Origin of the sequence: Tessaracoccus rhinocerotis, from assembly GCF_007197885.1 — a bacterium.
GTDB classification, from domain to species: Bacteria; Actinomycetota; Actinomycetes; order Propionibacteriales; family Propionibacteriaceae; genus Arachnia; species Arachnia rhinocerotis.
On the sequence record NZ_VKKG01000001.1, the window covers coordinates 972,463 to 1,087,517 of the forward strand.

Below are 115,055 nucleotides of genomic sequence, written 5' to 3' on the forward strand. Positions count from 1 at the left end.
TCGGCTCAGGCGTCTCATCGGTCTCACCGCAGGGCAGCAGTCCGGCGAAGGTGTGGTGGTGGAGTTCGCCGCCGCTGCCGGCCGTCGTGGTGAAGTCCTGGGAGACCCACTGGCCGTTGGTGGACCGGGAGCCGGTGAAGTGCAGGTTGGCGTTGGGCGCCCAGACGGCCCCCATCTCGTGATCGCCGAAGCGCACGGTGCCGGTGACGTCGGAGAGGTCCAGGATGATGTGGCGGGCGTAGGCCTGCTGGGCACCGGAGGCGCTCCAGCCCTCGAAGTTGAGGACACCGATCTCCGTGGTGCCGGCCGGGAACTTGATGACCAGCGGGGCATCCGCCGTCGGGAAGTAGCCCTCGGGCTTGACGACGTTCGCGCCCTCGATGTCGTCGTAGTTGATCACGTTCGGCCTGTCCGAGGCCCAGCCACCGAGCGTCAGCGGGTCACCGGACAGGGTCGGGAAGTTCACCTGGTCGTTCCCGGGCACGTAGCCCGCGAGGCACTGACTCGCCGCCGCAATCCGCTGGTCCATGTCCGGGAAGTAGGCCCCGACGGAAGCCCGGTCGGTCTTCAGGGCAGCGATCGCGTCGTCGGAGTAGGACACCTTGGTCAGGTCCAGGACACCGGAGTCGTCGTTGGTGACGCGCAGGAAGTTGGAGCCTCGCGCGCTGCCACGCAGGTTGTCGGTGACGACGAACTTGGCGGAGGCGAGGTCCTCGGGCGATCCCGGGACGGCGCCGCTGTTGGTCTGCTCGATGGCGGGTTCACCGGCGGGGACGCCCGCGAACTCGTTCGCCAGGATCCGGACGGGGACGCCGTCGATGCGTGGTACCTCGTAGTCGGCCATGCCCCCCACGTGGTGGAGCACCGGGTAGTTCTGCTTGCTGGAGTTGATTGCGCCGGTGGCTGCCACCGAACCCTCGAGCTCACCGTTGCCGAGCGTCACGTCGCCCTGGGCGAGGATCGAGAACCCGCCGTTGACGTCGAACGGGTTGAAGTACTCCGTCGCCGCCCTGGCCATGGAGGTCGCCCCCACCAGGAAGGTACCCAGCGTCAGGGCCCCCGCGAGCACTGGCACGAGCGTGCGAATGCTCCTTCGGCCAGCAACGCGTTGCGCATCTGGTTGTCTGCTGTTCATTGTCCGAGTTCCCCCTCGCCCGGACGCCACAGCGTCCGATCCAGTTATTAAGTTGAGCAGTCGGGGGCAGGCTACTAGGAGAGCGCTCCCCGGGCAAATCCGCACGCGCGCAGAACCCGCCCCGAGCGGCTTGCCTCGGGGCGGGTTCTTCGTCGTGGCTGGATCAGACCGGTCGGCTCACTTGAACCGCACCATGTTGTTGAACACCCACTTGTGGACGGTCCGGTAGCTCGTGGCACCGTTTGCGTCCTTGACAACCTCGACGAGGTTCGCCCACACGTAGCTGCGGCAGCCGTTGCGACCGGTCACGGAGCTGTCGCAGTCGGTGTACCACTTCCGACCGTCCGTGGCCGTCCAGGCCGTCTTGTACCCCAGCGGGTTGTCGGACCACTGCGCTCGGGTCATCATCGGCAGGTAGGTCAGGTTGTTGAACACCCAACCGGTCACCTGCTCGTAGCCCGCGCCGTCGCGCAGCACCGTCGTCGCCCAGATGTCGGTCTGGCACCGGAAGGTCTGCGAGTAAGCCTCGCACTTGGTGAACCAGTCCCTGCCGCCCACGTGGTGCTTGCCCGGTGTCGTGTACAGGTCCGTGCCCGGGGGCAGCGTCGGCTTGCCGGGGGCAGCGCTGGGCGACTTCGACGGCTGCTGCGTGGCCGGCGGGTCTGACGGCTCCCCCGACGGATCGTCGGTCGGTCCCCCGGTGGGCTCCTCGGTGGGCTCGCCGGTGGGCTCCGCCGTCGGCTCCGGGCCGGGGACGTAGGGAGCGAATCCCATGGCGAAGATGTGCAGCCCTCCCGCGTTCGGCAGCGTCACGGCGGAGACCGTCTTGCGGGGATCGATGTTGATCGTGCTGACATAGATCCCGTACTCGAACTCCGTGTTGGCCAGACCGGCCGGCGTGTTGCGACCGTTCATCTTGTACGCCACGGTCTCCCCGAACGCGGGAGTGGCGGAGAACCAGTTGCCGAAGCCGAGGTTCCCCGTCGAGGCCGACCCGTCGGAGTAGTGGATGACGAACTGCCCCGACACCCCCGAGCCGAGGCCGCTGCCGAGGACCGCAAGTCCCCCGCCACTGCCCTCGAGCTCCACGCTCTGGCCCGCGGCGACGACGTTGTCCGGCTCCCCGGGAGCGACGTCCGGCCAGGTGAAGGTGGCGCCAAGGTGTTCGACGGTGGCCCCGGGTGTGGCCCCGAGTTCGGCGAGCAGTTCACGGGAGAAGGAGTTCCCGTCGCCGTCGTAGTCGCCGGCGGCGACCGTCTCCAGCGTCGTGGTGCCCACGTTGTTGCGCAGCTCCGCCATGGTGCCGGTCTCCCCAAGCTCGAGCTGCTGGAGCCGGATCGTGTCGACGGACTCGCGTGCGCCGGCGCTGGTGAGGTACGTCGCCGAGGCGGTGAACTTCCGCAGGGTGGTGGGCGACGGGTTGTTCGGGACGTGGATCTCGGTAACCACCTCGACGGAAGCCCCGTCGGCCAGCTCCTCGATGGTGTGGGTGGCCGGGTAGAGGGTCCAGTTGATTGGGCCGCCCACCTCGACGGTCACGTCGGTCACGGCAGCGCCGCCGACGTTGGTGACGGTCACCGTGATGTCGGAGATGGCGGGCTGCCCGCCAAGAACCCTCGGCGGGATGGACTTGGGAGTCCCGTCATTGTCTGTTTCTCCTCTTTATTGGTCATTGGGCCCCCAGCGCAGTGGTCACGAGTCCTTGTGACCGGGCCAGGACACCGTCGTCCGAACGTGGTCCAGCAAACAGGTTTGAGGTGTCACACGGCGACCAACACCCGAAGCTGAGCACAGCTTCTGCACGAGTTCCAAACCGACGCGGGGGGCCCCGTCCACGTCCCGGTCCGCCCCAGCGGGTTGTCGGCCCACTGCTCGCGTGTCATGAGCGGCGGCACGGCGTCGGCGCCGGTCCGCGAGGAGGCCGTTGTGACCACAGTTCGCGAAACGCCGCGATCCCGGCTCTGGAGGGCCTGGATCGCGGCGTGTCACGACCTGTGGTCACCGGCCCCACCGGGCCGGCAGCGGTCAGCTGCTGAGCATGACCTGCCCACCGGTCACCGGCAGCGCCTGACCGGTCTCGTAGTCCTGTTCGACGATGTAGAACAGCGCCCGCATCACGTCGGCGCCGTGGGTGCCGCGCCCCATCGGGACCTTCGACTCGTAGAAGCGGCGAACGTCGTCGACGTCCTTCGCACCGGGGACCTTGCCGGAGCGCAGGTACTGCACGAACAACCCGTTGTCGGGGTCGGACCACAGCGGCCCGTCGAGGAAGTTCCCCGGGCAGATGGCGTTGACCTTCACGCGGTGGTCGACCAGTTCGAGGGCGAAACTCTGCACCAGCCCGATGCCGCCGAACTTGGAACCGGCATAGGCGGCGTTGCGGTTCGAGCCCACGAGCCCGGACTTGGAGTTGATCTGCACGATGTCGGTGGTCCAGTCCGGGGCCGCGACGTGCTGCTGGCGCAGGATCTGCCCCAGGTGTTTCGTGACCAGGAAGAACGCGACGTAGTTGACTTCGGTGGACAGCTGGAAGGCGGAGAGCTCCTGGCTCAGGACCGAGCCGGCCCGCGCGATGCCGGCGTTGGAGACCACCAGGTCGATCCCGCCGGTGGTGGCGACGACCTGCTCGGCCATGGCCCGCACCGAGTCCTCGTCTGCCACGTTGACCTTGATCGGCGTGGCGCGCTCCCCCAGCTCCTCGGTCAGGCGCGTGGCGCCGTCGATGTTGAGGTCCGCCACGAAGACCCACGCACCGGAGGCGTGCAGGGAGCGCACGATCTCCTCGCCGAAGCCCTGTGCACCGCCGGTGACCAGCGCCACCCGCCCGGCGACGACGCCAGCGCGCGACGACGCGTGCCCGGCCTCGGGCTGCCGCGACGAGGGCACCGTCGCGGCACCGCCCAGCTTGGACGCCTCCACCACGGCTGCTGCTCCCCCGGCGGTCACCTTGATGGTGGCCGGGAGGCTGAGGTCGGTGGGCAATGCGGCGGCCACTGCGGCGGCGACCTCGGCCACGTCGGCACCGTCGGCGGAGATGGTCACCGTCGGCTCGGCCTGCGATGGCTGGAGCACGACGGGGGTGTTGTCGCGGGCGATCAGGGCGCCGCGCAGGAGGGGGAGCAGTTCGAACTGCGTCAGTTCAACGGTCATGACGAGAAGCCTCCGATGCGAAGTGACTGTGCGACGTCGGCGGGCTCGGCACCGGCGACGAGTTCCGGCCCGGCCTTGCCGTAGCGCTCGATCCGTTCGTTGAGCGGCAGTTCGGCCAGGGGGTTGTGCGGATGCAGCAGCCCGAGCGTGACGTCGGCGTTGCTGAGCATCTCGTGGGCCACCATCGCCCAGGTCGAGGTGTTCAGGTGGGCGAAGCGGGGCTCGGACAGCTCAGGGCAGGCGAAGACCTGGCGCGGCTGGTTGATGTCGACTCCGGAGACCTCGATCAGGCCGTTCTCAGATGCGAGCCGGGACACCCTCTCGAGCTGCTCCGGGGTGTTGCGGGGCGGCATGAACGTGATGGCCGGGAAGCCGATCTCGCGCAGGGTCACCACCAGCTCGTCGAGGTAGGCGTCCTCGAACTTCTCGGCCTTCTTGTCGCCGGTCGGGGACGCCGAGACGTCACCGAGGTAGGCGTAGCACGGGATGGCCCCGATCGAGAGGGCGAACTCCACGACGGTCCGAGCATCGGGGAGTTCGCCCCCCTCGTCCCAATGCCTCGGCTGTTCGTAGAACTCGCCGAGGTACTCGGCCTTGAGGAGGCCGAGCAGGTCATAGGGGAGGAACCGGTTCTGCTCGTCGCCCAGCACGGTGGCGAGCTTCTCCGGGACGGTGACGCCCATGCCGGCGAGTCCGTCGAGCAGCGACTGTCCACGGCCGAAGCCGGAGATCAGCGCCTCGGACATGGCGAACAGCAGGTGGCGCTCGGTGACGGTGCCGCCGGTGGCGTACTGGGAGATGCCGATGACGTCGCGCTCGAAGTCGAAAGTCGGCGCACCGAGCCCGGCCAGGATCTCGTTGGCGGCGGCCGCCATCCGACGGGTTCGCTCCAGCCGGCGTTCCCGGATCGGGCGCAGGAACTCCTCTGCGGTGGCCCTGGCCGTCACCGGGATGCCCTGGACCGTCATGTAGACGACGCCCTCGGAGTCCGGGTTGTTGAGCTTGCGGTCGGCGAAGATCGCGGTTCCGGCGGCCACCTCCTGCGGGGTGTGCAGCGTGACGCGGATCTCGAAGCCGGTGACGACGCCCATGCCCAGGATCGTCCCGGCGTCGCGCATCTCGGCGGCGGCACCGATGGAGTCGTGGTCCACCGACCCGACGACCTGCAGCCCAGCCTCACGGCCCTTGAGGCAGGCCATCGACGGGGTGTACGGGCTGAAGCTGTAGATGGTGTGGATGTGGTTGTTGGACTCGAGCGTGAACTCGGGCACCTCGTGCCCCGCGTCCACCAGTTCCCTCAGTGCGGCGACGCGAGCATCGGGAGCTGTCGCTGGATCGTTGATGATTTCGGACATCGGTTCCTCCTCAGGTGCTCGGCCGGCGAGTGGCCGCGAGGAACGAGCTGCGTGCCGAGACCATGATCTCGACACGCGATGCTCGTTCCCCACGGCGCCACTCGGTCACCGAGGTGCGGGATCAGACGGCGTTGCGGGTCCGGCGGGCCAGTTCGGCGCCGGTCTGGTTCGTCGTCGGGGTGTGGCCCTCGAGCGGCAGGATCCGCTCGTGGATGGCGTCGATCAGCCAGCTCGGCTGGGGGAAGAACTCCTCCTCCAGCTCGGCCGCCGGGGTGATCGCGTTGCGGGATCCGACGACGGTGACCGGCGCGTCGAGGTGGTCGAACGCCAGCGTCTGCACCTGGGAGGCGACGGTGTGCATGAACGAGCCACGCTCCACGGCGTCGGAGGTGAGCAGCAGGCGGCCGGTCTTCTTCACGGACTCGACGATCGGGTCGAGGTTCAGCGGGGCGACGAAGCGCAGGTCGATCACCTCGGTGGAGATGCCGTACTGCTCCTGCAGGGTCTCGGCGGCCTCCATCACGCGGTAGAGGGTCGGGCCGAGCACCGCGATGGTGACGTCGGTGCCCTCGCGGCGGACGACGGGCTCGCCCTCCGGGACCTCGTAGTAGCCCTCGGGAACGCCGTCGGCCTCGAACTCCTCGGCCTTGTCGTAGAGGAGCTGCGACTCGAAGAACACCACCGGGTCGGTGCCGCGCAGGGCGAGGTTCATCATGCCCTTGGCGTCGTACGGGGTGGACGGGTAGTAGACCTTCAGGCCGGGCATGTGGGCGCACAGGGCGGCCCAGTCCTGCGAGTGCTGGGCGCCGTACTTGTTGCCCACCGACACGCGCATGACCAGCGGCATCTCGAGGAGGCCGGCGGACATGGCCTGCCACTTGGCGGCCTGGTTGAAGATCTCGTCGCCGGCGCGGCCGAGGAAGTCGCAGTACATCAGCTCGACCAGTGCGCGGCCGCCGGAGAGGGCGTATCCGACACCGGCGCCGATGATGGCTGCCTCGGAGATGGGCGAGTTGAACAGGCGGTGGTGCGGCAGCAGCTCGGTGAGTCCGCGGTAGACGGCGAAGGCGCCACCCCAGTCTCGGTTCTCCTCGCCCCAGGCGGCCAGCGTCGGGTCGGTCACGAAGCGGTGCGCGATGGCCTCGAACAGCGCGTCGCGGTAGGAGTAGGCCTTCGCCTTGGACACTGGCTTGCCGTCGGCGTCGCGGGCGGTGCGGACCTTGTTCTTCAGCGACTTGACGCGTGCGTTCTCCTCGAGGGGCTGCAGCAGCTCGGGCTGGCGGTCGGAGAGCTTCTCCTTGTTGCCGTTGCTGTGCATCACGGTCTCGATGAAGTCCATGTGGACCCGCGGGGAGACCTCCTCGTCCTTGGTGGCCAGCGCGATCACCTTGGTGATGCGCTCGTCGATCCGACCCTGGATGTCGTCGACCTCGGACTGGCCGAGGACGCCGTTGTCGATGAGGTAGGTGGCGTAGTTCTTGAGGCCGTCGTGGGCCTCCCAGAGCTCGACCTCCTCCTTGGAGCGGTAGCTGGAGGCGTCCGACGGGGAGTGGCCGGAGAAGCGGTAGGTGATGGTGTCGGTCAGGACCGGGCCGCGGCCCGCCTCGAGCAGCTGGCGCTTGCGGGCGACGGCGTCGGCCACGGCCAGCGGGTTGAGGCCGTCGACGCGCTCGGCGTGCATCGCCTCGGGGTTCACACCGGCGCCGACGCGGGCGAGGATGTCGTAGCCCATGGTCTCGCCGGCGGTCTGGCCACCCATGCCGTAGAAGTTGTTGAAGAAGTTGAACCAGATCGGCGGGTTGCCCTCCACGCCGTCCTTCCACAGGGTGCGGAACTGGTCCATCGAGGAGAAGCCCATGGCCTCCCACACCGGTCCGCAGCCCATCGACGCGTCGCCGATGTTGGCGATCACGATGCCCTGCTCGCCGTTGATGCGCTTGAACAGCGCCGAGCCGAGTGCGATGTCGGCGGAGCCGCCGACGATGGCGTTGTTGGGCATGGAGCCGAACGGGGAGAAGAAGGCGTGCATGGAGCCGCCGAGGCCGCGGTTGAAGCCGGCCTTGCGGGCGAACGTCTCAGCGACGGTGCCGTAGAAGATGAAGTTCTCGGCCAGGTCCTCGAGGCTGTCGTTGCCGATCTGCTCGGCGAAGCCGAGGGTCTCGCCGTCGAGGAACTCCTTCATGATGGTCTCGAGCTCGGCCGGGTCCAGCTTGCGGGCGGCTGAGAAGCACTTGGCGAGGATCTCGCCGTGGCTGCGGTGGGATCCGAACACGAAGTCGGACGGGTCGAGCTGCGACGCCTGGCCGACGACGGCGGACTCCTGGCCGATGGACAGGTGCGCCGGGCCGCGGTGGTTGTACTCGACGCCGTTCCAGGAGCCGGTGGTCTTGATGGAGTTCAGCATGGTCTCGAACTGCCGCACGGCGATCATGTCGTGCAGGATGTCGATCAGGCCCTGCTTGCCGTGCTGGGCCAGTTCCTTCTCGAAGTTCGCCTCGTAGGCGTTGACCGGGATCCGCGGCGCTTCGATGTAGCTCTTGGCGCGGACGTTCGTCGGGTCGACGATGAGTGACTTGGGCATGTTTGTTTGATTCTCCTGTTTCTGCTCGCTCAGGCGTCGATGGCCCAGGCGGCCTCTCGGATGAGTTCACTGACTGTGGGGTGCGGGAAGACGATCTGGCGCAGGTCGAAGATGTCGAGTTCGGTCTCCAGGACCACGGATGCGCCCCAGATCATCTCTGCCGCGTAGGCGCCGAGGACGGTGAGGCCGAGCACCTGGCGGCTCCGGGCGTCGATGACGATCTTCGCCGCGCCCGGGGCACGGAAGCCGTTCTCCGCGACGAACCGGCCGGACATGTAGCCGGGGACGGTGTGGGTGATGACCTCGCGCCCCTCGGCGCGGGCCGCGTCCTCACTCAGGCCGATGCCGGCCACCTCGGGAATGGAGTAGACCGCCCACGGGACGGTGTTCCAGCGCATCACCTCGCCGCGCCGATGGGCTTCGCCGTCGATGATGTTGGCGGCCGCGATCTCGCCCATCCGGTAGGCGGCGTGCGCGAGCAGGCTGCGGCCGGTGACGTCCCCGACGGCCCAGACGTTGGGGAGGTTGGTGCGCATCCGGTCGTCAACGACGATCCCAGCTCGAGAGTGCTCGAGGCCGGACTCCTGCGCTCCCCAGCCCTGGACGGCCGGGCGGCGCCCGACGGCCATGAGCACGACGTCGGAGTCCACGGAGGTCTCGGTGCCGTCGGCGGTGGTGTAGTTGACGGTGCCGCCGTCGAGGCTGGTGACCTTGCAGCCCAGCTTGAAGTCGATTCCCTTGAGGGCGCCGCGCAGCTGCCCGGCGATCTGGGAGTCCATGAAGGGCGCGATCTCCGGCAGCATCTCCACGACGGTGACCCGGCTGCCCAGCGTTGCGAACAGGCTCGCGAACTCCAGGCCGATGACGCCGCCACCGATGACGGTCAGTCGCTCCGGGATGGACTCGACCGCAAGCATGCCCGTGGAGTCCACGAGCGCGGGGTTGTCCTCGGTGCCGGGGATGGGCGGCATGACGGGGACTGAGCCGGTGGCGAGGATGACGTGGTCGCCGGAGTAGGTCTTGTCCCCCACGCTCACACTCCCGGGGCCGTTGAAGATGCCGCGGCCGTCGACCACCGTCACACCGGCCTTCTTCTCGGTGGCGCCCACGCCGGCCACCAACTTGGAGACCACCTCGGCCTTCCACTCCTGCATCTTGGTCCAGTCGACGGTGACGTCGCCGGCGACCACGCCGAAGGGGGCCCCGTGCACGGCGTGCTCGTAGGTCTTGGCGGCGTTGAGGAGCGTCTTGGTGGGGATGCAGCCGACGTTGAGGCAGGTGCCGCCGAGGGCGACCTCCTCGATCAGCAGTACCTTCTTGCCGGCGTGGCCGAGCCGCTCGGCGGCAATGTAGCCGCCGGGCCCGCCGCCGAGGATGATGACGTCGAAATCAGTCATTGGTTGGGTTCTTTTCCTTGTCAGCTCAGGATTGCGAGGTCGATGTTCTCGATGAAGGCGACGAGGTCCTTGAGGAACCGGGCGGCGTCCGCGCCGTCGACCACGCGGTGGTCAGCGGTCAGCGACAGTCCGATCCGCTGCTCGGCCACGGCCTTGCCCTTCTCGTTCAGCGTGACGCGCGGGACGATCGCCGAGACGCCGAGGATGGCGGTCTGAGGGGCGTTCAGGATGGGGGTGAAGCTCTCGATCCCGAAGGATCCCAGGTTGGAGACCGTGAAGGTGGCCCCGGCCAGCAGGTCGGGGTTGATCTTCCCCTCGACCGCCTCCGCTGCGAGCTGCTTGCTGATGGTCGAGAACTGGCCGAGGCTCAGCTGGGAAGCATTGCGCACCGTCGGGACCAGCAGCCCACGGGGGGTGTCACAGGCGAACCCCATGTGGACCCGCTCGAAGGTCTTCAGGACCCCGCCCTCGAGGTGGGCGTTGTGGCTCGGGTGCTTGGCTGCCGTCTTCACCGCGGCGTAGCCGACGAGGTCACCGATGGTGACGCCGTTCATGCCGATCGCCGGGTCCGAGTTCTTGAACTTCTTGCGCAGGTCCAGCAGGCCCTGCGCGTTGGCGGTGGTGTTGTAGGTGAGCTGGGCGCTGCCGGCCAGCGAGGCCATCATCCGCTCGGAGATGACCTTGCGGATGCCCTTCACCGGGGTCTCGGTGACGGCGCCCGGGAAGTCCCCGGAGGCGGTGGCGGCGGGCTGTGCGACGGAGGCTGCCGACGCTTCGGGGGCCGACTCGGTGGCAGCGGCGAGGTCTGCGGAGGAGACACGTCCGCCGAGGCCGGTCCCGACGGCGTCGGCCCGGCCTGCGCCGCCGTCGCGGGCCGCCGCGCGGGTGGCTTCGGGGCCGGCGGCCAGTGCTGCCTCGACGTCGCGCTCGATGACTCGGCCGCCGGGTCCGGTGCCGTCGGCGATCGCGTCGGTGTCGAGGGACTTCGATGCGGCCAGGTTGCGGGCACGGGGGCTGACGCCACGCTCGATGGAGGAGCCACCGGCGGGTGCTGCGGGGGTGGGCTCCGGCGCCTTGTCGAGGGTCTCGACGGGCTCGGCGCCACTGGCGGGGCGGGCGTCGGTCTCCTCATAGCCGGCCTCGCCGTCGGCGGCCTCGGTGGACTCACCAGCGCCAAACCCGGCCTCGCGCAGTGCGGGTTCCGGGTCCTCGCCGGGCTCGCCGACGACGACGAGGGGGTCCTTGACCGGGACGTCGTCGCCCTCTGCCCAGAGCAGCTTCAGCACGGTTCCGGCGGCGGTGGAGGGGACCTCCATCGAGGCCTTGTCCGTCTCCACCTCGCAAAGGACGGTGTTCTCGGCGACGGAATCGCCCTCGGACACCGCCCAGGACACGATCAGGCAGGACTCGACGCTGTTGCCGAGCTGCGGCATCACGACAATGGAAGCCATAAGTTTCAGTTCCTCCTAGACGACACGCAGTTGCGTGTGCTCTTGCAGTTCTTCGGCGGCCTCAGGGGGCAGGCCGGAATCGGTGATGATCCCGGTGATGCCGTCCAGCGGCAGGAAGCTCACGAATCCTGCCTGGCCGAACTTCGACGAGTCCGCCACGAGCCAGGTCTGCTCGGCGCGGTCGCGCATCACGGTGGCCACCTGGCCACCCTCGACGAATCGGGTTGTCAGACCGCGTTCCGGCGAGAACCCATCGGTCCCCAGGAATGCGATCCGGGTGTTGAAGTCCGCGATGGCCCGCTCGGCGAGCGGCCCGACCAGGGACTCGGTGTCACGGCGGAAGACCCCGCCGGTGAGGATGATGATCAACGCCGGGTTCAGCCGGGCGTTGTTGAACACGAGAGTGGAGTTGGTGACGATCTGGACGCCGCGGCGGCCGGCGAGGTGCCGCACGATGAGTGCGGTGGTGGTGCCGGCCTCGATCATGATCGTGTCGTCGTCACCGACGAGGCTCGCGGCGGCGGCAGCGATCCGCTCCTTGGCGTCGGTGTTGACTCCTTGGCGCTGCAGGATGTGCTTGATCGTGGTGGGCCTGGCACCCCCTCGGGTGCGTACCAGCATGCCCTGCTGTTCCAGGCCGCGCAGGTCCCCGCGGATGGTCACCTCGGACACGCCCAGCTCGGCGGCGAGCAGCGAGACGGTGAGTTCTCCGTCCGTGGCGAGGCGCGACATGATCGCTCCCTCACGCTCCGCACGCTCGACCGTCACCTGTGACCTGCTTTCGAATGTCGCTTTCGAATTGCTTTCGCAACCCTGACGATACACCGTCGGACCGAAAGCTGCGCAACCCCCTGACCGAAAAGATCCATACAGTAGTGTCTCGATGTTGATTGACCCCCCGTTGGTCGCGGCGTCCGACATCGACTCTCTAAATGTTGTACGTTCCGAGCGTATAGTTGAGGACTCTGGTCCTGGCAGGAGGTAACACCATGGCAGGAAGACCACCGGGCGACAGCGCCGACGGCCGGCTCAGACTTCTCGATGCGTGCTGGGCGCTGTTGCTGGAGAACGAGCCGGGCGAGCGCCTCACGATCGCGGCGGTGTGTGACCGCGCGAAGTGCACTCCACCGACGCTGTACCACCACTTCGGAGACCTCGCGAACCTGGAGCTGGCCGCCAGCGCACGGGCCTTCGGGCAGTGGGCCCAGGACATCAAGGCGGAGATCTCGAAGGTCAAGGACCCGAGGGAGCGACTGCACCGCCACGGGCGCGCCTACCTCGAGTGGGCCTACGAGCACCCCGATGCCTACATGGTGCTGTTCGCGCGGGCCGGCAAGCTCGGCCCGGACGGGCACGGCCCCAAGTTCCCCGACCTGTTGGAGACGCTGGCCGCCATCCACGACCGCGACCAGGACGACCCCGGCCTGTTCGCCATGGGATTCGCCTTCTGGTCCGCCGTGCACGGGCTGGCCTGCCTCGGGATCGCGTCGCCGCTGCCGGAGGAGACCCTCGTCTCGACCCTCGAGTACTTCGAGGCCTCGCTCATCGAGTTCGGTCCGCCGGAGGCACAGGACTGGGCATCCGACATGATCGCCAAGCAGAAGGCCGCCGCGGAGGCGGAGGAGCCGCGACAGCGTCGCAGCCGCCCCCGCTTCTGACTCAGGTTCGGATCACGAGGTCCGCGTGGGCACGGGTGTCCTCGCGGGCGAAGAGTTCCTGCTCCTGCCGCGCCCACCGCTCCCAGTGGGGACGGTAGGCCTCACCGTCGCGCTCGATCCCCCGCGCCATGCGGACGGCCGCGTCGGCCTCCAGCCAGATCAGGGCGGTGAGGTGCTCGCGGCAGGCCGCGGAGCCGGCGGCGACCCCTTCCAGCACGATCCATGGCGCCCACGGGACCTCGATGCGCTCGCCACGGGTCCCGTTCACCCAGTCCCATCGCCGGAATCCGCCGTGCCGGCCGGCCGCGTGGGGTGCGAGCACCCACTCGGTGACCAGCCCGACGGCCTCCGCGAGCCCGTCCCAGCCCGGGTAGACGTCGTCCATGTGGACCACCTGGGGCCGGGCGCCGGTGCGTCGGGCGAGTTCCCCGGCGACGACTTCGGCGTAGGTGGTCTTGCCCGACCCCGAGGGCCCGTCGACGGCGACCACCCCCGGGCGGGTGGTGTCGAGCAGTGAGGTCAGGGACTGGTGCACCGGTCCATTGTGCTGCACCCTCAGTTGAGGAGGACGGCGGCCGCCATCAGCGCTGCACAGACGAGGGCCAGCAGTACCGTGCTCACCCTGAGCACCCGGTTGAACAGGGCCGCGCGGGCATCCGTCGACGGCGCGAGGATGGCCATCCTCAGGACGTTGGGGCGGAGCTTGCGCTGCCCTGGCCTGCGTTGTCGCGCGGCGCCGAGCGACGTGAACATCCGACTCAATCCTCCTGTGTTGTCATGTGGAGCGACCCCCGCAGGGACTCGCAGGCGCGGTGCGCGTAGGACTTGACCGTTCCCTGCGAGATGCCGAGCAGTTCGGCGACCTCTGAGACGGGGCGGTCCTCGAAGTACCGCAGGACGACGACCGAGCGCTGCATCCGCGGGAGCTCGTCGAGCGCGCGGGCGACGTCGACGCTCAGCTCCGGGCTGGTCTCGTGGCCGCCCGAGTCCTCGCGGGGCTCGGCGACGGCGCACTCGCCCCGCCAGCTGCGGCGCCGCCACCAGGAGCAGAACGTGCGGTAGATGGTCTTGCGCACGTAGGCCTCGAAGTGGTCGTCGTCGTTCATGGAGTTGTACTTGCCGTAGGTCTTGACCAGGGCGGTCTGGACCAGGTCTTCCGCGTGCTGCGAGTCTCCGGTGAGGAGCCAGGCGGCACGCCACAGCCGGGAGGAGCGTTGGCGCAGGAAGCCGTCGAAGCCGGCTTCGCCGCCGACGTGCAGTTCGGCCATCTCCACCCCCTGCTGTTCCAACGCTGTGGCGTTGCCGTTAGGTTGCCACGCAGTTCCGACAGTCTTGGGAGCGTGCCCGCGTGGCGCGGGAACATGCCCAGCCGTACGGATCGCGTTACTGGACATCGATCCCCACCTCCCCCATCCACTCGAGGAGTGCGGCGCTGGGAACAGCTGCCATTCGCTCATCGACTGCGGAACGCTCTGCGGTGTCCCACACGAGCGTGCCGTCGGTGGCCACGTAGACCGCCGCGTACTGTCCTTCGCTGTCCTCGACGGTCAGGTAGCTACCGGTGAACTCGGGCTCCTCGTCGATGCTGATGGGACGACCGGCGGCCTCGATCTCCTCGGCCCACACCGCACCCTGTTCGGACCCGGCCTCCCGGAAGGAGTACCGGCCGTCACCGTCGTCGACGCACGCGCCGAGACCTGAGTACTCGCCGACCGGGAACTCGACGTAGGCCACGTCCGGGTCGAGGCAGACCTCCACGAAGGGCTCCTCCTCGAACGGCTCGGTCCGCGTCCCCTCGAAGTAGGTGGCCAGCTCGGCGGCGAGCTCGTCGGAGGGCATCCAGGTCATCCACTGCACGCCCTCCCGCATCAGGTAGGACTCATCGGCCATCCGGTACATGGTGTACGGGTCGCCGAACTTGTTGGCAAGCTGGATCGTCTGCGTGTAAGGCGGGAACCCGGTGGCCGGCGCCACTTCGGCGTTCGCGGTCGCCTCGTCGTGGATGCGCTGGACGACGTCGCTCTCGAGGCCCCTGGCGATGACGCCCTCGTGCAGGTTCGGGGAGTCGGGTTCGACACCGCACGCGACCCCCCTGATGGGCCCGTCGTAGATGGACTGGGACATCAGGGAAGAGGCCTCCGGACACAGGACGTCCTGACCCGCGTACTCGAAGTCGACGTTCTGCCGCTGCGCGAAGAAGCGCTCCCGCACATCGAGGAAGAACTGCTGGCCGTCGCCGCGCTGCTGGGTGCCATCGTTCAGGACGCCGATGCAGGGGTCGGTCTCGGAGCTGACCACGAAGGGCTCGCGGTCCGGGTACTCGAGAACCACCAGGTAGGACCAGTTGAAGAACTCACCCGTCCCACAGGCCTCCTGCGGATCGGTCAGCGGCTGCTCGTTGAGCGCGCGAATGACGTCGTCGATGTTGCCGACGAGCGGCTCCGGCGCGCCGTACAGCGGCGTGCTCGGCTCCTGGTCGCCCGAGCACAGCCAGACACGCGTGGCGCCCTCGGGCACCAGTGCGTCGTCGGTATCGGTGGCGAGGCCGAGGTTCTGCTCGCAGATTTCGGGAACGAGCTGCTCCGGGTTGGCGACGGTGGTGGCCGGGTTGGGCGAACCCTCCTCGGTCGGCGCCTGCGTGGGTGCCTGCGTCGGCTCCTGCGTGGGGCTCGGGTCCGGATCCTCGCTGGGGTCCATCGGGTTGATGACGGGCGGCAGCGCCTCCCGCGGGTCCCCCAACATGGCGTTCACCTGCAACGCAGCGGGGATTCCCAACGCGAGCACGGCGACTCCAGCAGTTGCCACCTGGATCGTCCGACGGCGGCGGTGGCCCCTACGAACACGGTCACCCAGATCCGCCATTCGCGGGGCGCCGGGCGCGCTGTTCTTGAGAATCTCGGAGATGTCCTTCTCGGTCATCGTGTGCCTCCTGCTGGTGCTGCCACGGTGGGTCTGCCGTGGTGGAGGGCGTCCCGGCCGGGGACGTCGGTCCGCTCTCCTGCCCCATACACGTCATGGGTGGGCGTTCTGGTTGCCAGGGGTGGCGAACGCGTGTTTTTGAGGTCGGTCCGGTGCTCACGTGGCTGGTCCGCGCGCAACAGTGTTGCGCTGGGCGCCGTAGTCGAAGCCTTCCGCAACACTGTTGCGCTGGGGTCGGTACGAGGTCAGGCAAGCGTGTAGCGCTGGCTGCCGCAGTCGAGGTCTTGCGCGACAGTGTTGCGCTGGGGTCAGCGATGCGGCAACGATCCGCCGAGGGATGGCTTCCGTCGAGTAGCCGGGCGGTCTGCAGCGGCACGATGAAAAGCGTAGCGACGTAATCGTCGAAGCGGCAGCGAGGATCAACCGTCAGTGAGTTCTCCAAGAGCGGCCGAGTAGTCGCCTCCGCCGCTGCGGTGTTCGTTGCTCGCGACGATGCTGCCGCAACTGTTGTCCCGGATCTGGAGGACGTACTCCGTGCCGTCCCCGTAATGGAAGGCGATCAAGCCCCACGCCCCGTCCTTCGCACGGCACTCCGCACCCGCAAAGGGCAGCGAGTTGTAGCCGTCGACAGCAGCCTGGGCACCACCCGATTCGCTGCTGATCAGTGCAGTCCCGACGCCGGCCGGCCTGCTCTTGGCCTCCAACAAACCAGTCAGGCACAGAGCCACGAACTCGGGATGGTCAGGCAGCCCACCTTCCGGTACGGCATCCGGGACACTCCCTTGCTCCAGGAAATCCTGCCTTGTTACGAAACAGTGTTCGCCCGCTGGGCTGAAGACTCCTTCGGACTCGTTGCCCTCGAGGAGCCTGTGGTACTCCACCCAGCCGGGTTCGACGCCGCCGGGCACAGTCACTTCGGTCCTGATTCGGACCAGGTCATCCAGCGAACTACCCACTTCCACCTCGACGTCACCTGGCTCCAGCCCAAGCGTGGCGTAGCTCTCCCGGCCGATCTCGACAGAATCGCGAACACTGCTCGGCAGCGCAGCCAGTTCAGCGTCGTCGAACCAGGCCTGTTCCACGTCCTCCGCGGTGAAAGGCACCGTGGGCGGGTCGGTCGTCGTGGTGGTGGTCGTCGACTCGGCTTCGTCCGGGGTGGCCGGCGACGACGAGTCCGCGGGACCGTCCGGTTCTACGACCCGGCTCGCGTCGATCTCAGCCAGCATCCGCTCCCTGATCTCCTGGCTCGGCCGCCAGATCTGCATGCCGCCGGCGTCACGCGGTGGGTACCAGTGGTAGCCGTCGCCCGGGGTGCCGAAGATGGTGAACGGATCACCGTGCTCGTTCTGCAGGACCAGGCTGGGCGCGGAGCGCTCGAGACCCGGCTCGGGCCCATCTCCGGTCACCTCGATCTCAGCTGCGATGTCGGCGACCAAGTCATCGGAGAGCCGGATCTGCACCGCCTCGCCCGAGTCGTCGTCGACCGGCAGGCAGACGAAGCCGCTGGTTGCCTCCTTCGGCGAGACGTCGAACACGGAGGCACTGTCCGGGCAGACATCGTCGCCCGGCACGAACGCGGTCCCCTGGGCGGCGCGCTGCCGCTGCCACAGTTCGGCGAGTTCAGCGACGAATGCCTGGGGTTCGAAGCGGAGCCACCCACCCACCGAGATGTGGCGGCACCCGACCTCGGGGGTGCGCCCCCGATGGACCTGGGCCACATAGCGTGTTCCGTCGGGGTAGGCGTAGACGACGTCAAACATCTCGCTCTGCACGCCGTCGCAGTCAATGGCCATCGTGGCGGTCGGTTCCGCGTTGAACGCGGCCACGGCCTCCTCCACGTCCAGGGTGAGTGGCTCGGCAACCGCGACGAGGTTGACGTCGCCCCACTGCCCCAGCCCTTTGCCACCGCAGATCCAGACCTCCTCGGCACCCTCGGGCATGCGGCCGTCGTTCGGCAGCTCGTGAGGGAAGGCATCATCGTGGAGCCCCTGGCAGATCTCCGCCACCACCGGCGTCGGATCCTGCGGCGAGGAGTCCGCGGGAGCGGGCGTGGCGGTCATCGTCGGCTGGCCGCTGAGCTGGCTGCTCACCGCGACGACGGCGACGACCACCGCCCCCACAACTCCCGTGACAGCGGCAGCCCGCCGATTGCGGCTCCGCCGTCGGGCCTTGGCACCCCAGCCCTTCGTGATCGGCTGGGGCGGGAGAGCGTCGTCGATTGCTTCGGAGAACTCTTCGGGGTTCATTCTGGTTCCTCCTCGTCAGCCAGGTGGGCAGAGGTGCGTAGTGCGGCGAGGCCGCGGCGGGCATGCGAGGCGACTGTTCCCATGGGAATGCCGAGCTCTTCGGAGACCTGTCTGGTGGTGCGGTCCTCGAAGTAGCGCAGCATCAGCACGGCCCGCTGCAAGCGGGGCAGCTTGGCCAGTGCCCGGAGCAGGTCGGCACGCTGGGCATGGCCGTCATCGTCGACGGTGAAGGCGTCGGGGTGGATCTCGGCCGGCACCTCCTTGCGCCAGTTGAGGCGCCGCCACCAGGACACGTAGGTGCGGTAGATGGTGGTGCGGACATAGGCTTCGAAGTGGCGGTCGTTGTCGAAGGTCGAGTACCTGGTCCAGGTCTTGGACAGTGCCGTCTGCACCAGGTCCTCGGCATGCTGCTCGTCACCGGTCAGCAGCCAGGCAGCCCACCAGAGCTCGCCCCCGCGCTCGTCGACGTAGCGGTCGAACGCGGCAGCCGAGTCCTCGGCGATCCCCGCCACAGCAGCCTCCATACCCACCCAGACGAGGTGGGACACCCGTTTTGATGCACCAGCCTCGGAAGTTCCTGCACATCCTTGCGGATCAGGCTCCCGACTGTGGCCCCAGCGCAAGAGTCCTGCGCCAGGGTCAGGCGTCGGGGCGGAAGACTGCGAACGGGTCGGTGACCACTAGGTGCGGATCACGGAACCGGAAGCGACGCGCCGGTCGGCCGCCCCTGGCACCCGGCTCGGTTTTCGTGCCGGTGTCCACCAGCTGGCCCCGCCGGGTCAGCACCCGCTGCAGGTTGGTGGCCGCGACGTCGTAGCCAAGGGCCGCGGCGTAGACGTCGCGCAGCTCGGCGATGGTGAACTCGGCGGGCATGAGCGCGAAACCGAGGTTGGTGTAGCTGAGCTTGGCGCGCAGGCGCAGCACGGCCTCGGCGACGACGTCGGCGTGGTCGAACGCCATCTCTGGCAGTTCGTCGACGTCGACCCACGCGGCGTGCGGCGGCAGGTCGGTGTCGATGGAGGTGGGCACCAGCCCGAGGTAGAAGGTGGCGATGGTGCGCTGGGCGGGGTCGCGGTCGGGGTCGGACTCGGTCCCGAGCTGCTCCAGATGGGCCAGTCCCTCGACGTCGAGCTTCTCCGCCAGGTGGCGCAGCACCGACTCCTCCAACGACTCCCCCGGCTCCACGGGACCGCTGGGCAGCGCGTGCAGGCCCTCGAACGGCGGGGTCACCCGCCGCGCCAGCAGCACGTAGAGCCGCGGCGGCGCACCGACGTCGGCGGCCCTGCGCACCTGCAGGACGGCGCCGATCGCCTCGTGCCGGTAGAGCGGGACGCCGACCGCATCGCGGATCGGGTTCTTGGCGGTCATGTTCGGAATGCTACTGTTCAATCAGTTTTAGTCTCTCAGGCGATAACCGAAGGAGCAGGAGACATGACGCTGACACAGGACCCGGCAGTGTGGAGCCCGGCGGAGATCTCGCAGTGGCAGGAGCGCGTCCACGCCCTCGCCCGGGAGCGGGACGCGGTGATCCTGGCGCACAACTACCAGTCGCCGATCATCCAGGACGTCGCCCACCACGTCGGTGACTCCCTCGCGCTCTCCCGCATCGCGGCCACCTCCGACGCGTCGACCATCGTGTTCGCTGGCGTGCACTTCATGGCCGAGACCGCCAAGATCCTCTCCCCCGACAAGCGGGTGCTGATCCCGGACCAGGCCGCGGGCTGCTCACTCGCCGACACCATCAACGCGGAGCAGCTGCGCGCCTGGAAGGCCGAGCACCCGGGCGCCGTCGTCGTCAGCTACGTCAACACCACGGCCGAGGTGAAGGCCGAGACCGACGTCTGCTGCACCAGCTCCAACGCCGTCGACGTCGTGCGCTCCATCCCCGCCGACCGGGAGATCCTGTTCCTGCCGGACCAGTTCCTCGGCGCCCACGTCCGCAGGCAGACCGGCCGCGAGAACATCCACGTGTGGCTGGGCGAGTGCCACGTCCACGCCGACATCTCCCCCACAGACCTTGTCGACGCCGTGCGCGACAACCCGGAGGCCGACCTCTACGTCCACCCCGAGTGCGGCTGCACCACCAGCGCGCTGTGGCTGGCCGAGTCCGGCGAGCTGCCCGCAGAGCGCACCCACGTGCTGTCCACCGGCGGCATGCTCGACGCCGCCCGACGCGAGTCGTCCCGCCAGGTGCTGGTGGCCACCGAGGTTGGGATGCTGCACCAGCTGCGCCTGGCCAACCCGAACACCGAGTTCCGCGCAGTGAATCCCGAGGCGGCCTGCCCGTTCATGAAGCTGAACACCCCCGCGAAGCTCGAGGCCTGCCTCGGGGAGCCCGCCCTCACGCGGGAGTTCGAGGTCGACGTCCCGCCCGAGATCGCCGCCCGCGCCCGCCTCGCGGTCGAGAAGATGGTGGCGATCGGCAACCCCGGCGGCGGCGAATGATGCTCCCGGCGCCCGCCCCGGTGGGGGCGGAGCGCACGGGCGTCGTGGTGGTCGGGACCGGCGCGGCCGGCCTGTCCGCGCTGCTGCACCTCGCGGCCGCCGACGTCGACTGCATCGCCATCACCCGGGGGGCCGCCACGGACTCGGCGACGGCGTGGGCCCAGGGCGGGCTGGCCGCGGTCTGGGACGAGGCGGACTCCCTCGAGGCCCACGTCACCGACACCCTCGTCGCCGGTGCGGGGCTGTGCGACGAGGCGGCCGTGCGCGAGCTCGTCGCCGCCGCGCCGGGCGCGATCCGTCGCCTCCTGCGGCTCGGCGCCCGGTTCGACCTGGACGCCTCGGGCGCCATCGACCTCCACCTCGAGGGCGGTCACGGCGCCCGCCGCATCATCCACGCCGACGGCGACGCCTCGGGCGCCGAGGTGGAGCGGGCCCTGTGGGCCGCGCTCTCGCTCGCGCTGCAGGGTTCGCGCACCAGCGTCCGGGAGCACACGCGCCTGGTCGACGTCCTCACCGACGCCGCCGGCCACGCGTGCGGGGTCCGCGTCCTGGCCGCCGACGGGTCCGTTCGCGACATCCTGGCCGACGCCGTCGTGCTCGCCACCGGCGGCATCGGCCAGCTGTGGCCGGTGACCAGCAACCCGCCAGGCGCCACCGGCGACGGCGTGGCCGCGGCCCTGCGCGCGGGCGCCGATGTCTGCGACCTGGAGTTCGTGCAGTTCCACCCCACCGTCCTGGCCGACGAGTCCGCCACCAGCCGCGGCGTGCTGGTGAGCGAGGCTGCCCGGGGGGAGGGAGCTGTGCTGCGCGACGGCGCCGGCACGCCGATCATGGCGGGCGTGCACCCGCAGGCGGACCTGGCCCCGCGCGACGTCGTCTCCGCTGCGATCATCGCCCACCTCGCGCGCACCGGCGAGCCGCACGCGTTCCTGGATGCCACCGCCTTCGGGGCGAAGGTGTGGGAGCAGCACTTCCCCGGGATCCTGCACCTGTGCCGGGACCGCGGCATCGACCCGGTCACCCAAACGATCCCCGTCCACCCGGCGGCGCACTACGCGTGCGGCGGCGTGGTGGCGGACCTGGCGGGCCGAACGTCGCTGCCGGGGCTGTTCGCCGTCGGGGAGGTCGCCGCCACCGGGGTGCAGGGCGCCAACCGCCTGGCCTCGAACTCGCTGACGGAGGCGCTCGTGGCCGGGGACCGCGTCGGGGCGCTGCTCGCGTCCGGCCGCCCGAACCCCGGCCGGCCCGCCCTCCGCGGGACGGTTGGGGCGATCGCCGCCGACGCCCTGCCCGGCATCCGCTCGGCCATGCAGCGCCACGCCTTCGTCGCCAGGTCGGCAGCAGGCCTGGCCGCGCTCGGTTCGGAGCTGACGGCCTTCGGAAGGTGGACGGGCCCGGTGGACGGGACGACCCTCACCGCCACGAACCTCCACACCGTCGCGACGGTGCTGGCCGCGGCTGCCGCTGAGCGCACCGAGTCCCGCGGGGCCCACCGTCGCGACGACTTCCCCGGGACGTCACAGGCCTGGGAGCGCCGGATCGTCGCCACGCTGGGCGACGGCGAGGTTCGCCTGAACACGAAACCCCTGTTCACCTCAGAGAGGACTGCAGCATGATCGATGCCTGGAACGCCGTGGACGAAGCCGAGGTGCGCCGTCTCATCGACGTCGCCCTCGACGAGGACCTCCGCCTCGGCCCCGACGTGACGACGCTGGCCACAGTCAGCGCCGAGGCCGTCGGGACCGCCCACGTGGTGGCGCGTGAGCCGGGGGTGGTCGCCGGCGTGCCGGTGGCCGCGGCGGTCCTGCGCGAGGTTGCCGATCGGATGGGCCTGCAGGCCTCGAGCGTCGTGGTTCGGGGAGACGGGTCGCGGGTGGCGGCGGGCGACGTGGTGCTCAGCGTCGTGGGTCCCCTGCGTTGCCTGCTCACTGCCGAGCGGACACTGCTCAACTTCCTCGGCCAGCTCTCAGGTGTGGCGACGGCGACCGCACGTTGGAGCGACGTCCTGGCCGGCACCGGCGCAGTCGTGCGCGACACCCGCAAGACCGTGCCCGGGCTGCGCTCGCTGCAGAAGTACGCCGTCGTCTGCGGTGGCGGCGCGAACCACCGGATGGCGCTGGGGGACGCAGCCCTCATCAAGGACAACCACGTCGCGGCCGCCGGCTCCGTCGCCGCCGCGTACCGCGCGGTGAAGGAGCGCGCGCCGGAGATCGAGGTGGAGGTGGAGTGCGACACCCTCGAGCAGGTCCGCGAGGCGGTCGAGGCCGGCGCGGAGCTCATCCTGCTGGACAACTTCAGCCTCGCCGACACCGTCGCCGCCGTGGCGCTGTGCCGGGAGGCCGGCGTCCGGACCGAGGCGAGCGGCGGGCTTACCCTGGATCGGGCCGCCGAGGTGGCCCGGACCGGGGTGGACTTCATCGCCGTCGGCGCGCTGACGCACTCGGCACCGGTGCTGGACCTCGGGCTCGACATGGCCGGTTGAGGCACGAGGCGTCACTGAGTTCGTCGGAGGATGCGCGACTCACTCGATCGCGCTGGCCCCTCCACCGATTCGGCGGCGATCGCCCTGTTCCTCGACGGGCCCGATCTCGGTCCTTCGGCGCACCGTACGCCACACTCGGTGACAGGCGATGACCACCGCCAGCCACGCGAGGCCGATGGCCCACGCTCCCAGCACGTCGCTGAGCCAGTGGTGCCCGAGGTACACGCGTGTCAGTCCCATGGAAATGGAGTAGACGGTTGCCAGCACGCCGACCAGGACTTTGAGCCACAGCCCGCGATCCCAGAGGTGGCGGATCAGTAGGTAGGCGAGGATGCCGGCGATCACGAGCGCGTTGAGGCTGTGCCCGCTGGGGAAGCTCATGGACGACTCGTGGGGCGGAATCGCCTCCTCGATGGGTGGTCTGGCCCGCCCGAAGTAACCCTTGCCCACGACGGTGATCAGCAGCGAACCGAGCGCGGCGACCAGCGCGAGCACGAGCGGGGTGACGTCGCGCCAGCGCCAGGAGAGGAAGACGACCACCAGACCAGTGACGATCGGCTGCCAGAGCGGACCGCCCGTGTTCGAGTACCAGGCGACGAAGGCTGTCAGGCCGGGGGTTCGCGCGTCGATCGCCCACTCGAGCACCGGGCGGTCCCAGGCGGCAATGCCGTCCTCGTCGGCCACCGACTCCACGATCTCCCCGACGAGCTCGGTCAGGCCGAGGACGATCCCGAGTGCCACGCCCAGGATCACAACCAGGATCGCTCCCGTCCGAGTCTTTGCCGTCAACTCCATCCGCACATGATTCCATGAGCTGGTTCCACACCTCCATGAGACGAGCGAACGTGCCTACGGCTACGGTGAGGCATGCGCGTCGTAGTGATAGGTGGCAGTGGCCACATCGGAAGCTTCTTGGTCCCTCGACTGGTCCGCCTCGGCCACCAGGTGGTCAACATCAGTCGTGGCCAGCGCGCCAGCTATGTCGAGGACCCCGCCTGGCAGGAGGTCGAGCACGTCACCGCCGACCGCATCGCAGAGGACGCCGACGGCACCTTCCCCTCACGAGTGGCACGCCTCGAACCCGACGCGGTGGTGGACCTGATCGGCTTCACGGTGGAGTCGGAGAAAGCGCTCGTGGACGCGCTGCGTGGGAGGACGGGGCACCTGTTGTACTGCGGTTCCACCTGGCGGCACGGGCCGAGCCAGAGGGTCCCGATCCGGGAGGACGACCCGACGCCTGCACTGGGCGACTACGGCGCCGCGAAGGCCGCCACCGCCGCGATGCTGAAGGCGGAGACGGCCTCCGGTGGGCTGGACGCCACGTCGCTGCACCCCGGCCACATCGTCGGACCGGGCTGGCACCCGATCGGGCCGCTGGGCAACGCGGACCCGTCGGTTTGGTGGAAGCTATCGGCCGGAGAGCCCCTGCCCATTCCGGGGATCGGCACGGACTTCATGCACCACGTCCACGCCGACGACGTCGCGCAGGGCTTCGAGCTCGCCCTCACCAACCGCGAGGCTGCCGCGGGCGAGGACTTCAATCTGGTCGCACCGTCCGCGCTCAATGTCCGCGGCTACGCCACCGTCGCCGCGTCATGGTTCGGCCGGAGCGCCGACCTGAGGTCGGTCACGTGGGACGAGTTCCGCCGGACGACCAGCCAGGAGTTCCACGACTCCAGCTGGAACCACCTCGTCAGGGACCACTACTTCAGTATCGACAAGGCCCGCACCATGCTGGGCTACAACCCCGGCCACGAGCCTGAAGCAGCCATCCTCGAGGCCGTGCGCTGGCTCATCGAGAACGACCGCCTCCACGTCGCAACCCCGCTCACCGTCTAGGCCCTCCGTCGTGTGCGGCCTCAGGTCAGGTGTCCGGAGCGGCGCAGGGCGCTGCGGCCGCGACTGGAGTGCGTCTTCACCGCCCCCACCGTGATCCCGAGCTCCTGGGCGATGTCCTTCAGGCTGCGGTCCTCGAGGTACTGAAGCACGATCACGGCCCGCTGCATCCGCGGCAGGTCGTCGAGGGCGCGGAGCACGTCGAGCCGCAGCGCCGACTCCTGGTCGTCCTCGCCGGGTGGCTCGGGCATGGACTCGACGGCGAACTCACCGCGCCAGCTCTTGCGCCGCCACCAGGAGACGAAGGTGCGGTAGATCACCGTACGGACGTAGGCCTCGAACTCGCCGTCGTCGTTGAAGGACTCGTAGCGGAAGTAGCACTTCGACAGGGCGGTCTGGACGAGGTCCTCGGCGTGCTGGCGGTCCCCCACGAGCAGCCAGGCGGCGCGCCAGAGCCGGGAGCCGCGGTCCGCGATGAAGCGCTCCAGACCGCGCTGGTCCACCGTCGCACCCTCCGGCGTCATGGCACTATTCAACGCCAAGATGCTCCCGGAGCTGGGAAGCCACGTCGGGACCAGGCGTCCACACCATGAATCCGTCAGCTCGTCTCCAGAGATAGGACAGTTCACCGGGCAGCAAGGAGACCTGCCACAGCTCGGCCCTCGCGTCGTCGTCAGTCGCCAGTACCAAAGCTGAGTCCTCGTACGCCCAACCGCCGCTGGAGTCGGGCCAGGAGTCTCGCAGCATCGACGTCGCCACTGAACGCACCAACTCAGCGGGCAGTTCAATCTCCCGCGGGTCCTCAGCCAGGACCGTACCGGTGCAGACGACGCCACGGACGAACGCCTCCGGCCTGTCCACCCCAACCGCCGGCTCCAGCACGTTCGTCGAGTTGCACAGGGCGACGGCGTGGGTGGTCTCCACGTCCGCGGGCAGCGCGTCGATCGGCCCCGCCCCGAGGTTCATGCCGAGCGGCACCGCCAGCGCGAGCACGACGACGCCCACCGCCCCCGCCGCGATCCCCCGGCGCCGACGCCGTCGGCGGCGGGCGCCATCGAGCCACCCGTCCGTCCCGGGGGTCGGGGGGACGATGCGCTCCAGCACCTGCGCGAACTCGTCGTCCTTCACGAACCGACCACCTCCGAGGGTTCCTGCCGCCTGACACCCAACCTAACGAGGACGGGCGGTGCGCAGGTTGACACCACGCCGCCTCAGGCCGAGAGCAACTCGTCCAGCTCGACGGCCACCGCGCTGGGCGGCTGCCAGGCCATGTACTGCTCCCCCGCCAGCCACTGGTAGGTGCCGTCCTCGAGCCGCATCAGCTGCAGCGGGTCGCCGAACTGGTTCAGCACGACCACCGCGTCGTTGGTGGGCGCGACGCTGAACGTCTCGGTGGGCAACGGGTAGGAGCCCGCAGCGAGCAGGTCGGAGAGGGACTGCACCAGCTCCGGCGAGAGCTGCTCCTCGCCCGGCTCACCGCCCTGGCCGTCGTCCCACAGGTTGGTGCAGGCGAAGCCGGCGGTGAAGCCCTGGGCGGGGTCGACGGGGACCATTGCGGGCCCGGCGATGCACAGCGGCGCCGGCCGCTCCGCGGGAACTCCTGAGGCGGCCCGCAGCTCGGTCCACAGCCCGACCAGCTGGTCGAGGTAGGCCTCGCCGCCGGTGCGCAGCTCCGCGCCGGCAGCCACCACGTGGCATCCGTAGTCCTGGAACTCGACCGGGAGCCGGGTGCCGTCGGCGTAGGCGTGCACGACGAAGTACGAGGGTCCGAGGTCATCGGTGCAGGCCTGGTTCGGGTCCGGCTCGGGGAGTGCGTTGTAGAGGTCGACGGCGCTCTGGGCCGCGGCGTCGGTCAGCGGCTCCAACGGGCCTGCCGGGGTGCCACCGCCACCGGGGCTCTTGCCGCACAGCCACACGGCGCTCGGGTCGTCGGGGACCACCCCGCCGGGCAGGTCGGAGGTGACGAGCTCGCCCGCCTGGACGCCCTCGCAGCCCGCGGGCTCGAAGATCGCGACGGTGGGGTCGGGCTCGACCGGCAACGGCGGCTCCACCGGCTCGTTGGGATCGACGTCGGGCTGGTTGGAGACCGGGACACTCGCCATGGCGGCCGCGAGCAGCTCGGCGACCTCCGGCGTCGGGGTCCAGGTCCAGCTGACGCCCTCGGCGTCGACGAACCCGTAGCTGGATGCGTCCTCGGAGCTGACCAGCCGCAGCCAGTCACCCCAGCCGCCGACGAGCGCGAGGGTGGCGTCCCAACCCTGGACCTCCCCCTCGACCGCGTTGCCGGAGATGTCGTCCAGCACCCGCGCGACGTCCTCGGGGGGCAGTTCGGCCCGGCCGTACTGTCCGCTGCCGGGGTCGCCCGCGCACACCGCCCCAGCGACGATTTCGTCCAGGCCGGGGACCAGCATCGTCCCCGGCACGGGACAGGCGGGGAGCCCGGGGGCGGTGTCGGGTGCCTCGAGCGCGTCGCGCTGGGCGCTCCACAGCCCGGTGAGGTGGTCGAGGAACTCGACGCCGCCCGAGCGGGCCGTCTCGCCCGCCATGACGATCTCGCAGCCGTGGGTCTCGCCGGTGACGTGGGCGAGGCTGCCGTCGGGGTACTCGAGCACCACCAGGTAGGCCAGCGAGTACTCCATGGTGCAGGAGATGCTGGCCAGGTTCAGTTCCGGCTGGGCCTCGACGAACTCGACGATCTGGTCGACGTCCTGCTCGAGCGCCTCGAGCGGACCGACGGTGCCGTAGGGGTTGTTGGGGCTGGCGTCGCCGCACAGCCAGGCGCGAACGGCGCCCGGTTCGAGTTCCGCGTCGCCCGCGCTCGGCTGCACCCGCTCGCCGGCCTCGTCGAAGCAGGCTGCCGCACCCAGCAGGTCTCCGGTGCCCGGCTGCGAACCACCGTCGGAGTCCTCCGGGACGTTCTCGGCGGGGTTCGGCTCGCTCGTCGCGCCGGCGTCCTGGGCCTCCTCGGGGTTGGCCGTCAACTGGCTGGCGGAGAGGTTCAGCGCCACGGGGATCGCGAGCGCAACGGCGAGCACTCCCACCGTCCCGCCGACGACGCCCGCCCGGTTCCTGCGCTTGCGGAGGGCGCCGTTGGCCCAGCCCTCTGGAGAAGGCGAGTCGGGGACGATCTGCTTGAACGCCTTGGAGAACTGGTCGTCGGTCATGGGGTCACCTCAAGGTTCGCGAGATGTACTGAGTCGCGCAGGGCCGCGCGACCGCGGGAGGAGTGTGCCTTGACGGTCCCGGGCGCGATGCCCAGTTGCTCGGCGATGTCAGCGATGCTGCGGTCCTCGAAGTACTGCAGCACCAGGACCGCACGCTGCATGCGCGGCAGTCCCTCCAGCGCCCGGACCAGGTCCAGGCGCAGCGTCGAGGCCTCTCCCGTGCCGGGCGAGCCAGCGTCGGGGAGCACCTCCGTCGGGGACTCGTTGCGCCAACTCATCCGCCGCCACCAGGACACGAAGGTCCGGTAGATGGCCGTGCGGACGTACGCCTCGAAGCCCTCGTCGTCGCCGATGGCGTCGTAGCGCCCGTAGCACTTGGCCAGGGCCGTCTGGACGAGGTCCTCGGCGTGCTGCGAGTCGCCGGTGAGCAGCCACGCCGCCCGCCAGAGCCTGCGGCCGCGGTCGGACACGAAGCGCTCGAACCCGAGCGTCGTCACCGTCGCCCCCGGTGTTGCTGTCATGACACCCTCCATGTCCCCCACAACGCGTTCAGGGTCCATGATGGTTTACCCGTCGGCCAAGCCTTGCACGGGTCTGGAACACTGGCAGGCGTGAGTGAGCAGGAGACACCCCCGACGTACTACGAGCGGGTCGGCGGGCACGCCACGTTCGTGAAGCTCGTGCACGCCTTCTACGAGGGCGTCGCACAGGACCCGCCGCTGCGCGAGCTGTACCCGGAGGAGGACCTCGGCCCGGCCGAGGAACGCCTGCTGCTGTTCCTCGAGCAGTACTGGGGCGGGCCCAAGACCTACGGCGAGACCCGGGGACACCCCCGCCTGCGGATCCGCCACGCCCCCTTCAGCGTGACCCCCACCCAGCGCGACCGCTGGCTGCACCACATGCTCGGCGCCGTCGACACCCTCGGGCTGGACCCGATCGACGACCTTGAGATGCGCGACTACCTCACCCGCGCCGCCCACTTCATGGTCAACGCCGAGGAGGACCCCGCCGACGGGGGCCGGAACCTCCCCCTGCTCTGAGCGCGATACCCTCGAAGCCATGCGCGGTGAGTACAAGGTGCCCGGTGGCAAGCTCGTGGCTGTCGACGTCGAGGTGGCCGACGGCCGGCTGAGCCGGGCGGCCGTCTCCGGAGACTTCTTCCTCGAGCCCGACGAGGCCCTCGACGACATCAACCGCGCGCTGCGCGGCCTGCCGGAGTCCGCCAGCGTCGACGACATCGCCGCCGCCGTGAGGACCCAGCTGCGCGCCGGCGCCAACATGATCGGCTTCGACGCCGAGTCCGTCGGCATCGCGGTCCGCCGCGCCCTCGGTCGGGCGACCAGCTGGAGCGACCACGTCTTCGACGTCATCGAGCCCGTCCGGATGGACCCGCGGATGCACGTCGCACTCGACGAGGTGCTCGCCACCGACGCGGCCCACGGCCGCTCCGGCCCGAGCTTCCGGCTGTGGGACTGGGACGCTCCGCTGGTGGTGATCGGCTCGTTCCAGAGCTACCGCAACGAGATCGACGAGGAGGGCGCGGCCCGCCACGGCATCGACGTCGTGCGCCGCATCACCGGCGGGGGCGCCATGTTCATGGAGCCCGGCAACTGCGTCACCTACTCGCTGGTGGCGCCCACCTCGCTGGTGGAGGGGCTGAGCTTCGAGCGCAGCTACGAGTTCCTGGACCAGTGGGTGATGGCTGCCCTGGCGGACCTGGGAATCAACGCCCGCTACGTCCCGCTGAACGACATCGCCAGCGACAAGGGCAAGATCGCCGGCGCCGCCCAGCGCCGGCTCACCGGCGGCACCGTCCTGCACCACGTCACCATGTCCTACGACATCGACGCGGACAAGATGCTCGACGTCCTGCGGATCGGCCGGGAGAAGATGTCCGACAAGGGCACCAAGTCCGCCAACAAGCGCGTCGACCCGCTGCGCTCGCAGACCCAGCTCCCCCGCGACGAGATCATCTCCTCCTTCCTCGCCTCGTTCGAGGCCCGCTACAACACGCGCCGCCGCACCTACACCGACGACGAACTCGCCCGTGCCCGGGAACTCGTGGAGACCAAGTTCGCCGACGACGAGTGGACCCGCCGCGTCCCCTGACGGCAGCCACTTGACCCTGACGCCACGTGAGGGTGTCCACTTGGTCGCAGTCGGAAGGAGACCGCGATGAACACCACCGCAGACCGAATCGAGAAGCTCGAGCGAGGGCTCTCGCACCCCAGCACCGCCGTGCGCCTGCGCGCCGCCATGGCCGCCGGCACCTACCCGGACGAGGCATTCATCGAACTGCTGCTGGAGCGCTGCGGCGTCGAGCCCGACTTCTACGTGCGCGACATGCTGACGTGGGCACTGATCCACCAGCCGCGCGCCGACGTCGTGCCACAGCTGCGCGTCGACCTCGGCTCCCGCTACGCCCAGGCACGCGGCCAGGCGCTGCACACGCTGTCCAAGATCGGTGACCCCGAGATCTGGGAGTGGATCACGCTCGACCACATCCACGATCCCGACGACGTCGTTGCCGTGCCCGCCTGGCGGGTCGCCGCGGCCGTCGTCCCGGACGATGAGGTGCGCTGGCTCGCCACAGAGCTGCTGAAGGAGCTGGGCCGCTCGGACCACGACGCGATGCGCTCGCTGGCGCGGGCCGTCGTCGTCCTCACCGACAGGGCCGCCGCCTGGGACGACGCCACCGGCGCCTGCGTCATCGAGTCAATGCTCGAGTCCGTCGTGGCACGCACTTCGGACCCCAAGGTCCAGGCCCACGCCGAGGCGACACTGGCGCTGTACCGGAACCCCGGAACGCCGTTCTCCCTGACGCAGTCGGAGGCGATCGACGTCGAGCTTGCCAGCCACCTCGCGGCCCCGGAGCGCTGAAGGGTCCACCCAGAGGCTCGCTCCTCCTGCTGGAAGACGCTCCGGATCTATCCGGGGCGTCTTCCCTGTTGGGGAGCGGTGTGCACCAAGGGGAGCAGTTCGCCCGCAACCAGACGAGTAGGTTGACGCGCAGACTAGTCAGGCATACGATCTAGGTATGGAAACTGACTTGCCGTGGCCCAGTGAATGGCTGCGCGGGGTGCTCGGGGTCTGCATCCTGAGGATCCTCGCGGATGGGCCCACGTACGGCTACGAGATCGCCGCCAGACTGGCGGCGGGAGGGCTCGGCACCGTGAAGGGCGGGACGCTCTACCCACTGCTGGGCCGCTTCGAGGACTCAGGATGGGTCGACGTCGAGTGGCGCCCCGGCGAGGGCGGCCCCGGGCGCAAGTACTACTCGATCACCGACGCCGGCCGCGCCGAGGCCGCCGCCCAGGCGGGCAGGTGGGCGCGGTTCACAGCCGTCACGAGATCACTGACCGAAGACAACCCCAACCGAGGAAGGGCCTGAACCATGACCGAGAGCACGACCCCCAACATCGACCAGCAGTGGCGCGATGACTTCGTCCTCGCAATGCGGATGGCCGACGTGCCGGGCGAGCGCATCGGCGACGCGCTGGCGACCGTCGATGCCCACTGTGCCGAGGCCGGCGAGACCGCCGCCGAGTCCTTCGGCGACCCGGAGGCCTACGCCCTGTCGCTGGCGCCCGAACCGGCAGGAGGTCTGCAGATGTCCTTCGCTGCGGGAATCTTCGCCGGGCTGCTCGGCCTGCTCACCGTGCCTCGCGCCGTGACTGCCCTGTCCGCCGGCACCGACGTCTCGGTGACGCTCGGCGACGTCGTCGCCCTCGGCGTCACGCTGGGTCTGGCCGCCACCGTGCTGGCTCTGCCCCGCAAGGTGCTGCCGTGGCTGGCCCGCGCCAAGTTCTCGCTCGTGTGGCTGGTCGGCGTCCTCCTGCTTGCCGCACTGGTCCCGTCCCTCCTGCTGCTGCGCCAGGTCATCGCGGAGATCACCCCGCTGGCGGTGCTCGCCCTGGGTGTGGTGCTCCTCGCCGGGAGCGTCGCCTGGACCTCGCGGTACGTTTCGCGGCCCGACCCGGTGCAGGACCCCCGTTCGGGCAAGGCCCCACGTGGCCGCACCCAGTGGGTCACTGCGCTGCTGTTCCCGATCCTGACGGCACTGGTGCTGCTGGTCGACGCCGCATTCCGGGCCCTCAGCTGAGACCGGGGCGGAACGCCTCGATGGTCTCCACGATCGCGGGACGCAGCTCCGACGGCTGGATCACCCGGTCCACCGCTCCGACCTCGACCGCGCGGTGGATGCTGTGGACGCCGTCGAACTCGGCGGCCACCTCGGAGATCTTCTCCGCACGCACGGTCTGCTTCAGGTCGGCGAGCGCGAGCTGGATCTCGCCGCGGTCCTCGGGCGAGGCGGCACGCAGGCGGGCGTCCAGTTCGGCGACGCGGGGATCGGTCTCGGTGCGACGACGCACGTCACCGGCGAACACGACCGCAGCCGCAGGCGCACCACCGAGCACCGACGCGTAGGAGCCCTCGATCGCCAGCACCGTCATGTTCTCGTTGAGCCGCTTGGAGAACACCACGAAAGCACCGCCGTGGTACCGGGAGATGACGACGAACACGATTGGGCCACGGAAGTTGACCACCGCGCGGCCGATCTCGGCGCCGTACTCCAGCTGGAGGTTGCGCATCGACTCGGGCGAACCGTCGAAGCCGGACAGGTTGGCCAGGACGACGACGGGACGGTTCCCGGAGGCGGCGTTGATGCCCCTGGCCACCTTCTTGCTGGAGCGCGGGAACAGGGTGCCGGCGGTGAACGTCTCGGGCCCGTCGGTGGGCGGGAAGCCGCGACGGGGCACTGGCTTGGACTCGATGCCGATCACCGAGACCGAGTGGCCGCCGATCCGGCCGTCCATCACGACGGCGGTCTCGGCCTCGGCCATCCCGGCCCAACGCTCGGTGAGGGTGTGGTCCTGGTCCACCACGGAGGCGATGACGGTACGGATGTCGAACGGCTTCTTGCGGTCCGGATTGTGTTGGGGCGAGAAGATCTGGCCCACGGTCGTGAACTCGCTGCCGGCCGCCTGGTGCGGGAAGTCCGAGACGTCGCGTCCCACGGGGTCGCTCGTGGGTGCCCGGCGCGGACCGACCTCGCCGGGTGCCACGTAGGTCTTCTCGTAGTGGCCCATCAGGACGCCGAGTGCGGCGCTCAGGTTCGGCGCCCAGTACTGGGCCTGGCCGTTGGGCCCCATGACGCGGTCGTAGCCGCCGATGCCGTGGTTGTCCTCGGCCGAGACGCCACCTGAGAAGTCCAGTGACTGCTTGCCGGTGAGCACCATCGCCGAGTCGGGGGTCATCACGAGGATGCCCTTGGTGTGCATCAGCATCGTGGCCTCGGCGTTCCAGTACGGCTGCGCGCCCACGTTGATGCCCGCCACGACGATGTTGATCTCGCCGCCGGCCTGCGTGAACTCGACGATGCGACGCAGCGCCGCACCCACCCAGTCCATGTTCTCGACTCCCGAGTCCATCGCGATCCGCGCACCGGAGGAGACGGTGAACCACTCCAGTGGGACGCCCATCTCCTCCGCCAGGTCGAGGGCGGCGATGATGCGGGCGCACTCGGGCTCCGCCACCGCTCCCAGGCCCTTGGTCGGGTCGCCGGAGAGCGCGATGCGGGTGATGCCCTCGGGGTGCAGGTCGGTGACGGTGGTGACGCGGGCGCAGATGATGCCGGCCCGGTTGCGGCCGGGCGCGCGGTCGACGTCGACCAGGCGGCCGTTCTCGTCGAGGTCCAGCTCCACCAGGGTGCCGCCGGGGCCGGCCAGCGCCTCGGTGAAGTCGTACGGGTAGACCAGACCGCGACGACGGGTGCGCAGCACCTTCGTGGCGTAGTCGTCAAGCGGCTGCAGCGGCTCGGACGGGCGCCCGGACACCGTGGCGGTGACCGTCCCGGCCCTGGCGTGGAAACGCACCGCCAGCGCCCGCGGGGTGCCGCCGGCCTGCGCGAAGCGGCCCTGGCACAGGACCTCCTCGATACCCGCACCGTCGGACAGCGGGGTGATCTTGTCCTTCAGGGGCACGATGTCCTCCAGGTCGAGGCGCACCTCCGGCCAGACGTGGATCCAGACGTGGTTCATGTCCAGCTTGCTGCCGGCGGTTCCCCGCGAGGCGCGGGTGCGGCGGATGGCCTCGAGGCAGCGCTCCACGGCGCGCTCGGCGTGCGGCAGGCCCACCAGGTTGCCCGACTCGTCGTAGACCGCCGCGAGCTGGCGGACCTGGGCCATCGCCACGAGGCGACGGTCGTCGGGGTTGGTGCGGGCCACGCACTCGTACAGCAGCACCTCGGCGGGTGCCGGCAGACGCGTGATGTCGAACTCCTGCAGCCGCCACAGGTCCAGCCGACGCGTCGACATCGGGTGCAGGCCACGGATCCGGGTGTCCTCGACGGGCTCGCCGTCGGGGAAGCGGAACGTGCGGTACTCCACGGTGCCGTCGGACTTGCAGATCGCCACGGCGACGCGGCGCACCGCCGGATCGAGCTGCCAGCCGGCGATGGTCGCACCCAGCGACTCGCCGACCCGGTCGACGTCGGCGTCGTCGGGGAAGTGGACGTAGAGCTCGCCCACGGCCTGCTGGCCGTCGTGGCGCCGCGCCACCTCGCGGGCGAGGAGCCGGTGCAGCGCTCCCCCGGCCGCCAGCTCGTCGGCGGTGCCCACCGCGGAGACGAACCGGGTGGGGCGGTCCTCCAGCTGGTAGTCGGCGGTGACGACGGGGTGGCCGTCGTCGACGAAGCGGTGGACGTCGCGCAGGTCGTGGTCGCCGTAGTACTTGGTGACGAGCACCTCGAGCATCGGCTCGGTCTCCGGCACGCCACGGCCGAGCCGGGCGGCGAGGAAGTTGGCGGTCCACTCGGGGATCCCGGCCAGCCGCGCGACGCGCTCGGCGTAGTCGGGGGCGTCCGGGTCTGCGGCGAGGGCCTCGACCTCGGCGTCGACGCCGGCGATGACGGACTCCCTGTCGGCGTCCACCTGAGGCTGGTCGAACCAGCGGAACCGCACGGAGCGGGCCTGGTCGCCGACGGCCGGGTAGCGCAGCTGTGTGGTGCGCACGAGCCGCTCGAGCTGGGCGCGCGCAGGTCGGGCGAGGTTCTCGGCGCAGCCGGGCTCGGCCATCCAGCGGTCCAGGATGGCCAGCACGATCTGGACGTCGGTGGCGACGCGCTTCTGCGCCAGGAAGATCCGGAACACCGCCTGCTCGAGCTCAGGGGTTCGGTCCAGGGACTCCACACCGTAGTGGCGCAGCACCCGCATCAGGCGGGCCTCGAAGTTCTCCGTGAGGCCGGCGCGCTCGGCGTCGAGGGTGGTCAGGTAGCGGTGGAAGTGCTCCCGGTCCGAGTGGATGCGCAGCTCGCTGCCGCTGTCGTCCCCGAAGGGACGGTTCCGGCTCAGCTCGGCCACGTCCGCGAACAACTCCATCAGCTGGATCTCGCCGGCCAGGACGTCGTGCCCGGCGGCCCGGGACTCGTCGCGGGCCGCCAGGTAGCGGTTGACGGCGGCGGCCGAGGGGTCGACGTCGTAGCCCATCAGGGTGGCCGAGAGGTCGGAGCGCAGCCGGTCGGCCCGTGCGACGGGGTCCGCGGTCTCGTCGGCGAGCGGAGGCAGCTCCACCGGCGCTGCCCCGGGGGCGGATGCTGCGTCGTCGACGTCGGCCACCGGCTCCAGCCGCACCAGCGGCGCGAGCGTCTCGACCTGCGAGCCGGTCACGGCCAGCAGTTCGCGCACGCGCCCGGCGAAGGGGGCCGGGATGACCGTCTCCATCTTCATGGACTCGAGCACGATCACCGGGGCGCCCGCCTCCACCTCGTCACCGACGGCGACGGGCGTGGCCACCACCAGCGCCGGGGCGGGCGAGCGCAGGATGCCGCCCTCGTCGCGCGAGATGCGGTGCGTCACCTCGTCGACCTCCACGAGGTGGATGGGGCCGTGGGTGGCGGTGACGATGTGGTGGCGACGGCCGTTGACGGTGATGCGCCCGTGGACGTCGTCGAGGCGCTGCACCTCAGCGAGGGCTGTGACGCCGCCGACCACGACGCGGTAGCGGTCCTTGCCCGTGGCGTAGGCGGTGACCTTGTGGGTGACGCCGCGGAGCTTGAGGTCCACGGAGACCCCGGACTTGTGCTGGGTCTGCGGTCGGCCGCCGTGGGCGGTCTCGAGGAGGCGCTCGGTCTCGCGGGCGGTGGTCTCGTCGTAGGCCTCGATGGCCGCGACGACGAGCGCGACGCCGGCGTGCGCGTCGGCGACCAGGTCGCCGTCGGCGCGGGCACGGTCGATCCAGCCGGTGTCGGCCCACTCGATGCCCTCCCCGCCACACACCTCGGGACGGTCGAGGAGTTCCAGGATGAAGCTCTTGTTGGTGGCGCCACCCTCGATGACGACGGTGGTGTCCGCCATGGCGCGGCGGAGGCGGCCGAGCGCCTCGGACCGGGTGCGGCCGTGGGCGATGACCTTGGCGATCATCGAGTCGAAGTCGGCGGGGATGATGTCGCCCTCGGCCACGCCCGTGTCGACGCGGATGCCCGGGCCGGTGGGGACATCGAAGCGGGCGATCAGCCCGGGGGCGGGCGCGAAGTCGCGGTCCGGGTCCTCCGCGTTCAGGCGGGCCTCGACGGCGTGGCCGAACTCCTCGGGACGCTCGCCGAGTTCGTCACCGGCGGCGACGCGGATCTGGGCCTTGACGAGGTCGAAGTCGCATGTGACCTCGGTGATGGGGTGCTCCACCTGCAGCCGGGTGTTGACCTCGAGGAACGCGAACAGCTGTTCGCCGGGGTGGTAGAGGAACTCCACCGTGCCGGCGCCCTCGTAGCCGACGGCCAGCGCCAACCGCTCGGCCGACGCCTTGAGCTCCGTGCTCTGCTCGGGGCTGAGCAGCGGGGAGGCGGACTCCTCGATGACCTTTTGGTTGCGGCGCTGGACGGTGCAGTCGCGCACCCCGAGTGCCCAGGCGTTGCCGTGGGAGTCGGCGATCAGCTGCACCTCGACGTGCCGCGCGCCGGTGACGAGCTTCTCGAGGAACACGACGCCGGAACCGAACGCGCGCTCGGCCTCGTCGCGGGTGCGCTGGTAGGCGTCGGTGAGCTCGTCGGCGGTGGTGACCTTGCGGATGCCGCGGCCGCCACCGCCAGCGGTGGCCTTCAGCATCAGGGGGTAGCCGACGCGCTCCGCAGCGGCCAGGGCCTCCTCAAGGGTGTCCACTCCCCCTCGGGACCAGGGCGCCACCGGGACGCCGACCTCCTCGGCGATCAGCTTGGAGCCGATCTTGTCCCCCAGCTTGCGCATCGCCTCGCCGGAGGGGCCGATGAACTTGATCCCGAGGGACTCGACGAGGTCCGCGAACGCGGCGTCCTCGGCGACGAAGCCCCAGCCCACCCAGACGGCGTCGGCGCGCGCCTCGGTCAGCACCCGGGCGAGGAGTTCGTGGTTCAGGTACGGGCGCTCGGAGGCCGGGCCGAGTGACCAGGCCTCGTCGGCCTCCCTGGCGAACATGGCCGAGCGCTCGGCGTCGGTGTAGAGGGCGATGGTCGTGATCGGCGCGGCATCCCGGTTCTCGGCGTTGAGGTCGCGGACGGCGTGGATGAGCCGCATGGCGGCCTCGCCCCGGTTGACGATGGCGATGCGCTGGAACACGTGGACCTCCTGGGGACAGACAGAACTCACAGCCCGAGGGCTAACGATGAATCTTCCACCGATCCGACGCCTGTGGCGAGTCGCCACGACGGACGCACCGTCGCCGATCCTGAATCAACCGGTGCGGGTCCAAGTGGCGACGGGGAACTTTGTGCAGTCCCCACAATCGGGCCCACCTGCGGGCGTAGGGTGCGGGAATGACCAGCTACAGCGGAGAACATCTCAAGTCAGCTGTTCGGGAAGCCGGCCTTCGGGATTGGGTCCCGACTCCCGAGGGCCTGCGCACGCGCTACCTCAGCGGCGACTTCGCCAGGGGACTCGAGCTCGTGAACCGGATCGGCGAGGCCGCCGAGAAGGCGAACCACCACCCCGACCTCACGCTCACCTATCCGCATCTGGACGTCCAGCTCATGAGCCACGACGTCGACGCCGTCACCGACCGTGACCTGGACCTGGCGAGGGAGATCAGCGGGCTGGCCGCGGCCATGGGAATCTCCGCGGGACAGCCCGACGACTAGTCACTCGCCGGGGCTGCGGACCCCGATCGTGAGCAGCACGTTGGCGTAGATGCGCGCCTCGCCGGTGGCGATGACGACGGCGACGTTGTCGGCCTTCGCGGAGTCGTAGAACTCCCAGCGGCCGTGCTCGGTGAACGGGACACCGTCCAGCGCTGAGCGGAACTCGTCCAGGATCGGCACCTCGGTGATCCCGGTGTCGGCTGCGGGGACCATGACCTCGGCCGCCTCGATCGGCACCGTGGCCTTCACGACGTCGAGCACGTCGGTGGCGTTGACGAGGCCGGGTGCAAGGTTGAGGAACACGACGGTGGAGCGCGGGTTGGCAAGGGTCTCGTGCGGGTAGTTGGAGTCCGCGATGAGGATCTTGGCCCCGTGCCCGGCACCTGCGAGCGCACGCAGGAGGGGTGGGTGGATCATCGGTCCGTTGATCATTTCTTTCCTTTCGACGCCCTACGGGCCTTGGTCGGCGCCGGGGTGCTCGAGCGCACCACCAGCGACGGGTTGATGAGGGTGTGGTCGGCCTCGCCGCCCTCGATCAGGTTGACGAGCTGGGCGACCGCGGCGTGCCCCACCTCGGAGAACGGCTGCCGGACGGTGGTCAGCGGCGGCCAGAAGCAGTGGGAGCCGTCGGCGTCGTCGAATCCCACGACTGCAACGTCCTCGGGGATGCGGCGACCGGCCTCGTGCAGGCGACGCATCACGCCGAGCGCGAGCTGGTCGTTGCTGGCGAAGACCCCGTCGACGTCGTCGGGGATCTCGGCCGCCAGCACGTAACCCTCGGCTGCGTCCCAGGTGGGGCTGGAGAGCTTCTGGTAGCCGATCCCGGCGTCGGCGCAGGCCATCAGGAAGCCGTCGCGGCGCTCTCGCGCGTCCAGCCAGTCCGCGGGACCGCAGATGTGGAGCAGGTTGGTCCGGCCGCTCTCGATCAGGTGGCGGGTGGCGAGCCAGGCACCATGCCTCTGGTCCACGGCGACGGTGGAGATGGAATCGTGCAGGCCGAAGCGCTGCCCGACGAAGATCACGGGCACCTGCGTGTGGGCGACCTCGGCCCACTGGCTGGAGCGGCTGTGGCCGCCCAGGATGACCACGCCGTCGACGCCGATGGGGATGAGCCTGCTGAGGCTGATCTCCTCGTCGAACGGGACCAGCGAGGACGACGTCTGGAACCCGAGCTCGCCCAGGGCGCCGACGATCTCGAGGAAGGTGCGGGCGTGCCCGTGGAACAGGGGCGTGGCGTTGATCACGTGGATCACGCCGGTGCGGCTCTGCGAGAGCGAGCGGGCCGCGAGGTTGGGCTGGTAGGCCAACTGCTGGACCGCTGCGAGGACTCGCTGGCGGGTGTCGTCGGCCACCACCCCGGCTCCGCGGACCACGCGGGAGACCGTCTGGCTGGAGACGCCGGCGAGCTTGGCGACGTCGGCGAGGCTCGCCCGCTTGGGTCGCGACTGCGTCGTCATGGCACGTACTTTCTCGTCGAGGCCGTGGCCTCGATGACCGTACCGCGCTCGGAGGGCCGCAGGCGTCCCATGACCTCGAACTGGGCCAGCAGTGAACCGAGCGTGGAGGCCTCGGCGGGCCCGGCGACCACCGGGATCCCGAGCGCCTTGGCGGTGAGTTCGCACAACAGCTGGTTGCGGGAGCCGCCGCCCACGAGGTTCAGCTGGCTGGCCGGGCTGCCGGTGAGTGCCGCGAGGTCGGCGACCCCACGTGCGTAGCGGGCGGCGAACGACTCCAGCAGGGCTCGCACGAGCTGGCCCTGGCCGATCTGGCGCGGTGCGCCCTGCGCCACCAGGTCCGCCGTGACCCGGGCCACCATGTCGCCGGGGGCGGCGTAGCCGGGCTCGTCGGGATCGATCTGCAGGCCGAGGGAGTCGGACTCCTCGGCCATGGCGACCAGCTCGACGATGCCGCTCTCGGCGCCCTCAGCAGCCCACTGCCGCTGGCACTCCTGCAGGATCCACAGGCCGGTGATGTTGAACAGGGGGCGCACGCCGGCGTCGCCGCGGGCCTCGTTGGTGAGGCCCAGCGCGCGTGCTTCGTCGGAGAGCAGCGGTTCGTCGCGGAGCACGCCCAGTACAGACCACGAGCCGCACGACAGGAAGAACGTCTCGCCCTCGTCCGCACGCTGCAGCGCGTGCACGGCGCAGGCGGAGTCGTGCGCGCCGGCGCGCACGACCGTCAGCTGCTCGAGCCCCTCGACGATGCAGTGGCCGACGACGTCGTGCTCAGCGGTGAGCTCCCCCATCCAGGTGCGGGGGATGCCCAGCGCGTCGAACACCTCGGTGGCCCAGTCGTTCGCGCCGGGCGCGCAAAGACCGGAGGTGGAGGCGTGGGAGCGCGACCAACGGCGCTGGCCGGAGAGCAGGAAGGTGAAGTAGTCGGGTAGGAAGAGCACCTGGTCCGTGGCTGCGGCCGTCTCGGGCTCCTCCGAGAGGAACGCGAACAGCTGGTTGGCGGAGTTGATGGTGGCCGGCGCGATGCCGGTGAGCGCCCAGGCCCGCTCGTCCGAGAGCCGCTCGCGGAACGCGTCCAGCGTGCGGACCGTGCGCTCGTCGCGGTAGGCCCGGCCCGGCGTGAGGCGCCGGCCCTCGGCGTCCAGCGGCACGACGTCGACGCCCCACGTGTCGACGGAGACGCTGGCGGCGTCCGGGAACCGGCGGACGGCCTCGCGCAGGCCGATGACCACCTGGTCCCAGATCAGGTCGAGGTCCCAGCAGAGGTAACCGTCCAGCATCTCGGCCCGGTGCGCGAACCGGTGGATCTCCACCTCGGTGACTACTCCGTCGACGAGCGTGCCGGCGATGATGCGGCCGGACGAGGAGCCGAGGTCGACGGCGAGGGCGGTTGCGGACATGTTCTGGGGACTCCTGGTCGTGGGATGGATGTGGTTCCGCTGGTTACAGAGGTCTCGACACGGACGCCGGGCGTCCTACTCGACCAACGGGGTGGTTCCGCTGGGCGTCCTACTCGACCAACGGTTTGTCCCGCTGGTCGAGTAGCCGGCGAGGAACGAGCTGGCGTGTCGAGACCCCCGGTGAGGGAGGTCTCGACACGGACGCGGGGCGTCCTACTCGACCAACGGTTTGTCCCGCTGACGGTCAGCCGTAGAGCGGACCGTAGGTGGCGCAGGCGCGGTAGTCGGCGCCCTCGAGGTCGGAGGTGCCGAAGCCCATCCAGCTCTTGGGACGGAAGATCCGCTCCTTGGACACGTTGTGCATGTTGACCGGGATGCGCAGCATCGAGGCCAGCGTGATCAACTGGTGGCCGATGTGGCCGTAGGAGATCGCGCCGTGGTTCGAGCCCCACGAGTTCATCACGTCGTAGACCGAGGTGAAGGCACCCTCACCGGTGATGGTCGGAACGAACCAGGTGGTCGGCCAGCCCGGGTCGGTGCGCAGCTCGATGGTCTTGGCGACCTCGTCGGGCAGTTCGACCGTGTGGCCCTCGGCGATCTGGATCACCGGACCAAGCCCGTCCACCCAGTTGATGCGAGTCATGGTGACGGGCACCTCGCCGGCGGAGCGGAAGTGCGTGGAGAAGCCACCGCCGCGGAAGTAGCCACCGTTGGCGGGGTGGAACGTGCTCTCCGCGATCATCGCGTTGATGTCGGACTCCGTGACCTCCCACCAGGGCTTCATCGTCGGGTTGCCGTCGGCGTCCTTCGCGGCGAAGGTGCCGTCGAGGGTGGTGGCGCCGGAGTTGCGCAGGTCGATCACGCCGCCTGCCGCGAGGCCCTCGGGGCGGTGTCCGGTGACGCGCTCGATGGCGTCGGCGCTCCAGTACGTGCGCACGTCGGAGAAGATCTGCGGACGGTTCGTCAGCAGGTGGTTGAAGACCATCGACGCACCGTTGAGGTTGTCGTTCTCGGTGGCCATCAGGCTGGGCTGGCGCTTGCCGTTCCAGTCGAAGGTGGTGTTGAGCAGGGTCTCCATCAGGTCACCGTTGGGCAGGTAGTCCGTCCACTGGCGCTGGCCCTGGAATCCGGAGATCAGGGCGCCGTGACCCAGCGCCTCCTCCTCGAAGCCCATCTCGGCGAGCTTCGGGTTGCCCTCCATCAGGTCCCGTCCGATGAGGACCATCTTGGTGACGTAGGGCCACCACTCCTCATGGTCCTCGGCGGTCTTCTGGAACTGGGGCTCGTTGAAGTCCTCGCCCTGCTTGAGGTTCTCGCGCACCCACTTGTAGGCCACCTCGTACTCGTCCTTGTCGTAGATCTCGAGCTTGATGCGGCGCTCGATCTCAACCATGTCGACGTACTCGTTGCGCATGCCCAGGTACGGGGTCCAGAACTCCTCCTTGACCACGCAGCCGGCGATGCCCATGGACACGCCGCCGATGGACAGGTACGACTTGCCCTTCATCTGCGCGACGGCGAGGCCGGCGGTGGCGTAGTCCAGCAGGCGCTGGCGAACGTCGTCCGGGATGGTGTCGTCGTCGGCGTCCTGCACCTCCTCGCCGTAGATGCCGAAGGCGGGGATGCCCAGCTGGGCGTGGCCGGCGAGGGCGGCGGCCAGGTAGACCGCGCCGGGACGCTCGGAGCCGTTGAAGCCCCAGATGGCGTGCGGCATGTTGCGGTCGAGGTCGATGGTCTCGGAGCCGTAGCACCAGCAGGGGGTGACGCTCAGCGTGAGGCCGACGTTCTCGCGGCGGAACTTCTCGGCGGCGGCCTGCGCCTCCGGGACGCGTCCGATCGTGGAATCGGCGATGACCACCTGGACCGGGGTGCCGTCGGGGTACTTCAACTCGGACTCGTAGAGCGCCTTGACGCGCTCAGCCATGCCCATCGTCTGGTCCTCGAGGCTCTCGCGCACTCCGCGGCGACGGCCGTCGATGATGGGACGAATGCCGATCTTCGGGTAGTTGGTCATGCAGGTAACACCTCTCACGTGTCGGGTGGAAATCTTTGCTTGTGGTGCTTGTGGTGCTTGTGGTGCTTGTGGGCAGCGGCACCGCCCCGGTTTCGGGACGGTGCCGCTGTTCTGTTCAAACTTCGCGTGCGAGTTCTGGAAGGTCTCGACAGGGCGCGAAGGCGCCCCTACTCGACCATGGGGGTCACTCGTACAGGTTGGCGGCGATCTCGGGATCGTCGATGTTGTTGGCGTCGTACCAGGCGAAGCCGGAGTCGATGATCTCGGGCTGCTCGATGCCGTTGACGGCCTTGATGGCGGCGACGACGGTCTCGTAGCCCATCTTCACCGGCGACTGGGTGATGGCGCCGGCCATGCGGCCGTCACGAACCGCGTCCATCTGGGTCTTGCCGGAGTCGAAGCCGATGACGACGAGGTCCTCGACGCCGGACTCGGTGACGCCCTGGACGGCGCCGGAGGCGGCGGCCTCGTTGGTGCCGTAGATGCCGACGATCTCAGGGTTGGCCTGGATCATGGCCTTGGCGGTGTTGGCTGCGAGGCCAACCTCACCTGCGACCTGCGGCTCGAGCACGGTGATGCCGGGGGCGTTCTCCTTGACGTAGTCGACGAAGCCGTCGCAGCGCTGCTTGCCGGTCTGGGAGGTCTGGTCGTGGCAGATGACGCCGATCTGGCCCTCGCCACCGGTCAGCTCGATCATGTGCTTGGCGGCCTCGGCGGCAGCGGCGGCGTTGTCGGTCTGGATGGTGGTCACGGGGAGGTCGGAGTCGACGCCGGAGTCGAACGCCACCATCGGGATGCCGGCGGCCTCGATCTTCTGCAGGATCGGCTCGGCCGCGCCCGTGTCGAGTGCCGCGAAGCCGATGGCGATCGGGTCGCCGTCGAGGGCGGTCTGGAGCTGGTCGAGCTGCTGGGTGACCTTGGTCTCGTCGTCGGGGCCGACGAACTCGATGGAGTAGTTGTAGTCCTCGCCGGCCTGCAGCGCACCCTCGTTGACGGCCTGCCAGAAGCGGTGCTGGAAGCCCTTCGAGACCAGGTAGATGGTCTCGCCGTTGCCCTGCGGGATGTCGCCCTCACCTGCGGGGGTGGTCTCCTCAGCCGCAGTAGTCTCCTCAGCCGCAGTGGTCTCCTCGGCTGCGGTGGTCTCGGCCGCAGTGGTGTCTGCGGGCTCCGCGGTCTCGGTCGGGGTGGAGGTCGTGCACGCTGTGAGGCCGAGGGCCAGCAGCGACGACGCCGCGATGGCGGTACGCAAAAGACGCATTGTCTTTCCTTTCATTCGAGCAGCGATGCTCTTTGTGGTTGCCGGGAGCAGGATGCTCCTAGGTCAGTTATTCAGTTGTTTGGGGGGATCAGGCCGCGGCGGCGCGGCGACGGCGGAGGTTGTCGACGAACACGGCGATGATGACGACGATGCCGGTGACGACGAACTGCCACTCCTGGGCGATACCCATCATCAGCAGGCCCTTCTTGAGGGTCTCCATGATCAGGGCGCCGACGACGGTGCCGAGGATGTTGGCGCGGCCGCCGGCCAGGGAGGTGCCACCGATGACGACCGCGGCGATCACGTTCAGCTCGAAGCCCAGGCCCTCTGCGGGCTGGACGAAGCCGAAGCGTGCCGAGTAGAGGATGGCGCCGAAGGCGACGAACACGCCGGCCACCACGTACACCAGCATCTTCCACAGCTTGGTGTTGACGCCGGAGAGGCGGGTGGCCTCCTCGTTGGAACCGATCGCCAGGGCGTAGCGGCCGAGCAGCGTCTTGTTCAGCATGACGGCCGCGACGACGGCGAGCAGGATGAAGAACAGCACGGCGTTGGGCACACCGGGGATCAGTTGGCCGTTGGCGATCCAGCCGTAGCCGGGGTTCTTGATGGAGATGGAGGCCTTGTCCGAGATGATCAGCGCCAGGCCGCGCGCCACCATCATCGTGGCCAGCGTCGCGATGAACGGCGGCAGTCCCAGATAGGCGATGTTCGCGCCGTTGGCGAGCCCGAGGGCACCGCCGACCAGCAGCACCAGGATGAGGCCGCCGCCCAGCGGCATGTTCATCCACTCGCCGGAGAGGAACACGCCCGCCATCACGGCCACCAGCGTCATGCCGGTGCCGGAGCTCAGGTCGATGCCACCCGTGGCGATGACGAAGGTCGCGCCCAGCGCCATCACGCCGATGTAGGCGGACTGCTGGACGATGTCGAGCGCGATGCTGAACTGTGCGAAGTTCGGGGCCGCGAACATGAAGAAGATGTAGATGCCCACCAGTGCGGCGAACACGAAGATCTGCTGCACCGACGAGCGCATGATCCTCGACATCGTCGACGGCGCGTCCGCCGTTTCCGCGGCGGCTGCCCGGGTCGGGGCCGGCTTCTGGTCCACGTTGTTCTTCTCGCTCACGCTGCGTCTCCTGCCAGTTGGGCGTGGCCGACTGTGGCCAGCTCCATGATGTTCTCCTGGGTGGCGTCCTCGTTGTCGAGGACACCGGTGATGTGTCCGGCGGCCATCACTGCGATGCGGTGGCTCATCCTGAGCACCTCCGGCAGTTCCGAACTGATCATGATGATGGCCTTGCCCTGCGCACTGAGGGTCTCGAGGAGCTCGTAGATCTCCTCCTTCGCCCCGACGTCGATGCCGCGCGTCGGCTCGTCGAAGATCAGCACGTCACAGTTGCGCACCAGCCACTTGGCGATGACCACCTTCTGCTGGTTCCCGCCCGAGAGCTTGCCCATCAGCTGGTTGACCGACGGGGTCTTGACGCGCAGCTTGTCCGAGTACTCGGTGCCGACCGTCTTGATCTTGCCGTCGAGGATGAAGCCGCCGACGTGGAAGTCGTTCATGGCCGCCATCACCGTGTTGGCCTTGATGTCCTGGTCCAGGAGGAGTCCGAAGTGCTTGCGGTCCTCGGAAAGGTAGCCGATGCCGTTGCGCACGGCGTCGGCTGCGGTGCGGATGTTGAGCTTCTTGCCGTGCAGCTCGACCTCGCCGCTGGTACGGGGGTCGGCGCCGAACACGCAGCGGGCCACCTCGGTGCGACCGGCGCCCATCAGGCCGGCGAAGCCGAGGATCTCGCCCTTGCGGACCTCGAAGTTGATGTCGCGCAGCAGCTTGCGGGTGTTCAGGCCTCTGACCTTCAGCACCACCTCGTCGGACTGGCGAACGTTGCGTGGGCGGGCCTCTGCGGAGACCTCGCGGCCCACCATCATCGAGATGATTTCGCGCATCTCGACCTCGTGGGTGTTGACGGTGCCGACGAACTCGCCGTCGCGGATCACCGTCACGCGGTCCGTGATCTCCTCGATCTCGGGCATGCGGTGGGAGATGTAGATGAGCCCGGTCTCGGGCGTGATGAAGTCCCTGATCATGCCGAACAGCGCCTCGGTCTCGGCGACGGTCAGGGCCGCCGTCGGCTCGTCCATGACGAGGATGCGGGACTCGTACGACAGGGCACGGGCGATCTCGACCATCTGCTGGCGGGCCACCGAGAGGTCACCGACGCGGCTCCTCGGGTCGATCCTCATGCCGAGGCGCTCGAACAGCTCGGAGGCGCGGCGGTTGAGCTCGGCGTCGTTGATCCAGCCGCCCTTGTGGCTGCCGTCGCGGCCGATGAAAAGGTTCTGGGCCACGGTGAGGTCCGGGACCATGTTCAGTTCCTGGTGGATGATCGACAGGCCGAGTTCCCTGGCGTGGTTCACGCCGGTGACCTCCACCTGCTCGCCGTCCAGCCAGATCTCGCCGCCCGGGTCATGGGTGTAGATGCCGGTCAGCACCTTCATCAACGTCGACTTCCCGGCCCCGTTCTCCCCGCACAGGCCCAGCACCTCGCCGGCGCGCAGGTCGAGGCTCACGTTCTGGAGCGCCTTGACGCCCGGGAACGTCTTGCTTATGTCTCGTAGTTCGAGCAATGTCCTGGTCACTCGCACTCCCTCGTACGTCCGCTTGCCTGGCTGCTTGGACGCGACGCACCACCACTGCTGTGTTAGCGCTGCCATCGCTTGGTGTTAACGCTAGCACCCACCCACCCGGAAACGAAAGCGGGGTTACCAAACTGTGATGCTGGCGGCTCCGCGCGCGGGGCCTGAGCGCTTCCCTGCGCGGCCGGATCAACCCGCCGTTGACGAGGACCTGGGCCGTCGGAAATGAGTACCCGGAGCAGCGTGTCGTGATCCCCTCGGGCGCTAGCGTCACGGTTGTGAGGAGGCCCCATGTCACAGTCCGCTGACCGCCCGGCCGGAGCCACGCTCTCCGACACCGTCGCCCGGGTCATCGAGTTCGCGTCCCAGTCGGGTCGCAGCATCCGCCAGGGGGCCGAGATCGAGCCCGTCGAGGCGGAGGCCAGCCGCAACGACCGCTCCGTCGTCGTGCGCGCATCAACGGAGGAGATCATCGCCATCGAGATCACCGAGCCCATCCGCGTTCCCGCCGCGGAACTCGCCGCGCTGGTGACCGAGGCCGCCAACGAGGCGCTCGCAGCCGCCCGCGAGCAGGCCATGGCCCAGTTCGCGGGGATGCCGGACCTGGCGGAGGTGCAGGAGGGCCTCAGGTCGCTCCAGGGCGAGGTGCTGGACTCCTACCGGGTCGAGATGGCCAAGCTCGAGGACCTCACGAAGGGCCTGGCCAGTGGTTGAGGTCCGGTTCGACCCGCAGAGCTGGGACGACGGCGCCCGCCGTGTCACCGCCGGGGCGCAGGACTTCGCCGCCACCGCGAACGCCACCCTCGCCCGTGTCAGCGACCTGGGCCGGCTGGGCTGCAACGACGGCGGCACGCTCGCCGACGCCGCACTGGGCATGGTCTTCCCCGCGCTGTTCCAGGCCGTGCAGGAGACGGTGGCCGGAATCTCCGAGGGGCTCGCGCAGGAGGCCGGCAACATGCAGGTCACCGGCACCAACTACCGCACCGTCGAGGAATCCAACACCGCCACCGCGGCCACCATCAACGAGGGGCTCTGAGATGGGAATGCAACTGCCGGGCTGGCTGCGCCAGGCCCTCGAGTACGTGGGATACGACTGGCCCGCCACGGACGAGTCCGTGCTGTGGGACTGGGCACAACAGTGGAACACGCTCGCAGGAGAGTGCACCCAGGTCATCTCCCAGGTGCAGCAGGGGGCCGAGCTCGTCACCGTCGCCAACCAAGGGCCGGCGGCCCGCGCCTTCGCCCAGCACTTCGGCGGCGAGGACACCAACCTGAAGGCCATCGTCGACTTCCGGCAGGGTGCGGTGAACGTGGCCGGCGCCCACGGCGTCGCGGCGGGCATCGTCCTCACCATGAAGCTGGCGGTGATCGCACAGCTCGTGATCCTCGCGGCGGCCATCGCGTCGGCGGTCGCGACGCTCGGGCTCGCCTCCGGGGCCGCCCTCGCCGCGCGGCAGGCGGCCAAGTGGGCGATCGAGGCGGCCATCAACATCGCAGTCGAACAGATCCTGGCGGCCTGACATGGCGAAGTACCCGAAGAAGATCGTGGACCTGGCCAACGGTGGCATCTTCAAGCGCGTCGTGGCGAAACACTTCCACTTCAGCAAGGCCACCAGGGAGGCCATCGACAAGGCCCACAGGAACGCCGACGAGGCGGCGGCGCGGAACCCCATCACCCGCAGGCGCAACGCCTACGTCGGCTCCACCCCCAGCAAGAAGTCCCAGGTGGGCCAGGACGTGATCCGCCGGATGGATGGCGAGACGCCACCGAGGATCCGCGGCTGGGACCCGGACTACCCGGACGACCTCACCGACGTGCAGGTGAAGGGCTCCGACGGGAAGTGGTACGAGCTAGAGGACTGCGACATGGGCCACTCCCCCATCGATGCCGTCACCTACTGGAACAACGTCGGGCGCTACCACGGGCCGCGCAGCGAGCAGGTGCGCGACTGGATGACCGACCCGGACAACTACGAACTCCAACCCGGCCCCATCAACCAGGCCGACGGCCGAATCATGGGCAACTCGGGCTTCACCTACCAGCCGCCCGTGACCCTTCCCGATGGCGTTGACATCGCCGTGATCGAGCCGCGGGTGCTCGAGGACCTCAAGAACTTCAAGGGCGACCCCGTCCCATGACCCCGGATAGGATCTGACCGTGAACCAACGCCCCCAACTCCCCCCGGAACTCGACGAGGTCCTCGAGGCCAAGCTGCGCAGGGCCTCACGGGCGACCCGCGACGGTGACCACGCGGCGGCACTCGTCCTCGGTGAGGAGATCTGGGACGCGCTGCCCGAGCCGAAGCTGGGCTGGGACTACTACCCGGAGATCCTCTCGCAGAAGATGTGCGACGCGGCGATCGAGGCCGGCCAGTTGGACCGCGCGGCCGTCTGGTTGGAGCGCACCACCGAGGCCTACGGGGCCGACAACGCCAGCGCGGCACCGATCATCGGCTTCAAGAAGGCCAAGCTCTACTACCGCAGCGGACAGCTTGACCTGGCCTACGCCTACTTCGACGCCAACTACACCGCCGACGGCAAGCGCCGCTTCAAGGGTGAGCCCGAGGAGTACTGGCAGTTCTACGAGGCGGCCCGTGCCAGCGGTGGCGTGGCCGCGCAGGACGAGGCCGTCACGGCCGTGGGGACCGCCGGTTCGCCCGTCCCGGCCGATGGCGCCGGCTCACCCTCCGGAGGGGAGCTCCCCGACGAGATCCACGCCGAGGTCACCCGCCTCTTCGAGGAGGGCGCCAACTTCGAGGACCTGAACGCCCCGGACGCCGCCGTCGAGTGCCACACCAGGGCACTGGAACTGTTGCCCACGCCCCGCACCCAGTGGGAGGCGGCGACACTGTTGTACACCGCCCTGGCCGATGCGCTTGGAGCACTGGACCGCTGGGCCGACGCGTACGAGGCGCTGCAGCTCGCACTCCGCTCCCCCGGCGGCCGCGAGAACGGCTACGTCTGGCTGCGGCTCGGCGACGCCCACCGCGCCGAGGGCCGCGACCCGCAGGCCCTCGAGGCCTACACGTCGGCCTTCATGCTCGAGGGCGCTGACCTCTTCGAGGACAGCCCGGAGGAACTCGCCTGGCTGCAGCGCGAGGGCATCTCCTGACCTGTCCGTCGCTGCGGACGGACCCTCAAGGAGGCGGGGCGAGCGGCCGGGTCCCCCGACTCGTGACTGGCCGTCCCCACAAGTTCGGCGAAGGCACACGCCGGCCGGGCGGTTCCCGCACGCCTGAGCTCTCACCGCCCTAGTATCCAACCCATCTACAAGGTTGAGGAGACCTACATGCCCAAGACATGGCGTCGAGCGGCGGCCGTGGCCGCTGCCTGCGCGCTGATGACCCCCCTCGGGTTCGCAGCCGCAGACACAGACCTGGGTGATTCCCGGGACCACGTGACACCCCCCGATCTGACAACCAGCTTCGCGACCACGGGGAAGTGGTTCGTCGAACTGGAGAGCGAACCCACCAGCTCCGGAGGCTCCGAGCGGACCATCCGCGCCGAGCAGGACAAGTTCCTTGAGGAGGTGGAGCGCAAGACCATCCCGATCACCGTCAGCAGCAAGTATGAGGACCTGTTCAACGGCATGGCGGTGGAGTCCGACGCCGAGGGCGCTGCAGCGTTGCAGAACCTGCCCGGCGTCGTCGCCGTCTACCCCGTCTTCCCCGTCGAGCGCCCCGAGCCCCAGGACATCTCGCAGGACCTCTACTCGGCCGGCGACATGACCGGCGCCACCACCGTGCGCAGCGAGCTCGGATTCACCGGCGAGGGTGTCCGCGTCGGCATCATCGACTCCGGCATCGACTTCGACCACCCGGACCTCGGCGGCACCGGCACCGACGGCGGCGCCTTCCCGACCGCACGCGTCACCCACGGCTGGGACTTCGTCGGCGACGACTACAACGCCGACCCGACCTCCCCGGAGTACCAGCCCGTCCCCCGCCCCGACGCCATCCCAGACGACTGCGGCGGCCACGGCACCCACGTGGCGGGCATCGTCGGCGCCGACGGCGAACTCACCGGAATCGCGCCGGGCGTGACCTTCGGCGCCTACCGCGTCTTCGGCTGCAACGGCTCCACCGACACCGAGATCATCCTCGACGCCCTCGAGCGCGCGCTCGCCGACGGCATGGACGTCGTCAACATGTCCCTGGGCGCGGCCTTCCAGACCTGGCCCGGCTACCCCACCGGCGTGGCCTCCGACCGGCTCGTCGACGCCGGCGTCGTGGTCGTCGCCTCCGCCGGCAACGAGGGTGACTACTTCACCCAGGTCACCGGCTCCCCGAGCGTCGGCGACAAGGTGATCGGCGTCGCCTCCTACGACAACACGCAGGTGACCCTCGCCGAGATCCTGGTGAGCGACGCCGAGGGCGAGACCGAGTCCGTCGGGTTCCTGCCCGCGACCGGCTCCCCCGCGATCGACGCCTCCGTCAACGGCCAGGAACTCGCCTGGACCAGCGATCCCGAGGCCTGCACCGCTGACACGGCGGACCTGACCGGCAAGATCGCCGTCACCAGCCGCGGCACGTGCACGTTCCACGAGAAGGCGGTGGTGGCGCAGAACGCCGGCGCCTCAGCCCTCGTGATCGCCAACAACGAGGCCGGCTTCATCAACGCAACCGTCGAGGGCGAGACCGAGATCACCATCCCCGTGGTCACCGTCACGCAGGAGGCCGGAGCGCTGCTCGAGTCGATGCTGACCGACGAGGACGCCGTCGTTCCCACGGCCGTCGTCACCGGTGAGAACACCAGCACCCCCAACCCCACCGGCGGGCTCGTCTCGGACTTCTCCTCCTGGGGCCTCGCTGCCGACCTGACGCTGAAGCCGGACCTCGGCGCGCCGGGCGGCTCGATCTACTCCACCTACCCGCTCGAGAGCGGCTCCTACAAGACCGAGTCGGGCACCTCCATGGCCGCGCCGCACGTTGCCGGAGCCGTCGCGCTCATGCTGGAGGCCAACGCCGGACTGCAGCCCGCACAGGTGCTGACCGCGCTCCAGAACACCGCCACCCCGACGTTGTTCTCCTACGCCCCGTCCCTCGGGTTCCTCGACGCCGCCCACCACCAGGGCGCCGGCCTGATCCAGGTGGACAGCGCCATCCAGGCCACCGGCAGCGTCAGCCCCGGCAAGATCTCCACGGGTGAGTCGGCCGACGGCCCGTTCACGCAGACGCTGACCATCACCAACTCCTCCGACGCCGAGGTCACCTACGACCTCAGCCACGAGGACGCCGTCGCCACCTACGTGGACCCGGAGGACCCGGAGGCGACGCAGAACGCCGTCGGCTTCGCCGTCTTCGAGTCCCAGGTCACGTTCTCCGCGCCGTCGGTGACCGTGCCCGCGGGCGGCACCGCGCAGGTGGACGTCACCATCGACGCCGACCCGGAGGCCCTCGAGGTCGAGGGGTCGCAGTACAGCGGCTTCGTCGTCCTGCAGGGTGAAGAGGGCACCGAGCCCCTGACCATCCCGTTCGCCGGCATGGCCGGTGACTACGGCAACCTCGAGATCTTCCCCGGTCTCGAGATGGGGCTGCCCGCCGTCGTCGTCCTCGACGGCTGCACCGTCTGGATGGAGCAGCAGTGCATCGATCCAGACGTGGTCTTCGACTACGCGCCCGAGGACCACGTCTTCGGCGAGGGTCGCGACCTGCCCACCATCGCCCTCCACATGGCGGTTCCGGTGCTGAAGGTCGACGTCCAGGCGCTGCGGGTGGACGCCTCCGGCAACCCTGTCGAGTCCAGCGCCCTGCCCGCATTCTCCGCCGACCTGCTGGGCCGCGACGCCGGCCTCAGCCTCTGGTCGTGGGACGGCCGGGTGCAGCAGTCCGACGGACTCGTCGTCGAGGTCGAGCCGGGCGACTACGCCCTGCGCCTCGTGGCGCACGAGGCCGACGGTGACGGCGGCACCCAGGTGTGGACCTCGCCGGCGTTCGGCTACAAGAACGCCCAGCCGGAGCCGACGCCGACCCCGACGCCCACCCCGTCGCCGACCCCGACGCAGCCGAACCCGCAGGTGGACCTGTACTCCACCCCGGGATACCACCACGTCAACGGCCGCAAGTGGTTCACCGTGTGCGAGCCCTACTCGCAGACCGTGCGCTGCCGCACCAGCATCATGGCCACCACCGTGGTGCAGGAGCAGGGGCAGTACGTGGCCAAGAACGCCTGGGTGTTCAACAACCTCACCTACCTGCCCTCCGCCAAGTCGCTGTGGACCAACAATCCGCTGGGCAACGCCGGCGCCTGGACTGCCGCTGACGGCCGCAGGTGGCGCACCGAGTGCAACACCCCCACCACGGGTCGCAACGGTTGCCGCAGCTACGTGGAGTCCCGAGTGATCGAGGTGAACCCCGCCGGTGGCTTCCAGTGGACCACCAAGTGGGTGTTCAACAACATCGTCCGCTTCAGCTGAGGCACTGACGAGAAAAAGACTGCGGCCCGTCCCCTCTCGAGGGGGCGGGCCGCAGTCGTAGGTCCCGGTGGTCGAGTAGGGCGCCCAGCGCCCGTGTCGAGACAACGGTCCTCCCGTTGGTCGAGTAGGGCGCCCAGCGCCCGTGTCGAGACCCCAACCAGCCGGATCTCGACACGTCACCCGCTCGTACCTCGCGGGCTCCTACTCGATCAACGGGCGGCGGTCACTTGCCGGAGGTGCCGGCCGAACGCAGCTGCTCGCAGGCCTCGACCACGCGCTTGGCCATGCCGTTCTCGGCGGCCTTGCCCCAGGCGCGGGGGTCGTACTGCTTCTTGTTGCCGACCTCGCCGTCGATCTTCAGGACGCCGTCGTAGTTGCGGAACATGTGCTCGGCAACGGGGCGGGTGAAGGCGTACTGGGTGTCGGTGTCGATGTTCATCTTGATGACGCCGTAGTCGACCGCGTCGGAGATCTCCTGCGCGGTGGAGCCGGAGCCGCCGTGGAACACGAGGTCGAACGGGCTCTCCTTGCCGTACTTGGCGCCGACGGCCTCCTGGATCTCCTTGAGGACACCGGGACGCAGCTTGACGGCACCCGGCTTGTACACGCCGTGCACGTTGCCGAAGGTCAGGGCGGTGATGTAGCGGCCCCTCTCGCCCAGGCCGAGGGCCTCGATGGTGGCGATGCCGTCCTCGACGGTGGTGTAGAGCTTCTCGTTGATCTCGGCCATGACGCCGTCCTCCTCACCACCGACGACACCCACCTCGATCTCCAGGATGATGTTGGCGGCGGCGCAGCGCTCGAGGAGCTCGGCGGCGATCTGCAGGTTCTCCTCCATGGGAACTGCGGAACCGTCCCACATGTGGGACTGGAACAGCGGCAGGCCGCCGTTCTTGACGCGCTCCTCGGAGATTGCCAGCAGCGGACGCACGAAGCTGTCCAGCTTGTCCTTGGGGCAGTGGTCGGTGTGCAGGGCCACGTTCACCGGGTAGTTCTTGGCGACTTCCTGGGCGAAGGCCGCGAAGCCCACCGCACCCGCGATCTTGTCCTTGATGGTGGGGCCGGAGAAGTACTCGGCGCCACCGGTTGAAACCTGCAGGATGCCGTCGGAGCCCGCCTCGGTGAAGCCCTGGAGGGCTGCGTGCAGCGTCTGGGACGAGCTGACGTTGATGGCCGGGTAGGCGAACTTGCCCGCCTTGGCCGAGTCGATCATCTGGGCGTAAACCTCAGGAGTTGCAACTGGCATGGATGCCCTCTTTCCTAACAGAGACTGGGTGTTGCCAGCCTATCGCGTCGTGCCCGGAGCGAGACCGCGGGGCCACTATGCAGGAGCCGAGGCGGCTCAGAGCATGCGATCCATGTCACTGACGTCGAGACGCACCCGCCCCAGCGAGCGGGCGCTGGTGGCCGAGTCGATGGCCGAGGGCATGGCGTCGAGGAAGCTCATGGGGATCTTCGCCGCGGGTCGGCCGCCCACCTCGAGGACCAGGCTCGGCCCGGCGCCGAGGCTCGAGCCGCTGATCTTGAGGGCGCTCACCTCGGCCCAGTCGGCCCGCACCTGCCGGGGGTGGACGAACTCGATGCCACGGGCGTCGATGTGGAGGGCGTCGCCGTGACCGATGGCGGCGAGGTCCCTCTTGGCGCGACTGAGGCCGACCGCCGAGATGGTCATCCAGACCGCCGTCGAGATGGCCCACAGCACGTAGATGCCGATGATGACGCCGGTCCCCCAGCCGGGGTTGAGGAAGTAGACCACTGCCGTCAGGAACACCAGCGAGATGATCGCGGAGATGATGCGGAACCGGAGCGCGGTGCGCTGGCGCACCACCCGCTGTGCCGTCGGGAGGGGGGTGAGGCCGACGGTGAATCGCTCAGGCAGCATGGCTGCAATGCTAGCGCCGTCAGGGCTTGGGGAGGTGCTGGAGTCCCCAGTGGTACATGGCGATCGCGGCGGCGGCGCCTGCGTTCATGGAGCGGGTGGAGCCCAGTTGGGTGATGGCCACCAGACGCTCGCAGCCGGCCACCATCTCGTCCGTCAGCCCCGGCCCCTCGGATCCGAACACGAGGCAGCATCGCTCGGGCAGTTCCGCGTCCTCCAGCGGCACCGACGAGGGCAGGTTGTCCACCCCGATGGGCGTGATCCCACGCTCGGCCAGCCAACTGAAGAGGGCGGCTTCGTCGGCGTGGTGGAAGACGTGGAGGTAGCGGTCGGTGACCATGGCGCCGCGGCGGTTCCAGCGTCGTCGTCCGACGATGTGGACGCCGCCGACGTTGAAGGCGTTGGCCGTGCGGACCATGGAGCCGATGTTGAAGTCGTGCTCCCAGTTCTGGATGGCCACGTGGAGGGGCGAGCGGCGCTCGTCGAGGTCGGCGACGATGGCCTCGAGGTGCCAGTACCGGTACTGGTCGACGACGTTGCGGCGGTCACCGTCGCGCAGGAGGTCGGGGTCCAGGCGGGGATCGTCGGGCCAGGGCAGCGGGTGCGGACCGACCCCGACGGTGGGCGCCGTCGGGTCGGCCGGTTCTTCGGTACTCAGTGCGTCACTGCTGGTAGGGAGGCTGGTAGCCACCCTGCTGCGGCTGCTGCGGGGGCTGCTGCTGCGGCTGCTGCGGGGGCTGCTGCTGCGGCTGCTGCTGGTACTGCGGCTGCGGCACCGGGTTGGCCGACGGCGCGGAGTACTGCTGCTGCTGGTGCTGGCCCGGGTTGGGCAGCTGGCCCTGTCCCTGACCGGTGGGGCGCTGCGAGATCTCGCCGAAGTTCACGCCCGGAGCCTGGCGCACCTGCGGGTCGTTGACCTCGAAGTAGGTGGCCTTCTCGAAGTTGGCGAAGCCGGCGATGATGTTGCTCGGCACGGTCTCGATCTTGGTGTTGTAGTCGCGCACGTTGGCGTTGTAGAAGCGGCGCCCGGCGGCGATCCGGTCCTCGGTGTCGGTCAGCTCACGCTGCAGCTCGAGGAAGTTCACGTTCGACTTCAGCTCGGGGTAGGCCTCTACGGAGACGATCAGGCTGCGCACTGCGTTCGACAGCTCACCCTCGATGGCGGCGCGCTGCTGGTTGGGGGCGCCGTGGGCCTGGTTCGCGAGGGCGGCGGCGCTGTTGCGCAGCGACGTGACCTGCTCCAAGGTGTTGCGCTCATGGGCGGCGTAGCCACGCACCGTCTCCACCAGGTTGGGGATCAGTTCGTAGCGGCGGTTCAGCTCGACGTCGATCTGGCGCCACGACTCCTGGATCAGGTTGCGGCCCTTGATGAAGCCGTTGTACACCCCGAATCCCCAGAACACGGCGATCAGGCCGATCACCACGATCACGGCGAGGATGCCCAAGATGATTTCCATTGCAACTCCTTAACGGATGGATCAGAGCCAAGCGTACTGGGACTGTCGGTTCACAGCCCGAGATCTTCCAGACCGAGCGCGAAGCGGTACTCGAGCCCGGCGTCGGCCACCTTCTGGGCGGCCCCGGTGCCGCGGTCGACGACCACCGCGACTGCGACGACCTCTCCCCCGGCCTCCCGGACGGCCTCGACCGCCGTGAGTGCCGAGCCGCCCGTGGTGGAGGTGTCCTCGACCACCAGCACGCGGCGGCCCGCGACGTCGGTGCCCTCGATCCTGCGCTGCAGGCCGTGCTGCTTGGTGTTCTTGCGCACGACGAACGCGTCGAGGCGGCCCCCGGCGGCGGCGCGCGCGTGCAGCATGGCGGTGGCGACGGGGTCCGCGCCGAGCGTGAGTCCGCCGACGGCGTCGAAGTCGAGGTCGGCGACCAGTTCGTTCATGACGCGGCCGACGACGGGCGAGGCGGCGCCGTCGAGGGTGACGCGGCGCATGTCCACGTAGTAGTCGGCCTCCTTGCCGGAGGCGAGCGTCACGCGGCCGCGGACGACGGCGAGTTCGCCGACGGCGTCGATGAGGGTCTGCTTGTCAGTCATTTGGTCTCCGTTGAGGTCAGGACACCGAAGCCGACCGAGCGGTCCGGTGTCGGGTAGAGGTCTTCGCAGGTGGTCAGGGTGATGAGCGCCTGCGTGGGGTCCAGGTCGTCGCGTCCGGGGACCGGGTCCAGCACCCAGGCCTCGCCCTCGTCGACGGTCAGGTCCGCGGGCGCGGAGTTGATGGTGTAGGTGAAGACCTGGTGCACGCCCTCGACCAGCACCTCGTCGCCCACCTGCAACCGGCGCAGGTCGCGGAACGGCTGGGCGCCGGTGATGCACCGGCCGGCGACGGCGAAGTTGCCCACCTGCCCGGGCTGGGACGTGCCGGGGTACCAGCCGACGCCGTGGCCCAGTGACTCGTCATCGATGCCGACGGAGACGGGCCACTGCCACGACTCCCCCAGCGCCGGGATGCGCAACAGCCACTGCGCCCGTCCGGGCTCCGGATCGGCGACCAGGGTGGGTGTCTCGGGATCTGCGGGCGGCTCCTCGTCCGCCCAGCGCTGCTCCAGCTCGGCGACGGCCTCGGCGGCCGCGTCCTGCGCCGCAAAGCTGCTGCCCCAGTAGAGCCAGGTGCCCCAGCCCGCGAGGCCGAGGACCGCGACGAGCAGCACGATGCCAAGCACCAGCAACGGCGAAACGCCTTGGGAAGCGCTGCGACGGGCTCGGGACATGCACCCACCCTATTGGAGGCCCCGACTGCCGGACCACCCGCCGACCGGAGGTCTCGACACGCACGGCTCGTACCTCGCCGGACTACTCGACCGACGAGTTCGGGCTCCGCTGGTCGAGTAGCGACTGCGAGGAACGAGCGGCCGCGTGTCGAGACCCCACCGATGCCTGAACACTGGCTCAGGAGAACCAGAGCTTGCTGCCCGACGGCTCGGGCGAGGGTTCGGCGTCGGCGTCGGTGAACGGTTCGGCGTCGCTGATCCAGTTGCGCACGTCCCTGCCGTCCAACCAGCGGTACCCGAAGGGCAGCTTCCCGGACTCGCGGCGGATGCCGCCCAGGTCGGGGCGCGTGGTGGAGCCGACCAGGAGCAGGTTCCCGAACCGTTTCCCCTTGTGGACCGGGGCCTCGGCGCCCACGATGACGTGGCGCCAGCGCTCGGCGATGCCTGCGGCGACGCGCTTGGCCCACCGGAACGGGGCCCTGTCCGTGACGTTGGTGATGACCAACTCGGGGCCCCGGCCGATGCGGCGGATGTCGTCCAGCGCCTGGGCGGTGACCAGTTCGCCGGGCACTTGCGAGCCGTCGAAGGCGTCAAGGATGACTGCGTCGGCGTAGGCGTCCGGCATGGCGGTCAGGCCGCTGCGGCCGTCGACGTCGCGCACCTTGATGCCCGAGCGTGGGGGCAGCGGGAGCTTGCGGCGGACCTCGGCGGTGAGCTCGACGTCCGGCTCGCACACGATCTGCGCGGTTCCCGGGCGGCGGTGGGCCACCCAGCGCGGCACCGACATCCCCGCGCCGCCGATGTGGATGATCCGGAGTCGGTCGTCGGGCGGCAGGTCGAGGATGGTGTGGTCCAGCACCATCGCGATGTGCTGCACGTACTCGAACGCGAGGAAGTCCGGACGCGCGGGATCCACCCATGACTGCGAGGTGTCGCCGAACCTGACGGCGAAGGCTCCCGGGACGGTGTCGTCGGGGACGAGGCGGTCGGGCATGGCCGAAGACTACCGTCGCGGTGAAGCAGTGGCCACGTACCCATTGCCGCCGCCCATTGCCCGGCGTAGCGTGAAACGCAAGATCCGGGGTCCGCCGTGGATCCCGCCTCAACGAGGAGGAATGACTGTGAAGCTATTGCGTACCGTCATGGCGATCCTGGCCACCGCCGCCACCATGCTCACTCTCGGTGCCGTGAACACCGCCCGGGCCGACGTCTACACCCAGCCCGGCGGTCACGCCGTCAACGGTCGTCTCTGGCAGACCGAGTGCAGCATGTACTCCAGCACCGTCGTGCGCTGCCGCACCGACATCTGGGCCACGCAGGTCAAGTACCAGGGCGGCCACTACGTCCGCGTCACGGACTGGGCCTTCAACAACCTCACCTACCTGCCGTCACCCCGGGGACAGTGGGCGAACAACCCGCTCGGGAAGACCGGGACCTGGACTGCCACCGACGGTCGCCAGTGGCGCACGGTCTGTGACACCCCCGAGACCGGCTCCAACGCCTGCCGCAGCTACGTGATGGCACGCGTGGCATCCGCGACGGCGACGCCGTCGGGCTGGTCCTACTCGGTTGAGTCCAAGTGGGTCTTCAACAACATCGTGGTGTTCTCGACGGCGTCGCGGCCACCGGTGCACGACGTGCCGCCGAGCGTCCTGGAGACTGCGAAGCTCAGCCACGGCGGATTCGGGCCGCTGGCGGTCGGGGCGAGCCTGGTCGACCTCGCGCGACTCGGATACGTCGAGCACAACACCTCCGACGTGTGTGACTACTACGAGGTCTCCGACGAGGTGGCAGACCTCGGCCTGGCCATCGTCGCCAACGGCCACACGCTGGACGTCCTGATCGCCACCACGGCGGCGGTGGAGACCACCCTCGGGGTGAAGGTCGGCCAGACCTACACCCAGGCCAACACGGCGTACTCCGCCGGCGGCTACACGTGGGAGCACGAGACCAAGGACGGCTACCAGCCCGTCTACGTCTACAAGGTGGTCAACGGCACCAGGGAGATGCTGTTCCTCGACGACTTCGAGGCCACCTCCCTGCCGGACTCCAACACACCGATCGGGATGATCATCGTGCGGCAGGCGTCCAACACCCTGATGTGGGACGGCTGCTGAGCCCGTGGCCCACCCCGCTGGTCGAGTAGCTCGCCCAGCGAGCGTGTCGAGACCTAACGAAGCCCCAGAAGGTCTCGACACGGGCGCCGGGCGCCCTACTCGACCAACGCCTGAACGGAGGAGATGCCCGACCAACGGTGGAGCGGCCCACCCCGCTGGTCGAGTAGCTCGCCCCGCGACGTGTCGAGACCTAACGAAGCCCCAGAAGGTCTCGACACGGGCGCCGGGCGCCCTACTCGACCAACGCCTGAACGGCCGAGCCCTCGGTGGTCGAGTACCTCGACCACCGCTCAACGGTCGACGATTCAAGCCACCCCGACGACGTGGCCGACCACCTCGGAGTGGCCGGTCACCGGGGCCGCCACCAGGTCACCGAGCTGGTCCGCGGTCGCAGCGCCACAACGCAGTAGCAGGGCCGCCAGCACCACGCCGGCGGCCCTGTCCCCGCCGTCGGCGATCTTCACCGCCACGCCGCGACCGTCCGGGAGTCCCGCCGCGAACACGCCGTCGGCACCGCTCTTGGCGATCAGTCCCGGGACCCGCTGCATGAACTGGGTGGTGCGCCGCCCGCTGCCGGCGAGCAGTTCGGGATTGGCGCGCACGGCGTCGGCCACCCGGAACTGCAGCCCGGAGCGGGCACCGGCGATCCGTCCGTAGGTCCGCGCCAGACCGGCGATGGCGAACGCGTACACGGGCACGCCGCAGCCGTCGACGCCGATGGCCGAAACCTGCTCGTCGGCCAGGTCGTGGGTGGTCTCCCGCACGAGTCGTTGGAACGGGTGCGCGGGGTCGTCGTAGGAGCCGAGCTCCCACCCACCGGCGACGGTGCCTGCGAGCATCACGGCGTGGTTGCCGGAGCAGCCCTGGGCGATGCTCTCGGGCCCCCGACCGCTGCGGATCCACTCGGCCGCTGCGGAGGGGTCGCCGGGCAGGCCGGGGACGTTGCGCAGGGCCGACTCGTCGAGGCCGACGGCGTCCAGCGCGTCGCGGGTGGCCTGCAGGTGCGCCGGCGCGCCCATGTGCGAGGCGCAGCCGATGGCCAGTGCCGGGGCTGACGGGGCGGCGCCGGCCCGCAGCGCCGCGACGGCGTGGATCGGCTTGTTGGCCGAGCGGGGGAAGACCTGGGTGGCAGGGTCCCCGAGGGCGAACTCGACGGTGCCGTCGGGCGCGGTGACCACCCCCAGTCCGTGGTGCAAGGACTCGAGGAAGCCGCTGCGGATGACGTGCGCGACTACCGGCGCGGCTGCAAGGCTCATCCCCGCAGGCTAGCGCGGGCGGGAATCGTCGGGTGAGCCTAGACTCGTCGCCGTCGAGCGGATACGGAGCGTGATGGGAACCAAGGGGCTGAACCGGAGGATTCTGGCGTTGGCCGTACCCGCGTTCGCGGCCCTGGTGGCCCAGCCGCTGTTCCTGCTCGCCGACACCGCCATCGTCGGACGGCTCGGCACCCTTCCGTTGGCGGGACTGGGTGCGGGCGCCACCATCACCTCGACCGTCGTCGGTCTCGCGATCTTCCTGGCCTACGGCTCGACGGCGGTGGTCTCGCGGCAGCTCGGGGGCGGCAACCGACGCCGCGCGCTCGAGTTGGGCGTGCAGGCCATGTGGCTTGCGCTCGCGCTGGCTGTCGCCGTCGGGTGGCTGGTGTGGTTGGCCGCTCCCCAACTCGTGGGCTGGCTGGGCGCCACCGGCGAGGTGCACGGCCACGCCGTCGCGTACGCGCGGTGGTCGCTGCCCGGATTGCCGGGGATGCTGCTGATGCTGGCCGCCACCGGGACGCTGCGCGGTCTCGCGGACGCCAGGACCCCGCTCGTGCTCGCGGTGTCCGCCGCCGGGATCAACGTCGTCCTCGACCTCGTGTTCGTGTTCGGGCTGCACATGGGCGTGGCGGGATCGGGCTTCGCCACCGCCGTCGCCGAGACCCTGATGGGCACGACCGCGGCGCTCGTCGTCGCCCGGGGCGCGCGCCGGGAGGGTGCCTCGCTGCGGCCGAGCCTCGCCGGGATGAGATCCAGCCTGAAGGTCGGGGCGCCGCTGCTGATGCGAACACTGACGCTGCGGCTCGCGTTGGTGCTGACCACGTGGGTGGCCGCCAACAAGGGGGCGGTCGCCCTCGCGGGCCACCAGGTCACCTACAACGTGTGGGGCTTCCTCTCCTACGCCCTCGACGCGCTCGGGATCGCCGGACAGACGCTGATCGGGATGGCGCTCGGCGCCGGCGACGTCGACGAGGCCCGCGCCGTCACCCGTCGGATGCTGTGGTGGTCGCTGGGCGCCGGGGTGGCGCTGGGTCTGCTGACGATCCTCGCCCGGCAGCCGATCGCCGCGCTGTTCAGCCCCGAGGTCGAGGTTCGCAACGCCGTCGCCGCGTCTCTGGTGGTGGTCGGCGCCACCCTCACGCTCACCGCGTACGTGTGCCTGATGGACGGCGTCCTGATCGGCGCCGGCGACGGGCCGTTCCTGGCCCGGGCAGGGGTGTTCACGCTCGTGGTCTACGCACCGCTGGCTGTGCTGGTCGCGTTCGTCGGCCCCGACGGCGGCGCCGGCCTGGCGTGGCTGTGGGTCGCCTACGGCGTCGCGTTCATGGGCGCCCGGGCGCTGACGCTGTGGCTGCGGCAGCGCGGGGGCGCGTGGCTGGTCACCGGGGCCTGAGAACCCGACCCCGGGTGGCGCCGGAGCGCCCTACCTGACCGGGGAGATCACAAGCTCGTTGACACAGACATGGCGGGGTTGGTCGATGACCATTCCCACGGCCGCAGCGACGTCCTTCGGGGTCAACATGGTCTTGCGCGCCTCGGCACCGGGAACGTTCGGACGCATCTCCAGGAACTCGGAGTCGATGTCACCGGGCACAACCGCCGTCGCCCGGATCCCTGAGCGGCCCTCCGTGGAGTTGATGTGCTCTGGGAGGGTGCTCATCCCCTTCTTGCTGGCGCTGTAGACGACGCCGGCATCCGGCGCGTGCTGCCAGGCGGAGAGCGACGATACGTAGATCAGCGTGCCCTTCCCGATTCCGCGCATCCCGGGGAGGACGAGGGAGGTGGCTGTTGTGGGGGCAATCAGGTTGGTGGCGTACACCTGCTGGGATTCGACCGGGTCCATGTCGGCCCAGTACCTGCGCGGGGTGTTCAGGCCAGCTGCAAAGACAAGGACTTCAACCTCGCCGATGTCTGCCACGATCGCCGCATGCACGGCCTCCATCGCGGTTGCATCAGTCACGTCCAACGGGTGTGGGACCAACCTCCCGCTCCCCGGCGCTGCGCCGGCCGCTTGGACCTCACGCAGGGTCTGCTCAAGTCGATCGGCTCGCCGCCCGGAAAGAGCTACCGCGTAGCCCCGCCTGTGGAGCTCGTGGACGAGCGCGGCGCCAACCCCGCTCCCGGCGCCGATCACCCACGCCGCCGGTGGCCTCGAATCGGTGACCTCGTGTGCAGCACTCATCTGGTTCCTCACTTCGCCCGACATGTTAGTATCATTAATCAGCTTAGTATGCTTCGGCGCGGAGGCGATCATGGAACTTGGACTGAATGGGCGTGTGGCAGTTGTCACGGGGGCCAGCCGTGGGATCGGCACGGCAATCCTCCGCTCCCTGCGTGACGAGGGGGCAACGGTGGTCAACCTCGACATCCGCAGCCCCGGGTCAGGCCGCGTGGGAGATCTCGATCTCACGTGTGACGTCACCTCCCCCAGCGAAGTCGAGTCTGCAGTCTCCGAGATCGACGACACCTACGGACGCATTGACGTCCTCGTGAACAACGCCGGCATCATGGTCGAGGCCCCCGCCGAGTCGATCGAGATGGCCGTATGGCGACGCGTCTTCGAGGTCAACGTCGAGGGCGTCCTGAACATGTGTCAAGCCGTGGCCCCGATCATGAAACGGCAAGCCTGGGGACGGATCGTGAACGCGGCTTCATTCGCCGCGATCGTGCCTTCCGTCGGGTCCTCCGCATACGCGGCATCGAAAGCTGCGGTCGTCCAGTTGAGTCGGACACTGGCCAGCGAACTGGGGCCTTGGGGCATCACGGTCAATTCCTACGCACCCGGAATGGTTCCCACCGAGATGAACGGCTTCGAGGGCCTGGCTCCGGCCATGCGGGACGCGAAACTCGACCAGCTCGCGATCCGCCGGTGGGGCACCCCCGAGGAGGTGGCCCAGGCGGTCACCTTCCTGGCCAGTGAGTGCGCTGGGTACATCACCGGCTCCCTTCTGGACGTCAGCGGCGGCAAGCTGGCAACCCAGTCACCTTCCACCGCTTACGCAGCCCCCTACGCCGGAGGCGCATAGCGCTGTCGAGCCACGGAGCAGTTAGGTTCAACGCTGTGAACACCTCCAAGCACGATGCGTCGGCACGCGAACGGCGCGTGACGCGCATGGGCTCTGGTCTCCACGGCCAGATCGTGAACACACTCGGGCAGGAGATCATCGACGGATCCGCAGCGACCGGCTCCTTGATGAACGCAGACGAACTGGTGGAGCGCTTCGGCGTCTCCCGTTCGGTCGTGCGCGAGGCGCTGAGGACCTTGGGTTCCCTGGGGCTGGTTGAGGCACGCCCCCAGGTCGGGACACGGGTGCTCCCTCCCGAAGCGTGGGATCTTCTCAGTCCACAGGTCGTCACGTGGCGCGCGAGGGGCCTCCAGTACGAGAGCCAACTGCGCGAACTGCTCGAACTTCGCCACGGAGTTGAGTCGAGCGCCGCCGAACTTGCCGCGCGGCGCGCTTCCGACGAGAGCGGCACCCAGCTGGTTGAGCTCGCAGCCCACATGCGTGCAGCCTTTGAGGCCGGCAATGCTGACCAGTTCTACGCACACGACGCCGAGTTCCACCGACTGGTGCTCAAGAGCGCCGGCAACATCGTCATTGCGCAGCTCGCCGAGACGATCTCGGCTGCATTCAACGCACGCCGGAACAACCGAAGCAGCCCGGGCGCGCACACGGTCAGCGCTGAGGCCGTCGCCCAGCACGAGGAACTCGCGAACGCGATCCGGGGACGGGACGAGCGGGGCGCCAACCAGGCAGTCCGCGATCTCGTCCTTCATTCCATTCGCGAATTGGAGGACCAGCAGGAGGTCACCCGACGCCTCAGTGCGGCACTCCAAGCTGCTCGCGATGCCCGCGCGGAGGCTCGCTGACCCTCAGCCGTCGAGGAATCGCACCATGTTGTTGAACACCCACGCGTTGGCGCGGTAGTAGCGCCACGTGCCGTCGGCATTCCGCGCGGAGTGCACCATGCCGTAGGTCAAGACGTAACTGCGGCAGCCCCCGCGGCCGGTGGCCGGGGTGTCGCACTCGGTGCGCCACGGCCGTCCCGACGACGTGAACTCGCCGGTGCGCGCCAGCGGGTTGGTTCCCCACTGCGCGCGGGTCATCAGGGGCAGGTAGGTCAGGTTGTTGAACACCCAGTCGAACCTCTTGACGTAGCGGCGGCCGTCGAAGGTGACGGTGGTGGCCTTGATCTCGGTGGTGCAGCGCCGGGTCTGCGAGTAGGCCTCGCAGTCGGTGCGCCACTCGCGGCCGTTGACCTGGTGGTAGCCGGGGATGACGTAGAGGTCGCGCGCGGCGTCGGGCTTCCACGTCATCAGCGGGACGGCTGCCCACTCCCGGAACGGTCCGGCGACCAGGGCGTCGATGAGGGCCCGCCGCTCGGCCCCCTTAACCGAGGTGGAGCCGGAGGCATAGCCGGGCGCGCTCGGGTTGGCGTAGCTGTAGCCGGACCAGCCGATCCCGAGCGCAGTAGCGGCGTTGGCCTGGCGCAGGGACTCGGCGACGGTGTTCAGGTACAGCGCCGGCCCCGAGACCATCAGCCGGCCCGTCTCCTCCTGCAGGTCAGCGAGGAACACGTTCCAGGAGCGGAACTGCGCTGCCTGGGTGCTGTTGGACTCGCGCTTGTAGTTCATCAGCACCACGACGTCGACCAGGCCGTTGCGGGCCCACCCGCGCCAGTCCTGGAAGACGGCGCGGTAGGGGTCGGTCGCCTCCCAGCTGCGGGTGCTCGATGGGCCGTAGCCGTAGGAGATGCCGTTGACCGAGAGGACGGTGGAGGGCGCGGTCCGGTCGATCGCGCGCTTGATCTTGGTGACGGTGGCGGTCACCTGCTGGCGTCGGAAGTTGGAGAAGGCGGCGTCGGTGGCCAGGGGCGTCTCCGTCGTGCCGGTGGCGGCGTGGAACCGCTGCAGCGACGTCGCTGAGTAGCCCCACTGGTTTGCGCCGCCGGTGCTGTGGTCCGGGTAGCGGATGTAGTCCAGGTTGATGCCGTCGACGTTGTAGTTCTCGACGATGGAGGCCACCTTTGCCGCGATGTAGTCCTGCGCCGCGGGGTTGCCCAGGTCGAGGTAGGTGGCTGCGCCGTCGACCCGCTCCACCCCGTCGCTGCGCTTGTTCATCCAGCGGTTGGCTCCGGAGGCCGAGGGGCCGTTGGTATTGAAGACGTGGTTGGGGCTGGCCGGCGCGGCCGTGGCGCTCCACATGGTGCCGACGTTGACCCAGGCGTGCACCTCGAGACCGGCCGCGTGGCCCTGCCGGATGACCTCGGCCAACGGGTCGTAGCCCGCAGCGAGGCCGCTGTCGGTGGCGCGCGGGAAGTCGGAGTTGTTGCAGAAGCACTCGTAGCGCCGCACCACCTGCACGATCAGCACGTTCGCGTTGGCGGCCCTGGCGTCGGCCACCACCTGCTTCACCTGCTGCGCGTTGAAGATGCCCGGGTTCAGGGTGTCCACCCAGAACGAGCGCCACTGCGCCGTGGCGGCGGCCGCGGGTGGGGCGGCTATCACGCCGGCGACGAGCACCAGCGCGGCAATCAGTGCGGTCAGGATCTTCTTCATCGCAGTTCCTCTCGGTGACCTGCGATCAGGATCCCTCCTGGCACCCGTCACCGCAAGGGGTCAGCCCGCCTCACGCGGCGGCGAGGAGCTCGTCGTCGGCCAACTGTCGGGCGGCGAGCCGCGCGAAGGCCCCACCCGAGGAGCGCAGCTCGACGGCGGTGCCGCGCTCGACGACGGCGCCGGCATCCAGCACCGCCACCTGGTCGGCGTTCTCGACGGTGGACAGGCGGTGGGCGATCGTCAGCGTGGTGCGACCCTCCGCGAGCCGGTCGAGTGCGGCCTGCACCTCGGCCTCGGTGGTGTTGTCCAGGGCGCTGGTTGCCTCGTCGAGGACGAGCACCCGGGGGTTGCGCAGGATGGTGCGTGCGATGGCGAGGCGCTGCTGCTCACCACCGGAGAACCGGTGGCCGCGGGCCCCGACGAGGGTGTCCAGACCGTCCGGGAGTCCGGCCACGAGGGTCGCGATCCGCGCGGAGGACAGGGCGTCCCACAGCTCGTCGTCGTCGGCTTCGGGGGCGGCCAGCAGGAGGTTCTCGCGAACTGTGGCGTGCACGAGGTAGGTCTCCTGGCTGACGACTCCGACGATGCCGGCCAGGTCGTCGGGGTGGAGGTGGCGCACGTCGATGCCGTCGATGGTGATGCGCCCGGAGGTGGCGTCGTGGAGGCGCGGGATCAGCGAGCCGAGCGTCGACTTGCCGGAGCCCGTGGGCCCGACCACGGCGGTGGTGGTCCCGGCGGGGACGGTCAGGTCGATGCCGCGCAGCACCGGGGCGCCGTCGCCGTAGGCGAAGCGGACGTCCTCGAAGCGGACCTCGCCGCGCACGGTGGCCGGGTCGATGCGGACCGGGTCCACCGGCGGCTGCACCTCGGGGACCAGGTCCAGGTACTCGAAGATGCGGCTGAACAGGGCCATCGCGGTGACCCACTGGACGCCGACGTTGAGCAGGCCCATGACAGGGCGGAAGATCGTTGCCTGCAGCGCGGTGAAGGCCACCAGGGTGCCGATGGTCATGCCGCCGGAGACCGCCGGGTAGCCGGCGGCCAGGTAGATGGCCGCCGGAATGGCGGCGAAGACGATGCCCATCGTCGCCATGCGCCACTGGCCCGCGAGCTGCGAGCGCATCTCGAGGTCGATCAACCGCTCCGAGGAGTCGGTGAACGCGCCGGCGTTGCGGTCGGTGGTGCCCAGCGTCTTCGCGAGGCGGACGCCGGAGACCGACAGCCCCTCCTCCACCAGCGTGTGCAGGTTCGCGAGCTCGGCCTGGCGCTTGCTGGTGATGTCGCGGCGCAGCAGCGCCACGCGACGGCTCAGCCAGATGGCCGGCGGGAGCACGAACAGGGAGATCAGGGAGAGCCTGGGCGAGAGCGCAACCATGGCGACGGCCGTGGCCACCGCCGTCGTCAGGTTGGACGCCACGGAGGTGGCGGTGCTGGTGACCACCGACTGCATGCCGGAGATGTCGTGGGTGAGCCGGGACTGTACGTCGCCGCCGCGGGTGCGGGTGAAGAACCCCAGGGACTGGCCCTGGAGGTGGGTGAAGAGCTTGGTGCGCAGGGCGTGCATGACCTGCTGCCCCATGCGCGTGGCGAGCCAGGTCTGGACCACGCCGATGACGGCGGTGACGGCCGCGACGGCGATCATCGCGCCGACGAGCCACCCGAGCAGCCCGACGTCCCGGTTGGGCAGTGCGTCGTCGATGACGCCCCTGACGAGGAACGGCTGCGCGAGCCCGACCACGGAGGACGCGCTGATGAGGAGCACGACCACGAGGATCGTGAGCTTGTGGGGCCCGAAGAGCGCAGCGATACGGCGCACGTCGACGGGGTGTTGTTCGAGTTGGCGCTTGTCGGCCTGACTGACGCGCGCGGGTCCGCGCCCGCCGCCCTGGCCCTCGCCGGGAGTGTGGTTCGGAGCTGCCATGAGGCATCACCTCCTGCAAGATGGCATGGATTCGTCCCCATGCATTACTGAGGTTACCTCACAATGAGGCAGGCGGTCAAGTTGCTAGGCTGTCCCCATGGGCAGTGACCACCGCGACGTTGAGCCGTCGAGCGACCTCGGCTCGCTGCTGCACGCCGCCTTCCGGGGCCTGCGGCACTCGTGGACCGAGCAACTCGCGCCGTGGGAGGTCACCCCCTTCCAGTGGCGCGCCCTGCACACCATCATGCGCATGGACGACGGCGTGCGCCTGGGTGTCATCGCCGAGCGCTTGCGCATCGCGCCCCGGTCCGCGACCGAAGTGGTGGACCAGTTGGAGGCGCGCGGACTGGTGCGGCGCGCGCCTGACCCGAGCGACCGCCGGGCGATCATCGTCGAGCCCACACCTGAGGGGCTGCAGTTGCACGACGCGGTGATGGCCGAGCGGCGCGAGCGGGCAGACGAGTACTTCGCCGCGCTGTCGCCCAGCGAGCAGGACCAACTCGCCAAGCTCCTCTCCCGCCTGCCCCCGACGGGCTGAATCGAGTCAACTGTTCGCCTCTGGGCCCGTCCAAGGTCGACGAATGAACAGTTGAGCAGATTCGCCCGGGCCAACCCGTAGGCTTCGCGCAACGTCTCCCACCCCTGGATCGGAAGGAACGACGATGGTCCGCGTCGCCCTGATCGGCACGAGCATGATCTCCCACCAGTTCGTCGAGTCCTCGCGACGCGTGCCAGGCATCCAGCTCGCCGGTGTACTCTCCCGCGACGCCGACCGCGCCGCCGCCGTCGCCCAGCAGATCGGCGCGCCGCAGTCCTGGTCCGACATCGAGGAGATGCTCGCCTCCCCCGACGTCGACGCCGTCTACGTCGCCAGCCCCAACTCGCTGCACCACGCCCAGTGCCGAGCCGCGCTGCAGGCGGGCAAGCACGTCCTGGTGGAGAAGCCCGCGGTGACGACGGCCGCGGAGTTCATGGAGCTCATCGCCCTCGCCGAGTCCCAGGGCGTGGTCCTGTTCGAGGGCATGCGCAATGCCCACGACCCGGGGATGGCCCTGGTGCGGGAGCTGTTGCCGCAGGTCGGGACCGTCCGGCGCGTCTCCTTCGAGTACGCGCAGCGCTCGTCCCGGTACGACCAGGTGCTCGCCGGGGAGCAGGTCAACATCTTCGATCCTGAGATGGCCGGCGGCGCGCTGAACGACCTCGGCGTGTACTGCGTCTCCGCACTCGTTGACCTGTTCGGCCCTCCCGAGCACGTCGCCGCGCAGCAGGTCGTGGTGGCCTCCGGAACCGACGGCTCCGGCGTCGCGCTGATGCGGTACCCCGGGTTCGTCGCGGACGTCTCCTGGTCGAAGATCACCGCCTCCAGCCGTCCCAGCCAGATCGAGGGTGAGCTGGGGACCATCACGATCGACCGGATCGGCGAGCCCCGCCGCGTCGGCCTGCAGTTGCTGGGCGCCGACCCGCTCGAGTACGAGGTCGACGGCGCCGACGAGACCGGCGCGTTCATCGGCAACATGCACCTCGAGATGGCACGGTTCGTCGAGCTGGTCGACGGCGCAGCCAGCGCTGAGGTCGACCAGCTCCGCACCGTCCAGACACTGCGCGTCCTCGAGGCCATCCGCGCAGCGTGCGGGTCGGCGTCGGGCGGTTGAGGGAGGTCTCGCCAGACGAGACCCGCTGGTCGAGTAGCGCCGCGAGGAACGAGCGGCGCGTGTCGAGACCCCACCCAGGACAGGTCTCGACACGGGCGCCGGGCGCCCTACTCGACCAGCGAGGGAGGGTGCGCCACCCGCTGGTCGAGTAGCGCCGCGAGGAACGAGCGGCGCGTGTCGAGACCCCACCCAGGACAGGTCTCGACACGGGCGCCGGGCGCCCTACTCGACCAACGACGGGACCCGCTGGTCGAGTAGCGCCGCGAGGAACGAGCGGCGCGTGTCGAGACCCACTAAGGACAGGTCTCGACACGGGCGCCGGGCGCCCTACTCGACCGACGAGGGAGAGGCGCCCCCCCACTCGACCAACGTGGCGGGCAGTCGATCAGTCGACCGTGAGGCCGTCGCCCGAGGCATTGAGGTCCACCTCGACGCTCTGGCCGTCGTGGATCTCACCGGCCAGCAGCTTGCGTGCGAGGCCGTCCTCGACGGTGCTCTGGACCAACCGACGGAGCGGACGGGCACCGTAGATCGGGTCGAACCCGGTCCGGCCGAGCCATTCGCGCGCAGCCGCGCTCACCTCGACGTGGATGCGACGAGGCGCCAGTCGACGGTTCAGCTTTTCCAGCTGGATCTCGACGATCCGGCCCAGCTGCTCCTGTGTGAGTGGCTCGAACAGGACGATGTCGTCGAGCCGGTTGAGGAACTCGGGACGGAACGACTGCCGCACCACACCCATCACCTGTTCGCGCTTGACCGCGGAGTCCGTCAGCGGGTCCGCGAGGAACTGCGAGCCGAGGTTCGAGGTCAGGATCAAGATGGTGTTGCGGAAGTCGACCGTGCGGCCCTGGCCGTCGGTGAGGCGGCCATCGTCGAGGACCTGCAACAGGATGTTGAACAGGTCCGGGTGGGCCTTCTCCACCTCGTCGAGCAGGACGACGGAGTAGGGCCGACGGCGCACGGCCTCGGTGAGCTGGCCGCCCTCCTCGTAGCCGACGTAGCCCGGGGGCGCACCGACGAGGCGTGCGACGGAGTGCTTCTCCGAGTACTCGCTCATGTCGATCCGCACGAGGGCGGTCTCGTCGTCGAACAGGAAGTCCGCCAGGGACTTCGCCAGCTCGGTCTTGCCGACGCCCGTGGGGCCGAGGAACATGAACGACCCGGTGGGGCGGTTCGGGTCGGAGATGCCGGCCCGAGAACGGCGCACGGCGTCCGAGACTGCCTTGACGGCCTCCTCCTGTCCGATCAGCCGGGAGGCGAGGCGCTGCTCCATCTCGAGGAGCTTCTCGCTCTCGCCCTGCAGCAGGCGACCGACGGGGATGCCGGTCCAGGCCGCGATGACCTCCGCGATGTCGGTGTCGGAGACCTCCTCGGAGACCATGGACGGGGTCTTGTCGTTGGCCTCGGCGGCCTCCAGCTCGCGCTCGGCGGCGGGGATGTCGCCGTAGAGGATCTGCGACGCCTTGGTCAGGTCGCCCGCGCGCTGGGCCTTGTCGGCCTCGACGCGGAGCTGGTCGATCCGCGACTTGACGTCGCCGACCCGGTTCAGGCCCGCCTTCTCGGCCTCCCAGCGCTGCTCGAGCCCGCGCAGGCGCTCCTGCTCGTCGGCCAGCTCGGTGCGCAGCGCGGCCAGGCGCTCCTTGGAGGCCTCGTCGTTCTCCTTCTCCAGGTGGAACACCTGCATGGTCATGCGGTCGACGTCGCGGCGCAGCATGTCGATCTCCTCCGGGGAGGAGTCGATCTCCATCCGCAGGCGCGAGGCGGACTCGTCGATCAGGTCGATGGCCTTGTCGGGCAGCTGGCGCGAGGTGATGTAGCGGTCGGACAGTGCGGCGGCCGCGACGAGGGCCGCGTCGGTGATCCGCACCTTGTGGTGGGCCTCGTAGCGCTCGCGCAGGCCGCGGAGGATGGCGATGGTGTCCTCCACCGTCGGCTCGCCGACGAAGACCTGCTGGAAGCGACGCTCGAGGGCCGGGTCCTTCTCGATGCGCTCGCGGAACTCGTCCAGGGTGGTGGCGCCGATCATCCGCAGCTCGCCGCGGGCCAGCATGGGCTTGAGCATGTTGCCCGCGTCCATCGCCCCCTCGCCGGAGGCGCCGGCGCCGACGACGGTGTGCAGCTCGTCGATGAAGGTGATGACCTGCCCCTCGGCGTCGCGGATCTCGTTGAGCACGGCCTTGAGCCGCTCCTCGAACTCGCCGCGGTACTTGGCACCGGCCACCATCGAGGCGAGGTCGAGCGAGACCAGCCTGCGACCCTTCAGCGAGTCCGGGACGTCGCCCTCGACCAACCGGAGCGCCAGGCCCTCGACGACGGCGGTCTTGCCCACGCCGGGCTCGCCGATCAGTACGGGGTTGTTCTTGGTGCGGCGGGCCAGCACCTGGGAGACGCGGCGGATCTCGGCGTCACGGCCGATGACGGGGTCGAGCTTGCCGGAGCGCGCCGCCTCGGTCAGGTCGACGGAGTACTTCTCCAGCGCGGACTCGCCGCCCTCGGACTCGGCCGAGGTGACGCGCTTGCCGCCCCGCGAGTCGTTGAACGCGGTGGTGAGGCTCGCGACGTCGACGCCCGCGGCGGTCAGGATCCTCTTGGCCGGGGACTCGACGCTCGCCAGCCCGATCAGCAGGTGCTCGGTGGCGACGAACTGGTCCCCCAGCTCGTGTGCGAGGGTCTCGGCGGAGGCCATGACGCGCGCGAGCGCGCCGGAGAGTGCCGGCTGCGTCACGGACGAGCCGGTGCTGGACGGCAGCTGCGCGATGGCGGCCTCGGCCGCGTCGTCGACGTTCTCCGCGCTGGCGCCGAGCGACTCCAGGAGCGGTCCGACGGTGTTGTCCGGGACCATCAGGAGGCCGTGCAGGAGGTGCTCGGGCTCTGCGTTGGGGTTGCCGTTGGTGAGTGCCTGCCGCACGGCCGACGTGATGGCGTCGCGGCTCTTCGTGGTCAGTTTCTCGGTGTTCAAGGGTTCCTCCGGGTCAGGATTGCAAGTTGAGTCTACTACACTCAACCCAAATCCGGGCCGGTTGATTCCCGGTCAGCGCCCCCTCTTGCTCAACTGTCGCGCCAGCGCTCCTGCTCCGTGAGCGGGACCAGCGGGCCCGGCTCGGCGGTGGTCAGCAGCGGGACGCGCCGCCCGGTCGAGGCGGAACGCAGCAGCGACTCCATGGCGTCCAGCACGTGCAGGGCGAGGGCGCCGCTGGCCCTGCCGCCGCCGTCGATGAGGTCCAGCAGGCCGATCCCCCGCTCGGCCCCGGCGTAGCCGGCCGACGGCTCGAGCGCGGCCCACGCCGACTCCCCGGGACGCCGCAGGTGTACGGTCCCGTCGAACTGGTTCGGGTCGGGCACCTGCAGGGTGCCGGTCTCGCCGTGGACCTCGATCGGCGCGGCCACCGTGGCGGAGCCGTCGAAGCTGAACACCACGGTGGACAGGGCCCCGCCCAGGTGCTCGAGGACGCCGGTGACGTGCGTGTCCACCTCGACGGCGATCTCCTCGCCGGCGCGCGGCCCCGAGGCGATCCGCCGCGTCGGGCGGGGCCGGGACGACGCTCCCTGCACCGCGACGATCGGGCCCAGCAGGTGTACCAGGGAACTGAGGTAGTACGGGCCCATGTCGAACAGGGGGCCGCCGCCCGCGCGGTAGTAGAAGTCGGGCTGCGGGTGCCACGCCTCGTGTCCCGGTGAGATCCAGGTGGCCACGGCGGACAGGGGCCGTCCGATCATCCCCGAGTCGACGGCTGCCCGCGCGGTCTGGACGCCGGTGCCGAGCACGGTGTCGGGCGCCCCGCCCACCGCGGCGTCGCCGGCCGCGGCCAGCACCGCGCGCGCCTCCGCGACCGTGGACGCGAGCGGCTTCTCGCCGTACACGTTCTTGCCGTGCCGCAGCGCGGCCAGGGCGACGTCGGCGTGGGCGTCCGGGATGGTCAGGTTCAACACCGTTTCCACCGCCGGGTCCTCCAGCAGTTCGGACACGGCCAGGGCGCGGCACCCGTCCACGCGCCGGGCAACCGCCTCCGCCCGACTGGGGATCAGGTCGGCGACGGCGGCGATCCGGACGCGGGAGACGTCGCCGAGGGTTGCGAGGTAGCGCTCCGAGATCACCCCCAGCCCGATCACTCCGATTCCGTGGCGGCTGCCCACAGGATTCCCCTCTCGATGATGCGGCTCACGTTCTCGTCCCTGAGGACGTCCAGGCTGTGCCCGGGGGTGGCGACGAAGATCCTGCCCCTGCCCCAGTGCCTGGTCCACACCGCCGGGGAGGTGATCGGGCGATGCCACGGGTGGTAGGGCTGCACGGGATGGGTGGTGGTGGCCAGCACGTCGATGAGGTCGTCGTGCAGGACCCAGTACTGCTCGGTGTGCAGTTCGAAGTCGTCGAGCCCGGCCGTGATCTCGTGCTCGCGCCCCAGTGCCGTCAGTTCGACGGTGTAGGGCAGGAAGTTGTCCGACTCGTCACCGCCGCACTGGTCCGGGTGCTTGGAGGGATGGGTGGCGAACTGGCCGCCCACCAGCTGCAGGTAGTCGGAGCTGTTGCGGTAGGAGTCGGCGATCCCGCCGTGCCAGCCGGCCAGCCCGGTGCCGCCCTCGACCGCCGAGCGGAGCCCCTGGAACGCCTCGCGGCTGATCTCCGACATCGTCACGCTCTGCAGCACGAGGTGGGTCTCGGCCATGACGTCGGGATCCGCGTAGACCTCGTTCGAGCCCTCCACGCGCACGCGGAAGCCGCTGCGCTCCAGGAACGGGATGAACAGGTCGGTGGCTTCGACGGGGTGGTGGCCCTCCCAGCCACCACGCACCACCAGGGCATTGCGGGTCATCGGGCACCTTTCTGGTTGACGGGGGTGATTCTGCTCTGGTCACCGGCGCTGGCCTCGACGGCGGCCAGCACCCGCTGCACGTGGGTGGCCTCCGCGAAGTCCGGGGAGGCCGGCTCGTTCCCGGCGATCGCGCGGACCAGGTCCACCACCTGGTGGGTGAACAGGTGCTCGTAGCCCAGGCCGTGGCCCGGGGGCCACCAGGCACCGGCGTAGGGGTGTTCGGGTTCGTTGGCCTGGATCCTGCGGAAGCCCTGCTCGCCGGCCTCGTCGCGCGCGTCGTAGAACTCGAGCTCGTTCATGGCCCGGAAGTCGAACGCGACGGAGCCGTGCTCGCCGTTGACCTCGATGCGGTTGGAGTTGCGGTGTCCGGTGGCGAGCCGGGTGGCCTCGAACACGCCGAACGCACCGCGTGAGAACTGCGCGGTGAAGGCGACGGCGTCATCCACGTCAACCTGACGCCGCGGCGCCCCGGCGTAGGCGCGCCCGCCCAGTCCGGTCTGCTCCGCGAGCTGCGGGCGGGTGTCGACGAACGTGCGCAGGCGCGCCGAGACGTCGGTGATGACGTCGTCGACCAGCCACTGGGCGGTGTCGATGCTGTGCGCGCCGATGTCCCCGAGGGTGCCGGATCCGGCCTGCTCGCGGTCCAGCCGCCAGGTGAAAGGCGACTCGGAGTCCGACAACCAGTCCTGCAGGTACTGCGCACGAACGTGGCGCACCTCGCCGATCCGGCCGTCGCGGATGAGGCGACGCGCGAGGGACAGCGCGGGAGTCCGGCGGTAGCTGAAGCCGCACATGGCGACGACGCCGCGGGCGGCGGCGAGCACGGCAGCCGCCGTCATCCGCTCTGCAACCGCGAGGTCATTGGCAAGCGGCTTCTCGCACAGCACGTGCTTTCCCGCCTCGAGTGCGGCCACGGCGACGGGCTCGTGCAGCTGGCCCGGCGCGCAGATGTCCACGACGTCGACGTCGGCGCGTTCGATGGCCTCGGACCAGCTCACGGAGGGCTCCGCGAACCCGAGCTCCCGGGCTGCGGCGGCGGTGCGCTGCTCGTCGCGCCCCACGAGCAGGACCAACTCTGGGTTTCGTGGCAGGTCGAAGAACCTGTGCGCGGTGCGCCAGGCGTGGGCGTGCATCCGCCCCATGAAGCCGGTGCCCACCACGGCCACCCGAAGCGGTTCGTTCATGCTTGTCCCCTCCCGATCGGAAGCAGCTCCGCTCCCGCGTCTGCGGCGTGAGCCACGTCGCTCATCGTCATCTGGCACTCCTCTCACCGGGGACCAGTTTATCGTTACAGATCCGGTTGCTGTCGACGCCCCGATCTTGCACTGTCCAGCCATCCTCTCGCACTGGCATCAGGTTCCCGGCCAACGCGGCCCGCACAACTCGTAGGCTCGGTGCATGAGCCAATCAACAGTGGACGCGATCGTAATCGGGGCCGGGAACCATGGGCTCGTCGCTGCGGCGCTGCTCGCCGACGCCGGCTGGGACGTTCTGGTCCTCGAGGGCAGGAGCAAGCCGGGCGGCGCCGTTGCCTCCAGGACAATCGACGGCTTCGTCGTCGACGAGTTCTCCTCCTGCTACCCGCTCGGGCAGGCCTCACCTGTGCTGCAGTCGCTCGAACTGGGCGGCCACGGCCTCGAGTGGCTCGACCACCGGCCCTCGCTGACGCACGTCTCCGACGCCGATGACGAGCTCGGCTCCGCCGTGCAGGACAGCCCCGAGGCCACCGCTGCCGAGCTGGACCAGGATCATCCCGGCGACGGCGAGGCGTGGCTGAAGATGTTCTCCGGTTGGCGACGCGTCCGCGAGCCGTTGCTGGACGCCCTGATCCGCGGCTGGCCGCCGGTCCGCGCCGGCGGGCGACTGGCGCGCACGCTGGGCGCCGCCGGGCTGCTGGACTTCGCGCGGTTCGCGCTGCTGCCTTCGGACCGGATGGGTGAGGAGTGGTTCGGGGGTCGCCGGGCCCGCGAGATCTTGGCCGGCAACACTGCCCACGCCGACGTCTCGCCGCTGGCCCCGATCAGCGGCCTGATGGGCTACTTGCTGGCCATGCTCGCCCAGGACGTGGGATTCCCCGTTCCGCGGGGCGGTGCCGGGGCCTTGGGCGAGGCGCTGGCCTCCCGGGCCCGGCAGGGCGGTGCCGAGATCCGGCTGGACTCCCCCGTCGCGGGCATCAACGTCGCCGAGGGGCGCGCCGCCGGTGTGCGCCTGGCCGACGGCTCGGAGGTCCGGGCGCGACGTGCGGTCGTCGCCGACGTCTCGGCCACGTCGCTGTACGGGGACCTGCTGCCCGACAACGCCGTGCCGGCCGGGCTGCGAGCTCGGATGGAGCGCTTCGCCTGGGACCCGCCGACGCTGAAGCTGAACCTCCTGCTGGACGGCGAGATGCCCTGGCGGGCCGCGCGGGCGAGGGGCGCCGCCGTCGTGCACGCGGGGCTGTCCGCGAAGGAGCTGATCGGCTGGCACGCGAGCATCGCCACCGGCAAGGTGCCACCGCGGGCATTCTGCCTGGTGGGGCAGATGACCACGGCAGATCCCGGGCGCTCACCGTCGGGAACGGAGTCCCTGTGGGCCTACACGCACCTGCCGCGGGTGCCGGACGAGGCCGCGGCGGGCGTGGCGGCCGAGTCGCTCGGGAACATCGAGGCGATGTTCGACGAGTTGGCCCCCGGCTGGCGCGGACTCGAGCGCGACCGGTGGGTGCAGTCCCCTGCGGAACTCGAGGACGCGAACCCGAGCCTGGTCGGAGGCGCCGTCGGAGGCGGGACGACGCAGCTGTTCCAGCAGGGACCGTGGCGGCCCGTCGCGGGGTTGGGCGGGCCGGTGACGCACGTGCCGGGGCTCTACCTCGCCTCGGCCGCGACCCACCCGGGCGGCGCAGTGCACGGCGGCGCCGGCTACAACGCGGCCCGCGCGGCGCTGCGGGACTCGAGGTGGTGGTCCAGGCCGGTGGGAACAGCGACGACCAAGGCGCAGTTGATGCTGCAGCGCCGGGAACCCAACTACTGACACCGAGGAGATCCGATGAAGCTGAAGCCCTTGCCGGAGCAGGTCGTGGTGGTGCTCGGCGCCTCCAGCGGCATCGGCCGCGAGAGCGCGCTGCGGTTGGCCGCGCGTGGGGCGAGGGTGGTGGTGGCCGCCCGCGGCGAACCGGGCCTGCAGTCACTGGTGCGGGAGATCACCGCCGCCGGCGGGCGCGCCACCTATGTCGTGTGCGACGCCGTCGACCCGGCGCAGGTCCGGGCCGTGGCCGACGCAGCGGTGGCAACCTACGGGCGCATCGACACGTGGGTGAACGTGGCCGGCGTGATCGCCCACTCCCCGTTCGACGAGACGGAGCCCGAGCAGTTCCGGCGCCTGATGGAGATCAACTACCTGGGGCAGGTCCATGGCGCCCGCGCCGCGCTGCCTGAGTTGCGTGCGGCGGGGGGCGGCGCCCTGGTCTTCGTCACCTCCGCCGAGTCCGCCGTGGCCATGCCCGGCCACAGCGCCTACGCCGCCTCCAAGCACGCCGTCGAGGGGCTCGTCTCGGCCCTGCGACGGGAACTGCTGGCCGAGTCCGTGCCCATCTCGGTCACCAGCGTGCGACCCTCCAGCACCAACACCCCGATCTTCTCCAACGCCGCTCACGGCGGCGACGTCGACCCCGAGGCCCCGCCCCCGATCTACCCGGTCTCCGTGGCCGCGGACTGCGTCGTGCACGCGGCGGAGCATCCCCGACGCGTGTTGTGGGCGGGTGGCTCGGGACGCGCTGCGGCACTCCTGCAGGCCGTCGCGCCGCGCCTGCTCGACGAGATCGTCGTGCGCATGCAACCGCTGCAGCGCTCGTCCGGGGACGAGGGCGATGCCGGGACGCTGTCGGCCCCGAACAAGGGCGAGACGGACGCGGCCGGTGGGCTCGGGAACCGGGAGCGCAGCTTCAGCCTGTACACGTGGCTGCAACTGCGCCCTGCAGTCACTGCCGCCCTGGGGATCGGCGGCGTCGCGAGCGTGCTGGCGGGCATGGAGCGGGCAAGAAGGGGCCGACGGTCGCGGCGGGGTTGAGCCGCTACTTTCCCGGTTGCACCGTGAATCGGGCCTTCGCCGTCGCGGCATTCGCCTCCAGCACGCGCCCCCGCTGGTCCTCGCAGCGCTCGATCATGGCCTGGCAGTCGTCGGCGTCGAGGCGGTCGTCGATCTCGGAGAGCACCTTGAGCGTCTCCCACATCATCTGCTGCCCCCGCACGGCCGCGGCGAGCGCGTCGAACTCCGCCTGGGTCATCAGCCCGTCCTTGTTCCGGGTGATGTTGAGCGGGTTGAGACGGCCAGCCACCGCGGCGACGCCGGAGACGATGTTGCGCACCGTGCTGATCTCGTAGCCGAGGCGTTCGATCAGTTCCTTGAGCTTGGTGTGGGAGTCCTCGAGCTCGTCGTGCAGTTGCCTGAAGGTGGCCTCCCACTCGGTGTCCGCCCAGGTGTCGGCGGCGGCGCTGAACGCCTGGACACCTGCGTCGGCGGCAACGAGGTGCTGGTTCAGGTAGGCGGAGTACTTGTCGTGGTCCAGTTCGACACTGCTCATCGGTTCCTCCTCGGTACGGGGTCCAAACCTAACCCGGGAGGGGTCACCGCGAGGCCGGTGGGCGCAACTGGTCCGGGTCAGACCCCTCCCGTGATTAGCATGGACGGCCCGGACGCGACGACGTCCCCGACTGCAAGGAGGAAGTCATGGCCGTGACCGAAGACTTCGCACCCCGTACCGCCATCGTGACCGGATCCGACTCCGGTATCGGAAGGGCCACCGCCGTCGCCCTCGCCGAGGCGGGCCTCGACGTCGGGATCACCTGGTTCACCGATCAGGCCGGAGCCGAGGAGACCGCCGAGGAGGTGCGCTCGCACGGCCGCAGGGCGGTGGTGGCACGTCTCGACACCACCAACCTCGACGACGCCGGCGGTGTGATCGACTCGATGGCCGACGAGCTGGGCGGCGTCGACGTGTTCGTCGCCAACTCGGGGTCGGGTGCCTCGGTCCCGTTCGTGGAGATGTCGCTCGAGAAGTGGCGCGAGGTGGTGGCCACCGACCTCGACGGCGCGTTCGTGACGCTCCAGGCCGCCGCCCGGCGGATGGTCGCAGCCGGGCGCGGTGGCCGGCTGATCGCGGTGACCAGCGTCCACGAGCACCAGCCGCGCGTCGGGTCCAGCGCCTACGACGCCGCGAAGCACGGCCTCGGCGGCCTGATGAAGACGGTGGCACTCGAACTGGGGCAGCACGGCATCACCGCCAACTGCGTGGCCCCCGGCGAGATCGCCACCCCGATGACCGGCCAGACGGACGAGGACCCCCGCGGCACCGACCGCCCCGGAGTCCCGCTCGGACGGCCCGGCGACGCGCGTGAGATCGCCGCCGTCATCGCGTTCCTCGCCTCGCCGGCCGCCTCCTACCTGACCGGCGCTTCGATCCCCGTCGACGGCGGCATGCTCCAGATGGGGCCGCAGGCCGGCTCCCACCTCCCCGACGACGAGTGGCGCAAGGTCTGATCCTGCAACCCGCTTCGGGTATGAATGGAGCCATGACCAACCTCGCACCCACGATCCCCCTGTCCGGCGGCGCGGCCATCCCCGCGATCGGCGCCGGCACCTGGCCCCTCGACGACGCCGAGGTCGAGGCCATGGCGCTGACCGCGTTCGAGCTCGGCTACCGGCTCATCGACACGGCCGAGAACTATCGCAACGAGGCCGGCGTCGGGAAGGCCGTGCGCAACTCGGGGCTGCCCCGGGAGGACCTGTTCGTCACGACGAAGTTCAACAGGAAGTGGCACGGCGACGCCGTCGGCGGGGTGGAGAACAACCTCGCCACCCTCGGCCTCGACTACGTGGACCTCGTCCTGATCCACTGGCCCAACCCTGACCAGGACCTGTACGTCCGCGCGTGGGAGGGACTGGTCGAGGCGCGTGAGCGCGGCCTGGTGCGCGCGATCGGGACGTCGAACTTCAAGCCCTCTCACCTGCAGCGGATCATCGACGCCACTGGCGTGACGCCCGACGTCAACCAGATCCAGTGCAACCCGTTCACCGAGCGGGCCGCCGAGCGCGCCTTCCACGCCGAACACGGGATCGTCACGGAGTCATGGGCGCCGCTTGCCGCCGGCAACGGCCTGATCGACGATCCGATGGTTGCCGAACTCGCCGAGGAGCACGTCGCCACCCCCGCGCAGGTGGTGCTGGCCTGGCACGTCAGCCAGGGCCTGGTCCCGATCCCGAAGTCCTCCAACCGCGAGCGGCTGGAGCAGAACCTGGCCGCGGCTTCCATCCGCCTGGGCGAGATGGAGCTGCAGCGCCTGTCGGACCTGACGAACCCGGACTACAGGGCGGCCGACTCGGACTCCTTCGGGCACTGACGCCGCCAACGCAGTGACCACAGTCCAGGCGTCCTTGCCTCCCGCTTTGCGGCCCGAGAAGGTAGCTTCGATGCATGAGACGACTCGCAGTCCTCGCACTTCTCGGGCTCGTCGCGTGCTCGGGGCCGACGGAGGCGCCCACGCAGACGCCGGGAACGCCGCCCGGAGCCAGCGCCACAGCCAGCACCAGCACCGCCGAGCCCACAGCCGCGCCGGCGAGCACTGACACGTCCGAACCCACGCAGAGCGCTGAGACCGACCCCGTCCCAGAGACGCACGAGTTCACCGTCACCGAGCACGAGAGCTTCACCCAGCCCTGGGCGCTCGCGTTCCTGCCCGACTCCGAGGTCATGGTGGTCACCGAGCGGGTCGGGACCATGAAGCTCCGCTACGCCGACGGCACCGTCCGCGAGGTCTCCGGGGTGCCCGATGTGGTGGTCGGCGGCCAGGGCGGCCTCGGCGACGTGGTGCCTGCGCCGTCGTTCTCCGAGGACGGCAAGATCTACCTGAGCTGGGTGGAGGGTCGCACCGGCGACGCGGGCGCCGTGGTCGGAACCGCCACTCTCGACGTCGAGGCCGCCGCCCTGACCGACCTCACGAAGATCTGGGAGCAGACCCCGAAGGCCGACAGCCGCGGCCACTTCTCCCACCGCCTGGCCATCCACGACGGCCACCTCTGGGTCACCTCCGGCGACAGGCAGGAAATGGACCCGGCCCAGGAGTTCGACAACAACCTCGGCAAGATCCTGCGCCTCACCCTCGACGGCCAGCCCGCTCCCGACAACCCGTTCGCAGGTGAGGACTCACCCGTGGCGCACCAGTTCTACTCGATGGGCCACCGCAACCCGCTGGGCATCGACTTCGACGCCGAAGGCCGGCTCTGGTCCTCGGAAATGGGTCCGGAGGGCGGCGACGAGCTCAACCTGATCGAGGCGGGTGGCAACTATGGCTGGCCGGAGGCCTCGAACGGCAACCACTACAGCGGCGGCGAGATCCGGGACCACGCCGAGGGCGACGGGTTCATCGCGCCGAAGGTGTTCTGGAACCCGAGCATCTCCCCCGGCTCACTGCTGATCTACCACGGCGACCTCTTCCCGGCCTGGCAGGGCGACGCCTTCCTCGGAGCCCTCTCCGGCGAGGCCCTGCAGCGCGTGGACCTCGAGGGCGAGAACGCCACCGAGGCCGAGAACTGGCCGATGGGCGCCCGCATTCGGGCGGTCGAGGAGGGCCCCGACGGCGCCATCTGGCTCCTCCAGGACGGCGACGGCGGCCACCTGCTCGAACTGCGCCCGACGAACTGACCCGAGCAGGCCGGCCTAGGCAGTCCACCCCAAGAAGGCTCCTCCGAGCGAGACTCCACCGACGAGGAGGCCGAACGCCAGCACGGGGACCAGCAGGACCCACAGCGGGTGCCGACGCAGCAGCACGATTCCCAGCACGAGCAAGGCCGCCCAGACCAGCAGGAACAGTGCGTACCAGGGCATGGGCGTGACCAGTCCCACCGTCAGGTAGATGTAGCCGACCACGAGGTGCGCCACGAGCCCGACGATCCCCAGCGCGCGCTTCCAGCCCGGCGGAGCGGGCGACGCATCCGGAGCTTGGTCCATCAACCCAAGGTACCTGCCGGCAGCCGGTCAGGGCGTGAGCAGCTTCCCCGGTGTCCATGGGCGCGGCGGCGCACTGATTTGTGGCGCGTCCGAACTTTTTCTTCGGGATTCGTTGCGCCGTCGAACAAGTTGGGCTAGCGTGAGGCTCGGGCCGAAGCAAGGAAGCTTTCGTGGCTGTCCGTCTACAACGTTGCAAACGGTCGGCGGGCTCCCGTCTCGCATGGAATGACCCAGATGAAAGGGGAGGTGATTCACACTTCTTTTGTGAGTAGTTCTCAGAGATTCACGCAAACCCAACAAACCAGGAAGAGATTGACATGATTAGGAAAAGATTGGGGATTTTCTCCCTCATCGGTGCCCTGTTGGCCATCAACCTGTCTGTGGTTTCCGCTGCAGGAGAGGAGGGCACCACCCTCCCCTTTATTCTAAGGAACGAAAACTTCGCCTTTGAGGAGCGCGTAGCCGCGGTCATCATCGATGCGGGACAAGTCATTGAAGATCCGTCGCTGTCCCCCGAGGACTTCGACGTGCACGTGGTGTCCACCAGGATGGTCGATCCGGATGTCGTCGTCTACGACGGCCCGCGTGAGGTCACCGGCGTCTACACCAGCGAGGTCGAGGACTGGGGCTTCCCCGCTGATTCGGGGCAGTACATCGTGCTGGACTTCCAGCACGTCGGATGGGGCGACGGTGGCACCACCATCGACAGCGGCTTCTACCTCGAGGCCCAGTACACCGTGACGTACAAGGGCGATCCGATCGCCACCGTCGACGGCTCCACGATCACGCCCACCGGATTCGAGCAGACCGGTGTTGTGAGCCCGGTGCTGGACCAGTACGAGTACGCCACCAGCCCGGAGGGAATGGACTACGCCTACTTCCTCAACGACGAGATCGACGAGCCGCTGCCGCTGGTCGTCTACTTCCACGGTGGCGGACAGGGCGGCGACAACTACAACCCCGCCAGGTTCAGCAACGGTGGCACTGTCTGGGCCAACCCCGACAAGCAGGCCGAGTTCCCCACGCACGTCCTGGTGCCCCGTACCCCGGGTTTCCAGACCGACGTGGCCGCCGTCAAGAACGTCATCGACGGCTGGATCGCCGAGGGCAAGGTGGACCCGAACCGCATCTACATGACGGGCTACTCCATGGGGTCGTCCTCCACGTGGGCCTTCGTCTCCGCCTACCCCGAGTACGTCGCCGCCGCCATCTACGGCGCCGGCACCGGACCGAGCAATGCGGCACTGGTCGACGCGGTTGACCACATGCCCCTGTGGGAATGGGTGGACGCCGATGACTTCGCCTACAACGGCGTCATCAACCGGTACAACACCTGGGGCGAGTACCTGAACGACTACAAGCTGACGATCCTGCCCGAGGTCACCCTCCACGACTACCCATACAACGGTTGGACATTCGACGGTCACTCCTCGTGGCTGGTGGCGTACAACGAATACGTTGACGACGAGCGAGGAACGGTCTTCGACTGGTTCTTCAGCATCAGCAAGATCAGGGGAATCGAAGACGTGGCACTGGACACGGTTTCCGGCGTCGCTCCTGCACTTCCCGCGACCGTGACCGTGGATGTGAACCACAACGCCACTGGTGTTGTTTCCGAGGAGCGCTCTGTCGTCTGGGACGCCATCGATCCTGCCCTCTACGGCAACGACGGACCCGGCGTCTTCACGGTTGAGGGCACCATTGACGGCGTCGTCGAAAAGGCAGTCGCCACGGTGAGTGTCGAGTACAGGAACCGGATCGGTGACCTGAACGATCTCGTGTCCGATCTCGACCTCAACAAGGGCAATCAGAAGGCGCTGGAAGTCAAGCTGGCCAACGCCGAGCGATTCCTCGAGCGTGGGGACACGCACCAGGCCGGCAACATGCTGGGCGCGTTCATCAACCAGGTCGAGGCCTTCAGCGGCAAGAAGCTCTCTGAGGCGCAGGCCGCAGAGCTGATCTTCGCCGCGGAGGAGACGACGAGGAGCATCACTGGTTGAGTGCAGCGCTGTTGCCCGGCGGAGTCCTGATCACAGGACGATGCCGAGCAGCAGCAGCTGAGCGAAGCGGGTTGGCGGCGGTCATCACTGACCGTCGCCAACCCGTCTTCCATGCCGTACCGATTCCCGGTCACGGGCAACGAGCTTGGGAGATGGCCTCGCCTCAGTTGGAGGCCACCCGGTCCAGCGCCGCCTTCAGGGATGCACGCACTTTGTCCGCGAGCGGCTCCATCGCCGGATTGCCCGTCACGCCGACCATCATCTCCGGGTCGATGGCCTCGACGACGGTGACGCCGGCACTGTGGCGCACCACCACGTTGCAGGGCAGCAGCAGCCCGAGCGATGGCTCGGTCCGCAACCCCTCGTGGGCAAACCCGGGATTGCAGGCACCGAGGATGATCTGCTCGTCCACGTCGACGTCGAGCTTGTTCTTCAGCGTCTGCTTGATGTCGATCTCGGTGAGGATGCCGAAGCCGCTCTCGGCCAGGGACTCACGGACCTCCCCGACCACCTCGGCGAACGGCCGCTCCAGGTCGATTCGTAGTGCGTAGTTCATGTTTCCTCCTGTTTCGATCTTGCCTTCTCCGGAGGACCGGGACGGCCGAACCGGTGGATTGCTCAACAGGTCGCGTGGTCGGTGATCCGCTTGCCCGCCGCGAGGGCGTAGCAGGCCAGCAGCACCAGCACAGGGGCAAGGCCAGCCGCCGCCTGGGACAGCAGCACGGGCGCTCCCAGGGTTGCCACCACCGGCAGCACCGCACAGGCGCCGCCGGACAGGTGCGCGCGGGTCGCCACCCCGGCGGGCGGCACGTAGGTGGCGAGAGTGAGCGCACCCACCGTCGCCGCCACTGCCAGGAGGGCGAGTTCCAGCCCGCCCGCCGAACCACGCGCCGAGACCAGCAGCAGGAACAGCAAGCCAGCCGCGACGATGGCGGCGACGGTGTGGCGACGCGACCAGACCTGGCGCCAGAACCCCACCCCGCTTGCCGGGACGTCCACGTGGCCGAGTGCGGTCGCGCGGATGAGTGGTTCGGTGCGAGGAGCGTCGACTTGAGCCATGCACCGAGCGTGACACATACCCCCGGGGGTATCAAGCCTGCAGCCGCCAACTACGCCCGGTGGTGGGCCAGATCGGTCAGGTAGACCACTGAACTGCTGGCCACCCAATCGTTCCAGGTGTCGGCGATCTCCTTGCCGGGAAGTTCGGTGTTGTCACGCTCGAACTCCTCGGGGCTGGTGATCTCGACGATCTCGGCCAGGTCCCACTCGGAGGTCCCGCCGCCCATCAGCCCGGTGACCGCGAAGTCCTCGAACCCGATCACCGACGGCATCGCGAACATCCCCCTGCGGATCACGTCGAGGGACAGTTCGCGGTACTCCGCCACGCTCCGCCCACTCCTCAGCTTGAACAACGCCACGACCTTCATCCCAGCTCCTGCCTGAACGCACGTGCCGACTGGCACCCTTGCCTTGCAGCCACCCTAGTCAACCGGGACGCGCCGGGCTTGCCAAGGGTGACTGACCCGGCGTTCATCCCCCGTGGTCGGACATCCGCCGTCCGCCCGATGCTCGGGACCGAGATTGGGCATGCTAGCATCACTCTGAGTTTCTTCTGGGCCATGATCACCGAGATCACGTCCTGCCGCTGGGAGGGTTGGATGGAACGACTGAGGCCCGGACTTGTCCTCGCCGATCGTTACCGCCTGGTTGGCCACGTTGCCTCCGGCGGCATGGGTCAGGTGTGGGAGGTCGCCGACAGCATTCTCGAGCGACGCGTCGCAATGAAGATAATGCACCCGCACACCCGTGACGAGATCGCGCTCGCGGAGCGTTTCCGCGACGAGGCGCGCTTCGCCGCCCAGCTCGCGCACCCGAACATCGTGACGGTCCACGACTACATCGACCACGAGGGCCTGTCGTGCCTGGTGATGGAGTTCGTGGACGGCCCGACGCTTTCCGAGCTCATGGCGAGCGGCCCCCTCCCCTTGGAGGACGCCCGCATGATGCTCCTCCAGCTCGCCTCGGCGCTCGCGCAGGCCCACGCAGCGGGGATCATCCACCGCGACCTGAAGCCGGCGAACGTGCTGGTGTCCGAGGCTGGCGCCAAGCTGACCGACTTCGGCATCGCCCGCTCCATCGACGGCGGCTCCCACACCGTCCCCGGCCAGCTCCTCGGGACCGCGTACTACCTCAGCCCCGAGCAGGCCCTCGGCCAGCCCGTCGGACCCGCCACCGACATGTACGGCTGGGGGCTGCTGGCCCACGAGATGCTCACGGGCACCAAGGTCTTCGACAAGGGCAGCCCGATTGCGACCGCTCTGGCGCACGTCCAGGACGAGCCGCCCACACTGCCGCCGGGCATGCCGCCCGTGCTCGAATCACTGGTCTCGGCCGCGCTGGCGAAGGAACCTGAGGATCGCCCCACCTCGGCACTGGCCGCAGAGCTCCTGGAGGCATCGACCGGGGAGTTCCACGCCACGCCGAAGGACGCCCAGGACCCGTCGGTCCCGCGTCGCGCCGCTGTCGACGGCTGATCCTTCACCGACCACCTCACGGGTCTTCGCGCTCGGACACTGTTCGCTCCCTCCGCATTGTGTTCAAGGGCGATCGGTCCCGGACACGTTTGCAGCGAGCCATTGCATCAGCGGTCGGTAGGCACGCCAGTCCGCAGCCACGCGCTCCGCGGCACCGGGAGTGGGCAGCCATTCCGGCTCACCGTGCTGGCGCTCGGCGGTCAGGCTGCGGTGCCGCAGCAGGTCGAGGAAGGGGTGCTCCGCCGCGACGCCGCGGGGCTTGGTCCTCAGACGGTCGCCGCCGATGGCGTAGCCCGCCTCCCGGAGGTCCTGCAGGATGCGTTCGAGCTCCTCGCCGGCGTCGTGGTCCTCCTCCTCCAGCAGCGCGGCCCGGTAGGCGGCGATCATCTCCGGGGTGCCCCGCCACCAGCCGCCAGCGGTCATCAGCCCTTCGGCGCTGACCTGCACGTACCAGCCGATCCCCTCCGCCAGCGGGACGACGAACCCCTGGTGGGTCTTGTAGGGCGACTTGTCGGCGGAGAAGCGGACGTCGCGGTTGGGCCGGAACACCTTCGCGGATCCGAACTCCTCCTCCAGCACCGCGGCAAGGGCCTCCATCGGGGCGCGTACGTCGTCGGTGTAGCGGGCCCGCTGGGCCTGCCACCACTCGCGGGAGTTGTCGCGTTCGAGGTCCTCGTAGAAGTCGATGGCCGCGAGGGGGACCCCGTCGAATGCACTCATGGGTCCACGTTAGGCCGTGTCCCGGTGTGCCGGCTCGAAGAAGTAGTCGCCGTCGGCCCTCGCGATACCCATGCCGTCGAGCTGGAAGGTCTCGAAGACGTCGAGCTTCTGGTCCATCGTGATGCGGTGGTAGTAGAGGTAGAGGTGGCCGCCCTGGTGGGTGCCGTGGATTGCCCACAGCCGCTGCGTCGACTTGTGCTCCGGTGGCTCGAACCTGATTAGTTGCCGCGCCCTGTCCCCGCCGGGATCTGTGAGGTAAGTGAACTCCTTGAAGCCGTCTGAGATGTCCTGCCTCGGCACGATGGCGCCCGTGTTGGACAGGACCTCAGTGAGCGACATGTACCGGACGGTCTCGAACGGGCCCTCGAGAGTGTCTCCGAAGATCCAGAAGGTCTCGTCCCCGGGGAGCTCGACGGAGGTGACCGCGTCCTGCCCGGAGATGTCGACGTCGTTGTCCAGGAACTGCACGCCCAGGTCACGGACCCGGGCCACCAATGGACTGTCTGGGAGAGCCATGCCTCAACGTAACAGTCGGCGTTGACTGCGGCCGCGTTTCGATTCAGACAACTACTTCCTCCCTCTAGGTCTGGCGCCCCGAGTGCACTGGCTAAGGAGCCGGGCGCGAACCCGTCCTCAACGCCAACGTTTTCGGGGCTTCCCACAGTCGAGGCAGTCAGTCCCTCTCCTGTCGTCCGCCTTCCCTTTGAACACGGCGTGGTCGAACTCTGATCGCGCCACGCCACGACTGGAGGGTCACGACGACGCCCCCAGGATGACCACTAGGGTCGAGGCGAAGGAGAGCCAACCATGCACAGATCTGGTCGCCGAGCACCCGGGACTCCGCGCGCACACTTCGTCGAGGGTGAGGGCGCGTGAAAGTAGTCGTGGCGGCGATCGGCAGTCGCGGTGACGCGATGCCCTTCGCCAATCTGGCCGCGCGATTCGCCTCCAGGGGGCACGACGTGACGCTCGTCACGCACCAAGCCCTCAGCGGCCTCGCCCACCCCTCGCTGCGCGTGATTACGGTGGCGAGCGACCCGAATGCGCTCATTGCGGGCCCCGCCGCTCGGGCAGTTCGCCGCTGCAACCCGATGGAACTGAATCGGACGCGGGATCTCTTCGCGGAGTTCGTCCACTCGGCACAAGAGCCGACCCGTGAGGCGCTGTCCGACGCCGACGTGCTCGTCGCCTCGACGTTCGCGATCGCCTCGGTCGACGAGGCCCTTCAGCAGTCCGTTCCCGTGGTGCGGGCCCACATGTGGCCGGAGTATCCCGGTCGGAGCGGGCCGATGCCCCTGCTGCCGTACGCATGGCTCGTCCCAGGACCGGTGCGGCGCCTCGCGCGGCAGGCACTCCACCATGCCGAGCGCTACCTCGGAGGAGTGGACGGACGGTGGCGGCGCGGTCGGCTCCACCTTGTCTCCCGCCACCCGGTGGGGCTGCGAACGGCAACCTCCGGCTCGCTGTACGCGTTCAGCCCTCACGTCGTCCCGAGTCTTCCCCAGGACGGCCCCGTGACGGGATGGTGGACGGGTTCGGGCGCCACGTCGAGGCTGTCGGAGGCCGTGGCGGGTGCGCTGGACGGGGGCGGCGACTGGATCTATGCCGGTTTCGGCTCGATGGATCAGGGGGACCCGACCGCGTTCCTGGACCTGCTGGGGTCGGCGTGCGAGCGGGCTGGCGTCCGCGCCGTCGTTCAGGCGGGTGACGTGCGCGGCAGCCCTCATCCACGCCTGCTGTGCGTGGGCGAGGAGCCTCACGACGAACTGTTCCGCCGCGTGCGGGCCGTGGTCCACCACGGAGGTGCGGGCACGACTGGCGCCGTGGTGCGGGCCGGTGTCCCCTCGGTCGTGGTGCCGCACTTCGCGGACCAGTTCTACTGGGGCAGGCGCCTGCAAGCGCTCGGGGTCGCAGCCCGGCCGCTCCCTCGAGCGTTCGCATCGGCGCGGGTCCTCGCCCGGCGCATCGACGACGCCCTCGCCCCCGCCATGGCACGGCGCGCGACCGATCTCGCCGACCGGGTCCGAGGCGAGGATGGCTGCGGTCGCGCCGTTGACCAGGTGGAGGAGTGGCTGACCGACGGCAGGGGCAGGTGACGTCCGTGAGCCCGTTGCGGGTCGCAGCTGCTCCCATGGTCGCCGTCACGCTCGTTCTGCTCGCCGTCGGACCCCGCTACGGCCCGCACTGGGACGAGCTCTACTTCGGCATGCTGCCCTTGCAGTGGTGGTACGTGGACCAACCGCCGATGACCGTGTGGCTGTCGTGGATCGCTGCCCGGATCAGCGACGGGATCTGGGTGCAGCGGCTCCCCGCCGTCGCCGCCGCCGCTGCGGGCGCGGTCGTGGCGGGGATGTACCCGCGGGTCCTCGGCGCAGGCCCAGGCACCCAGAAACTGGCGGCATGGGCGCACGCGTTCACCGTCTATCCCCTGCTCATGGGGCACGTCTTCACGACAGCGGCGATCGATCTCCTCGCCTGGCAGGTCGTCATTCTCCTGGTCCTGCGGGCGACGGCGGGGCATCCCCGCAGTCTCGTCTGGGCGGGTGCCGTGGCCGGTGTGGCGTGCTGGAACAAGCTGCTCATCGTCGTTCTTCTGGCAGCGATCTTCGCCTCGCTCCTCCTCACTGACCGTTGGTTGTTGCGCACCCGGAACGCCGTGGCGGGCGCGTGCCTGTTCGGGGTGCTCGCTGCGCCGCAACTCGTCGCGCAACTGGCCCACGGACTGCCGATGGGGCAGGTCTCGGCGGGCCTGGTCGCGGAGCAGGGCACCCTCGTGCGGCTCGTCCTCCTACCGACGATCGCCCTCTTCGCGGGTCCTCCCCTCCTGCGCGTCTGGGTGGCCGGGCTGGTCGACCCCTGGCGCCTACCAGGGCGGGCTGGACGCTTCCTGCTGCCGGCCCTTCTGCTCCTAATTGTCTGGACGCTGGCCTTTCCGTCGCAGCCGCACTATCCCATGGGTGCGGTGCTGCCGGCTCTGGCGATGGGATGGACGAGCCCCCGCCTGAACGAGGATTGGAGTCCCACGAAGAGACGCGCAGTGGTAGCAGCGAACGCCGCGGTGGCGTGCTTGCTGTCCCTGCCGGTGCTCCCGGCCTCGGAACCCTGGCTGTCAACGCTGTCGAGGGTCAACCCGATGATCCGTGAGCAGGTCGGGTGGCCCGACTACGCCCAGCAGATCGGTGAGATCCGGCAGGACGGCGAGGACGTCATCATCGACACCTACGCCTTGGCCGGTGCGGTGCACCGCTACGGCTCCGCGTCGGAGCGGGCAGCTGTGTATTCCGGGCACAACGGCCTGTGGGACCTCGGCCCGCCACAATCGAAGCAGGTACTGCTCGTCGGCGAGCACGCCGTGGCCCAGCAGGACTCCTTTGCGTCGTGCGAGCCCGCGGGGGAGTTGCAGACCCGACCCGTCGTCCACCCTCAGTTGGTAGACGTGCCCATGCTGCACTGCTCCGGGCCCCTCGTCGACTGGCAGGCCCTGTGGCCCCAGTTCCGGCGGCTGAGTGGCTGATTCACCCGACCCTGCCGCCCGCACCCGGCCGGAAGGCGAGGATTCGCGCAGCTTCGAAAAGGAGCGCGAGGAGGAGGCACCCGACGATGATCAGTTCGCCCGCGCCCTGCGGCAACAGGTTGTGAGTGAGGCGATTCTCGGCGCAGAAGACGAGAGCCGTTCCGCCGAGCAACCCGCGCAGCACACGATGGGGATGCAGCCAGGCCGTCTCCGGTCTGATCCCCGAGATCAGGAGCCCCAGCCCCGGCACGACGAGTGCCAGCACGACTCCTGCCAGGTGGAGGGCTCCGGCGTCACCGGCGGGGAACACCCCGGCCACGACCAGCCCGACCCCCATCACGGCCAGGCTCCCGGCCAGGAGGCGCCCCCAGAGGCGGCGTACGCCGACCCCCGCCGCAGTGAGAAGCAAGCCCGTGATGATCAGCCCGGTGTTGAACAGGGCGAACCCCGGCGAACAGATCCACCGGCCGCCGCGGGTGCGGCATGAACTGTCGCCCAGGTCGCTGATCATGTTGACCTGCCACGCGTAGGTCGTGCCCGTGACGCTGAGAGAGACCGCGGCCGTCACCGCGAAAGCGAGGACCGCCGCAATGACCCCGAAGGCGCCGAGCCGACCACGCCGGTCGACAACGTCGGCGATGCTCCCCCCGTCCGACGGCATGGCTCGGGGGGCCTGAGATCTTGTCCTGCCCCTCAGCGCCCGCATGCCGACGATCATAGGCGGGGCATCTACCCTCCCGGCACTGAGGCGGCTCGGCGCTCGCCATCGGGCCGATGCCGCTCGGGCTGCACAAGCCTGTGGTCGCTCCCCTCCCCTAGGCCACCCGATACGCTGGCCGCACCACTCATTGATCGCCCAACCGCGCCAACGGAGACTGCCCATGTCAAAGCCCTTCCAGCACCCTTCACTCCCCTTCCCGCTGACGCCGTCACAGGGTTCGGAGTGGAACCTTGAATCGGACAGGTTGTCCGCCACGGCAGCACCGAGGAGTGACCTGTTCGTGGATCCAGGCACCGTCGGATCCGTGAACGCGGTCACCATGATGAACGCCCACCGCGCGCTCGGACCGGCACCCGAGGGCGACTTCCAGTTCAGCGCCCGCGTGGAGGCCGACCTCACCTCCCAGTTCGACGCCGGCGTCCTCCTGCTGTGGCTCGATGACGACCACTGGGCGAAGCTCTGCTACGAGTACTCCCCCGACGCCGAGCGAATGGTGGTCTCGGTGGTGAACCGTGAGGGCAGCGACGACGCCAACGCGTTCACCGTCGATGGAACCGACGTGTGGCTGCGGATCGCACGCGTGGGCAAGGCTTTCGCCTTCCACGCCTCCCGCGACGGGCAGCGCTGGGAGTTCGTTCGCGAGTTCGGCCTGGACGCCTCCGAGGACGCCCAGATCGGTTTCAGCGCCCAGTCGCCCACCGGCGAGGGCTGTGACGTCGCCTTCGACAACGTCAGCTTCAACCGCGAGACACTGGCGAACCTGCGCGACGGTTCCTGAAGCCCGGGCACACGGCGTCAGTCGGGATTGCCGAGGGGGTCAGGAGTTCCCGGCAGTCGTGTCCGGGTCGGGTCCGTCCACAGCAGTGTCCTGGGTTGGCTTGCGCCTGAACAGCCTCCCGGCGCGGCCGACGGCTCCGGTTGCGGCACCCTTGATTGCATCTCCCGCCCGCGTTGCCGCGGCGGCAGCCCGGGACTTGTCGGGGACACCGTCGCCGTCGATGTCCACGGCGCGAAACGGACGCGTTGCCCGGTCGAGGGTGTCAGACCCGAAGCGTCCTGCGGCGCTGACGCCATCGACGGCAGAACCGACGACCCTGTCACGGAGCTCGGCTGCCGCCTGCCGCCAACGCCTCCCTTCGCCCGTCCCATTCCCCGAGCCGATCCCGAGCCGGTCGCGGAATTCCAGGACGCCGGCGGTGACCTGATTGCTGGACTTCACCGCGGAGGGCGAGTCGAACGGGTTGAACAGCACCTTGGAGTTCGCCTTGTCGACGGTGGCCGCCATCTGCTCCAGCATCCGCTCGGTACTCCGGCCAATGAGGTGCACCCGGTGCTCCCGCGCGGCGATCAGCCCCAGGCGATGGTTGTCGAGTTCCTCGGGCGATGCGTCGAGCACGCGGTCCAGCTCGAGGACCCAGATGCCATCCTGGAGCTGGAAGGTGCGTGCAAGAACGGCGAGCCACTCCCGCACCTGCGGCTCCGCCCGTCTGGTCGCCCTGGCGATCTCGCCGACGTCTGCCTTCTTCTCAAGCTTCTCGGCGATGGCGTCGAGTTGGCGAAGTGCGTAGGCCTGGGTGCGCGCGAGGGCCGAGCCCATCTGGACCTTCGACCAGATGACTTCGGAGACGCGGCCCACCCGTTCCCGGACGGCCAACGCCTCCTCGATGACCAGGTCGACGCCGATCATGTCGGCGAGCACGGCATCCTTCTGTCCCCGCAGGACGTCGTCGACCTTCTCGCCGATCTCCTTGAGGTACTCGACGATCTCGTCCATCTGCTGCTGCATCGCCCGCTGCTGCATCATCGTCGCCAACGCGGTCAGTGCGAGCGGTCCACCCAGCAGCGTGGATGGTGCCTGGGCAATCTGGAGCCACTGTTTGATGTCACCGGCTTCGCCGATCATTGCGTGACTGACGCCCGGAGTCCTCGTAGGCATCAGCCCGAACTCCTTGACGGCCTCGGCGGACTCCGCTGTCAGCTTGACCCAACGCCCCGAGTTCGCTGCCACATCCGCACCGACTTGCGCCGCGCTACCGGCACTTGCCGACACCGCCCGTAGCCGCTGGATATCGAGCTGCTCTGCGGCAGCCCGATCGAGACCTGTAGAGAGGAAGAACCTCTCGACGTCGGATGCAGTCCCAAGGATGGCGACACCGTTGCCGTCGCTCACCAGCTCGACCTGACCGCCCATCGTCCCCTCCTGCCACGCCCACCCACTACGTCGTGGAGCATTCTCGATTCAAACGTACCGGACGGACTAGCTCGTCCTCTGCGCCCCAGCGTGTCCAGTCTTCGCGAGATCGCTGAGGTAAACCACGGAACTGCTGTCCACCCACTCGTTCAGGCGTCGGCAATCTCCCTACCCGGCAGTTCGGCGTTGTCGCGCTCGAACTCTTCGACGCTGGTGACCTCCACCATCTCGGCCAGGTCCCACTCGGACGCCTTCAGCTTGAACAACGCCACGACCTTCATCCCAGCTCCTGTCCCGCCCGTGCAACGTCGCACGGGAGCATGACGACCACACTAGCCACCGGCCCTGAGCCCGAAGTACAGTGAGGACTGTCTCTCAGATCGGAGCAGGCGATGATTCCAACGATGATCCTCTTCGGCCTCGTTATGGGCCGCTGGTGGCGTGCCGCGTTGGTGAGCGCAGCCATCGTCTGGCCGATGTTGCTGATCGTGACCGGCGTGCCTGAGCCCGGTTCGTGGCTGTCGACATTGCTGCTGGGCGGGTTGCTCGCCGTGGCGAATGCGGCGGTCGGTGTCGCCGTGCATCAAGCACTGCTGGGTCTGGTGCGCTTGATTCGGCAGGTGGACCTTGAGCGACGCCGTAAGGTTCATCCCTAGACAGCATGTCAGTCCCAGCCCGTTGAGGGGAAGCGCAGCTTCCGGGGCCTCGCGAAGGTCGCGGTAGGGGCGGAACAGCGCCCGAACTGTGGAAGGGTGCTCCCACACCTCGCGGAACTCCCAGTGCTTTAGGCGCGACAGTCGTTCGCGATGTGCTCAGCGGCCGCGGGCGTCGGCAACCATTCGGGTTCGCCGTGCTGGACCCTGTCCCTGACACTCATGGGCAAAGGTTGCATGTAACACAGGGAGGCAAGGTCAAACGGTCTCCGAACCCACCTGCCATCACTTTTCTCCCGAATCGCTAGACCGCCGGCACGTATCGGCACGGCTGTAGTCTCGGGATGCACGTCCGCCAGCGAGTGGGGAGCTCACGATGAGCGCAGTGGTGATGACCGGAGGCACGTCAGGATTCGGGGTGCACACCGTCAGTCGGCTGCGCAGCGCGGACGGACCGATCATCCTCGGGACGCGCACCCCCACCGACGATGAGCACCTGGCCCTGGACCTGACCTCTCTGGCCTCGGTCCGCCGGTTCGCAGATCAGGTCCTGAACCGCCTCGGGCCGCAGCCGATCGGAGCGCTCGTGCTCAACGCGGGCATCGTGCGGCCGGACGCCACCGCCCGCAGCGCCGACGGGTTCGAGATGGCATTCGCCGTCAACCATCTGGCGCACTATCTGCTGCTACGGCTGTTGCTGGAACAGATGGCCGAGGGCGGCAGCATCGTGCTGACCACCAGCGGCACCCACGACCCGGCGCGCAACGCAGGGCTGGCCCCGCCGCGCCACGCCCAGGCCCGACTGCTCGCCGACCCGGACCTGGATCCCGGCGCCCAGACCGCGACGGCTCGGGGCGGGCAGGAGGCCTACACCGCCTCCAAGCTCGGCACGGTCATGACTGTCCGTGCGCTCGCCGGCCACCCGGCCGTGGTCGACCGCCAGGTCACGGTCCTCGCCTTCTGCCCGGGCTAGGTCTTCGGCACCGGCCTCGCCGCGGACCTTCCCCTGCCGCGCCGCATCGTCTGGAAGGTGATGGGCACCCCGCTGTCAGCGCTCCTGCGCCCAGTCGTGCCGACGCTCAACACCCAGCACAGAGCCGGGGTGGCGCTGGCCAGCCTCGCGCTGGGACAGGTCGCTGCGCCCGCCGGACGCAGCTACGTCGCGCTGCGGCGGGGGAAGCTGTCTTGGCCGGAGCCTTCAGAGCTCGCCCGCAACGGTCGCGCCGTCGAGGGCCTGTGGGCCGACAGCGCGGCGCTGGTGGGACTTCCCGCCTGAGCGGTCACTGCGACACCCCCGAAGGACGTGCGGCCTGCGGCACCCAGCACCCCGTGGCCGCACCGCACCGCATCGCGTCGACGAGTTGCCGTTCCCTCACAGGCACGGCGCGGCTGAGGAGATGTTCGGTCTTCACCCCCCGGAGACGTTTCGGCCCCGATCGACTCCCGGTTGGGAGACGGTCACTATTCTGCGTGCATGGCTAAAGCCTCCAGCTCAATTGAAAAGATTGTGACCGGGGCGCGGACGTCGTCGGTGTAGCGCGCCCACTGGGCCTGCCACCACTCGCGGGAGTTGTCGCGCTCGAGGTCCTCGTAGAAGTCGATAGCTGCAAGGGGCACCCCGTCGATGCACTCGTGCGTCCACGTTAGGCCGGGTCAAGCGCGAACGCCCCGACCAGCCGGGCCACGGCCTCCCGGACGCCCTCGATACGGATGCCGGCCACCTTCCCCAGCGGCACTCCCCCGATGATGCACGCTTTCCAGTCCCGGGTGGTGGCCCAAACCGTGGCATCGGTGACGCCCGCTTCCGCGACCCTCTCGACGCTGCTGCCGGCCTCGGACATCACCGCCAGGTAGCCGACGGGCTCGGCCTCGTCGCGGCGGGAGTCGGTGAGGGTGAGCGAAACCCGTCGCGCGCGCCGGTAGCCCGGGACGGGCCGGGCGTGGGCGCGCATTGCCAGCACCACGGTGTCGGGGCTCATGTCGGCCTCCACCGGCAGCCCGGGTGAGGCCACGGCCCACATGGACAGCGCGGTGTTGACGGCTTCGAGCCGGCGCCCCCAGTCGGTCAGCTCGTAGACTTCGGGCCGACCGGGACCGGTGAGTCGGCGGCGTTGCAGGACGCCGTGCGCCTCGAGCTCCTGGAGCCGCTGGGTGAGGACCGCGGGGCCGATGCCCAGGACGTCGCGCTGGATGTCGGAGAAGCGCTTGGCTCCCAGGAGCAGCTCGCGCACGACGATCATCGTCCAGCGCTCCCCCACGATGTCCAGCGCGTGGGCCGCCGCGCAGCCGTCGTTGTAGGAGCCGTAAGTTCGTCGCCCAGCCATTGACACAGCCTATCATTCCAGTAGTGTCTACTACTGTATTAGTAGCGACTCGGAGGTGCCGGATGCGGAAGTCCATGACAGTGTGGCCAGTGGTGCACGAGGAGCGGCGGCGGCTCGTCGCCGACCTGGCCGAGTTGACCGACGCCCAGTGGGCGACGCCCTCGCTGTGTCCGGGCTGGGACGTGCACGACGTCGTCGCGCACCTGATGGACACCGCCAGGACCGGGCGGCTCGGGTTCGTCCGGGCGCTGGTGGAGGCCCGGATGGACTTCGACAGGGCCAACGAGAACGGGATCGCCCGCGAGAAGCGGCCGGATCCGCGCGAGACGCTCGGCGCGCTCAGGGACGCGGCCGAGCTGACGCTCACCCCGCCCGCCAATCTGGCGACGCGGCTGGTGGAGGCGATCGTGCACGGCGAGGACATCCGGCGCCCCCTTGGGTTGGCCGGCCAATACCCGGATGCAGCCGTCCGGGACGCGCTGGCCTACCAGCTGCGCACCACCGTCTCCTTCGGTGGAGGCAGGGAGCGCGCGGCCGGGCTGCGCCTCGTGGACCGGCGCAGCGGCAACGCCTGGGGTGACGGCGCGGTCGTCGAGGGAGAGGCCATCGACCTGCTGCTGGCGGTCTCGGGCAGGCCCGTCGATCCGGGCCGGTTCAGCGGCGACGGCGCGGCGCGGTTCGCGGGCACCCTCGTGAGCGAGCAGCTGTGAGCGGCAGCGGGGCGGGCGCCGTCAAGCGCGCGGAGGATCTGATGGCCCTCATCCATGCCGAGCGGGCGGCGGTGGCGGAGGACCTCGAGCACCTCACCGAGGAGCAGTGGCGGCACGCGACGCTGTGCGGCCTCTGGGATGTGGAGCAGGTGGTTGCCCACCTGGTGGCGGGCGCGAGCCTGAACCATTGGCAGTGGCTGCGCAGCATCATCGGGGCCCGCTTCCGCCCGGACGTGCACAACCAGCGCAGGCTCGAGGAGCAGCTCGGCGCGAGCCCCGCCGAGACCCTCGAACGGTTCCGGGCCGTGATCCACAGCAGGACGTTGCCGTCGAACCATGCGGCGGCCTACCTCGGCGAGGTGGTGGTGCACGCCCAGGACATCCGACGGCCGCTCGGACTGGAGCGCGTCCCGGCGATCGAGGCGCTGACCCCCGTGGCGGAGTTCTTCGCCCGGCGGGACTTCACCGTCAACAGCCGCCGGTTGGCCTCCGGGCTGGACCTGCGGGCCGACGACGGATCGTTCCGCGCGGGCGCCGGCGAGGCGGTGACGGGCTCGACCCTGGCGCTTGTGATGAGCCTCGCCGGCCGTGCGACCTACTTCGACGAGTTGGACGGGCCCGGCGTCGCGATCCTGCGCGAACGACACCGGGCCGCCTCCGCCTAGCGCTCTTGATGGCCAGCCGTGCGGTCCCCTCGGCGCGAGCGGCTCTTCTCATCCCGGCCGTCACCAGGCGTGTGCCAGCACCTCCTCGAGGAGGTCGTCGCCGTCGACGTCGAGGCCCGCGGCGCTGAACCAGGCAGCCATGTTGAGGCAGTCCCGGTGCAGCAGGTCGAAGGCGTTCGGGTTGGACGCCAGGTCCATCAATTGCGGCACGTCGATGATCACGAGCCGGGGCTCATCCCCTTGGAGTCCTGCGACCAGCGTGTTGTACGGACTGAGGTCACCGTGGACGAGGCCCAGACGGGCCATCGTCTGCATCGCCGCGAGCAACTGGGCGAACAAGGCCGCCAGCTGCGGTGCGGAGGGCCGGGTCTGGTGGAGCCGCGGGGCCGCGGCCACACCGTCGTCGGAGATGAACTCCATGAGGATCTCAGTCCCGTCGATCTGCACGGGGTACGGCACGGGGACCCCGGCCGTGTAGAGGGTCTTGAGCGCGTTCCACTCCGCCCGCGCCCACAGACCAGACTCGACGGCGCGGCCATGGGTTGACCTGCGCGCCATCGCACGGACGTCGCGGCTGTTGCGGACGCGTCGGCCCTCCGTGTAGGCGGTGTCGCGGTGGAAGAGGCGACGCTCGGTGGAGCGGTAGCGCTTGGCGGCCATGACGCAGGATCGCGTCGGGTCGTCGGGCACCGCGCGCTCCAGCAGGGAGACGTCGGCCTCCTTTCCGGACTTGAGGACGCCGAGGTCGGTGTCGATGGCCGCCGCGGCGGTCACCACCCAGTCCGGCCAGGGTTCCGGTCCGCGGCAGAGCCGCTCGACCGAGTCCCAGGTGGACCAGCGCTGGTCGTCGTCAAGGTCGTCAACGTATGCGGTGAATGGGACGTCGCTCCAACTGAACGACGAAAGAAGGTTCGGCAAGGGTGTTCTCCTGAGGAGGAGGCACCCGACGACGAGTGTCAGACGGCGGGAGCCTCAAGTGAGTGGGGGTGTGAGTTCAGGCACACGGCAATGGGTGACATCTCAAACTCCCTTCACTAGTTCTCCGAGGCGCAGTTCGCGCTGGTTCAGGCTAACAAATCCAGTCGTCTATGGATAGGCCTCAAGGCGCATCGCCTAGCGCGTCCGTCAGGGCTCCGGCCGCGGCATCATCCCGCAGCCGGCATCAACGACGATGGGTCGCCGCTGTAGGTCACCACCAGCTCGTCCCTCGCCCTCGACGCCGCCACGTAGAGCAGCGACCTCTCCCGAAGCTGCGCCTCGCTGAGCTCTCCCTCGTCGAAGTCGTAGGCCTTCAGCCCTATGGGCATGGCGTCCTTGCTAAGTCCGAACAGGAGGACCCGCGTGAACTCCGTGCCCTTCGCCCGATGCATCGTCAGCACCACCGGCTGTCCTGGCTTCACTGACCCGGACTCCAGCGCCCGCACGTCGACTCCCCGGTCCCCCAAACCAGCTACGACGCGATCCCTGGTGGCCCGGTCTCGGACCAGTACCGCAATGGTCTCCGGTTGCACCTCTTCATCGGATGCCCACGCCCCCACCAGTTCGGCAGCGTGGTCCAGCTCTGCACTCATCGACGGGAAGGACCGAACCGTCGGCTTGGGACCGGTCCGCGCGGAATGGTATCCGGCGGTGCTCTCTGCCTCGCCGTCTGAGTCGATCACCTCCTGCCCTGTCAGCACCCCGACCGCCCACGCCAGGTTCTGTGCGGTGGTGCGGTAGTTCAGCTTCAGTCCCCGCGATCGACCTTGGGTCCGGATCCCGTAGGCCGAGAGCATCAGCTTCTGCCCGTAGATGCGCTGGTGGGCGTCCTCGGCTATGAAGATGTCGTTGGGCCCCTCCGCCGCCAGAGCCCGGACCAACTGCCAGTGACACGGCTTGAAGTCCTGCCCCTCGTCCACCAGCACGTGCCGGGCAGGCCCCTCCCCCGACGCCTCGAGGTGCGCCGCGGCGATGGAGGCCGCCTCGGCGAAGTCCAGCGTGCCTGCCTCCCGGGCAGAGCTGCGGTAGGCCTCGACGACGGCCCATACGGCTTTCCTTCCCGCCCTCGACAACCGCACCCCACGTCCGGTGCGGGCCACCTTCAGGTATTCGGCCAGCTGGGTGATGCGATGAGGCAGGATGACCATCTCGTACTCCGCCTGCAGGAACGCGGGCTTGCGTAGTTTCTGGTCGAGGCCCTCCCCGGCTCGCAGCACGGCTTGTCGCCAGGCTGCGTCCGTGTCGGCGCGCCCGCTGATGTCCGTGCGACCCACCCCGAGTACCGACGCCACAGCCGGACTGACGCCGGCGCCTGCCGACTGCAGCACCGCGCGTGCCAGCGCGTCGATGCCCTTGACGTGGAGGCCGGGCTCCCCGAGTGCGTCGGCAAACTGCGACTCAGGGTCGAGGCGCTCGAGACTGCGTGACAGCTCTGCGGCCAAGTTCGTGGTGAAGGTCGTGACGACGATGGGGGCGTCCGGATCCTCGACGGCCAGCCGCCTTGCTCGGTGCAGGACGACGACGGTCTTGCCCGTCCCGGCACCGCCGGAGATCCGGTAGGGGCCCTTCCAGTTCCCTCGGACCCACTTGCGTTGCTGGGGGTGCAGGAAGACCCGCCACGCGGAGAAGTCGCCGCCGGTGATGACCCGGCGGAGTTCCTCCGCGCCAGCGAGCTTGGCGAATCCCATCTGGGCGCTTGGCTGGCTGAAGCTGTCGAGGAGCTCCTGGTCGCTGACCGGCTGGGGCTCGTTGAACCGGGCGGCGGCCTCATCGTGGCTCATGGGCCGGTTCATGAGTTCCAGTTCTTGCTGGATCTGTGTGATGGACTCACCGTCGGCCAGCAGCAGCAAGGCAAGTCCTTGCCATTCGGGCAACGTCTGCGCAAACGCCTGCATCGCGTCGTTGTTGGTCAGCGCAACTGCCTGCTCAGCAACGGCTGGCGGGATGCCCAGTGAGACAGTGAGATCGGCGGCGCTGAAAACGATCAACGGTTCGGGAGCCGATGGCAGGGACTCGACGGGCACTGGTTGCGCCCACGTCTGCTCCCCTGCCGCCACGGGTGTGGCCTCGTTGTACTCAGGCAGCCCGTTGATCGGGTTGATGGTCAACTGCACCTTGGCGGCGGCTTCGTAGGCATCGTCGTGGTTGTAGATCCCGTGGACGACGTAGGCGGTGGACGTCGGGGTGGTGAGCTTGAACAGCAGCGCGCGATATTGCTGGTCGACCCGTCCCGTTCGGGCTCGTGGATCTGCGGCGTTGTTCACGGGCTCGATGTGCAGGCCTGGCGCGCTGTCGTCCTGGGCGAGCTTCTCGAGGAAGCTGTAGGCCTTCTGCTTGATGGAGGAGTCGAGCAGTTTGTCCTGCTTCGGGTAGATGATGACGCTCTCAGCCACTGGTGTGTTCCTTCCATGCCGCGGCGATCACGGCCGCGTCGGGCGCGAGGACGCGCCATCCGTCCGTTTCGGGGACAGCTGCGGGGTCCAGCTGGACCGCGATTCGTTGATCGGTCCAGACGAGGTCGAACGGCACACCGTCGAGTTCGTATCCCAGCTCGGCGTCCGGAGCGGCTACCCCCGCTTCGCTGAGTGCGACGATGAGCTCCAGGGCGGAAGACGACTCCTCGGCCAGTTCCTCCACGATCGGTTGCCATTCGGCACTGACGGTCACATCCGCATGGGCGACATCCAGAATCGGGGCCGACGGGACGGTCGTCGCCGAGCGCGCCTCGAACGCGGCGATGGACGTCGGCAGCAGCGCCATGACGTTGGCCAGCCGGAGCCAATCGCGCCACGCCTCCTTGGCCTCGGAAGTGGTTAGGTCGACTGTGTCGTCAAGCACCGCGGCCAGCCGCACAGAGCCTGGGGCCGGGACGCTCACCGCGACGGTGAGGTTGCCCTGCCGCCAGACCCGTGTTTGTCCACCCGCTCCCGACAGTAGGCCGACTGCGAGGTCGTCAACCCCGTCGATGGGAGCGGCACCGGAGGCGAACACCGAGAACGAGGCGGCACGGGCGAAGCGTTCCAAGTTCTCGGGGTCGGGCTGCTGCATCCAGCCGGCCAGGAACGCCAGCGGCCCGCCGAGCAGAGCCTCCCGTGCGGCGGCGGTGTGCTGCATGGCCGACTCGGCGTTCAGCTTCTGGACCAGCGGCGCCTTGAACCACGACGGGGACGTGACCGCGTCGCCCGCCTCGTCGAGCGCCAGGTCCTGTGCGGTGATCGCCAGCACGAGGGTCCCGCCCTGGCGGAGAATCCGGCGCTTGGCGGAGTCGTCAGCGATGTTGTTGTGCTTGGGCGAGGCGTGGAACAGCCAGCCGTCGGTGAAGATCGCGACGTCCGGCAGGCCCTCGCTTGAGAGCACGAAGTCGGGCTTGGAGTTGGCCACGTGCACCTGCGGCCGCAGCCGGAAGGTGCGGCTCCCCAGGGACACGGTGATGATGTTGGCGCCCGAGATGCTGGGGGTCTGCTTGACGGTGCCGCCCAGCTTGGCCGCCAGCCGCAGGAACGCAGCGCGGAACCGCTCCTCCAGCCACGACTCCCCCGTCGGGTCCGGCGCGGGCGGGGCAGCCGTGATCTTCCACGACGGCACGAGCGGCGGCTCCCCGCCCTCGATGCCTAGCAGCGTCCGCAAGTGTCGCTCCGCGGCGACCCGGGAGGTGACCTCGCGGTTGTGCGGGGCGGCGAAGGGCAGCAGGCAGCGGTGGCAGGACAGGCGGCCCTCATCGGCGCACTCGCAGGCGCTCACGCGCACAAGCGCCCGGCGCAGCACGTCCCACAGTTGATCCTCGCGGATCAGTTCCGCCAGGTAGCCGGTACCGCCGGGGACGAGGTCGTGCAGGAGGAGGGCGTCGCGGTTGTCGAGCAGCGGGTCCTTGATGAAGGCGACGTCGAGGTGGTCTGGCGCGCCGCCGTAGTTCTCCCGCAACCCGAGCAGGACGGCGGCGGTCAGGCTCGGCACGGCGAACACGTCGTCGCCGAACGCGATGCCCTGCGGCAGGGCGAGCACCACGCCCTCGGTGGTGAGCTTGCGGGTGAGCAGCACGGAGCGGGTGTGCTCCTCGTGGCTGTGGCGGTGCTTGCACCAGGGCCGGTGCTCGTCACGCTTGTTGGCCAGGCCAGTGCGGTCGAGGTGGCCGCAGGCCTCGCAGATCCGGAACCGGGGCCCGGCGAGCCGGTTGCCGGCGATGGTGATCTCGCCGGCGGTGTGCCGGCGGGGGCCGAGGTTGTACCAGCGCACGTCCATGCCCTTGAGGTACGCCACCCCGAGCCCGCCGGTGGTGTACCAGCGGTGCTGCACGGTCTGCGGGTCGACGTCGGCGGCAGTGACGATGGAAAACCCGGCGCGCACGCGCTCGTCGTTGGAGTCGTCGATGCGGGACTCGTCGCGCCGCACGAAGGCCGACACGCGGGTGAGCTCGATGGTCTCGAACCGCTGCCCGACGTCGTTGATGCCGGACTTCCCGCAGCGGGGGCAGGTGGTGGGGGTGTCGTCGCCCTCGTGGCTGTAGCCGCAGTGGGGGCAGAGCCGCACGGTACGGATGGCTGAGCCGTCGTGGCCCACCTCGACGGCGTCGATGTCGATCTGGTGGCCGCCCACGTAGAAGGACGCACCGGGCGCGAAGTCGCGCAGCGCGTTGGCGCTGGCGCGGGAGTAGTCGGCGGCCTCAGAGTGGTATTCGCCGGTGTCGGAGTCGATCCAGCTCATGGTGACGTCGAGCTGGACGGAGTCGTCGACCAGCGAGTAGTTGGGCAGCAGCCCGATCCGCTCGAGCGCGGAGATCCAGAAGTCGCCGTACGCAGCGCCGATCTGCGCCTCCAGCATGCGCTGCTCGGCCCGGGCCTCCTTGAGCGCGCGGGCGTCGTCGTCGCTGTCCTGCTCGCGGGCCTCGAGGTCGGACAGTTCGGCAACCAGCTGGTCGAGGCGGTCCCCCAGGTCCTGCTGCTCGGCGTGCCAGCGCTGGGCGGCGCGGCCGATGGTGGCCACCAGTCCGCTGGAGCCGTCCGGCCCAGGGGTGGCCCACTGACGCAGCGCCTCGGCGGCGTCTGGGCGGAGGGTGGCGGTGAGGTCGTCGTCGACGGCGAACGCCGCGAGGAACCGGTCGACCGCGCCGGGCTTCCGGGAGGCTTCGCCGAGCTGGTCGAGGAAGGTGTTCTTCCCGCCGGTGGGCTGCGCGAGGGCGGTGCCGGTGGTGCGGGGGTGGATGGCGCCGGGGTCGCGGGCGAGGCTGTCGGCGAGGTGGGCGATGTACTGGCGGCGGAGGATCTCTTCGGCGCTCAGGTACGTCGCAGGCGGGGTGACGGCGCCGTTGATGAGGGAGAGCGGGTCGCCGAGGCGGGGCAGGAACTCGCCGCGGCCCTGGACGAAGGCCAGGTCCAGCGCGTTGCCGGTGAGGCGGCCGGCGCGGCCGACGCGCTGCACGTAGTTGCTGACGGTGCGGGGCAGGGAGGCGAGCATCACCGAGGACAGGTCGCCGATGTCGATACCCATCTCCAGTGTCGGGGTGGCCACCAGCACATTGGGGGCGGTGGGGTCGTCGGCGCTGGACTTGAAGGCATTCTCGTACTCGAGGCGCTTCGCGGTGTCCAGGAGGCTGGTGTGTTCGCGGGCGACGACGCGCCGCACCTCGGAGGAGCGGTAGAGGCGTCGGTAGTAGTTGTCCGCGTCACCGGGGTGGGGGGCGAGGGTGCCGGCGCAGGTGGCGTGGAGGCAGGGGCCGCCGTCGAGCTCCGCGCCGGTGGCGACGCTGACCGGGAACTCGCCGTGGCAGGTGGTGCAGCGTAAGGTGTGGCGGCCGGCGTCGACGTCCGATTCCTCGGTCGGGGCGACGACGACGCGCTCCGGCTCGATGGCGTAGACGGTGGCGCCGCTGCGGGTCTCGACAGCGCGGAGCAGTTCGTCCTTGGCCAGCTGGTCCAGCAGCGTGCGTGCGAGCACTCCCCCGGCGGCGCCGTCGACAAGGAGGCAGCGCCTAGCCCACTGGGCGTACCAGGCCCTGCTGCCGGTGACGGGATCGAGCAGCGCCTTGTTCGCATCGATCTTCGCCCCGCCCACCCGCGGGAAGGCGGGCGTGGAGCGGCCGGGCGGGAAGGGAGGCATGTACTTGGCGCGGCCCTTGCGGCTCCACAGGTGCCAGCGGTTGCCGTCCTCGGTGACGTACCTCTCCAGCCACGGGTGCCAGATGCCGCCCTGGGTGCGGATGCGTTCGACGGCGCCGCGGGCCCAGGCGATGAGCGTCCGGTCGTCGACGTCGTGGGGGAACAACCCGGGGTCGAGCGAGTCGAGTGCCTTTCTCGCGGAGCGCAGCAGGTCGGCGCCGTCGATGGCGACGTGAGCGCTCATGGTGCCGGTGCGCTCCAGGGTGCGGCCGAAGCTGCTGGTGAGGCCGAACTCGAGAGTGGCGGAGAACAGCAGGCGTTCCTGGGCGATGGCGGTGAGCTTTGCGGGCGGGTTGTCCCGCTCCCAGAACGGCTTGAACTCCTCCTCGCGGGCGGTGAGGTTGGGTGCGAGCAGCCGGTAGCGCTTGAACTTGTCGTCGCGGGCCTGCTCGACGGCGTGCTCCACCAGGGCGGGCAGTGATCGTGGCGCGTCGCCGGCGGCGCGCAGGACGGAGCGCAGGGTGAGGGTGTGGGAGCGGGAGGAGACGAAGCCGGCGCGGTGGGCGGCGTCCTGGACGGAGTCGACGAAGACCAGTGACTTCTTTTCGGCCTCATCGAGGGTGGCTTGGCCGAACATGTTGGACAGCGTCACCGACATCAGGGTGGCGATGGCGCTGCCGGTGAAGCGGATGGCGTCGGTCTGGCCGCAGCTGGGGCAGGTGTCCTTGGCGGAGTCGTCGTCGGCGTCCGCGCCGACGTGGGTGACGACGCGCAGCACGCGGCCCTCGCGGACGGCGGTGGGGTCGACGTCGCTCGGCGTGGTGGTGATCCGGCGCTCGCGGGGGTCGAACCAGGCCAGCCCGGTCTCGGGTGGGGCGTCGGAATCGACGTCAGCCGAGGCGTTGAGGAGCGGCCGGAACCGGCCCTCGCGGGTGACGTGGTGGCGTCGGATGTTCTCGTCGTTGGCCGCCAGCTGGTCGCCGACCGGGCCGAGCTCGACGCCCCAGCCGGAGCGGCCACAGAACCGGCAGTGAATGGCAGGGAACGCGATCCCTCCCCCCTGGGTGGCGTCCTCGCTCGCGACGGGCGGGCCGTCGTCGGCCCAGCGGAAGCGCGCGGCCGAATCGGCGTAGCGGTCGATTCGGCTGAGTTCCCGCACCCACATGTGGGCCTCCGTGGACGGCATGGTCCGGTCTGGCCCGCCGTCCTTGCCCCGCGCCCGCAGGTGCCCGAGCGCTCCGTGCACGGCGATGACGAACCGACGGCGGATGTCGAGCGTCTCCGGGGTGCCGCGGACGAGCCGCGCGAGCTCGGTGACGTGGGTGGCTTGGGCAGTGGCGGCGAGGAAGTCGCGGATGAACGCGCTGGACTTCGCCAGCATCTTGAGGTCGGCGGTGCCCGGATCCTGGTGGAGGGCGGTCAGGACGATCCGGCAAAGCTCGGCCGGGTCGGTGTCGTCGTCAATCTGCGCGACGACACCGGCGGCCACCTGCTCGGTGACGTCCGTTTCCGCTGGTTGAGCCGGGCGCGAGCGGAGCGAGCCCCGTGTCGAAACCTCAGAAACCCGCGCCCGACCGCCCAACCCGGCCCCCACATCCGACCACTCATCCGGAGCCAAGCGCTGCTCCCCCACGACACAGCCGTCATCGAACTTCTCCCCGAACACCCGGGTGGCGAAATCGACGATGTCCATCGCACCGGACGGAGCATCCTCCCGCGGCCCAAGCGTCGCGGACGTCCCCACCGGCGTGATGCGTCCCAGCGGCCGACCCCACTCCTCGGCACTGTGCGTGTCGCCAGCGCTCCCCCGCTCCGGCCAGTACGACTTCAGCGCCAGCCCAAGCCGACGCAACAGCATCGCGACATCCGTGCCCTGGGCCCCGTCATAGGTGTGGAACTCGTCGAGCACCAGGTACGTCAGCGACTCGGCCGACTTCTCCCACAGCTTCTGGTCAGCAGACCGCAAGAGGAGCTGGTCGAGCATCTTGTAGTTGGTCAGCAGGATGTCCGGCGGGTCGTCACGGATGATCGCCCGATCGGTGATGAGCCCCTTCTCCGTGACCTTGGTAGTGAGACCGGAGCGCTTCCCACCCGCGGCGACGGCTGCTTCGCCGGTGTAAAGGGCCGCGGTGACCGAACCGAGGGGCTTGTGCCCGTCCGCGCCACGCTGGGTGATCAGCCGGGCAAGGCGCTGCGCCTGGTCGTTGGCGAGTGCGTTCATCGGATAGAGGACGAGGGCCTTCATGCCGCCCACCCCCTGCCGACGGGCGCGGAGGCAGTGGTCCAGAATCGGGTAGAGGAAGGCCTCCGTCTTACCTGACCCTGTGCCTGTGGTGACCAGCGTCGGTTGGGGACGGCCGTTCAGGCTGGAGAGCCGCCGAAATGCTGCTGCCTGATGGGCGTACGGCTTGAAGCCGAGGGGCATCCAGTCAAGCGGCGAGATGGCTCGGCGTGGGGCCGCGCTGAACGGCATCCCGATGCGCAGGTAGGGGCCTTTGAACATCCCCTCGGATTCGTCCTCCAGTAGCTCACGGAGGGCAGCCTGAGCGTCCGGATCGACGAGGGCGAAGGTAGTGGTGAGGTAGTCGATCAGACCGGCGCGCAGGCGCGTGGCCTGGTAGCCCGGCAGCAACTCGCTCACGTACCCTCCCCCTGCACTGGACGATGAGTTTCCCTCGACGGCCTCAACCTATCGAACATCGGCGTGATGGATGCTGTGTGACTTGGGATGATTTCACCATGTTGTCGGTGATCTCGTCGATATGACCCGCACGCAACTCAGGACCACTCGTCCGTATTGGCGGACATGCATGAACATCCACTGTCGTCAGGGACATGTCTCGATCCCGAATCCGAGGCGCTGCAAGTCCGTTGTGCCGCAGTGGTCGAGGCCCCTCCAATGACATCCAATTCGCGGGAAACCCCGTGTGGTGTCCATGGGTCGCTCCCGTGATGTGAAGACGCGGATGGCCGACCACCCTCCGGGCCTCCTCCGCTCGATCTCCTGGGGCCCAGGGCAAGGAGATGGCCAGGCACCTCACGATCGCGGAGACGCTCGGCGCGCCGGTGTCCTTCTGCGACTCCCACTCGCCTTGAAGACGCGCGAGCATCGAGAACGCCAACGGGCTCCAGCGACTACCTCCCCGAAGGGATCGACCTCGGCGTCCATATCCCGAGCACCTGAGAGCAGTGGAGGACCAGCTCAACGATCGACCACGAATCATCCTCTACGACCGCTCTCCTGCCTAGCCGCCCACAGCGCTGCTAGCCTCACAGAAACCGTCCGTGTTGCGACGTTGACTGGAACCCGACGCGCCGAAACTGTTTACTGTTCGAGCGCCGTCGACACCCAGATTCGCACGACGCGTATACCACGCTCATGTGCCCTGCGCTGCGCCGCCACACACTGGTCGGTTCCTCGACCGACAATGCGCGGCGCCATGAATCTGACCAGACCCCCTCATGGTCGAACCACTTCACTATCCTTTCACTGATGGTTCAGCCACACCCTCTGGAACAGTCACATGGTCTCGCAAGTCACCATGACCAGTCGCCATGCCCGCATCGCAAGGCCGCGACGGTCGCAGAGGCCGTCGCGACGATACTGACGGAGCCCGAGTCGGAGAAGGCCATGCGCGAAGCGGTCGACTCTGCGATCACCGGTAGCGAGCAAGAGGTCCGCTACCTGAAGGAGCAGATTGGCAAGACAAAGGCGTCACTTGGGTCAGCATGCAAGCGGGCCATCGATGCGTTCCAGAAAGTTGAGCACGATGGCGTCGATTCACTCACGGCACCATCGGTTGCCATCGCTGACCTGCTAGAGGGCGCGTGTGACCAGATTGACGACTACTTCAGCAGGTATGAGGACGTCCTCAAGACCTTCAACATCGCGCTCTTCGGTCGAACAGGAGCCGGGAAGAGCACGCTGATCTCCGCTCTCGCTGAACTCGATGGCGAGCGCGTCTCTCGCGGTGAGAGCGACTGGACTGTCGATGTCACGCCTATCGAGTGGAACTCGTGCCGTCTCTACGACACTCCTGGAATCAACGGCTGGGGTAGAACGCGCAGCGTTGACGAACTTGAGATGGCAGCCCGTCGTGCGGTCGAAGTCGCAGACGTCGTGCTTCTGTGCTTCGACACACAAAGCCAGCAGGCCAGTGAGTTCTCAAAGGTAGCCGCTTGGGTCCAGGAGTTCTCGAAGCCTGCCATCGCAGTCCTGAATGTGCGGAACGCCATGTGGCGGCACCCGGCTCGATTATCTGCGAAAGCAGGGCGGGGCAACGTGCAGAAGGGGGTCCGAGAGCACGCCTCGAACATCAAGGACTCGCTGGCGTCCATAGGGATGAATTCCGTTCCCGTGGTCGCAATCCAAACCAAGCGAGCGCTCGCCGCAAAGGCCAGAGACCCCTATCGCGGCCCAGACGAGGTGAATCACAGCAGCGCTCGGCAAGAGTTCGGCCTTGACTACCTGTACATCTGGTCGAACCTCGGAACTCTCCAAGATCTGATCTCTGCCCTAGTGAGGTCTGGGGGCATGGATCTGCGGGTCAACGGCCTTCGCGAAGGGGTGCGCTCTGTTCTTCAGGCGTGGGGCGAGGTGCTCCGCGCCGAGGCCGAGAGCATCCAGAGGCGTCTGTCCATTCTTGACGCTGCCGTTGCCGAGGAGTTCGACATCCTTGGTTACCCCGACACCATGGATGGTTCCCCGTGGATTTCCGTTGACGAGCTCTCAGCGGTCGAGGAAGTCCGTGGCGGACCTTACGGGTCCCGGAAGGTCGGCCGCTTCGAACGGCATTGCAGCCAAGTGATTCGCAACGAGCTCGGCGCTTTGCAGACTAAGTCGCTCAAGGAAGCAAGCAACGCGGTCCGCGAAGCCTTCGACAAGAAGATCAAGCTCAGTCAAGAGCAGTTCACCCAGCGCGTCTTCGACGACAAGTCGATTAGGGCTTCCGCAAAGAAGGCCGCTGACCGCTCGTCGGCGTATTTGGCACAGGAACTCAAGATGGGCGCGACCGAGGTGGCTGCTGACATCGAGTTCGAGCAGCAACTCTTCCAGGTGGGCGGAAAGGCTGGCGCGGTCGGCAATCGGATGGGCATTGCTGCACGCCTTCTAGGTGTTGTCGGTGGAGCCGCCGGCGCCGGTATGGCTATCGCCATCGCAGCCAACTGGTGGAATCCGATTGGTTGGGTTGGCGCGACTGCTGTTGTTGTCACTGGGGTCGTGTCAGCCGCTCTAAGTTGGTTCGGCAAGAAGAAGCAGACCAACGCGGAGGAGAAGCGGTTGGGTGCTCGCAAAGAGGCTCTGGGAAACGCACGACTGAGCGTGACAAGGGCGTACGCTGAAATGGAGACGGCCCTAACCAAGGCGTTCTTAGATGAGGCACGGAAGTCTCGGGCTTCGGCTGTGCACACCATGCTCGGTGACTATCTCGCTATTGCCACTGCCCAAGTCGCCCTCTGCGACGCCGCAGAAGAGCTCCGGCAGCGGGCGGAAGAGATGGAGCGAGCTGTCACAACGGAGTCCGTGATGCGCGAAGCACTCAAGTGCATCACGGCCGAGAACGATGACTCCATGAGCGCCGACGCGATTCTTCTCGGCGAAGACTGGGTCAATGCTGGTAGCGAACGTGCCACCGTGCCAGTCACCCATCACGATGAGCTCACCGCGGTGGCCGCCCAGGACACCAAGCAGTTGATGGCAGCCGTGACCGCAGCAGCAGGCCTGGTGTCACGCGAAGGGCTCACTCGGTGGCTCGAAGGTTTAACAGAGTTGGCCGACCGGAGCCCCAGAATCAAGAACATCCAGCACTCAGCCCGCCGAATGCTGGCCAGCCCGCCTCGTGTCGTCCTCTTCGGCGACTACAACACTGGCAAGTCTTCGCTGATCAAGAGACTCCTCGCCGAGGTCGGCGTAACCACACCAGAGAGCCTACGCGTCGCCGGCAAGCCGACGACGCCCAAAGAGACATCGTACCGGTGGAGCAGCGTGCAACTAGTTGATTCGCCCGGCCTCCAGTCCCTTAATACAGAACACGACTCCACGGCCAAGGGGTCGGTGTCGGGAGCTTCGATTGCCATCGTGGTCCTCAATGTCAACCTAGTGATTGGCGACGCCACGGCCCTCAAGGGATTCTTGGTCGGCACGGAAGCGACCCGGGCCAAGCAGGGCAACACCATTTTCATCATTGGCCGAGCGGACGAACTGGGCGTCGACCCGCTCGGAAGCCCAGCGCAGTTCCTCCAATTGCGACGCCAGAAGGAATCCGAGCTACGCGCCCTGCTGGCGCGTTGGGGCGCGGATGACATCCTGGTCCACACGGTATCCGCTGACCCCTACGGGACCGTGGGAGACCTTCCTGCGTCAGGACCCGAGAGCTACGAGGATTTACACCGTCAATGGGATGGCATCGCACCACTCATCGCAGCCCTTGAGCGTGCCAGCGACGAACAGGCACAGCTCTCGCAGATTGGCGCGCTGGACCTTGCAGTCGATCGACTGCTGAGTACCAAGCAAGCCCTGCTCGCCGACCTCGACGGCCTGGGCATCAGCCTTCTCGAGGAGTCGAAGATCCTGACCGCCATCAAACGCGGCATCAGGGCGGGAGAAGTGCTTCGCAGCTCACTCTCGGCCGATACCAAGGCAATGACGCGCTCCCATGCGGAAAGAGCCGCGAGTGAGGCAATGTCTGCCACGCAGGAGAATTTGGAGTCTACCGCCAACGCAGCGGCAACGTGGTGGGAGGATCCAGAATTCCAAGCCGACGCCGTCGCCCTCTACGAGGGTGCGCAGAAGAAGATTAGGGCGTGGAGCGAAGAGACGAACTCTGACGTCTCCAGGAGCATTCGCTGGAGCAACAGGCACAGCACGCGCAAGGGTCAAAGCGGTCGCCGCCAAACCAACCGCGTCAAAGAGGGCGTCACATTCGGCCGGGGTGTAAACCATGCCACCAGGGAACTTGCCAACATCTTCAAGGAACGCGACGCGCTCTACGGAATCGTGAAGAAATTCACAGACATCAAGTTCAAGCCGTGGGGAGCAACTAAAGCCGCCGCAAAGGTTGCCAAGGTGGGCGCGGTTCTCGCAGTCGTCGGAGTCGTCCTCGATATCGGAGCGTTTGTTTCAGATCAGATGGCTGCCAGTGATCGCGAGAAAGCCCGGAAGCGGCTCGCGGACGCCATCGACAAGACCGTTCGACAAGTCGAGGAGATGCTGCTCGTGGGAGACAGAAGAAGCGCAGGCCCTGCCAAGGTCCTCGATGAGGCGCTGAGCCGCCTGACCCATATGAGCGACGCAAGCTCTGCGCGACAGCGCGAGATTGAAGCGTTGATGCACGAGAAGGAAGAGCTCGTGGAAGCCATTGAGGAGCTCATTGATGAGAGTCCACATGCAAGCAGGAAGGTCTGCACGGATGTCTGAAGATGTGAAGCTCGTGGATCGAGCCATGAGTTGGCTCGGTGCCTACGGGGACGCCGATGACCTCGCCACGGCGCGCGACACATGGAAGGTCTTCGAAGCCAATCCACCGACTGCCACCGTCTTTGGTGCTTACGACTCTGGAAAGTCATCCCTGCTCAGAAGACTGCTCGTCGATGCGGACATCCCCGTCCCAGAATGGCTGACCATCAGCGCCAGGCAAGAGACCTTCGAGGCCTCTGCGATCACGTATCGAGACATCATCCTCAAAGACACTCCAGGTGTTTCACCGGGGAGTACGGACGCCAGAGGCGAGAGCCACACTGCCACGGCCCTCGAAGCTATCAGGACGACCGACGTTCTAGTTGTCGTGGTGACATCACAGTTGCTGACTGCCGAGCGCGCGTTGGTCGCAACCGCCCTCGATCTCCCCTGGAGTGAAGGTGCACTGTGGTTCGTCATCTCGCGCTTCGATGAAGCCGGCGTCGATCCCGATGGCGACCAGGACGGCTATCGCCAGTTGGCTGAATGCAAGCGGCGCGAGTTGGCCGAACAGCTGCAACGCACCCTGGGGAGGGACCTGAAGCCCCGAGTCTTCGTCGCTTCACCGGACCCTTACGGCGTCGTCGGATCCGACCAAGACCCAGACCCGACGCTGTGGGACCCCTTCCGTCAGTGGGACGGGATTGAAGAGATCGCCACGCAACTCGCATCACTCCATCCAGCAGCAGTGGCGTTGCGCGCTGCTGCCGCCAAACGATTCTGGATCGGCGAGGTCCGCGATCAGCTCGCAACGCTGCTCGCTCAGGAAGCCGAAGTAGACAACGTCGCAAGGACCACAAGCGACCTGTACGCCAGAGTCGACCAGCTGAGCGCACGGCTAAACGAGCTCCGTGTGAGCGCGCACAACGACCTCAACACTGCCGTTGGTGCTGTGGTCGACCAAGCGATGACGTCATCCGTCCTCACCGAGGAGGGACTCAAGACCAGACTCACCGAGGCCCTAGAACTCTGGCTGGAGCGTCAAGGAGCTGAGTTGGCCGCCCTGGCCCAAGACATGGAGCATCAACTTGAGCAGCAGGTCGCCAGACCGAGCTGGCAAGGACTGAAACGCTTGATCGAGCAACTCTCGGTGCACCTCCCCACGGACGATACGACCCGCGATAGCGAAGGCATCAATCTCGGCGACTACAAGAAGCCGCTCCTAGAACTCAACAAGGACCTCGCGAAGACGACCACCGACCTCAAGGCCATCTTTGAAACCAAGTCGAAGGGCGCTAGGCAATCGGCTGCTGAGTCCAGCGCCGAAAAGCTGTCGAAAGCGGGGAAGCTCTTCAAGAGCGTCGATGCTGCAACCAAGATCGTCCCGTTCGCGCTCGATCTTCTCGACCTGACGAGTCAGATCAACAACGACGCTAAGGAAGCCAAAGCCAAGGTCCAGAGGCGAGCCGAGATTGACGGGCAGCTCGAAGCCATCAAGGATCGCGCAGTTGCGGAGAGCTACGGTGCCTTTCAGTCCGAGTGCGACAAGTT

General features: G+C 69.0%; 98 protein-coding genes (1 of these 98 running past the window's edge). 40 read left to right on the forward strand and 58 right to left on the reverse strand.

What is annotated here, in order from left to right:
• From FOJ82_RS04680 to FOJ82_RS04715, 8 genes are all read right to left on the reverse strand, one after another.
• Window positions 1-1,069, reverse strand: a 1,069-nt coding sequence (locus FOJ82_RS04680) for a collagen-binding domain-containing protein (RefSeq protein ID WP_185975619.1), incomplete at its 3' end; no start/stop codon positions are given.
• Between the two features lie 243 nt (window positions 1,070-1,312).
• The gene (locus FOJ82_RS04685; protein ID WP_185975620.1) at window positions 1,313-2,713 is read right to left on the reverse strand and encodes a PT domain-containing protein; all 1,401 of its coding nucleotides are present in this window, start codon (window positions 2,711-2,713) and stop codon (window positions 1,313-1,315) included.
• A gap of 447 nt (window positions 2,714-3,160) precedes the next feature.
• Complete coding sequence (locus tag FOJ82_RS04690; protein WP_143937246.1) at window positions 3,161-4,285, reverse strand: SDR family NAD(P)-dependent oxidoreductase; 1,125 nt, start codon at window positions 4,283-4,285, stop codon at window positions 3,161-3,163.
• A complete protein-coding gene (locus FOJ82_RS04695; protein ID WP_143937247.1) occupies window positions 4,282-5,640 on the reverse strand; it encodes a PHP domain-containing protein in 1,359 nt (452 codons plus the stop codon). The genes FOJ82_RS04690 and FOJ82_RS04695 overlap by 4 nt, the downstream gene beginning before the upstream one ends.
• Before the next feature lie 121 nt (window positions 5,641-5,761).
• On the reverse strand, window positions 5,762-8,221 hold the full coding sequence (locus FOJ82_RS04700) for an alpha-ketoacid dehydrogenase subunit alpha/beta (protein WP_143937248.1): 2,460 nt from the start codon (window positions 8,219-8,221) through the stop codon (window positions 5,762-5,764).
• Between the two features lie 29 nt (window positions 8,222-8,250).
• Window positions 8,251-9,618 carry a dihydrolipoyl dehydrogenase gene (lpdA, locus tag FOJ82_RS04705; protein WP_143937249.1) on the reverse strand — a complete coding sequence of 456 codons (1,368 nt, stop codon included), beginning with the start codon at window positions 9,616-9,618 and terminating at the stop codon, window positions 8,251-8,253.
• A gap of 20 nt (window positions 9,619-9,638) precedes the next feature.
• Window positions 9,639-11,069 carry a dihydrolipoamide acetyltransferase family protein gene (locus tag FOJ82_RS04710; RefSeq protein ID WP_143937250.1) on the reverse strand — a complete coding sequence of 477 codons (1,431 nt, stop codon included), beginning with the start codon at window positions 11,067-11,069 and terminating at the stop codon, window positions 9,639-9,641.
• Between the two features lie 15 nt (window positions 11,070-11,084).
• Complete coding sequence (locus tag FOJ82_RS04715) at window positions 11,085-11,837, reverse strand: DeoR/GlpR family DNA-binding transcription regulator (protein WP_246099742.1); 753 nt, start codon at window positions 11,835-11,837, stop codon at window positions 11,085-11,087.
• Window positions 11,838-12,058: 221 nt separating this feature from the next.
• On the opposite strand from FOJ82_RS04715, the gene FOJ82_RS04720 reads away from it, so the two are divergent.
• Window positions 12,059-12,727 carry a TetR/AcrR family transcriptional regulator gene (locus FOJ82_RS04720; RefSeq protein ID WP_143937251.1) on the forward strand — a complete coding sequence of 223 codons (669 nt, stop codon included), beginning with the start codon at window positions 12,059-12,061 and terminating at the stop codon, window positions 12,725-12,727.
• A gap of 1 nt (window position 12,728) precedes the next feature.
• Here the strand turns inward: FOJ82_RS04720 and FOJ82_RS04725 are convergent, their stop codons facing one another.
• From FOJ82_RS04725 to FOJ82_RS04755, 7 genes are all read right to left on the reverse strand, one after another.
• On the reverse strand, window positions 12,729-13,262 hold the full coding sequence (locus tag FOJ82_RS04725; protein ID WP_143937252.1) for a nucleoside/nucleotide kinase family protein: 534 nt from the start codon (window positions 13,260-13,262) through the stop codon (window positions 12,729-12,731).
• A 20-nt stretch (window positions 13,263-13,282) separates the two neighbouring features.
• The gene (locus tag FOJ82_RS04730; RefSeq protein ID WP_143937253.1) at window positions 13,283-13,480 is read right to left on the reverse strand and encodes a hypothetical protein; all 198 of its coding nucleotides are present in this window, start codon (window positions 13,478-13,480) and stop codon (window positions 13,283-13,285) included.
• Window positions 13,481-13,485: 5 nt separating this feature from the next.
• Complete coding sequence (locus tag FOJ82_RS04735; protein ID WP_143937254.1) at window positions 13,486-13,995, reverse strand: SigE family RNA polymerase sigma factor; 510 nt, start codon at window positions 13,993-13,995, stop codon at window positions 13,486-13,488.
• 115 nt (window positions 13,996-14,110) lie between these two features.
• Window positions 14,111-15,646, reverse strand: a complete 1,536-nt coding sequence (locus FOJ82_RS04740) for a hypothetical protein (RefSeq protein WP_143937255.1) — start codon at window positions 15,644-15,646, stop codon at window positions 14,111-14,113.
• Between the two features lie 419 nt (window positions 15,647-16,065).
• Window positions 16,066-17,892: a hypothetical protein gene (locus tag FOJ82_RS04745; RefSeq protein ID WP_143937256.1), complete on the reverse strand. Its 1,827-nt coding sequence runs from the start codon at window positions 17,890-17,892 to the stop codon at window positions 16,066-16,068.
• The gene (locus tag FOJ82_RS04750) at window positions 17,889-18,404 is read right to left on the reverse strand and encodes a SigE family RNA polymerase sigma factor (RefSeq protein WP_185975621.1); all 516 of its coding nucleotides are present in this window, start codon (window positions 18,402-18,404) and stop codon (window positions 17,889-17,891) included. The genes FOJ82_RS04745 and FOJ82_RS04750 overlap by 4 nt, the downstream gene beginning before the upstream one ends.
• A gap of 127 nt (window positions 18,405-18,531) precedes the next feature.
• Window positions 18,532-19,260 (reverse strand): NUDIX hydrolase, encoded by a 729-nt coding sequence (locus FOJ82_RS04755; protein ID WP_143937258.1) that lies wholly within the window; start codon window positions 19,258-19,260, stop codon window positions 18,532-18,534.
• A gap of 63 nt (window positions 19,261-19,323) precedes the next feature.
• Between FOJ82_RS04755 and nadA the strand changes: the two genes are divergently transcribed.
• Genes nadA through nadC form a run of 3 tightly spaced genes read left to right on the forward strand, consistent with a single transcriptional unit; the run spans window position 19,324 to window position 22,819 of the window.
• Complete coding sequence (nadA, locus tag FOJ82_RS04760) at window positions 19,324-20,337, forward strand: quinolinate synthase NadA (protein ID WP_143937259.1); 1,014 nt, start codon at window positions 19,324-19,326, stop codon at window positions 20,335-20,337.
• Window positions 20,334-21,953, forward strand: coding sequence for an L-aspartate oxidase (locus tag FOJ82_RS04765; RefSeq protein ID WP_221933015.1), 1,620 nt, complete (start codon window positions 20,334-20,336; stop codon window positions 21,951-21,953). Before nadA ends, FOJ82_RS04765 begins: the two co-directional genes overlap by 4 nt.
• Entirely contained in the window at window positions 21,950-22,819 is an 870-nt protein-coding gene (gene nadC, locus FOJ82_RS04770) for a carboxylating nicotinate-nucleotide diphosphorylase (protein WP_143937260.1), read from the forward strand. Before FOJ82_RS04765 ends, nadC begins: the two co-directional genes overlap by 4 nt.
• Before the next feature lie 39 nt (window positions 22,820-22,858).
• Here nadC and FOJ82_RS04775 read toward each other — a convergent pair whose 3' ends face one another.
• On the reverse strand, window positions 22,859-23,614 hold the full coding sequence (locus FOJ82_RS04775) for a phosphatase PAP2 family protein (protein ID WP_143937261.1): 756 nt from the start codon (window positions 23,612-23,614) through the stop codon (window positions 22,859-22,861).
• Window positions 23,615-23,686: 72 nt separating this feature from the next.
• On the opposite strand from FOJ82_RS04775, the gene FOJ82_RS04780 reads away from it, so the two are divergent.
• Window positions 23,687-24,658, forward strand: coding sequence for an NAD-dependent epimerase/dehydratase family protein (locus FOJ82_RS04780; RefSeq protein WP_143937262.1), 972 nt, complete (start codon window positions 23,687-23,689; stop codon window positions 24,656-24,658).
• Between the two features lie 20 nt (window positions 24,659-24,678).
• Here the strand turns inward: FOJ82_RS04780 and FOJ82_RS04785 are convergent, their stop codons facing one another.
• The 4 genes from FOJ82_RS04785 to FOJ82_RS04800 form a co-directional block, all read right to left on the reverse strand.
• On the reverse strand, window positions 24,679-25,179 hold the full coding sequence (locus FOJ82_RS04785) for a SigE family RNA polymerase sigma factor (protein WP_143937263.1): 501 nt from the start codon (window positions 25,177-25,179) through the stop codon (window positions 24,679-24,681).
• Window positions 25,180-25,183: 4 nt separating this feature from the next.
• Complete coding sequence (locus FOJ82_RS04790) at window positions 25,184-25,783, reverse strand: hypothetical protein (protein ID WP_143937264.1); 600 nt, start codon at window positions 25,781-25,783, stop codon at window positions 25,184-25,186.
• An 83-nt stretch (window positions 25,784-25,866) separates the two neighbouring features.
• A complete protein-coding gene (locus FOJ82_RS04795) occupies window positions 25,867-27,819 on the reverse strand; it encodes a hypothetical protein (protein WP_143937265.1) in 1,953 nt (650 codons plus the stop codon).
• Complete coding sequence (locus FOJ82_RS04800; RefSeq protein WP_143937266.1) at window positions 27,816-28,340, reverse strand: SigE family RNA polymerase sigma factor; 525 nt, start codon at window positions 28,338-28,340, stop codon at window positions 27,816-27,818. Before FOJ82_RS04800 ends, FOJ82_RS04795 begins: the two co-directional genes overlap by 4 nt.
• A 90-nt stretch (window positions 28,341-28,430) precedes the next feature.
• Here FOJ82_RS04800 and FOJ82_RS04805 point away from each other — a divergent pair, with 90 nt between their 5' ends.
• The 5 genes from FOJ82_RS04805 (at window position 28,431) to FOJ82_RS04825 (ending at window position 31,921) form a co-directional block, all read left to right on the forward strand.
• Window positions 28,431-28,859, forward strand: a complete 429-nt coding sequence (locus FOJ82_RS04805; RefSeq protein ID WP_143937267.1) for a globin — start codon at window positions 28,431-28,433, stop codon at window positions 28,857-28,859.
• A 19-nt stretch (window positions 28,860-28,878) separates the two neighbouring features.
• Window positions 28,879-29,928, forward strand: coding sequence for a lipoate-protein ligase LplAB (gene lplAB / locus FOJ82_RS04810; RefSeq protein WP_143937268.1), 1,050 nt, complete (start codon window positions 28,879-28,881; stop codon window positions 29,926-29,928).
• Window positions 29,929-29,994: 66 nt separating this feature from the next.
• Window positions 29,995-30,699 (forward strand): HEAT repeat domain-containing protein, encoded by a 705-nt coding sequence (locus FOJ82_RS04815; RefSeq protein ID WP_143937269.1) that lies wholly within the window; start codon window positions 29,995-29,997, stop codon window positions 30,697-30,699.
• A 157-nt stretch (window positions 30,700-30,856) separates the two neighbouring features.
• On the forward strand, window positions 30,857-31,210 hold the full coding sequence (locus FOJ82_RS04820) for a PadR family transcriptional regulator (RefSeq protein ID WP_143937270.1): 354 nt from the start codon (window positions 30,857-30,859) through the stop codon (window positions 31,208-31,210).
• 3 nt (window positions 31,211-31,213) lie between these two features.
• Window positions 31,214-31,921, forward strand: a complete 708-nt coding sequence (locus tag FOJ82_RS04825; RefSeq protein ID WP_143937271.1) for a hypothetical protein — start codon at window positions 31,214-31,216, stop codon at window positions 31,919-31,921.
• On the opposite strand, the gene FOJ82_RS04830 is transcribed toward FOJ82_RS04825, so the two are convergent.
• On the reverse strand, window positions 31,914-37,406 hold the full coding sequence (locus FOJ82_RS04830) for an ATP-binding protein (protein WP_143937272.1): 5,493 nt from the start codon (window positions 37,404-37,406) through the stop codon (window positions 31,914-31,916). The two genes, FOJ82_RS04825 and FOJ82_RS04830, sit on opposite strands and share 8 nt — an antisense overlap.
• A gap of 197 nt (window positions 37,407-37,603) precedes the next feature.
• Between FOJ82_RS04830 and FOJ82_RS04835 the strand changes: the two genes are divergently transcribed.
• The gene (locus tag FOJ82_RS04835; RefSeq protein ID WP_143937273.1) at window positions 37,604-37,924 is read left to right on the forward strand and encodes a 4a-hydroxytetrahydrobiopterin dehydratase; all 321 of its coding nucleotides are present in this window, start codon (window positions 37,604-37,606) and stop codon (window positions 37,922-37,924) included.
• Here FOJ82_RS04835 and FOJ82_RS04840 read toward each other — a convergent pair whose 3' ends face one another.
• From FOJ82_RS04840 to FOJ82_RS04870, 7 genes are all read right to left on the reverse strand, one after another.
• Window positions 37,925-38,356 (reverse strand): RbsD/FucU family protein, encoded by a 432-nt coding sequence (locus FOJ82_RS04840; RefSeq protein WP_143937274.1) that lies wholly within the window; start codon window positions 38,354-38,356, stop codon window positions 37,925-37,927.
• Complete coding sequence (locus FOJ82_RS04845; protein ID WP_143937275.1) at window positions 38,353-39,381, reverse strand: LacI family DNA-binding transcriptional regulator; 1,029 nt, start codon at window positions 39,379-39,381, stop codon at window positions 38,353-38,355. The genes FOJ82_RS04840 and FOJ82_RS04845 overlap by 4 nt, the downstream gene beginning before the upstream one ends.
• On the reverse strand, window positions 39,378-40,778 hold the full coding sequence (locus FOJ82_RS04850; RefSeq protein ID WP_143937276.1) for a rhamnulokinase: 1,401 nt from the start codon (window positions 40,776-40,778) through the stop codon (window positions 39,378-39,380). Before FOJ82_RS04850 ends, FOJ82_RS04845 begins: the two co-directional genes overlap by 4 nt.
• A gap of 244 nt (window positions 40,779-41,022) precedes the next feature.
• Window positions 41,023-42,792 (reverse strand): L-fucose isomerase, encoded by a 1,770-nt coding sequence (locus FOJ82_RS04855; protein WP_143937277.1) that lies wholly within the window; start codon window positions 42,790-42,792, stop codon window positions 41,023-41,025.
• Window positions 42,793-42,976: 184 nt separating this feature from the next.
• Complete coding sequence (locus tag FOJ82_RS04860; protein WP_143937278.1) at window positions 42,977-44,050, reverse strand: ABC transporter substrate-binding protein; 1,074 nt, start codon at window positions 44,048-44,050, stop codon at window positions 42,977-42,979.
• Between the two features lie 88 nt (window positions 44,051-44,138).
• Entirely contained in the window at window positions 44,139-45,179 is a 1,041-nt protein-coding gene (locus FOJ82_RS04865; protein ID WP_246099745.1) for an ABC transporter permease, read from the reverse strand.
• Window positions 45,176-46,696 carry a sugar ABC transporter ATP-binding protein gene (locus FOJ82_RS04870; RefSeq protein ID WP_246099747.1) on the reverse strand — a complete coding sequence of 507 codons (1,521 nt, stop codon included), beginning with the start codon at window positions 46,694-46,696 and terminating at the stop codon, window positions 45,176-45,178. The genes FOJ82_RS04865 and FOJ82_RS04870 overlap by 4 nt, the downstream gene beginning before the upstream one ends.
• A 288-nt stretch (window positions 46,697-46,984) precedes the next feature.
• Here FOJ82_RS04870 and FOJ82_RS04875 point away from each other — a divergent pair, with 288 nt between their 5' ends.
• The 6 genes from FOJ82_RS04875 to FOJ82_RS04900 all read left to right on the forward strand — a co-directional run bounded on the left by FOJ82_RS04875 (window position 46,985) and on the right by FOJ82_RS04900 (window position 53,108).
• Entirely contained in the window at window positions 46,985-47,407 is a 423-nt protein-coding gene (locus tag FOJ82_RS04875) for a YbaB/EbfC family nucleoid-associated protein (protein ID WP_143937280.1), read from the forward strand.
• Window positions 47,400-47,729 carry a hypothetical protein gene (locus tag FOJ82_RS04880; RefSeq protein ID WP_143937281.1) on the forward strand — a complete coding sequence of 110 codons (330 nt, stop codon included), beginning with the start codon at window positions 47,400-47,402 and terminating at the stop codon, window positions 47,727-47,729. Before FOJ82_RS04875 ends, FOJ82_RS04880 begins: the two co-directional genes overlap by 8 nt.
• 1 nt (window position 47,730) lies before the next feature.
• On the forward strand, window positions 47,731-48,213 hold the full coding sequence (locus FOJ82_RS04885) for a WXG100-like domain-containing protein (protein ID WP_143937282.1): 483 nt from the start codon (window positions 47,731-47,733) through the stop codon (window positions 48,211-48,213).
• Window position 48,214: 1 nt separating this feature from the next.
• A complete protein-coding gene (locus FOJ82_RS04890; RefSeq protein WP_143937283.1) occupies window positions 48,215-48,832 on the forward strand; it encodes a GH-E family nuclease in 618 nt (205 codons plus the stop codon).
• A gap of 19 nt (window positions 48,833-48,851) precedes the next feature.
• The gene (locus FOJ82_RS04895) at window positions 48,852-49,805 is read left to right on the forward strand and encodes a hypothetical protein (RefSeq protein ID WP_143937284.1); all 954 of its coding nucleotides are present in this window, start codon (window positions 48,852-48,854) and stop codon (window positions 49,803-49,805) included.
• 177 nt (window positions 49,806-49,982) lie between these two features.
• Window positions 49,983-53,108 carry a S8 family serine peptidase gene (locus FOJ82_RS04900; RefSeq protein WP_143937285.1) on the forward strand — a complete coding sequence of 1,042 codons (3,126 nt, stop codon included), beginning with the start codon at window positions 49,983-49,985 and terminating at the stop codon, window positions 53,106-53,108.
• Between the two features lie 223 nt (window positions 53,109-53,331).
• On the opposite strand, the gene fbaA is transcribed toward FOJ82_RS04900, so the two are convergent.
• The 7 genes from fbaA to FOJ82_RS04935 all read right to left on the reverse strand — a co-directional run bounded on the left by fbaA (window position 53,332) and on the right by FOJ82_RS04935 (window position 58,702).
• Window positions 53,332-54,354: a class II fructose-bisphosphate aldolase gene (gene fbaA, locus FOJ82_RS04905; protein WP_143937286.1), complete on the reverse strand. Its 1,023-nt coding sequence runs from the start codon at window positions 54,352-54,354 to the stop codon at window positions 53,332-53,334.
• A gap of 96 nt (window positions 54,355-54,450) precedes the next feature.
• Window positions 54,451-54,990, reverse strand: a complete 540-nt coding sequence (locus tag FOJ82_RS04910) for a hypothetical protein (protein ID WP_143937287.1) — start codon at window positions 54,988-54,990, stop codon at window positions 54,451-54,453.
• Window positions 54,991-55,009: 19 nt separating this feature from the next.
• Window positions 55,010-55,645, reverse strand: a complete 636-nt coding sequence (locus FOJ82_RS04915) for a TrmH family RNA methyltransferase (protein ID WP_185975637.1) — start codon at window positions 55,643-55,645, stop codon at window positions 55,010-55,012.
• A 4-nt stretch (window positions 55,646-55,649) separates the two neighbouring features.
• Window positions 55,650-56,444, reverse strand: a complete 795-nt coding sequence (locus FOJ82_RS04920) for a LemA family protein (RefSeq protein ID WP_143937289.1) — start codon at window positions 56,442-56,444, stop codon at window positions 55,650-55,652.
• 50 nt (window positions 56,445-56,494) lie between these two features.
• Window positions 56,495-57,034, reverse strand: coding sequence for an orotate phosphoribosyltransferase (pyrE, locus tag FOJ82_RS04925; protein WP_143937290.1), 540 nt, complete (start codon window positions 57,032-57,034; stop codon window positions 56,495-56,497).
• On the reverse strand, window positions 57,031-57,708 hold the full coding sequence (locus FOJ82_RS04930) for a class E sortase (protein WP_143937291.1): 678 nt from the start codon (window positions 57,706-57,708) through the stop codon (window positions 57,031-57,033). The genes pyrE and FOJ82_RS04930 overlap by 4 nt, the downstream gene beginning before the upstream one ends.
• Window positions 57,709-57,886: 178 nt before the next feature.
• Entirely contained in the window at window positions 57,887-58,702 is an 816-nt protein-coding gene (locus FOJ82_RS04935) for a spermidine synthase (RefSeq protein ID WP_143937292.1), read from the reverse strand.
• 121 nt (window positions 58,703-58,823) lie between these two features.
• Here FOJ82_RS04935 and FOJ82_RS04940 point away from each other — a divergent pair, with 121 nt between their 5' ends.
• Entirely contained in the window at window positions 58,824-59,825 is a 1,002-nt protein-coding gene (locus tag FOJ82_RS04940) for a hypothetical protein (protein WP_185975622.1), read from the forward strand.
• 305 nt (window positions 59,826-60,130) lie between these two features.
• Here FOJ82_RS04940 and FOJ82_RS04945 read toward each other — a convergent pair whose 3' ends face one another.
• Complete coding sequence (locus FOJ82_RS04945; RefSeq protein ID WP_143937294.1) at window positions 60,131-61,081, reverse strand: asparaginase; 951 nt, start codon at window positions 61,079-61,081, stop codon at window positions 60,131-60,133.
• A gap of 73 nt (window positions 61,082-61,154) precedes the next feature.
• On the opposite strand from FOJ82_RS04945, the gene FOJ82_RS04950 reads away from it, so the two are divergent.
• Window positions 61,155-62,474, forward strand: coding sequence for an MATE family efflux transporter (locus FOJ82_RS04950; protein WP_143937417.1), 1,320 nt, complete (start codon window positions 61,155-61,157; stop codon window positions 62,472-62,474).
• A gap of 30 nt (window positions 62,475-62,504) precedes the next feature.
• On the opposite strand, the gene FOJ82_RS04955 is transcribed toward FOJ82_RS04950, so the two are convergent.
• Window positions 62,505-63,287, reverse strand: coding sequence for an SDR family oxidoreductase (locus tag FOJ82_RS04955; RefSeq protein ID WP_185975623.1), 783 nt, complete (start codon window positions 63,285-63,287; stop codon window positions 62,505-62,507).
• A 70-nt stretch (window positions 63,288-63,357) separates the two neighbouring features.
• On the opposite strand from FOJ82_RS04955, the gene FOJ82_RS04960 reads away from it, so the two are divergent.
• Together FOJ82_RS04960 and FOJ82_RS04965 are read left to right on the forward strand one after the other, a co-directional pair.
• Window positions 63,358-64,107 (forward strand): SDR family NAD(P)-dependent oxidoreductase, encoded by a 750-nt coding sequence (locus tag FOJ82_RS04960; RefSeq protein WP_246099748.1) that lies wholly within the window; start codon window positions 63,358-63,360, stop codon window positions 64,105-64,107.
• A gap of 35 nt (window positions 64,108-64,142) precedes the next feature.
• Window positions 64,143-64,952 (forward strand): FadR/GntR family transcriptional regulator, encoded by an 810-nt coding sequence (locus FOJ82_RS04965; RefSeq protein WP_143937297.1) that lies wholly within the window; start codon window positions 64,143-64,145, stop codon window positions 64,950-64,952.
• A gap of 3 nt (window positions 64,953-64,955) precedes the next feature.
• Here FOJ82_RS04965 and FOJ82_RS04970 read toward each other — a convergent pair whose 3' ends face one another.
• Window positions 64,956-66,641, reverse strand: coding sequence for a glycoside hydrolase family 10-like protein (locus FOJ82_RS04970; RefSeq protein WP_143937298.1), 1,686 nt, complete (start codon window positions 66,639-66,641; stop codon window positions 64,956-64,958).
• Between the two features lie 70 nt (window positions 66,642-66,711).
• Entirely contained in the window at window positions 66,712-68,562 is a 1,851-nt protein-coding gene (locus tag FOJ82_RS04975) for an ABC transporter ATP-binding protein (RefSeq protein ID WP_143937299.1), read from the reverse strand.
• A gap of 97 nt (window positions 68,563-68,659) precedes the next feature.
• On the opposite strand from FOJ82_RS04975, the gene FOJ82_RS04980 reads away from it, so the two are divergent.
• Together FOJ82_RS04980 and FOJ82_RS04985 are read left to right on the forward strand one after the other, a co-directional pair.
• Window positions 68,660-69,100, forward strand: a complete 441-nt coding sequence (locus FOJ82_RS04980) for a MarR family winged helix-turn-helix transcriptional regulator (RefSeq protein ID WP_143937300.1) — start codon at window positions 68,660-68,662, stop codon at window positions 69,098-69,100.
• A 124-nt stretch (window positions 69,101-69,224) separates the two neighbouring features.
• Complete coding sequence (locus FOJ82_RS04985) at window positions 69,225-70,214, forward strand: Gfo/Idh/MocA family protein (protein WP_143937301.1); 990 nt, start codon at window positions 69,225-69,227, stop codon at window positions 70,212-70,214.
• Window positions 70,215-70,599: 385 nt separating this feature from the next.
• Here the strand turns inward: FOJ82_RS04985 and clpB are convergent, their stop codons facing one another.
• The 4 genes from clpB to FOJ82_RS05005 all read right to left on the reverse strand — a co-directional run bounded on the left by clpB (window position 70,600) and on the right by FOJ82_RS05005 (window position 76,209).
• Complete coding sequence (gene clpB / locus FOJ82_RS04990; RefSeq protein ID WP_143937302.1) at window positions 70,600-73,173, reverse strand: ATP-dependent chaperone ClpB; 2,574 nt, start codon at window positions 73,171-73,173, stop codon at window positions 70,600-70,602.
• 89 nt (window positions 73,174-73,262) lie between these two features.
• A complete protein-coding gene (locus FOJ82_RS04995) occupies window positions 73,263-74,348 on the reverse strand; it encodes a Gfo/Idh/MocA family protein (RefSeq protein WP_143937303.1) in 1,086 nt (361 codons plus the stop codon).
• Window positions 74,321-75,025, reverse strand: coding sequence for a ThuA domain-containing protein (locus tag FOJ82_RS05000; protein WP_143937304.1), 705 nt, complete (start codon window positions 75,023-75,025; stop codon window positions 74,321-74,323). The genes FOJ82_RS04995 and FOJ82_RS05000 overlap by 28 nt, the downstream gene beginning before the upstream one ends.
• Window positions 75,022-76,209, reverse strand: coding sequence for a Gfo/Idh/MocA family protein (locus tag FOJ82_RS05005; protein ID WP_143937305.1), 1,188 nt, complete (start codon window positions 76,207-76,209; stop codon window positions 75,022-75,024). Before FOJ82_RS05005 ends, FOJ82_RS05000 begins: the two co-directional genes overlap by 4 nt.
• Before the next feature lie 214 nt (window positions 76,210-76,423).
• Between FOJ82_RS05005 and FOJ82_RS05010 the strand changes: the two genes are divergently transcribed.
• Both FOJ82_RS05010 and FOJ82_RS05015 read left to right on the forward strand, forming a co-directional pair.
• A complete protein-coding gene (locus tag FOJ82_RS05010; RefSeq protein WP_143937306.1) occupies window positions 76,424-78,034 on the forward strand; it encodes a phytoene desaturase family protein in 1,611 nt (536 codons plus the stop codon).
• Window positions 78,035-78,049: 15 nt separating this feature from the next.
• A complete protein-coding gene (locus tag FOJ82_RS05015) occupies window positions 78,050-79,069 on the forward strand; it encodes an SDR family oxidoreductase (RefSeq protein ID WP_143937307.1) in 1,020 nt (339 codons plus the stop codon).
• A gap of 4 nt (window positions 79,070-79,073) precedes the next feature.
• Here the strand turns inward: FOJ82_RS05015 and FOJ82_RS05020 are convergent, their stop codons facing one another.
• Window positions 79,074-79,583 (reverse strand): hypothetical protein, encoded by a 510-nt coding sequence (locus FOJ82_RS05020; protein WP_143937308.1) that lies wholly within the window; start codon window positions 79,581-79,583, stop codon window positions 79,074-79,076.
• Between the two features lie 146 nt (window positions 79,584-79,729).
• Between FOJ82_RS05020 and FOJ82_RS05025 the strand changes: the two genes are divergently transcribed.
• From FOJ82_RS05025 to FOJ82_RS05035, 3 genes are all read left to right on the forward strand, one after another.
• Window positions 79,730-80,539, forward strand: coding sequence for an SDR family oxidoreductase (locus FOJ82_RS05025; protein WP_143937309.1), 810 nt, complete (start codon window positions 79,730-79,732; stop codon window positions 80,537-80,539).
• 32 nt (window positions 80,540-80,571) lie between these two features.
• Window positions 80,572-81,399 carry an aldo/keto reductase gene (locus FOJ82_RS05030; protein WP_143937310.1) on the forward strand — a complete coding sequence of 276 codons (828 nt, stop codon included), beginning with the start codon at window positions 80,572-80,574 and terminating at the stop codon, window positions 81,397-81,399.
• Between the two features lie 74 nt (window positions 81,400-81,473).
• On the forward strand, window positions 81,474-82,700 hold the full coding sequence (locus tag FOJ82_RS05035) for a PQQ-dependent sugar dehydrogenase (RefSeq protein ID WP_143937311.1): 1,227 nt from the start codon (window positions 81,474-81,476) through the stop codon (window positions 82,698-82,700).
• Between the two features lie 15 nt (window positions 82,701-82,715).
• Here the strand turns inward: FOJ82_RS05035 and FOJ82_RS05040 are convergent, their stop codons facing one another.
• Entirely contained in the window at window positions 82,716-83,006 is a 291-nt protein-coding gene (locus tag FOJ82_RS05040; RefSeq protein ID WP_143937312.1) for a hypothetical protein, read from the reverse strand.
• Between the two features lie 332 nt (window positions 83,007-83,338).
• On the opposite strand from FOJ82_RS05040, the gene FOJ82_RS05045 reads away from it, so the two are divergent.
• Complete coding sequence (locus FOJ82_RS05045) at window positions 83,339-85,006, forward strand: FIMAH domain-containing protein (RefSeq protein ID WP_185975624.1); 1,668 nt, start codon at window positions 83,339-83,341, stop codon at window positions 85,004-85,006.
• Window positions 85,007-85,169: 163 nt separating this feature from the next.
• Here the strand turns inward: FOJ82_RS05045 and FOJ82_RS05050 are convergent, their stop codons facing one another.
• From FOJ82_RS05050 to FOJ82_RS05060, 3 genes are all read right to left on the reverse strand, one after another.
• Complete coding sequence (locus tag FOJ82_RS05050) at window positions 85,170-85,562, reverse strand: DUF302 domain-containing protein (protein ID WP_143937314.1); 393 nt, start codon at window positions 85,560-85,562, stop codon at window positions 85,170-85,172.
• A 62-nt stretch (window positions 85,563-85,624) separates the two neighbouring features.
• The gene (locus FOJ82_RS05055) at window positions 85,625-86,065 is read right to left on the reverse strand and encodes a hypothetical protein (RefSeq protein ID WP_143937315.1); all 441 of its coding nucleotides are present in this window, start codon (window positions 86,063-86,065) and stop codon (window positions 85,625-85,627) included.
• 50 nt (window positions 86,066-86,115) lie between these two features.
• Window positions 86,116-86,433 (reverse strand): hypothetical protein, encoded by a 318-nt coding sequence (locus FOJ82_RS05060; protein ID WP_143937316.1) that lies wholly within the window; start codon window positions 86,431-86,433, stop codon window positions 86,116-86,118.
• 192 nt (window positions 86,434-86,625) lie between these two features.
• Here FOJ82_RS05060 and FOJ82_RS05065 point away from each other — a divergent pair, with 192 nt between their 5' ends.
• Complete coding sequence (locus tag FOJ82_RS05065) at window positions 86,626-87,540, forward strand: serine/threonine-protein kinase (RefSeq protein ID WP_185975625.1); 915 nt, start codon at window positions 86,626-86,628, stop codon at window positions 87,538-87,540.
• Between the two features lie 63 nt (window positions 87,541-87,603).
• Here FOJ82_RS05065 and FOJ82_RS05070 read toward each other — a convergent pair whose 3' ends face one another.
• A complete protein-coding gene (locus tag FOJ82_RS05070; protein ID WP_143937318.1) occupies window positions 87,604-88,260 on the reverse strand; it encodes a DUF2461 domain-containing protein in 657 nt (218 codons plus the stop codon).
• A 9-nt stretch (window positions 88,261-88,269) separates the two neighbouring features.
• On the reverse strand, window positions 88,270-88,776 hold the full coding sequence (locus tag FOJ82_RS05075; RefSeq protein ID WP_143937319.1) for a DUF4185 domain-containing protein: 507 nt from the start codon (window positions 88,774-88,776) through the stop codon (window positions 88,270-88,272).
• Between the two features lie 356 nt (window positions 88,777-89,132).
• Between FOJ82_RS05075 and FOJ82_RS05080 the strand changes: the two genes are divergently transcribed.
• Window positions 89,133-90,356: a glycosyltransferase gene (locus FOJ82_RS05080; RefSeq protein WP_143937320.1), complete on the forward strand. Its 1,224-nt coding sequence runs from the start codon at window positions 89,133-89,135 to the stop codon at window positions 90,354-90,356.
• Between the two features lie 5 nt (window positions 90,357-90,361).
• A complete protein-coding gene (locus tag FOJ82_RS05085; protein WP_143937321.1) occupies window positions 90,362-91,774 on the forward strand; it encodes an ArnT family glycosyltransferase in 1,413 nt (470 codons plus the stop codon).
• Between the two features lies 1 nt (window position 91,775).
• On the opposite strand, the gene FOJ82_RS05090 is transcribed toward FOJ82_RS05085, so the two are convergent.
• Window positions 91,776-92,492 (reverse strand): DUF998 domain-containing protein, encoded by a 717-nt coding sequence (locus tag FOJ82_RS05090; RefSeq protein ID WP_185975626.1) that lies wholly within the window; start codon window positions 92,490-92,492, stop codon window positions 91,776-91,778.
• Between the two features lie 163 nt (window positions 92,493-92,655).
• Between FOJ82_RS05090 and FOJ82_RS05095 the strand changes: the two genes are divergently transcribed.
• A complete protein-coding gene (locus tag FOJ82_RS05095) occupies window positions 92,656-93,273 on the forward strand; it encodes a DUF1349 domain-containing protein (RefSeq protein ID WP_143937323.1) in 618 nt (205 codons plus the stop codon).
• A gap of 39 nt (window positions 93,274-93,312) precedes the next feature.
• Here the strand turns inward: FOJ82_RS05095 and FOJ82_RS05100 are convergent, their stop codons facing one another.
• Both FOJ82_RS05100 and FOJ82_RS16850 read right to left on the reverse strand, forming a co-directional pair.
• Entirely contained in the window at window positions 93,313-94,398 is a 1,086-nt protein-coding gene (locus FOJ82_RS05100) for a hypothetical protein (protein WP_143937324.1), read from the reverse strand.
• Between the two features lie 437 nt (window positions 94,399-94,835).
• On the reverse strand, window positions 94,836-94,967 hold the full coding sequence (locus tag FOJ82_RS16850; RefSeq protein WP_281279924.1) for a hypothetical protein: 132 nt from the start codon (window positions 94,965-94,967) through the stop codon (window positions 94,836-94,838).
• Between the two features lie 123 nt (window positions 94,968-95,090).
• Between FOJ82_RS16850 and FOJ82_RS05105 the strand changes: the two genes are divergently transcribed.
• The 3 genes from FOJ82_RS05105 to FOJ82_RS05115 all read left to right on the forward strand — a co-directional run bounded on the left by FOJ82_RS05105 (window position 95,091) and on the right by FOJ82_RS05115 (window position 96,615).
• Window positions 95,091-95,342: a hypothetical protein gene (locus FOJ82_RS05105; RefSeq protein WP_221933017.1), complete on the forward strand. Its 252-nt coding sequence runs from the start codon at window positions 95,091-95,093 to the stop codon at window positions 95,340-95,342.
• Window positions 95,343-95,715: 373 nt separating this feature from the next.
• Window positions 95,716-96,312 carry an SDR family NAD(P)-dependent oxidoreductase gene (locus FOJ82_RS05110; protein ID WP_143937326.1) on the forward strand — a complete coding sequence of 199 codons (597 nt, stop codon included), beginning with the start codon at window positions 95,716-95,718 and terminating at the stop codon, window positions 96,310-96,312.
• Window positions 96,313-96,369: 57 nt separating this feature from the next.
• On the forward strand, window positions 96,370-96,615 hold the full coding sequence (locus FOJ82_RS05115; RefSeq protein WP_143937327.1) for a hypothetical protein: 246 nt from the start codon (window positions 96,370-96,372) through the stop codon (window positions 96,613-96,615).
• A gap of 185 nt (window positions 96,616-96,800) precedes the next feature.
• On the opposite strand, the gene FOJ82_RS05120 is transcribed toward FOJ82_RS05115, so the two are convergent.
• Both FOJ82_RS05120 and FOJ82_RS05125 read right to left on the reverse strand, forming a co-directional pair.
• Window positions 96,801-96,956 carry a DUF2461 family protein gene (locus FOJ82_RS05120; protein WP_221933018.1) on the reverse strand — a complete coding sequence of 52 codons (156 nt, stop codon included), beginning with the start codon at window positions 96,954-96,956 and terminating at the stop codon, window positions 96,801-96,803.
• Between the two features lie 26 nt (window positions 96,957-96,982).
• Window positions 96,983-97,663: a winged helix-turn-helix transcriptional regulator gene (locus tag FOJ82_RS05125; RefSeq protein ID WP_143937329.1), complete on the reverse strand. Its 681-nt coding sequence runs from the start codon at window positions 97,661-97,663 to the stop codon at window positions 96,983-96,985.
• A 74-nt stretch (window positions 97,664-97,737) separates the two neighbouring features.
• Here FOJ82_RS05125 and FOJ82_RS05130 point away from each other — a divergent pair, with 74 nt between their 5' ends.
• Window positions 97,738-98,373 (forward strand): maleylpyruvate isomerase family mycothiol-dependent enzyme, encoded by a 636-nt coding sequence (locus FOJ82_RS05130; protein WP_221933019.1) that lies wholly within the window; start codon window positions 97,738-97,740, stop codon window positions 98,371-98,373.
• 41 nt (window positions 98,374-98,414) lie between these two features.
• On the forward strand, window positions 98,415-99,038 hold the full coding sequence (locus FOJ82_RS05135; protein ID WP_143937331.1) for a maleylpyruvate isomerase family mycothiol-dependent enzyme: 624 nt from the start codon (window positions 98,415-98,417) through the stop codon (window positions 99,036-99,038).
• A gap of 60 nt (window positions 99,039-99,098) precedes the next feature.
• On the opposite strand, the gene FOJ82_RS05140 is transcribed toward FOJ82_RS05135, so the two are convergent.
• From FOJ82_RS05140 to FOJ82_RS05150, 3 genes are all read right to left on the reverse strand, one after another.
• Entirely contained in the window at window positions 99,099-99,956 is an 858-nt protein-coding gene (locus FOJ82_RS05140) for a serine protein kinase RIO (RefSeq protein WP_143937332.1), read from the reverse strand.
• 227 nt (window positions 99,957-100,183) lie between these two features.
• Window positions 100,184-102,409 (reverse strand): UvrD-helicase domain-containing protein, encoded by a 2,226-nt coding sequence (locus tag FOJ82_RS05145; RefSeq protein WP_143937333.1) that lies wholly within the window; start codon window positions 102,407-102,409, stop codon window positions 100,184-100,186.
• Window positions 102,402-108,749 (reverse strand): DEAD/DEAH box helicase, encoded by a 6,348-nt coding sequence (locus tag FOJ82_RS05150; RefSeq protein ID WP_143937334.1) that lies wholly within the window; start codon window positions 108,747-108,749, stop codon window positions 102,402-102,404. Before FOJ82_RS05150 ends, FOJ82_RS05145 begins: the two co-directional genes overlap by 8 nt.
• Before the next feature lie 852 nt (window positions 108,750-109,601).
• On the opposite strand from FOJ82_RS05150, the gene FOJ82_RS05155 reads away from it, so the two are divergent.
• Window positions 109,602-113,525: a GTPase gene (locus tag FOJ82_RS05155; RefSeq protein ID WP_185975627.1), complete on the forward strand. Its 3,924-nt coding sequence runs from the start codon at window positions 109,602-109,604 to the stop codon at window positions 113,523-113,525.
• Window positions 113,518-115,055 carry the 5' portion of a GTPase gene (locus tag FOJ82_RS05160; RefSeq protein ID WP_185975628.1) on the forward strand. It continues 121 nt past the right edge of the window, so only the first 1,538 of its 1,659 coding nucleotides appear in the window; the start codon lies at window positions 113,518-113,520; its stop codon lies beyond the right edge, outside the window. Before FOJ82_RS05155 ends, FOJ82_RS05160 begins: the two co-directional genes overlap by 8 nt.

Bases quoted from the DNA above. Each gene is read 5' to 3' on its own strand.
- FOJ82_RS04690 (WP_143937246.1), bottom strand. From the start codon at position 4,285: ATGACCGTTGAACTGACGCAGTTCGAACTGCTCCCCCTCCTGCGCGGC.
- FOJ82_RS04695 (WP_143937247.1), bottom strand. From the start codon at position 5,640: ATGTCCGAAATCATCAACGATCCAGCGACAGCTCCCGATGCTCGCGTC.
- FOJ82_RS04700 (WP_143937248.1), bottom strand. From the start codon at position 8,221: ATGCCCAAGTCACTCATCGTCGACCCGACGAACGTCCGCGCCAAGAGC.
- lpdA (WP_143937249.1), bottom strand. From the start codon at position 9,618: ATGACTGATTTCGACGTCATCATCCTCGGCGGCGGGCCCGGCGGCTAC.
- FOJ82_RS04710 (WP_143937250.1), bottom strand. From the start codon at position 11,069: ATGGCTTCCATTGTCGTGATGCCGCAGCTCGGCAACAGCGTCGAGTCC.
- FOJ82_RS04720 (WP_143937251.1), top strand. From the start codon at position 12,059: ATGGCAGGAAGACCACCGGGCGACAGCGCCGACGGCCGGCTCAGACTT.
- FOJ82_RS04730 (WP_143937253.1), bottom strand. From the start codon at position 13,480: ATGTTCACGTCGCTCGGCGCCGCGCGACAACGCAGGCCAGGGCAGCGC.
- FOJ82_RS04735 (WP_143937254.1), bottom strand. From the start codon at position 13,995: ATGGCCGAACTGCACGTCGGCGGCGAAGCCGGCTTCGACGGCTTCCTG.
- FOJ82_RS04740 (WP_143937255.1), bottom strand. From the start codon at position 15,646: ATGACCGAGAAGGACATCTCCGAGATTCTCAAGAACAGCGCGCCCGGC.
- FOJ82_RS04745 (WP_143937256.1), bottom strand. From the start codon at position 17,892: ATGAACCCCGAAGAGTTCTCCGAAGCAATCGACGACGCTCTCCCGCCC.
- FOJ82_RS04755 (WP_143937258.1), bottom strand. From the start codon at position 19,260: ATGACCGCCAAGAACCCGATCCGCGATGCGGTCGGCGTCCCGCTCTAC.
- nadA (WP_143937259.1), top strand. From the start codon at position 19,324: ATGACGCTGACACAGGACCCGGCAGTGTGGAGCCCGGCGGAGATCTCG.
- FOJ82_RS04765 (WP_221933015.1), top strand. From the start codon at position 20,334: ATGATGCTCCCGGCGCCCGCCCCGGTGGGGGCGGAGCGCACGGGCGTC.
- nadC (WP_143937260.1), top strand. From the start codon at position 21,950: ATGATCGATGCCTGGAACGCCGTGGACGAAGCCGAGGTGCGCCGTCTC.
- FOJ82_RS04775 (WP_143937261.1), bottom strand. From the start codon at position 23,614: ATGGAGTTGACGGCAAAGACTCGGACGGGAGCGATCCTGGTTGTGATC.
- FOJ82_RS04780 (WP_143937262.1), top strand. From the start codon at position 23,687: ATGCGCGTCGTAGTGATAGGTGGCAGTGGCCACATCGGAAGCTTCTTG.
- FOJ82_RS04785 (WP_143937263.1), bottom strand. From the start codon at position 25,179: ATGACGCCGGAGGGTGCGACGGTGGACCAGCGCGGTCTGGAGCGCTTC.
- FOJ82_RS04795 (WP_143937265.1), bottom strand. From the start codon at position 27,819: ATGACCGACGACCAGTTCTCCAAGGCGTTCAAGCAGATCGTCCCCGAC.
- FOJ82_RS04800 (WP_143937266.1), bottom strand. From the start codon at position 28,340: ATGACAGCAACACCGGGGGCGACGGTGACGACGCTCGGGTTCGAGCGC.
- lplAB (WP_143937268.1), top strand. From the start codon at position 28,879: ATGCGCGGTGAGTACAAGGTGCCCGGTGGCAAGCTCGTGGCTGTCGAC.
- FOJ82_RS04815 (WP_143937269.1), top strand. From the start codon at position 29,995: ATGAACACCACCGCAGACCGAATCGAGAAGCTCGAGCGAGGGCTCTCG.
- FOJ82_RS04820 (WP_143937270.1), top strand. From the start codon at position 30,857: ATGGAAACTGACTTGCCGTGGCCCAGTGAATGGCTGCGCGGGGTGCTC.
- FOJ82_RS04825 (WP_143937271.1), top strand. From the start codon at position 31,214: ATGACCGAGAGCACGACCCCCAACATCGACCAGCAGTGGCGCGATGAC.
- FOJ82_RS04835 (WP_143937273.1), top strand. From the start codon at position 37,604: ATGACCAGCTACAGCGGAGAACATCTCAAGTCAGCTGTTCGGGAAGCC.
- FOJ82_RS04840 (WP_143937274.1), bottom strand. From the start codon at position 38,356: ATGATCAACGGACCGATGATCCACCCACCCCTCCTGCGTGCGCTCGCA.
- FOJ82_RS04845 (WP_143937275.1), bottom strand. From the start codon at position 39,381: ATGACGACGCAGTCGCGACCCAAGCGGGCGAGCCTCGCCGACGTCGCC.
- FOJ82_RS04850 (WP_143937276.1), bottom strand. From the start codon at position 40,778: ATGTCCGCAACCGCCCTCGCCGTCGACCTCGGCTCCTCGTCCGGCCGC.
- FOJ82_RS04855 (WP_143937277.1), bottom strand. From the start codon at position 42,792: ATGACCAACTACCCGAAGATCGGCATTCGTCCCATCATCGACGGCCGT.
- FOJ82_RS04860 (WP_143937278.1), bottom strand. From the start codon at position 44,050: ATGCGTCTTTTGCGTACCGCCATCGCGGCGTCGTCGCTGCTGGCCCTC.
- FOJ82_RS04875 (WP_143937280.1), top strand. From the start codon at position 46,985: ATGTCACAGTCCGCTGACCGCCCGGCCGGAGCCACGCTCTCCGACACC.
- FOJ82_RS04885 (WP_143937282.1), top strand. From the start codon at position 47,731: ATGGGAATGCAACTGCCGGGCTGGCTGCGCCAGGCCCTCGAGTACGTG.
- FOJ82_RS04890 (WP_143937283.1), top strand. From the start codon at position 48,215: ATGGCGAAGTACCCGAAGAAGATCGTGGACCTGGCCAACGGTGGCATC.
- FOJ82_RS04900 (WP_143937285.1), top strand. From the start codon at position 49,983: ATGCCCAAGACATGGCGTCGAGCGGCGGCCGTGGCCGCTGCCTGCGCG.
- fbaA (WP_143937286.1), bottom strand. From the start codon at position 54,354: ATGCCAGTTGCAACTCCTGAGGTTTACGCCCAGATGATCGACTCGGCC.
- FOJ82_RS04910 (WP_143937287.1), bottom strand. From the start codon at position 54,990: ATGCTGCCTGAGCGATTCACCGTCGGCCTCACCCCCCTCCCGACGGCA.
- FOJ82_RS04920 (WP_143937289.1), bottom strand. From the start codon at position 56,444: ATGGAAATCATCTTGGGCATCCTCGCCGTGATCGTGGTGATCGGCCTG.
- pyrE (WP_143937290.1), bottom strand. From the start codon at position 57,034: ATGACTGACAAGCAGACCCTCATCGACGCCGTCGGCGAACTCGCCGTC.
- FOJ82_RS04930 (WP_143937291.1), bottom strand. From the start codon at position 57,708: ATGTCCCGAGCCCGTCGCAGCGCTTCCCAAGGCGTTTCGCCGTTGCTG.
- FOJ82_RS04935 (WP_143937292.1), bottom strand. From the start codon at position 58,702: ATGCCCGACCGCCTCGTCCCCGACGACACCGTCCCGGGAGCCTTCGCC.
- FOJ82_RS04940 (WP_185975622.1), top strand. From the start codon at position 58,824: ATGACTGTGAAGCTATTGCGTACCGTCATGGCGATCCTGGCCACCGCC.
- FOJ82_RS04945 (WP_143937294.1), bottom strand. From the start codon at position 61,081: ATGAGCCTTGCAGCCGCGCCGGTAGTCGCGCACGTCATCCGCAGCGGC.
- FOJ82_RS04950 (WP_143937417.1), top strand. From the start codon at position 61,155: ATGGGAACCAAGGGGCTGAACCGGAGGATTCTGGCGTTGGCCGTACCC.
- FOJ82_RS04955 (WP_185975623.1), bottom strand. From the start codon at position 63,287: ATGTCGGGCGAAGTGAGGAACCAGATGAGTGCTGCACACGAGGTCACC.
- FOJ82_RS04970 (WP_143937298.1), bottom strand. From the start codon at position 66,641: ATGAAGAAGATCCTGACCGCACTGATTGCCGCGCTGGTGCTCGTCGCC.
- FOJ82_RS04975 (WP_143937299.1), bottom strand. From the start codon at position 68,562: ATGGCAGCTCCGAACCACACTCCCGGCGAGGGCCAGGGCGGCGGGCGC.
- FOJ82_RS04980 (WP_143937300.1), top strand. From the start codon at position 68,660: ATGGGCAGTGACCACCGCGACGTTGAGCCGTCGAGCGACCTCGGCTCG.
- FOJ82_RS04985 (WP_143937301.1), top strand. From the start codon at position 69,225: ATGGTCCGCGTCGCCCTGATCGGCACGAGCATGATCTCCCACCAGTTC.
- FOJ82_RS05000 (WP_143937304.1), bottom strand. From the start codon at position 75,025: ATGACCCGCAATGCCCTGGTGGTGCGTGGTGGCTGGGAGGGCCACCAC.
- FOJ82_RS05005 (WP_143937305.1), bottom strand. From the start codon at position 76,209: ATGAACGAACCGCTTCGGGTGGCCGTGGTGGGCACCGGCTTCATGGGG.
- FOJ82_RS05010 (WP_143937306.1), top strand. From the start codon at position 76,424: ATGAGCCAATCAACAGTGGACGCGATCGTAATCGGGGCCGGGAACCAT.
- FOJ82_RS05015 (WP_143937307.1), top strand. From the start codon at position 78,050: ATGAAGCTGAAGCCCTTGCCGGAGCAGGTCGTGGTGGTGCTCGGCGCC.
- FOJ82_RS05020 (WP_143937308.1), bottom strand. From the start codon at position 79,583: ATGAGCAGTGTCGAACTGGACCACGACAAGTACTCCGCCTACCTGAAC.
- FOJ82_RS05025 (WP_143937309.1), top strand. From the start codon at position 79,730: ATGGCCGTGACCGAAGACTTCGCACCCCGTACCGCCATCGTGACCGGA.
- FOJ82_RS05030 (WP_143937310.1), top strand. From the start codon at position 80,572: ATGACCAACCTCGCACCCACGATCCCCCTGTCCGGCGGCGCGGCCATC.
- FOJ82_RS05035 (WP_143937311.1), top strand. From the start codon at position 81,474: ATGAGACGACTCGCAGTCCTCGCACTTCTCGGGCTCGTCGCGTGCTCG.
- FOJ82_RS05040 (WP_143937312.1), bottom strand. From the start codon at position 83,006: ATGGACCAAGCTCCGGATGCGTCGCCCGCTCCGCCGGGCTGGAAGCGC.
- FOJ82_RS05050 (WP_143937314.1), bottom strand. From the start codon at position 85,562: ATGAACTACGCACTACGAATCGACCTGGAGCGGCCGTTCGCCGAGGTG.
- FOJ82_RS05055 (WP_143937315.1), bottom strand. From the start codon at position 86,065: ATGGCTCAAGTCGACGCTCCTCGCACCGAACCACTCATCCGCGCGACC.
- FOJ82_RS05060 (WP_143937316.1), bottom strand. From the start codon at position 86,433: ATGAAGGTCGTGGCGTTGTTCAAGCTGAGGAGTGGGCGGAGCGTGGCG.
- FOJ82_RS05065 (WP_185975625.1), top strand. From the start codon at position 86,626: ATGATCACCGAGATCACGTCCTGCCGCTGGGAGGGTTGGATGGAACGA.
- FOJ82_RS05070 (WP_143937318.1), bottom strand. From the start codon at position 88,260: ATGAGTGCATTCGACGGGGTCCCCCTCGCGGCCATCGACTTCTACGAG.
- FOJ82_RS05075 (WP_143937319.1), bottom strand. From the start codon at position 88,776: ATGGCTCTCCCAGACAGTCCATTGGTGGCCCGGGTCCGTGACCTGGGC.
- FOJ82_RS05090 (WP_185975626.1), bottom strand. From the start codon at position 92,492: ATGATCGTCGGCATGCGGGCGCTGAGGGGCAGGACAAGATCTCAGGCC.
- FOJ82_RS05095 (WP_143937323.1), top strand. From the start codon at position 92,656: ATGTCAAAGCCCTTCCAGCACCCTTCACTCCCCTTCCCGCTGACGCCG.
- FOJ82_RS05100 (WP_143937324.1), bottom strand. From the start codon at position 94,398: ATGATCGGCGAAGCCGGTGACATCAAACAGTGGCTCCAGATTGCCCAG.
- FOJ82_RS16850 (WP_281279924.1), bottom strand. From the start codon at position 94,967: ATGAAGGTCGTGGCGTTGTTCAAGCTGAAGGCGTCCGAGTGGGACCTG.
- FOJ82_RS05105 (WP_221933017.1), top strand. From the start codon at position 95,091: ATGATCCTCTTCGGCCTCGTTATGGGCCGCTGGTGGCGTGCCGCGTTG.
- FOJ82_RS05110 (WP_143937326.1), top strand. From the start codon at position 95,716: ATGAGCGCAGTGGTGATGACCGGAGGCACGTCAGGATTCGGGGTGCAC.
- FOJ82_RS05125 (WP_143937329.1), bottom strand. From the start codon at position 97,663: ATGGCTGGGCGACGAACTTACGGCTCCTACAACGACGGCTGCGCGGCG.
- FOJ82_RS05130 (WP_221933019.1), top strand. From the start codon at position 97,738: ATGACAGTGTGGCCAGTGGTGCACGAGGAGCGGCGGCGGCTCGTCGCC.
- FOJ82_RS05135 (WP_143937331.1), top strand. From the start codon at position 98,415: ATGGCCCTCATCCATGCCGAGCGGGCGGCGGTGGCGGAGGACCTCGAG.
- FOJ82_RS05155 (WP_185975627.1), top strand. From the start codon at position 109,602: ATGGTTCAGCCACACCCTCTGGAACAGTCACATGGTCTCGCAAGTCAC.